The sequence below is a fragment of the Streptomyces sp. NPDC046465 genome, assembly GCF_040646035.1.
GTDB lineage: Bacteria > Actinomycetota > Actinomycetes > Streptomycetales > Streptomycetaceae > Streptomyces.
Map to the genome: position 1 here is coordinate 114,545 of NZ_JBEYZK010000019.1, position 87,706 is coordinate 202,250.

Sequence of the window (87,706 nt, forward strand, 5' to 3'; positions counted from 1 at the left end):
CGTTGCCGCCCGCGTCGTCGTCGTGCAGGACGGGGGTCTCGGACCGAGGGATTATCCCCGGCAGCGGGTCGGCGGCCACGGCGGGGGCGGCAGCAGCGGTGCCGGAGCTCGCCGCGAGGGCGGTCGTCAGGGCGAGGACGACCGAACCGATTGTTCGACGGGTCGGACAGTGTCTGGTCACGCGATGTCTCCTCGTTCCGGGAACGGATGGATCTTGCAGGAGACTGGGGCCCCTCCGTGTCGGCCAGGCATACGCCACACGTCCGGTAACACCCCACCCGAATGTACACACGGTGAACCAACCCCCTTCCGCCTCACGGGTGTTGGGCCCCCACCACCAGCTTCCGCTCCCCCTCCGTGAGGGCCAGCCGAGCCCATACCGTCTTACCTACACCCCGCTCCTCCACCCCCCATTCCTCAGCCATCGCCGCCACGATCACGAGCCCCCGACCCGACTCCCTTTCAGGCGCCGGGAGTTCGGGTACGTCCGGTGGCCTGCGTTCGGCTCGGGTGTCGGCTACCTCGATACGGAGCGTGTCCGCGCGGAGCGTCACACGGAGCTCGAAGTCTCGGCCCGGTACGCGGCCGTGGGTCACGGCGTTCGCGGCGAGCTCGGCGACGATCGTCTCTGCGGTGTCCGAGAGTTCGCTGTCGTACGGGATTCCCCAGCCGTCCAAGTGGTACCTGGCCAGCCTGCGGGCGAGGCGGGCTCCTCGCGGGGTGGCACTCAGGCGCTCGGTGACCTCGCGTGGCGCGGTGACGGGGTGGACGGAGTGGGCTTCGGTCGGCATGCGCCAACCGTGGTCCCGCGCCCCAGGGGCCACCAGGCACAAAACTCGTACGCTGCGTAATTGTACGAGTGCGAACAGTGGACAGTACGGGTAACCGAACGTGACCATGGGCGGGTTGGCGGGGACCGGTAAGCGAGCGTCAGGGGATACCCGTGATGTCGTCAAGTACGTCGAGCAGTAACGAGCCAGAACCGACCGATGGGCTCAAGGCCTTCGGTGCGGTCCTGAAGAGCTTTCGCAAACACGCCGGGTACACCCAGGAGTCCCTGGCCCCGGAGATCGGCTATTCGGCCCATTTCCTCGCCTCGATCGAGCAGGGCAGACGCTTTCCGCCGGTCCGTTTCGTGGAACGGTGCGAGGCGGCGCTCGACGCGTTCGGGACGCTGCGGGTGACGGTGACGCAGTTGTCGCGGCAGCGGGGGCTGGCTTCTTGGTTCCGGCGGTGGGCGCAGTTGGAGCAGGAGGCGGTAAGCCTCTACACGTACGAATGCCGCATGATTCCCGGCCTTCTGCAGACCGAGGCATACGCTCGGGCGCTCTTCGTCGACCAGCTCCCACCCCTGAGCGACGAGCAGATTCAGAGTCACCTGGCGGCGCGAGCTGAGCGGCAGAAGTTGCTGACGGACCGCCCCAACACTGCCTTCAGCTTCATCCTGGAAGAACACCTGTTCCTACGCCACGTGGGCGGGGTAGAGGTCACCCAGGAAGCCATCCGGCACATCCTCGAGCTCAACGAGCGCCGCAACATCGAGGTTCAGGTGATGCCTCTGGCGAGCGGTAGCCACGCGGGCCTGGCCGGTCCCTTACAGCTCCTCGAAACCCCGGAGAACAAATGGTTCGCCTACAACGAGGGGCAGCGCAATGGCCAGTTCATCTCCGAGCCGAAAGAGATCAGCGTGCTTCAAGCGCGGTATGCCAGGATGCGCTCACAGGCTCACACCCTTGCAGACTCGGCGAGCCTGCTGGAGCGGATGCGAGGAGCGTAATGAGCACCCCTGGACTGGCCTGGTTCAAGAGCAGCTTCAGCAGCAGCGGTGACGGCGACTGCGTAGAGGTCGCCCTCACCTGGCGCAAATCCAGCTACAGCAGCGGCTCCGGCGACGACTGCGTAGAGATCGCCCCCTGCCCCACCACCATCCACATCCGCGACTCCAAGCGCCCCACGGGACCCCAACTCGCGCTGGAGCCCCGCGCATGGGCGCGCTTCGTGAGCTACGCGTCCCGCGACTGACGCTGGGTCTCCACCAGTTCCCGCGCTTCCTCGTCCGAACCCACCGACGGCGGGGAGCCCTCCAGGGGCTGGCGGGCCGTCTCCTTCATCGCGGCGACGGCGATGATGCCGACCAGGCCCGCGAGCATCGTGTAGAACGCGGGCATCAGGTCGTTGCCGGTCGCGCTGATCAGGCCCGCCACGACCAGCGGTGTCGTACCGCCGAAGAGGGATACGGAGATGTTGAAGCCGATGGACAGGGAGCCGTAGCGGACGTCCGTGGGGAACAGGGCGGGGAGCGACGAGGACATGACGCCCAGGTAGCAGACCAGGGCCAGGCCAAGGATGAGCAGGCCCGCGAAGACCGAGATTGTTCCGCCCTGCTTGATGAGGAGGAAGGCCGGGAGCGCGAGCACGAAGAAGCCGATCGAGCCCGCCATCAGGACCGGCTTGCGGCCGATGCGGTCGGAGAGGCGGCCGACGGAGTTGATCAGCGCCATCAGGATCAGCATCACGATGACGATGGACATCAGGCCGCCGGTCTCGCCGAAGCCGAGCTGCGTGAGGTAGGTCGGCATGTACGACAGCAGCATGTAATCGGTGACGTTGAACGCCGCGACGAGGGCGATGCAGAGCAGCATCGCGCGCCACTGGCCGAAGAAGGAGTCCTTGAAGGACTTCTTGTCGCGCTCGGCGGCCGGGCCGCTCTCCTCCATCTTCTGGAAGGCGGGCGACTCGTCGAGCTTGAGGCGCAGGTAGAGGCCGATGAGGCCGAGCGGGGCCGCCACCATGAACGGGATGCGCCATCCCCAGGACTGCATGGACGCGTCGCTGAGCGTCATCGTCAGGGTGGTGACGAGGACGGCGGCGACGGTGTAACCGATCAGGGTGCCGAACTCCAGGAACGAGCCCCAGAACCCGCGGCGCTTGTCGGGGGCGTACTCGGCGATGAAGGTCGCCGCACCGCCGTACTCACCGCCCGTGGAGAAGCCCTGCACCATGCGGCAGAGGACGAGCAGAACCGGTGCCCAGACGCCGATCGAGGTGTAGCTGGGGATCAGGCCGATGGCGAGCGTCGCCGCCGACATCATGATCATGGTGAGCGCGAGGATCTTCTTGCGGCCGACCTTGTCGCCGAGCGGGCCGAAGAACATGCCGCCGATGGGGCGCACCAGGAAGGCGGCGGCGAAGGTCGCCAGGGAGGAGAGGGTCTGCGCGGTGTCGTTCCCGGACGGGAAGAACTCCTTGCCGATGATGACGGCGAGGTAGGCGTAGACGCCGAAGTCGTACCACTCCATGGCGTTGCCCAGCGCGGTCGCCTTCACCGCACGTTTGACCTGAGCTTCTTCGGTCACTGTGATGTCGGACTGGCGCAGCCGCGGATTCTTGCGGCGGTGGATCGCGCGGAAGAGCGCACGGTGGCGGGCCACTGCTTCGGGAGCGGGGGGTGCCGGTAGTTCAGGGGCTTCGGGCGCGCTCACGTTGCAGTCACTCTTTCAGTCGGCACCTGGGACGGACGTCGATCAACCTTGCCGCCCCCGGGGAGGGCCAGTGCCCGCCATTGGTCCCTCGGCCGATGGCCCCAAGTCCTTGGAATTAAGGACTTGGGGCCCGATTTTCAGAAAGTGGGCCCCGTCAGCGCATGTACAGCTGCGAACGGGGAACAATCTGCTGCTCCTGGCCGGGGCTCGACCACAGCAGCTTCAGATGGGCCTCGCCCGTCTGCTCCGCGTACTCGACCTTGATGGTGTGACGCTTGCCCGCGGTCAGGTTCACCTGGGCCTTGTCGAGCTTCGGCTCGTGCGGCGTCCAGGAGTCGATGACCGGCTTGCCGTCGATCCATACGCGCGCCATGTCGTCGGAGACGGTGGTCAGCGTGTACGTCTCCGAGCGGCGCGGCACGATCGATCCCGTCCAGCGGACGCTGAAGTGGTCGCTGGGGATGGCTGCCGCCGGTGATCCGGTGTACTTCCACGCGTGGTTGAGCGTGGCGTCGGTGCGCGTGATCTTCGGGGCACCTTCGAGCTTCGCGTTGTCGAAGATCTCCTGCTTGAGGCCCGTGCCGCGGCCGGGGCGGGCCGTGGGTCCCGGGTCGACGGACAGCTCGACCACGGTCGCGGTCTCGTTGGTGGCGGCGCCCGACGGTGCGATGTCGTAGCCGTCGCCCGCTTTGGTGACCGTCACCCGCTGGTCGCTGCCGAGGACCTTGGCCGACTTCACCTTGAAGTCCGTACGCGCCTTGAGGTGCAGTGACCCGCCCGCCGACGGCCACCGCGTGACCGCCGCGTACAGCTTGTCGCCCTTGCGGCTCACCGACCCCCAGGCGGGCTCCTCGACGAGGCCGCCGTACCGGGCGCCGAAGACGGCGTCGCCCTGACCGTCCGCGCGCAGCCAGTCGCCCATCTGCTTCAGGCGGTCGACGGAGGGCTGCGGGACGCGGCCGCGCGCGTCGGGGCCGACGTTGAGGAGGTAGTTGCCGCTGCGCGAGGTGGTGGCGAGGAGGTTGCGGGTCAAGGTCTGGCCCGACTTCCAGTTCTCGTCGTAACGGGCGTAGCCCCAGTGGCCGTTGAGCGTCATGCACGACTCCCAGAGCTGCCCGTCGACCGGGGCGCCGGGGATCTCCTGCTCGGGGGTGCCGTAGTCGCCGTCGACCACACGACGCTTGCCGACGCGGTTGTTGATGACCAGGTCGGGGTCGAGGCCGCGGAGGTAGGACTCCAGGCGCTCGCCGTCCTTCGCCGTCCAGGGGTTGTGCGGGTTGTCGGTGTCCCACTCGCCGTCGAACCAGAGCAGCGCCGGGTCGTAGCTGTCCACCAGCTCCTTGAGCTGGGCATACATGCGCTTCTCGTACGCGGGGAACGTGGCCGGGTCGGCGAAGTCCTTGTCGTGCCAGTCCCAGATCGAGTAGTAGAAGCCGAGCTTGATGCCCGCGTCGTCGGCCGCCTTCTTGAGCTCGGCGAGGATGTCGCGGTTCTTGTCGAAGGAGGAGTGGTCGCGCAGGTTCCAGTCGTTCACCTTCGTCGGCCACATCGCATAGCCCTCGTGGTGCTTGGACGTGATGACGATGTAGCGCATCCCGGCATCCTTGGCCGCCTTGACGACGGCCTTCGCGTCGAAGTCCGCGGGGTTGAAGTTCTGCGCCTGCTTCTCGTACGCGGCCATGGGGATGTCGCACTGCCGCTTGATCCACTCGGCGTCCCGGCAGACGCTCCCGTCGGGCCGCTTGTACTCGCCCTCCAGGTTCGAGTACGCGCCGAAGTGGATGAACATCCCGAAGCGGTCCTGGCGGAACCAATTGGTGCGGTCGGCCGTGAAGGGGTCGTCCACGGCGTGGTCGGTGCCGGGGTCGGCGGTGGCCGGGGGTTTCGGGGCCGGGGCATCGTTGGGGTCGGCGGTCGCGGCGGGGGCGGCCGTGCCCGCGAGGGTGGCGGCGAGGAGCAGGGCGAGTGCGGGTCCAGTGGCTCTGTGGCGCATGGGGCGGCTCCCGGGGTTCCCTGGGTTGGGGGGTCGCACGGGAACGTAGGAGTGAATACATCGGATGTCAACGGGTGCGTCAGTGGCCCGGAGATTGACTGCCGACGGTTTCAACTGGCGTGATCTGTGGCGCGGTTGCCTGTCGAGGCTCTATCGGGCCTCTATCGCTCCGATGACTGGAGGGCGAGAGCTGGAGAGCGTGGACTGGAGAGCGAGGGCTGGAGGTCGCCGCCGCCGTGGCGTGCGGGGACGCGCACGGCGGCGGCACCAACTGCTGGAGGACACCTCAGTTGATGTCAGTTGATGTCAGTTGATGACGAGGACATCCGTACGCATCGGGATCGCGCTGCCCCAGCCGATGTTGATCTTGAATATCACCTGACCGTTACGGGGTGCGATGCTCGACACGTCGAACGCTGCCGAGCCGACGAACCTCACGCCGTTGCCGTCGACCTCGGAAGCCGTGATGATGACGGTCGAGTTCGGGTTGATCACGCTCCAGTCGATCGGCAGATTCCACGTGCCGTTCCCCGGGCCCCACCACCAAGCGGCCCGCCAGACCTCACCCACGTTGCCGCCGACCGCCTCGACCCTGCCGTCCTGAGCCTCCTCCTGCGTGCTCCTGACGAGCTGGGGGGCGACGGCGTCACCGGCCTTGACTGTGGTCATGGTTGTTCTCCCATTCATGGTCGTACTCGCGATGTACGTCTAGCCAACTCGCTTGACTTATGGGCGAGTTGGGCTACATCCACCCTTCTGGATGCGACTCGTTCAGCGTTCCTCGCGAGCGACCGAACCCCCAAATTCCGGTCCATTCAGCGGAACACCCGTCGAAGCGTGCCTTTTCAGAGCCGTCGGGAGCGTGGCCGGTGTGCCAGGTTCGCGCTGAGCATCCGGGCCGCGCGCCGGGCCGCGTCAGCCGTGGTGGCGGAGGGGAGGCGGTGCCCGGCGAAGCACACACCGATGGCCGCGACGGCCCTGCCCGTCGGTGCGTAGACCGGCGCCACCAGGCAGGACAGGGCCCTCTCGTCCTCGCAGTGGTGCAGGTCCACACCGTGTTCGCGCACTTTGCTCAGGCGGCGGGCCCACTCGGCCGGGGAGCGTTCCGGCGGCGGCGCCGTGACCGGCCTGGTCGCGGCGATGACGGCCTCGGCCGCATTGCCGGGCGGCAGGATCAGACCGGGCAGATACGGGAAGGCCCCGTCCGCCGGTCCGGGCATCCCGCTCACGATCACCATGTCGGTGCCGACGGGAGCCGCGAGGGCCACACTGGCCCCGGTCGCCGCCGCGAGGCGCCGCAGAGGCTGGACGGCGGCCCTGCCCAAGGGGTGACTGACACCCCATGACCGCGCCAGACGGGCCAGCCCCGCACCCAAGTGATAGCGGCCGGAATCGCGCTCCACCGCGCCGAGTGCGGCGAGTTGGTCAAGGAGGCGGTGCGCGGTGGCCTTGGGCAGACCCGCGCCCGCCGCGAGGTCGGTCAGTCCCGCGTCGCCCGTTCTGGCGAGCTCGTCGAGGAGCAGGAATGCCCCCTCCAGTACGCTCCGTCCCGCCGGGGCGGCGGCGCCGCTTTCGTGCGCGGGCGCTCGTCCTCGCTTCATGGTCTCCCCCGTTGACTGTTGTCTGTGAGCTGTCGGCCATCGGCCGTTGGAGCTCCAGTCTGCTCCGCCGCCCGAAGGGGAAGCATGTCTTCCCGCACCGGCTTAAGCCCCCCTCAAGTACGCCCGCAAGGACGCCCGCAAGGACGCCCTCAAGTACGCCCCGAAACAGGCGTGCCAAGGGATCAAGGAGGGGAGGAGACACCTCGGAATGCACCGCGCACCCGCACCCGCACCCGCACCGCACCGCATCCCTCCCGACTCCCGACCACGGAGCCCGTATGCCACTCCCCCGCCGCACCCTCCTCACCGGCCTTGCCGGTACAGCCGGTGCCGCAGCCGTCGCCTGTTCCGGCAGCACGGCCGACGGTGCGCCCGCCCCGCGCCGGACGGCCGCCGCCGAGGCCGCCCGACGCCTCCTCCCGCGCCACTGGGACCAGATCACGTTCAGGACCGTCCCCAAGGAGCCGCGCGCCGAGGACTCCTTCGAGGTGACCGGCGAACGCGGCCTCATCACCATCACAGCGACCGGCCCCGCCACTCAACTCGCGGGCCTGCGCCACTACTTGAAGCACACCGCGCACGCCAACATCACCTGGGCGGGCAGCCAGACCGACCTGCCGAGGCGGCTCCCCGCGCCCGCGTCACCGCTCACCGGCACGGCCAACGTGCCCCACCGCTTCGTACTCAATGACACCAACGACGGCTACACCGGCGCGTACCACGACTGGACCTACTGGGAGCGCGAGATCGACGTGCTCGCGCTGCACGGCTACAACGAAGTCCTCGTGTACGTCGGCGCCGACGCCGTCCAGCACCGCGCCTTCCAGGAATTCGGGTACTCGGACGACGAGTTGCGCGCCTGGATACCGGGCCCCGCCCATCAGCCGTGGTGGCTCCTGCAGAACATGTCGTCGTTCCCACACCCCGTATCGCGGCAATTGCTCGACACCCGCGCCCGCCTGGGCCGCCGCATCTGCGACCGGCTCCGCGAGCTCGGCATGACGCCGGTCCTGCCCGGCTACTACGGCACCGTGCCGATTGGTTTCGCCGACAGGAACCCCGGCGCGCAGACGGTTCCGCAGGGTGACTGGGTGGGCTTCCCGCGACCGGACTGGCTGGATCCGCGCACCGGCCATTTCGCGCGCGTCGCCGAGGCGTTCTACCGGGCGCAGGACGCCCTCCTCGGCCCGACCGCGATGTACAAGATGGACCTCCTGCACGAGGGCGGAAAGCCCGGTGACGTGCCCGTCGGCGAGGCGGCGAAGGGCGTCGAGAAGGCGCTGCGCACCGCGCACCCCGGCGCCACCTGGGTCATCCTCGGCTGGCAGCACAATCCCCCGAAGGCCATCACCGACGCCGTCGACAAACAGCGGATGCTCGTCGTCGACGGCCTCTCCGACCGCTTCCCGCACGTCACCGACCGCGAGGCCGACTGGGGCGCCACGCCGTACACCTTCGGCTCCATCTGGAACTTCGGCGGACACACCGTCCTCGGCGCCAACACCCCCGACTGGGCGACGCTCTACGAGAAGTGGCGCACCAAGGACGGCAGCACGATGCGCGGCATCGCGCTCATGCCGGAGGCCGCCGACAACAACCCGGCAGCATTCGAGCTCTTCTCCGAACTGGCCTGGATGTCCGGCGACGACCTGGACCTGAAGAGCTGGTTCGACGCGTGGGCCCGCGCCCGCTACGGAGCCCGGGACCCGCACGCCACCGCCGCCTGGGACATCCTGCGCCGCACCGCCTACGGCACGACCCGCGCCGACGAATGGACCGAGGGCGCCGACGGTCTGTTCGGGGCGCGCCCCGACCTGTCCGCGACCTCGGCGGCCGCATGGTCGCCCGAGAAGATGCGCTACGACCCGGCGGAGTTCGAGCCCGCTCTGACCGAACTGCTCTCCGTACGCCGTGAGTTGCGCACCTCTTCGGCGTACCGTCGAGACCTCCTCGATGTCGCCCGACAGGCGCTCTCCAACCGCAGCCGCGTCCTGCTCCCCCGGATCAAGGAGGCGTACGGCGTCGGGGACACGGCCCGCTTCGACCGGCTGACCCGCGACTGGCTCGCCCTGATGGACCTCCTTGACCGCCTGGTCGCCACCGATCCCGACCACCTGCTCGGCCGTTGGGTCGCGGATGCCCGCGCATGGGGCGCCACCGCCAAGGAACGCACCGAACTCGCCTACGACCAGCTCTCCTTGCTCACGGTCTGGGGCACGCGCGAGGGCGCGAACGCGGGCCTGCGCGACTACGCCAACCGTGAGTGGGCGGGCCTTGTCGGCGGCCTCTACCGGCTGCGCTGGGAGCGGTACTTCAAGGAGCTGCGGGCCGCACTGACGGAGGGCCGCGCCCCCGCCGAGATCGACTGGTTCACCATCGAGAACACCTGGGCCCACGATGCGGGCCACCTGGCGACCCGCCCTTCGGGCGACACGTACGCGATGGCCGCGGTGGTGCGGAAGCGACTCTCGGCGGGCGACTAGCACGGGGCCCGCGGGACGGTTCGGGGGCGCCCCGTAAGGGGCGCGGGGAACTGCGCGACAAGCCACGACGCACCCGCAACCAGGAACGCGAAGGGCTGCGCCCCCGCCCCGGCACGGGGCAAGGGGCGCAGTCCCTGCATCAACTCACGGCCGACCAGGACACTCCTTCCAGGCCATGTGGTACACGGTACTGATGTCCCCATCGGTCGAGTCCATCGTCATGAAACTCGACTTGGCCGGGTCGGAAGCCCCCGCGTCGACACGCAACTCCGTGTTGATATTGAAGTTCCGCTTCACCCCGCACGGCGCCCACACGAGCTGCGCCCAGTCCGTGCTGTCGGTGGCCTGCCAGTTGTCGCTGTAGGCCCCCTTGAACTCATGGCTGATCGAGGCCGTCTGGGGCGACCCCTGGAAGTAGTACGAGGCCTTTTCCGTGCCCTTGGCGCCGGGCTGGAGCGAGGCGTAGCCGCGATAGTCCGCGCTGGCGATCGCATACGTGAAGCCCTGCGGTACGTGCACGATGAGGTTGAGCTGGCAGTTCCTGCGGAAGGCCGTGGGGTCGGCCCCCGCACCCGTACGGGCGAGATAGTCGCTGTAGGTGACCGTGAAGGCCGTGTTGTCCTCGGAGACGGCGACGGCCGCGGTGCCGGCGGGGCATCCGGAGCCGTTCACCGTGGCGACCTCGATCACGATCTTGTCGGGGGGCGGGTCCAGGATCGAGGCCGTGTCCTGAGCGGGGAGCGTCGAGCCGAAGAGCGCCACTAGGGCGCCGCTCAGCAGCAGTGCACCAGCCATGGTTCTCCATTCCATTTCTGCGGAGGGGGGTTGGAGAAGTGCCTGTAGTGCGTGGAGCGCATTGCGGGTGCCTGGAGCGGATTGCGTGAGCGAGGGGGAGCGTACGGACCCGTGGGGCGCGCTGCCAGAGCGAGGTCCGGCCATTCCGCGCCCGCCGACGTATCGCGTCTTGACGGGTATACGTCATCTCAAAACTCTGGTAGGAAACCTTCCTAACAGACGCGGAACCATGAACTCCCTCACCTGGAGGCCCTCGTGGAGACCCCCCACACGCACACGCGCACCACCCTCACCTCCCGCCGCACCCTGCTCGCCTTCATGGGCGCCGCAGCCGTCGCAGGGCCGCTGCTCGCCACACAGTCGGCGAACGCGACCCAGACCTCCTCGCCGGTCACCTTGCCGATCACGGCGGGCGGGCTCGACGACCCGGCGAAGAAGGAGATCGCGATGCAGATCGTCTGCAGCGCGGAGAACTCCTCGCTGGACTGGAAGAAGCAGTATCGATACTGCGAGGACATCGACGACGGCCGCGGCTACACCGCGGGCATCATCGGCTTCTGCTCCGGCACCGGTGACATGCTCGACCTCGTCGAGCTCTACACGCAGCGCAAGCCTGGCAACGTCCTCGCCAAGTACCTCCCGGCACTGCGCAGGGTCGACGGCACGGACTCGCACGACGGCCTCGACCCGAACTTCAAGCCCGACTGGGAGCGGGCCGCCGACTCCGACGCGGAGTTCCGCAAGGCGCAGAACGACGAGCGCGACCGCGTCTACTTCAACCCGTCGGTCAAGCAGGGCAAAGCGGACGGCATCGGCGTCCTCGGACAGTTCTGTTACTACGACGCGATCGTCATGCACGGCGACGGCGGCGACTCCACGAGTTTCCGCAACATCCGCAAGCGCGCGCTGCGTTCGGCCAAGCCGCCGGCCCAGGGCGGCGACGAGGTGGCGTACCTGAACGCCTTCCTCGACGCGCGCGTCTGGGCGATGAAGCAGGAGGAGGCCCACGAGGACACCAGCCGGGTCGACACGGCGCAGCGGGTGTTCCTGAAGAAGCGGAACTTCAACCTGAACACGCCCCTTGAGTGGAAGGTCTACGGGGACCCGTACCGCATCGGGTGACGGTCGGCGGTCCCGAGGCCGCGTTCTCGCGCGGGGCGCTCCGGCGCCCCGCGCTCCCGCCTCTCCCCGCGCTCCCGCCTCTTCCTGCGTACCCGCCCTCCTGCGTACCCACCCTCCTGCGTACCCATAGGCACCCATCCACCCCCACGGGCACCTCTAATGCCACGCGCCTCTTGCCTCCCAGGGGCCCCAATGGATACGGTCCCGGCCAACTCCCCGTCTATCTCCTTCTATCTCCGTCTACGCGCGTCAACCTGCACCGAGGTGAGAGACCCCCATGTTCCTCCGTACGACCGTGCTGACCACCACAGCCGTCTCCGTCGCCGCACTCCTCGCCACGGCCGCCACGGCTTCCGCACCGGACGGCGGCTGGCAGCAGGCAGGCGACGACATCACCTCGGGCATCAGCGGCTCCGCGCTCACCGGCCGCTCGGCCGGTGCGACGCACGCCGTCGTCGTACGCGACAACAAGAAGCCCGGCCAGAACCGCGTCGCCGACCTCACCTACCGCCCCGGCCGCTCCGCCACCGTCGAGCCGCTCACCTGGGCGGGCGGCGCCGAGCCCATAGACCTCGAGGCGATCGAGGCGGTGCCGGGCACCTCCGACGAGTATGTGGCGCTGGCCAGCCGCGGCCTCGTCTACCACGTGAAGGTGAAGGGCTCCGAGGCCGAGGTCCTCGACACCTCCCCGCTTCCCGCGATCGCCGAGGGCGACGACTACGAGAGCTTCGCGCTGACCGCACGGCACGGCAGGCTGGCGGCGGTCTGGTCCGACCGGGGTGCGGGCGAGGACCGCCCGGCGAGGGTGCACGCGGCGCCGTTCTCCTTCAACAAGTACGGCGAGGCGGACTTCGGCCGGGTCACGACGGCCCGCTTCCGTGCCCCCTACCCGTCGGGCGACGTCCGGCACGCCTCGGACATCACGGTCACGGACTCCGGCCGCCTCCTGATCAGCTCCGCCTCGGACGCCGGAGACGACGGCCCCTTCGACTCGGCGGTGAACGACGCGGGCAGCCTGTCGGTGAGCCGCTCGGGCGCGGTGCGCCTCTCGCTCGCCAAGTCGCCCGACGTCCTGCGGAAGTTCAAGGGCCACAAGATCGAGGCGATGGAGTACGTGCCGGAGACGAAGTCGCTGCTGCTCGGCACGGACGACGAGAACGCGGGGGCGGTGGTGACGACGGTGCCGCTGCCCCGGCACGGTTCGTCCCGCTGACGGAACGGGCCCCGCCTCCCGGAACCTCCCGGAAGTTCCCGCATCAGGTCCGGCGGGCGCAGGACGCGACGCGCTCCGCGAACTCGACCACCAGCGACCGGAGTTCATCGGGGCGCTCGATGACGAAGGGCCGGTCGAGGGCGGCGAGCACGGGCGGCAGCCAGTCGAGCCGCTCGGCCCGCACCTCGACCCGCAGCCAACGCTCGGCCGCCGCGCCCTCCGCGGGGTGAGGGCCGAGCTCCGGGCCGAGCTCCGGGCCGAGCTCCTCCAGGGTCGCTACGGAAGCCGGTAGCCGGGCACGGATCTGCTCGGGCGTGCCCTGGATCCGCAAGGTCACCTCGTACCGGTACGCGGCCGTCGCGAGCCCCGACAGCACGCGCTCCGCCGGATCGAGCCCGTCCGGCACCTCGAACGAGCCCGGCAGGTTCCGCGCGCCCTCGATGCGGTCGAGCCGGAAGGTCCGGTCCTCGCCGGTGCCGGGGGCCGGGCCCGTTCCGGGGACCGCGCCCGTGACGTACCAACGGCCCGCGTGGGCGACGATCCCGTACACGTGCAAGGGACGCTCGCTGCGCCGGCCGTTCCGGTCGACGTATCTGACCGAGACCGGGCGCCGGTGGCGAACCGCGTCGGCGATGGTGAGCAGGACCTCGGCGTCCGGGGTCGCGGACTCGCCGGGCGGCGCCGTGAAGGCGAGGGAGTCCAGGACGGCGTCGAGCCGGTGCGCGAGCCGCTCGGGCAGCACTCTGCGGATCTTGGCCGCCGCCGTCTCGCTCGCCGTGTCCGCCGCCGTCATCAGCCCCGCCCTGCGCCCCGCGACCAGGCCGAGCAGCGCGGCGAGCGCCTCCTCGTCGCTGAACATGAGCGGCGGCAGCCGGTATCCGGGCCCGAGCCGGTACCCGCCGTACCGGCCGCGCACCGCTTCCACCGGCACGTCGAGGTCGATCAGGTGCTCCACGTACCGCCGCACGGTCCGCCCGTCGACGCCCAGTTTCTCGGCGAGTTCCGCCACCGTCCGGATGCCGCCCGACTGCAGCAGCTCCAAGAGGGTCAGCACACGCCCGGTAGGTCGAGACATGGTCAAGACCCTAGCGCCCATAGTGGACCGATTCTGTCCTCTATTTGTCCTAACGTGCGGAGTGCCGCGAATCCGCGGCGAGGCGGGCCGCGCTCCGGGGCCGGGGCCGCCCCCTCTGTCACCACACTCTTCACCCACCTGGGAGAACACCATGGACTTCGTCTCGATCCGCATCATCACGCACGATGTCGCGCGCCTCGTCGCGTTCTACGAGAAGGCCATGGGAGCCTCGGCCGCCTGGGCCACGGAGGACTTCGCGGAGCTCGGCACCCCCACCGCGTCCCTCGCGATCGCGGGCACCCGCACCGTCCCCCTGTTCGCTCCGGGCTCCGCCCGCCCGGCGGACAACCACAGCGTGATCATCGAGTTCCTCGTCGAGGACGTCGACCGCGTACACGAGAACCTGACGGGCCTGGTCACCGACTTCGTCGCCGGGCCCACGACGATGCCCTGGGGCAACCGCTCACTCCTCTTCCGCGACCCCGACGGCAACCTCGTCAATTTCTTCACGCCGGTCACTCCGGCGGCGATCACGAAGTTCACCCGGTGAGGGACCGCCACGCATCCACGTCCGCCAGGGGCGCGTGATATCTCCTGGAAGGTGTTCACAGCTCGGCCCTGAGCCACACTTCGGGACGTCCCGCGTCGGGCAGAAGTCGCGGTGCCGAATGGCCCTGATGCACTACCGCCAACTCCTTGTACCGCGCGGGGATGACCAGCTACTGATCAACGCCCACGTGTGGTGTCCGGTGCAGTCGGAGGCTGCGCCACCGGGTTGGGGTGACCAGCGTGGCGAAGAGTGTGTCTTCAGATCATGCGCCGATGTTGTGGAGTCCTATCTAGCGTTTTAGGCGGGCAATAGTTCGGCCCGGCCGCCTTACCGCTCCCGTAGCCGTGGCTGTCGGCAAGGTCGGGTGTTGGACAGGACGTGAGGCTTCACCCCTCGTGGCTGTGTACGGGGAGAGCACGAGGCGGCGGCACCGGGTGAGGCGTTGCGAGCCCCGGGGCAGAGTGGTCTGCTCTCCGCTGGTTCGGCTGGATGGTCAGCACTGCGGTCGTCCAGCGATCGCTGCGCTCGCCGTTGAGGTGGTGGCGCTCCAGGCAGCGGATCACCCTGACGTCGCCCTCGGCGAACAGGACCTCGAAGTCGGTGATCTCGATGCGGAGGCCGGGCTGGGAGTTGCGTTTCTGCCGTAGTGCGTCCAGCAGTTGGGACTTGGTGACGGGGACGGGGACGCGGTCGATGCTCAGCATCGTGAACGTCTCGGACTGCGTCGCGGCGACGCGGTCGAGGATTTCCGGGTCCGCGTCGTCGGTTCCGAACCAGGCCGCGAGGAGCTGGTCGGCAGCGACGACCTCGGCTTCCAGTTCTGACGCGTGGCTGCCGTCCATGCCCGGCAGGCTACGCGGAGCGTGGTGTCGTCGCAGTTCAGGATGGGTGCGGCCCCGGCTGGGTGTCAGTGGTGCGTGGCAGACTCGCCAGCATGATGCCCAGGTCGAGATGCATACCGCTCCCAAGCGTTCGGCGGGAGTACGCCGAGCCCCTTTTCCCGCCGGTCGAGAGCCGTACGGGTCGGGCAGTCGAGGGCTTCGCCGTGACCGTGGGTGGGTGTTGAGATGGCCGACTTCAAGGATGAGCTCTCTCCGGATCTCATCAGGCGTCTCGGCGGCGACCTCGCGCAGGGCTCGGCCTCCTTCGACCGGGCGGCGTTCGAGCAGCGGGCCTGTTCCGGCATCGGTGATCTGGAGCTGAAGGCCCGGATCGACTGGATCGCCCAGGCCCTCGCGGCGACGCTGCCGGCCGTCCCTGAGGAGGCTGACCGGCTGATCCGTGCCGCCCTCGACGGAGGGGGGCTGACGGGGTGGGCGTCCATGCCCGTCAACGCCTTCGTCGCCTCGGCGCTGCTGGACCGGCCCGATCTCGCGCTGCCGCTGCTGGCCGCGCTCACCTCCCGCTACACCGCCGAGTTCGCGATCCGCCCGTTCGTCGACGCCCATTACGAGCACACGATGAAGCAGCTCAGGGCCTGGACCACCGACCCCGACGAACACGTTCGCAGGCTCGTCTCGGAGGGCACACGGCCCCGTCTGCCCTGGGCACAGAGAATCCCGCGGTTCATCGCCGACCCGGCTCCCGCTCTGGCTCTCCTGGAGCCCCTCGTCAACGACGAGTCCCTCTACGTGCGCCGGTCCGTGGCCAACCACCTCAACGACATCAGCAAGGACCACCCCGACGTAGTCCTGGAGACCGCCCGGCGATGGTCTGGCAGCAGCACGCACGGTGACTTCGTCGTGCGCCACGGTCTGCGGACCCTCGTCAAACGAGGACACCCGGAGGCGCTCGCGATCCTCGGATTCGATCACCAGGCTCCGATCGAGATCACCGACCTCGCCTGCTCACCGTCCACCATCTCCGTCGGGGAAGCGACCACCATCACCTTCTCGCTGCACGCCACCGACACGGCAACAGCGGCGATCGACTACCTGGTCCACTATCAAGGGGTGCGCGGTCCCAAGGCGGGAAAGGTGTTCAAGCTGACCGCCCGCAACCTCCCTGCGGGCCAGGCAGTCCACTTCTCACGCCAGCACCGCTTCGCGAACCTCTCGGTCCGCACGATCCACCCCGGGCCGCACCGCATCGAGATCCAGGCCAACGGACGCATTCTCGGCGCGACCGAGGTCCACATCACCCCCACCCGACCAGCACAGGGATCGACCTGACAATGAGTTCCTCAGCACGCTCCCGACCAGGATTGATGAGGGCCGCGCCGTGTGAGCCGGCGGGCACCTACCGCACCGGCCGCTTCAGTGCGGCAGGTGAGGGGTTCGCGGTCTCGGAGGAGGACCGGCTTGAGGTGGCCGTGGAAGAGGAGGGTGCGGCCCTGGTCCCGGCAGCTGCGGCTGCGGCTGCGGCTGCGGCTGCGGACTGGCCTCGACGTGGAGATCACGGGCCTGGTCGGCACGTACACGGACCCGCAGCACATCATCGAATACACGGACGGTGAGGTTCGGCGGCAGTTCAATGTCTGCTTCACAGCGAGGACCGTTGGCGGCAAGCTCGCGATCTCCAACGAGTCGGCGGAGCTCCGGTTTGTCCGACCACAGGAACTTGAGGACTTGCCGATGCACCACACCCAGCGGCTCAGGCTAAGGCACTTCTTGCAGCACCGTGAGCAGCCGTATCTCGGCTGACGCTCACGATCGGCACCAGCAACCTTGTGGGCCACGGTTGTTCGCGGTTGTGCGCCGTGGTTGTCACGCGGTCAGACACTCAGCTCACGCTCCTGAACTTCGGCTCGGGCGGATTTTCCCGTATCACTTCTCACCGCAGTGTGGGCTAGGTCACACTGGCGCCCCTGGCCGAAGTAAGGGGGGGACCATGAGCAGTTCGCATCTCAACGCTCCTATCCGAGCCCGCATGTACGCGAAGGCCCTGCACAAGGTGGTCTGGGTCGCCGCGATCGTGGTGTCAGCCGGACTTCTGGCGCCCCCGCTGTTCTTCATCGCGGCTAAGAAGCGCGTCGTCAGTATGTCTGTGCCCGTGATCTACGCAGTGATCATCTACGGCTCGGTCGTCGTGGCGACAGCCCTCGGCAACTCGAAGAACTGGGAGGGGCTTGTTCTCGCCCTCACGATGATCGTTGCTGCCGTACACGCCGCCATCCTCGATACGGAGTGGAAGCCGGGGCGGTGACCGCCTAGGTCCTGTGGCGATATGGGCGACGAGGGACCTGAGGCCCCTGACCCTGCGACAGCTCCGAGATGAGTTGCCCGAGCCGTCTGAGGGAACGGTCCTGAAAACCGTGTCCGTGTTTTCCTCTGCATAAAGCGCGCACTTGACCCGCGCTTCAGCGGCAGCCGCGCCGCGCTCGCGGAGGTGTGGCCACCACCACCGCCACCGCACACACCGCCACGACCCCACCCAGAACCATCAGCACGGACACGGAAGCCGTGTCCACGACCGTTCCGCCCGCCAGCGCTCCGAGCGACATCGTCGCCTGGAATGACGACGTGAACAGGACCGATGCCGCCTCGGGCGTCTGCGGTGCGGCGTGCGCGAACCATGTCTGTGAGCAGACCGGCACCGCGCCGTAGGCGAGGCCCCACAGCAGGAGCAGTACGAGGGCGGCCGCCTTCCCTGCCCCCAGCAGAGGTAGCAGCAGTGTCGCCGCGGCGAGCAGAGTGGCCGCTGTCGCGAAAGCGGTGCGGAGTCCGCGCGCCGCGTACGCGCCCGCGAGGAAGTTGCCGACGACGCCCGCGGCACCGTAGGCGAGCAGGAACACGGTGATGAGGGTCGGGCCCGCGTGCGTCACCTCCGCCAGGAACGGGGTGACGTACGTGTACGTGCCGAAATGGGCCGTCACCACCAGGAACGTCACGGCGAGGCCCGCCCGGACGCGGGCCGTGCCGAGCAGGTCGCGCAGCACGGTGAGCCGGGTGACGTGTTGCGGGGGCAGCGGAGGCAGGGTCCGCAGGAGCGCGGCGAGGACGATCAGCGTCAGGACGCCCATCGCCGCGAACGCCGCGCGCCAGCCCATGAGTTGCCCCAACAGTGTGCCCGCGGGCACACCCAGCACCGAGCCGAGCGGTACGGCGGAGAAGATGACGGCGGTCGCGCGCCCCACCTGCGCCTCGGGCACGAGGCGGACCGCGAGTCCCGACCCGATGGACCAGAACGCGCCGATGACGAAGCCGACGAGGACGCGGGAGACCATCATCATCCAGTACCCGGGCGCGCAGGCGGCGAGGAAGTCGGCGAGGGCAAGGACCGCCATCAGGAGGCACAGCATGCGGCGCCGGTCGACTCGTCCGGTGGTGACCGTCACCGTGGGGGCGGCGACGGCCGCGAGGAGTCCCGGCAACATCATCATGAGGCCGGACGTGCCGTCCGAGGTGCCGAACGTGTCACCGATCGGGGTGAGCAGACCGATGGGGAGGATCTCGGTGGTGACGATCGAGAAGATCCCCATGGTGAGGGAGAGGACCGCGAGTCGGCCCGTCAGGGGTGAGAGGGCGGGGGCGGTAGCGCTAGCGGTGGTCGCGCTCTCGGGTGGTGGGGGTGGAGGCGACGTGGTTGTCGGTGCGGTCATGGCACCGAGTTCAGCAGTCACCCCCCGCCCGGGTCTGGCATGAATTCGACGTCGACGTCGATGCCGACGTCGACGCCGACGTCGGTGCCGACGTCGGTGCGAGCAACGCTGTCAGGTCAGAATCGGCGTCGTCTGGGCCGAGCTGATCCGCCAGCCGTCGGCCTCCTTGACCATCACGTGGGTGAGCCTGCCCGACGTGGCGTGCAAGGGGACCAGGGGCTCCCCGTCCTCCCCCGGCTTTCGGCGGTCCGAGACGCGCTTGACGCTCGACACGATCGCCACGTCACCGCGGAGGAAGCGGACGTCCTCGATCTCGGCCGTCGTGATCACATCGGCCAGTGGCGACGCCAAGGCCTGGCGCATCACCTCGGCCAGCGTGTCCCGGCCCGCGACCCGTCTCCCGCCGAAGTTCACGACGGCGGTGTCGGCCGTGTGGAGCGGTATGAATCGATCCGGGTCGCTCTGGAACTCGACGGAGTCCGCGACCACTTGGCGGATGGCAGCTGCTTCGGTGGATTCGGTGGATGCAATGGGCGACTCATTGTTCATGGCAGTTCTCCCCGTGCGGGTTGTCAGGTGACGCGGGGGCAGTTCGTCCGCCCCCTGCACAGGATCATGGAACATCAAGGGGACTTGAGGTCAAGGGCCGACGCCGCATCGGCCCCGACATTCGCATGTGCACCCGCACCCGCACCCGCACCCGCACCCGCACCCGCACCCGCACCCAAATGGTTGAAGACCAGATTGAGCGCCACCGCCAGAATGCACCCCGTCGAGATCCCCGAGCCCAGCACGATCTGCGCCCAGTCTGGGAACGCGTCGTAGAAGCCGTCCGAGAGGGCGGGGGCCAGGCCCGCGCCGAGGGTGACGACCACGATGAGCGCGTTGTCGCCGCGGTGCAGGTCCGCCTGGAGCAGCGTCTGGATGCCGCTGACCGCGATGGAGCCGAAGAGGAAGAGGCTGACGGCGGCGAGCACCGGCATGGGGACCACGGAGATCAGTGCCGCGGCGGCGGGGCTGAGGCCGATCAGGACGAGGATCGCGCCGCTGAGCGCGACGACGAAGCGGCTGCGCACCTTGGAGATCACGACCAGGCCGATGTTCTGGGCGAACGCGCTGGCGTGGAAGGCGTTGAAGAGGGGGCTGAGGGCGGAGCCGAGGGCATCGGCGCGCAGACCGCGCGCGATGGTCTTCTCGTCGACGTCCCGCTCGACGATCTTCCCGAGGGCGATCATGTCGGCGGTCGACTCGGTGAGGATGACCAGCATCACGACGCACATCGCGATGATGGCCGGGATATTGAACTCCGGGGCGCCGAAGTGGAGTGGGGAGGGGATCCCGACCGCGTCCGCGCCGTCGAGCTTCGAGAAGTCGGCGAGGCCCATCGGGATCGCCAGCAGCGTGCCGAAGACCATCGCCATGAGCATGCTGATCTGCTTCAGGAATCCGCGCGTGAAGCGCTGGAGCAGGAGCATGGCGAGGACCGTGGCGCCCGCGAGCCCGATGCTCTTCGGCTCCGGCGTGCCCGTCGCGGAGTCGTCGGCGATCCAGTCGTACGCGACGGGGATGAGCGAGACCCCGATGAGGGTGATGACGGAGCCCGTGACGACGGGCGGGAAGAAGCGGACGAGCCGTGAGAAGTACGAGCTGACCAGGAAGCCGAAGAGGCTCGACACGATGATCGCGCCGAAGACGACCGGCATGCCCGCCTCGACGCCGCCCTGGGTGGAGATGATCGTCAGCATCACGCCGACGCCCGCGAACGAGACGCCGTTGACGAACGGGAGCCGCGAGCCGATGAAGGTGCCGATGCCGAGGGTCTGCAGCAGCGTCGCGATGCCCGCCATCAGGAGGCTGCCGCCCATGAGTACGGCCGTGTCGCCGGGGGACATCTTCGCCGCGACGGCCACGACGAGCGGTACGGAGACCGCGCCCGCGTACATGGAGGCGACGTGCTGGAGGCTGGCGACGAGCATGCGGCCCGGCGGCAGGATCTCGTCGACCGGATGGACCTCGGGGGCGGCCGTCGCGGCGGGGTCGGTGGTCTTCTGCTGAGAACTCATGAGTGGCGCTTCTTCCGTTGCGTGACGCCGGAAGTCGACCCCGTTCCGTGGGAGTTCATGAGACGCGGAAGAGGGGTCGGCACAACCGACTGGAAAGTAACTTCCGCCATACGGTCGGCGGCGGCACGAACCTACGCCGACGCACCCCGTAAACGGAAGACCCCGGGGCACACCCGCACCGTCCGTCCGCGCCCGACACCTGCCCGTTCAGCCACCCGACGCTGCCCTTCGGTCTCTGGCCCCACCCGCCCGCGGTCAGGGAGAATTGGTGGCTCTGTAGATCGAGGAGTCCCGTTGCGCGAACACGACCACGCCCGTACAAACGCCGCCGGGAAGACGCGTAACTCGGCCCGCAGACCCACAACCGGAACCGGATCCGGGGCCGGAACCGAAGACCCGCTCCAGCGGCTGCGCGCCCTCCAGGGAGCCGCCGGGAACGCCGCCGTGGTCCAGATGCTCCGCCAGGAGCAGGGGCAGGAGCAGCACCAGCACGGTGCCGGCTGCGGCCACCAGCAGGACGTGCAGCCCGCGGTGCAGCGCGCGCCCGGCCGGGGCCCCGACGCGATGGACGTCGACGCGCGGGACTTCTCCGACGCCGAGGAGATCTCGGACGGCGGCACCGACTCGGAGGCGGGCGAGTACGACTACGCGACGTTCCTGGACGAGCGGAACAAGTTCCCGCGGGAGACCACGCCGACCCCGCAGCCGACGGTGGGCTTCGGGGACAGCACGTACGGTCCCGACCCCGGCAAGGTGAAGTCGATGCGCGAGGACCGCAAGCAGGGTCGCGCCGTCCCGCCGCTGCGCTACCGCAAGGACAACGAACTCCTGTACCGGTGGGACAAGCGCACCCCCGACGAGATCCTCGGCAAGGGGTTCGACGCCTGGAACGACAAGCTGCCCGCCAGCCTGCGGCACTACCAGAAGCTTCTGCAGAAGACCGGTTTCGTCAGCACCACCCGCTCCCCCGGCGGATACGTGCCCGACTGGGCGCGGCAGTCCGACGGCAGCGGCTATCGCTACGTGATCAAGGCGTCCGGCGGCATCGACCTGGTGGACACGCTGGGCACCGCGTCCTTCGCCCGGCAGCAGGAGGTCATCTTCTGGCGGGGCATGACGGCCGGTCACATCCTGCGCGCGGAGTTGTGCGACAAGAACGGCAACATCCTCAAGGTCATTCCCGCCGGTGGCGCTGCACCGCAACAGACGGACGCGATGGACATCGACTGAACAGCGACGCCTCGCGCGGGAACCCGGTGGCGCCTCGCGCGGGAACCCGGCGGCGCCTCGCGCGGGACCTGACCGCGCGAGGGGCCACCGGACCAAGGCAGTGACGGTGACGTGAGTGGCGGGTGGGCGGGTGGCTGGGTAAGTGGGTGGCTGGGTGGGTCAGTGCGCCACGGCCTGGCCCGGCACTCGCGTCTCGGCGATCTCCCCGCCCGGCTCCATCGGAGCCGTCACGTCGTCCTCGTCGCGGGTCTTGCCGATGTGGTTGAAGACCAGGTTCAGGAGCACGGCGGCCACGCAGCCCGTCGAGATGCCCGAATCGAGGATGATCTTCGCCGTCTCCGGGAAGGCGTGGTAGAACTCCGGCGCCGCGATCGGGATCAGGCCGACGGCCAGCGAGACGGCCACGATCAGGACGTTGTTGTCCTTCTCCAGATTCGCCTTGACCAGCGTCTGGATGCCGCTCGCCGCGACCGAGCCGAAGAGGACGACGCCCGCGCCGCCGAGCACCGGGCGCGGCACGACCGCGATCAGCGAGGCGGCCATCGGGCACAGGCCCATCAGGACGAGGAAGCCGCCGCCCACGGCGACCACGTACCGGCTGCGGATCTTCGTCATCGCGACCAGGCCGATGTTCTGCGCGAAGGCGCTGCACATGAAGCCGTTGAAGAGCGGGCTGAGAGCTGAGCCCAGGGTGTCGGCGCGCAGGCCCGCGGCGATGGTCTTCTCGTCGGCGGGACGGTCCACGATCTCGCCGAGGGCGAGCATGTCGGCGGTGGACTCGGTCATCGAGACGACCATGACGACACAGAGGGAGACGATCGCGGCGGCGGCGAACTGCGGTGCGCCGAAGTGGAACGGCGTCGGGAAGCCCACGACGTCCGCGTCGCCGACCGGGCCGAAGTCCGTGACGCCGAACGGGATGGCGACGAGCGTGCCGATGACGAGGCCGAGCAGGACCGCGATCTGCTTCACGAAGCCGGTGGTGAAGCGGCGCAGGAGCAGGACGATGACGAGCGTGCTGCCCGCCAGGCCCAGGTTCTTCATCGAGCCGTAGTCGTCGGCGCCGGGGACGGGCCCCTGCGCCCAGCCGAAGGCGACCGGCATCAGCGAGATGCCGATGAGGGTGATGACCGTGCCCGTCACCACGGGCGGGAAGAAGCGGATCATCTTCGAGAAGAACGGGGCGGCGATGAAGCCGAGCACGCCCGCGACGATCACGGCGCCGAAGATGACCGGCAGCGCGTCGTCCTTGTTGTCGGTCGATTCGACGACCGCGAGCATGGGGGCGACACCGGCGAAGGTGACGCCGTTGACGAAGGGCAGCCGGGCGCCGATCTTCCAGAACCCGAGGGTCTGCAGGAAGGTCGCGAGGCCCGCGGTGAAGAGACACGCGCCGGTGAGGAACGTGAGTTCCTTGGCCGAGAGGCCGATCGCGGCGCCCACGATGAGCGGCGGTGCGACGACGCCCGCGTACATCGCGGCGACGTGCTGGAGGCCGGTCGTGGCCATCTTGAGTGCGGGGAGCTTCTCGTCGACGGGATGTATCGCCCCGTCGCCTGGTATGGACCCGGCGTCCTTCTCCGGGTCCGGGGTGGTGCCTTGCTTGGTGAACCTGGGCTGAGTGGCCACTGTGGCTCCTCCGGTTGTTTTCCAGTCCCGGCTGAGCCGCCGGCACTTTTCGCTTCTGGGAGGTGGTGCGTGGTGCAAGGACTTGCTCGATATGCAGTTGTGGAAGAGGGAAGGTGCGGTTGTGGAGGTGCGCCCAGGTAGTCAGGTAGTACTGACCGCCCCGGGAACGCGAAGCTTTGGGCCGCGTTCCGGGGCGGCACTTGAGCAGCCCGCTCGGCTGCTCAAGTCCGGTCAAGGGCCGTCCCCCTCGACCGGAGTTCTTGGATTCAGCTCTCGGCGGCGATCCGCGCGAGACGCTGCGCCTGTTCCCGCGTGGAGCGGGCGATGGCGTCCTCGTCGGCGTGCAGCAGGGTGCCGTTCTCGACGACCGGCTTGCCGTTGACGAGGGAGAGCGTGACCGGGGCCGCCGCGCCGAAGACGATGGCGGTCACCGGGTCGGCGATGGACGCGTGTCCGATGCCGTCGATCTTCCAGAGCACCAGGTCGGCGAGCTTCCCGGCCTCCAGAGAGCCGATCTGCGTGCCGCGGCCGAGGACCTGCGCGCCGCCGTACGTGCCGAGGCGCAGGGCCTGACGGGCGTTCAGGGCGGCTTCGCGGTGGGCGCCGAGGCGGTTGATGAGCAGCGCGTTGCGGAGCTCGGTGTGCAGCTCGCCGGACTCGTTGGACGCGGTGCCGTCGACGCCGAGGCCGACCGGGACGCCCGCCTTCAGCATGTCGGGGACGCGGGCGATACCGGCCGCGAGGCGGGCGTTGGAGGACGGGCAGTGCGCGACCCCCGTACCCGTACGGGCGAACGCGGCGATGTCGGAGTCGTTCATGTGGACGCAGTGCGCCATCCACACGTCCTCACCGAGCCAGCCGGTGGACTCGAAGTAGTCGGTCGGGCCCATGCCGAAGAGCTCGTGGCAGAACTTCTCCTCCTCGACCGTCTCGCTGCCGTGGGTGTGCAGGCGCACTCCGAGGCGGCGGGCCAACTCGGCGCCCTGCTTCATGAGTTCGGTCGACACGGAGAACGGCGAGCAGGGTGCGACGGCGACCTGCGTCATCGCGTCGAAGGAGGCGTCGTGGTGCTTCTTGACGGTCTCCTCGGTCGCGGCGAGCGCGCCCTCCAGGGTCTCGACGGCGAAGTCCGGCGGCAGGCCGCCGTCCTTCTCGCTGCGGTCCATGGAGCCGCGGGCCAGGGTGAAGCGGACGCCCATCTCGGAGGCGGCACGGATGATCGACCCGGAGAGGTCGCCGGAGCCCTGCGGGAACACGTAGTGGTGGTCCATGGCGGTGGTGACGCCGCCGCGGGCCATCATGCCGAGGGAGCCCTGCGCCGCCGCGTACGTCATCTGCTCGTCGATGCGCGCCCACGTCGGGTAGAGCGCCACCAGCCAGTTGAACAGGTTGTGGTCGGTGGCCAGACCCCGGGTGATCCACTGGTAGAAGTGGTGGTGGGTGTTGACCAGGCCGGGGGTGACGAGGTGGCCGGTGGCGTCGACACGGCGTACGACGTTCTCCAGGCCCTCGGGGGCCTTACCGGCGCCGATCGACTCGATCTTGTTGCCCGCGACGACGACGTAGCCGGACGCGTACTCGGTGTCCTGGGCGTCGACCGTCGCGATGGCGGCGTTCTCGATGACGATGCGCTCTACGGCGCCTGCGGATCCGTTGGGGTTTGCCGAGGTTGCCATGGTGCTTCCTTACTGTGTGTGGCGAGTGGGCACGGCATGACCCTAGGAAGATTTGAGTGCCGCGGCGGTGGAGCCACGGGTGCCGAGATGGTTGAAGAACAAGTTGAGCGAGACGGCGACCAGTGCGCCTGCGCTGATTCCGGAGCCGAGCACGGTCTGCGCCCAGGCGGGGAACTCCGCGTAGAAGGTGGGGGCGGCGAGCGGGATGATGCCCGCTCCGAGCGCCACGGCCACCAGGATGATGTTGGAGCTGTCGTCCAGGCCCGCCTCGGAGAGCGTACGGATGCCGCTGACCGCGATGGAGCCGAAGAGGACGATGCCCGCGCCGCCGAGGACCGGCATGGGGACCACGTTGACGACCGCGCCGAGCACCGGGAAGGCGCCGAGGACGATGAGCGCGCCACCGGCGACGGCGACGACGTACCGGCTGCGGACCCGGGTCAGCGAGACCACGCCGACGTTCTGCGCGAAGGCGGAGGTCGGGAAGCCGCCGAAGACGGGTCCTACCAGGGTCGCGATGCCGTCGGTGCGCAGGCCGCGGGTGATGGTCTTCCCGTCGGTCTTGCGCTCGCAGATCTCGCCGAGGGCAAGCATCCCGGCCGCGGACTCCGTCATCAGGACCAGCATCACGATGCAGAGCGAGAGGATCGCGGCGGGCTGGAAGACGGGTGCCCCGGCGGCGAAGGGCGTGGGCAGCGCGGCGAGCGGCGCGGTCTGTACGGAGGTGAAGTCCGCCATGCCGAACGGGATCGCGGCGAGCGTACCGATGAACATACCGGCCAGCAGGGCGACTTGCTTGAGGAAACCGCGTCCGAAGCGCTGGAAGAGCAGGATCACGACGAGCGTGAAGGCGGCGAGCGCCAGGTACTTCATGTTGCCGAAGGTCGGGTCGGTCTCGTCGCCGCCCTGCGCCCACTTCACGGGCACGGGCATCAGCGTGACGCCGATGAGGGTGATGACGACGCCGGTGACCAGCGGCGGGAAGAAGCGGAGCAGCCTGCCGAAGAAGGGGCCGACCGCGAGGCAGAAGACGCCCGCGACCATCACCGCGCCGTAGATCGCGGGGAGTTGGTCGCCTTTCGCGTTGGTCTCGGCGATGGCGAGGATGGGCGCGATGCCCGCCGAGGAGGCGGCGTTGACGAACGGCAGGCGGTTGCCCACGAAGCCCTTGACGCCGAGGGTCTGCAGGATGGTGGCGAGACCGGCGATGAGGAGCCCGGCGGCGATGAGCCGGGTCTGGGCGACGGTGTCCAGGCCGCAGGCCTGGCCGATGATGAGCGGAGGGGTGACCACGCCCGCGTACATGGCGGCGATGTGCTGGAGCGCGGCGGGGACGAGCCGCGAGGGGTGGAGCTTCTCATCCACCGGGTGACAGTCGGGAGTTGATGCTCTGTCAGCTATGTCCGATGGGGTGGAACACGGGCCTTCGGCTGCTGCCGGCCCCTTTGCAGGCTGTGCCATTGCGGATGTTCCCTCCGGTGTGGCGCGCCCCCGCCCACTGCGGGTGAGGCGGGGGCGCGCATCCCGCGTCAGAGGTTGGTCATGTCGACCGGGATCTTCGGCTCGACGCCGTCCCGCAGGATCGTGGCCTCGATGAGGCCGTACGGGCGGTCGGCGGCGTAGTAGACGGCCCCGTCCTTGGCGGCGTTGTCGAGGCCGAAGGGCGAGAGGTCCTGACGGAAGTGGTGCTTGTTGGGCGCGGAGAAGCGGATCTCGTCGATCTCGCTGCGGTTGTTGATGACCCGCGAACCCATTTGGTACAGCGTCTGTTGCAGCGACAGCGAGTAGGTCTCCACGAAGGCGTGCAGGATGTGCTTCTTCGCCTGCTCGTACGACCGCTCCCAACTGGGCATGCGCTGCTCGTCGTTGGTCCAGTTGTGCCGCCACCAGGTGGACAGGGAGGTGGCGAGGATGCGGTCGTAGTCCTCTTGCAGGGTCGTGTACTTGTCCTTGATGTAGCCCCAGAACTCGGAGTTCGTGGAGTTCATCACGGTCAGGTCCTTCAGCCCCGAGAGGACCTCGAAGTCCGTTCCGTCATAGGTGATCTGGGCGACTCGCGTCTCCTGACCCTTGCGGACGAAGGAGTGCTTGACCTCGTCGGCACCTATGAACTTGGAGTTGCTGTCGGAGCCGCCGATGCGCTCCCAGCTGTACTCCTCGATGCGGATGCGCGCACGGTGGATCGAGGGCTGGCTGTCCACGAAGTGCCGGGCGAGGTGGATGCCGTACTGCTCGGCGGACTCGATGCCGTATTCCTTGGCGAACGCGAAGCAGGTGTTCTTCGTCGTGTCCGTCGGCAGGCAGTTGGCGTTCGAGCCGTTGTAGTGGACGTCGTCCAGGTCGCCGGAGAGGGCGACCGAGACGTTCAGGTCCTTGATGTGATGGGTGTCGCCGTCCCGCGTGATCTTTACGACCCGGTTCTCAGCCTTGCCGTACTGGTTCTGTCCCAGAATGGTGGGCATGTCTGCTAGCTCCCTCGGTAAACGGAGTAGCCGAACGGGTTGAGCAGCAGCGGTACGTGGTAGTGCTCGCCCGGCTTGACGGCGAACGTGATCGCCACCTCCGGGAAGAACGCTCCGTTCGCACCGCTGTCCCGATTCGCGGGGGCATCCTGCTGCGCCTCGGCTTGCTTATTCTGCTGGTCGTGCTTGGCGGACTCAGCCTTGTCGGACTCAGCCTTGTCGGACTCAGCCTGCCCGGTCAGGAAGTACGCCTCGGTCTCGAAGTCGAGCCGTACGTGCGAGGTGCCCTCCGGCAGGGCCGGCAGGTCCTTGCAGCGCCCGTCCGCGTCGGTCGCGCTGCCACCGAGCGCCTTCCACTCCTCGCCCGAGCCGCTGCGGGCGGACAGGGAGATGGCGACGGCCTCGGCGGGGCGGCCGACGCTGGTGTCCAGGATGTGCGTGGACACCGAAGCGGTCGTTTCCGTGCTCATGCGTCGTTTCCTTCTTCTACGAGGCGGGTCAGGCGGATGCGGTTGATCTTGCCCAGTTCGCTGCGGACGATCTCGCGCTCTCCCTCCGCCCCGTTCTCGATCCGGGTCTTGAGCCGGTCGAGCATGAACTCGGCGGTCGCGCCGGTCGCGCAGATCAGGAAGACGTGGCCGAACTTCTCCTGGTAGGCCAGGTTCAGTTCGAGCAGTTCGGCCTTGAGCTCCTCGGAGGCACCGGCCATCCCGCGCTGTTCGCGGGCGGAGGTCGGGTCCCCCGGCTTCGGGCGGCCGATCGGCGGGTGCCCCGCCATCGCCTCGGCCAGATCCTCGGCGGTGAGCTCGGCCATGGCGGCGTCGCTCGCGGCGAAGAGGGCTTCGACGGTGGCGTACGGGCGCTGGGCAAGCAGCTTGCTTCCCCACGCCGAAGAGGCGCATGCCTCGTGGAGGGCGGCGGTGGCCGCGGCCTCCTCCAAGGCGTTGAACCGGGTGAGACCCGGCGGTGTTCTCGAAGTCACGGGGAGCCTCCGTGGCCTTGTGCTGGACGGGCTGCGGAACAGCTAAGACCTTCAACAACACCGCGTCAACAGTTTGTTGAAATAACTTGAACAAAGAAGCCGCCACCCGGTGATACGGGTGACGGCTCAGCGTCGCAGAGTGACGGAAGGGGCGGGTGTGACGGGCCGAAGAGGCGGCCGGGAAGCCGGTCTGGACACCGAACCCGGAAGCCGGTCCGGATTTACTCGCCCTTCGCGGCGTTCTCCCTGTTCAGGTAGTTGTACACCGTGAAACGGCTGACCCCTAGGGCGCCCGCCACAGTCTCGACGCCGTGCCGGACGGAGAAGGCGCCGCGCGCCTCCAGTATGCGCACGACCTCCTGTTTGGCCTTGCGGTCGAGCTCGGAGAGCGGCTGGCCCTGCTTGCGCTCCAGGGCCAGCAGGATGTGGTCGAGCGAGTCGGCGAGCTGGGGCAGCCGCACGGCCACCACGTCCTCGCCCTCCCAGGCCAGGACCACGTCGTCGATCCCCGCCTCGTCGGGCGGCATCATCTCGCCGCCCATGGCGTCCACCAGCGGTTTCACCGCGGTGACGAAGGGGTCGTCCCCGAAACCGGTCACTTATCCGCCTCCCCCGGGCCCGCCGGCTCCCCCGGCTCGCCGATCACGTTGACCTGGAGCGAGACGCGGGTGGCGCCCGCACCAAGGGACCGGCGCAGCATCGCGTCAACCGCGGTCAGCACCGCGTCGACATCGCCCTCGGCCGTATTGCCGAAAGGACCTACGTCCACGGCGTCCAGCGGGGCCCCCTGAATGACCTCACGGGCCACCAGCGCATGCGCGGGGGCCTCGTCGAGATCGAAGGGTTCGGTCGTGAACTCCACTCTCAATCGCACGCTCCACAACCTAATGCCGCGGCTCGAATTTTCGGCAGCCCCCTCTTGACAGCTTCCACGGACCAGAGGCAGTCTTCCATCAAGCAGAAATGAACTTCCGCAATACGGAAGGAGCGCGGAAGCCCCATGGGATACTCCGACCAGCGCTTCAATGTGAACCTGTCGATCCTCTTCACCGAGCTCCCGCTCCTGGAGCGCCCCGCGGCCGCCGCGAAGGCCGGCTTCAGCGCGGTCGAGCTGTGGTGGCCCTGGGTCGACGCCCCCACCCCCGAGCAGTCCGAGCTCGACGCCCTGAAAAAGGCGATCGACGACGCGGGCGTTCAGCTGGTGGGTCTGAACTTCTACGCCGGGCAGTTGCCGGGCCCGGACCGCGGCGCCCTGTCGATCCCGGGCGAGGAGAGCGAGAAGTTCCGCGCGAACCTTGCGGTGGCGGCGGACTTCGCGAAGTCCCTCGGCTGCACGGCGCTCAACGCGCTGTACGGCAACCGCGTCGACGGCGTGGACCCGGCCATCCAGGACGAGCTCGCCCTGGAGAACCTGGTGCTCGCGGCCCGCGAGGCCGACCGTGTCGGCGCGATCCTGCTGATCGAGGCGCTGAACGCGCCCGAGTCGCCCAAGTGCCCGATCGTGAGCGCGCCCAAGGCGATCGAGATCGTCGACCAGGTGAACGCGGCCACCGGCCTCGGCAACGCCAAGTTCCTCATGGACCTGTACCACCTGTCCATGAACGGCGAGGACCTGCCGTCGGTCATCGAGCAGTACGTGGGCAGGACCGGCCACGTGCAGATCGCCGACAACCCCGGCCGCGGCGCCCCCGGCACCGGCTCGCTCCCCCTCGAGGGGCTCCTCGACCAGCTCAAGAAGGCGGGTTACGAGGGTTGGGTCGGCCTGGAGTACAAGGCCGGCGACCGCCCGAGCGCCGAGGCCTTCGACTGGCTGCCCGCCGAGGCCCGCACCGCGCGCTGAGCGCCAACTCATCGACGTACGACACGCTTGAGAGCAGTAGGAGAGACACCCTCATGAGCAACCTTCCCAAGATCGCGTGGATCGGCCTCGGCATCATGGGTTCGCCCATGTCCGAGAACCTGATCAAGGCGGGTTACTCCGTCACCGGCTTCACCCTCGAGCAGGACAAGCTGGACCGCCTGGCCGCGGCCGGCGGTACCGTCGCGAAGTCCATCGCGGAGGCCGTGCGGGACGCCGATGTCGTCGTGACGATGGTGCCCGCGTCGCCGCAGGTCGAGGCCATCGCGTACGGTGCCGAGGGCATCCTGGAGAACGCCAGGTCCGGCGCGCTGATCGTCGACATGTCGTCGATCACGCCGCAGACCTCCGTGGACCTGGCCAAGGCCGCCAAGGAGAAGGGCCTGCGCGTCCTGGACGCCCCGGTGTCCGGTGGCGAAGCCGGTGCCATCGAGGCCGTGCTCTCCATCATGGTCGGCGGCGAGCAGGCCGACTTCGACGAGGCCAAGCCGCTTCTGGACGCGCTCGGCAAGACCATCGTGCTGTGCGGTCCGCACGGCTCGGGCCAGACCGTGAAGGCCGCCAACCAGCTCATCGTCGCCGTCAACATCCAGGCGTGCGCCGAGGCCGTGGTCTTCCTGGAGAAGTCCGGTGTGGACCTGAAGGCCGCGCTCGACGTCCTGAACGGGGGGCTTGCGGGCTCGACCGTGCTGACCCGCAAGAAGGACAACTTCCTGAACCGGGACTTCAAGCCCGGTTTCCGGATCGACCTGCACCACAAGGACATGGGCATCGTCACCGACGCCGCCCGCAATGTCGGTGCCGCCCTGCCGGTCGGCGCGGTCGTCGCCCAGCTCGTCGCCTCGCTGCGCACGCAGGGTGACGGCGGCCTGGACCACTCCGCCCTGCTGCGCTCCGTCGAGCGCCTCTCGGGCGCCGAGCTCTAAGCCGTACCACCGGCGAGAGCTCCTCTCGAACTTCCGGGCCGTGGCGGCGCTGACACCTGTCCTGTCGCGCCCAGGCGTCGCCGCGGCCCGGAACTCCATCATCAACTTCAACAAACTGTTGACGTAGCAGTTCAGGGGTCCTTACGCTCCGAACACCTCAGCAGTCACAGCACGGAAGGTCACGATGTCGAAGCGCGTGCTTACGACCGAGTCCGGCGCCCCCGTCGCCGACAACCAGAACTCCGCCACCGCCGGCGTCGGTGGCCCGATCCTCCTGCAGGACCAGCACCTGCTGGAGAAGCTCGCCCGCTTCAACCGTGAGCGCATTCCGGAGCGTGTCGTGCACGCCCGGGGTTCCGGCGCGTACGGCCACTTCGAGGTGACCGACGACGTCACCGGCTTCACCCACGCCGACTTCCTCGCCGAGGTCGGCAAGCGGACCGAGGTCTTCCTGCGCTTCTCGACCGTGGCCGACAGCCTCGGCGGAGCGGACGCCGTCCGTGACCCGCGCGGCTTCGCGCTGAAGTTCTACACCGAAGAGGGCAATTACGACCTCGTCGGCAACAACACGCCGGTCTTCTTCATCAAGGACCCGCTGAAGTTCCCCGACTTCATCCACTCCCAGAAGCGCGACCCCTTCACGGGCAAGCAGGAGCCGGACAACGTCTGGGACTTCTGGGCGCACGCCCCCGAGGCCACGCACCAGGTCACCTGGCTGATGGGCGACCGCGGCATCCCCGCCTCGTACCGTCACATGAACGGCTACGGCTCGCACACCTACCAGTGGACGAACGCCAAGGGCGAGGCCTTCTTCGTCAAGTACCACTTCAAGACGAACCAGGGCGTCCGCAGCCTCTCGGCCGACCAGGCCGCCGAGCTCGCGGGCAAGGACGCCAACTCGCACCAGACGGACCTGCTCCAGGCCATCGAGCGGGGCGTGAACCCGTCCTGGACGCTGCACGTGCAGATCATGCCTGCGGCGGACGCGGCGGACTACCGCTTCAACCCGTTCGACCTCACCAAGGTGTGGCCGCACGCGGACTACCCGCTGCAGCGCGTGGGCCGTCTGGTCCTCGACCGCAACCCCGACAACGTGTTCGCCGAGGTGGAGCAGGCAGCCTTCTCTCCGAACAACTTCGTTCCCGGCATCGGTCCTTCGCCGGACAAGATGCTCCAGGGCCGCCTGTTCGCCTACGCGGACGCGCACCGCTACCGCCTCGGCGTCAACCACACGCTGCTCGCCGTGAACGCCCCCAAGGCGACCAAGGCCGACAACTACGGCCGCGACGGTCTGATGGCGTCCAACGCCTACGGCCGCGACCGCAAGAACTACGAGCCCAACTCGTACGACGGCCCCGCCGAGACCGGCCGGCCCCTGTCGGCGCCGCTCGCCATCGCCGGCTACACCGGCACGCACGCGGCCGCGACCCACACCAAGGACGACGACTTCTTCCAGGCCGGCGAGCTCTACCGCCTGATGTCCGCGGAGGAGAAGTCCCGTCTGGTGGCGAACATCGCCGGTGGCCTGTCCCAGGTCTCCCGCGACGACGTCATCGAGAAGAACCTCGCCCACTTCCACGCCGCCGACGCCGACTACGGCAAGCGCGTCGAGGAGGCAGTCCGCGCCCTGCGCGAGGACTGAGCGAGCAACCCCCAGGCTGCGCCGGTGAGTTGACGGGAGGTCGACTCACCGGTGCTGAGCCCGCACCGTCGTCACGGACCCGGATGAGGGGTGGTACGTGACGCCTGCGGGCAGGCATGGTCCGCGGCGGCTCTGCGAGCCAGTGCGGTGGTAAAGGCCCGACGGCTTCCTTCTCGACCTGAGAGAGGGAAACCCCAGGCCCGTCGCACCCGCCGCGGTCCCAGCCGAAGCCCCCCTTGTCCCCCTTACAGGGGGCTATAGAGGGCCGCCACAGACTCCGCCCGGCAGCACGTATGCATGTTTCGCCAGTCGCGCGCTGTCGGGCGGTCACAACTCCAGACCTCATGGCCAGAGCGCCGAGTACGGACGGTCCCGTACTCGGCGCTCTTCTGTTGGTGCGGGGGTGGCGAAGGAGCGGTAGGCGTTGTCGAGAAGCTCCTTGTAGGTGAGCACCTCGACGCGGTTCACGTGGGTATTGAACGTGCGCAGCGCCTCACCGATGTCGGCTTCCGGCACATCGGGCTGAAGCCCGGGATGACCGATCAAGACGATGGCACTGGCCCGGCGCGTCTCGATGTCGAACTCCTCGCGGACGCGCTCACGACCCTCGTCCAGGCCAACGAGGTAGTTCACTGCCTGGCCCACAGCATCGTGCACATGGGCGGTGGGGACCCAGGCGTTGCGGTGCCTCTTGACCAACGGGCCCTTCAGGCTCATCGCCCTCTTCAGCTCCACTACTTGCAAGCCTCCGTCGCCGCGGATCAAGGGGATGTCCAGCTCGTCGCCCGGGACGAGCCTGCGGCGCGTGGCCTCGCCGACGAAGCGGCCGCCGAAGATCCAGTACTGCCCTTCCAGGGCCCGCTGGAGGTCACTCTCGGACGCGCCGGGGTCCTCGACGACCGCACGCAACTCCTCGAGCCCCGCAGCCCTACGTCGCAACTCCGCGGCCTGAAGAATCAGTTGCCCCTCATCGTCGGCTGCGAGCAGTGCGAGCGCCTCCGGCGATGTGGCAATCCTTCGGGCCTCCTCAGCCGGATCCTCAACGAGGATCCGACCGTCGCGCAGGATGCGCTCCAGCCAGATGGCGGTCTCCGCACGGCCGCGAGGAATGACATAGCGGCCGGGGCGTTCGTCAGGAGCTTCCAGGAATCGAGCATCTTCCCCCTGGGCTCTGTAATGCTCCACCAGCTCCGCTGCTGTGGCGCCAGGATGCTCTTTCATGAACTGCCGAGCGGCGGAGACCATCCAGTGGTGTGTCGCCCACATCGTGCGCGCGAGAAAGTCGCGACTGCCCTCATCGCGCAACCCGTCCTGGAAGAGGCGGTACCTCTCCTCGAAGTCCTGCTGGAGGATTCGCCCCTCCGCATAGGCGATCGAGTCGTGCAGTTGCCGAACCGCCTCCCACTCCCCCGTGCGAGCGGCAGTCTCCCGCGCCAGAGCGAGTAGACGCACCAGCTCCTTGCCACCGCGACGCTTGTTGCCAGTCCCGCTGTGCATGTGCGTCACCACGGCGGATATCGCCGCACGCACCTTCTCATCAGCGACCTCTCCGCTCACCTCGCGAAGTTGCCAATCCAAAGACATGTCCACTCGTACCGGCATGCGCCGCATTGTGCCGCCCGGCACTGACATCGCCCCGCGCACGCCAAAGGGGCGGTCCACCCCCCACGGGTGGGCCGCCCCTGTCTGTGGGGTGGTGCGGGTCAGACCTTCAAGGGGCGGATCGCCGTGGGCGCGTGGCCCGGCTCCGTGGCGATCTCCTCGAACTCGGAGACGTCACTGATGTCGGCGGTCTTGCTCATCGCGATGTTCGTGATGCGCTCCAGGATCGCCTCGACGACGACCGGCACCCGGTACTCCTGGGCGAGCTTCTTGGCCTGCTCCAGGGCCGTGCCCAGCTCGCTCGGGTCGGTCACGCGGATCGCCTTGCAGCCCAGGCCCTCGGCGACCTTGACGTGGTCGACGCCGTAGACGCCGAGCTCGGGGCTGTTCTGGTTCTCGAACTCCAGGTTGACCTGGAAGTTGATGTCCAGACCGATCTGCGCCTGCCGGATCAGACCCAGGTAGGCGTTGTTCACCAGGACGTGGACGTACGGGATGCGGTGCTGCGCGCCGACCGCCAGTTCCTCGATCATGAACTGGAAGTCGTAGTCACCGGAGAGGGCGACGACCTGCGTGTCCGGGTCGGCCTTCGCGACGCCGAGCGCGGCCGGGATGGTCCAGCCGAGCGGGCCCGCCTGGCCGCAGTTGATCCAGTGGCGCGGCTTGTAGACGTGCAGCATCTGCGCGCCGGCGATCTGCGAGAGGCCGATCGTCGTGACGTAGCGCGTGTCCTTGCCGAACGCCTTGTTCATCTCCTCGTAGACGCGCTGCGGCTTCATGGGGATGTTGTCGAAGTGCGTGCGGCGCTGGAGGGTTTCCTTGCGCTCCAGGTGCGAGGCGACCCACGCGGAGCGGTCGGGCAGCTTACCGGCCGCCTTGAGCTCCTTGGCGACCTCGACGAAGAGTTCGAGGGCGACCTTGGCGTCGGAGGCGATCCCGTAGTCCGGGGCGAAGATCTTGCCGATCTGGGTCGGCTCGATGTCGACGTGGACGAACTTGCGGCCCTCGGTGTACACGTCCAGCGCGTAGCCGGTGTGACGGTTGGCCCAGCGGTTGCCGATGCCGAGGACGAAGTCCGACTCCAGGAACGTCGCGTTGCCGTACCGGTGGCCGGTCTGCTGGCCGACCATGCCCGCGTTCAGGTCGTGGTCGTCGGGGATCGTGCCCCAGCCCATCAGGGTCGGCACGACAGGCGTGTCGGTGAGCTCGGCGAACTCGACGAGCAGGTCGGACGCGTCGGCGTTGATGATGCCGCCGCCCGCGACGATCAGCGGACGCTCGGACTCGACCAGGAAGGTGATCGCCTTCTCGATCTGCGCGCGGGTCGCGGACGGCTTGTAGACCGGCAGCGGCTCGTACGTCTCCGGGTCGAACTCGATCTCGGTCTGCTGGACGTCGATGGGCAGGTCGATGAGGACCGGGCCCGGCCGGCCTGAGCGCATCAGGTGGAACGCCTGCTGGAAGACGCCGGGGACCTGCGCGGCCTCCAGGACGGTGACGGCCATCTTCGTGACCGACTTGGCGATCGTCGCGATGTCGACGGCCTGGAAGTCCTCCTTGTGCAGGAGATGCGTCGGCGCCTGACCGGTGATGCAGAGGATCGGGATCGAGTCGCCGATCGCGGAGTACAGACCGGTGATCATGTCGGTGCCGGCCGGGCCCGACGTACCGATGCAGACACCGATGTTGCCCGGGTTGGCCCGGGTGTAGCCCTCGGCCATGTGCGAGGCGCCCTCGACGTGGCGGGCGAGGGTGTGGTCGATGCCACCGCCCTCCTTGAGCGCCTTGTAGAAGGGGTTGATCGCGGCGCCCGGCACACCGAACGCGTTGACGACGCCTTCGCGCTTGAGGATCTCAACTGCCGCGCGGGCAGCGGTCATACGAGCCATGGGGTTCTCCTGCTTCGACAGCTTCGACAGCACTTCGGCTGCCGGATTCGGCTGGCGGATCCGGCTCCCGTCGCGCCCCGCGGTGAGCTCCTGTTTCCGCATTGTGAAAAGTTTGTTCTGCTATATGGAAGCAATGTAAGCGGGCGCGCCGGAGACCGTCAAGAGAGATCCGACGAACGCCCCCATCGAACCCAGTTCACCCGTTGACTCAACTTGCAGCCGCCGGGCACTCCTTGGGTGGAGGATGAGGGGAGACGGCCCGAGGCAGGCGGTGGTGACGGTGACGGACGGTGGTACGCCGATACGGTGCCCGGACTGCCGGCGCGAGCATCTGTACGCTCCCCCGGCCTATCCCTGCGCGTGCGGCGCCCGGGTGACCCCACCCGTGGCCCGGGACGCCGCACCGGTCCCGGTCACGGACCCGACCTGGGCGAACGAGTGGGTCACGGTGCGCTGCGGGGCCTGCGGGCGCGGCGGCCAGTGGCCCCAGCCGGAGCTGGGCTGCGCTTGCGGGGCGATTCTGCGCATTCCGGTGGCTCCAGCGGCTCCGGCGACTCCGGGCGTTTCAGCGGCTCCGGCGACTCCGGCCGTTTCAGCGGTTCCGGCGGTTCCGGCGGTTCCGGCGGTTCCGGCTACGTCACCCGAGGGGGCGGAGCCCCCGCGCTCCCGGCCCGCCTTCCGCCCCGTCACGATCCGCGACGCCCGCGACGCCGTCACCGTGGCCGCGCTGTACCTGCGCTGGCTCGGCTATCTGAATACGCGGAGTGCCGCCCGGCGCCCGCCCTCGGGGTCCCGGATCACCGCGCGCGGCATGCTGGCGCAGGTGGAGCCGGGGCTGCGGCCCACCACCCTGCGGGACATCGAGTGCCTGTGGCTGACCGCCATGACCGAGGCGGGCGAGACCCCCGTCACCTGCGTCTGCTTCTCCCTCGCCGGGTACACGGCCGGCGCCCGCACCCGCGCGGACACCCTGGACGTGCCGCTGTTCACCATGGACCTGACCGGCACACCTCAGCCGGTCAACAGCGCGGCGGACGAGCTGGTCGCCGCCGGGGCGTGACCGCGTCCCGGCTCGCGCCCCGCACCTGCGCCAGGTGCGCCAGGTGCCGGGCGAGCGCCAGGGCGGTCAGCAGCGCCACGAGCCCGCACACCCCCGGCCAGCCGAAGGCGCCGTAAGCCCGTACCGCGAGCCAGGAGCCGATGCTTCCGCCCAGATAGGCGCAGGTCATGTACGCCGTGTTGAGCCGGGCCCGCGCCTCGTCGCTCAGCCCGAAGATCCGTACCTGATTGGCGACCGTGCCCGACTGCATCGCCACGTCGAGCAGCAGCGACCCCGCCCCCAGGGCGACGAGCCCCACCACTCCGCCGATGCCACCGACGAAGAGGACGGCGGAGGCCACCAGGACGGCGAGCATGCAGACCAGATTGACCGCGTCGGAGCCCCGCCGGTCCACCTGCCGCCCCGCCACCGGCGTACAGATCATGGTCGCCGCGTTGACCAGGGCGAGCACTCCGACCGCCGACGCGCCCATCCCGTACTCAGGGCCGGTGAGCAGCAGCGCGACGCCGGTCCACAGGGCGGAGAACCCGCCGAAGATCATCGCCTGGTAGAAGCCGGAGCGGCGCAGGTCCGGCTCGGTGCGCAGCAGGCGGAACGACTCGGCGAGCAGCGCGGGGTAGCGCTGCCGGGACGGGGCCGTCGACCTCGGCAGCGCGCGGGCCAGGACGCACGCGAGGAGCAGGGTGACGGCCGACGTCAGCAGGTACGGGGCGCGCCAGCCCAGCCACTCCCCGACCGCGCCACCGAAGACGCGGGAGAGCAGCATGCCGCCGATCGAGCCGCTCAGCAGGGTGCCTGCGACGGCCCCGCGGCGTTCCTCGGGCACGAGACCCGCCGCCGTGGGCGCGATGACCTGGGCGATCACGGTGGTGACACCGACGAGGACGCTCGCCACGAGCAGCGGGGAAAGTCCGGGCGCGAAGCCCGCCCCGAGCAGGCCGAGCCCGGCCAGCGAGAGGAGCGTGACGATGAGCGGCCGGTACGGTATGCGGTCGGCGAGCGGCACCAGGAGGAAGATGCCGCCCGCGTAGCCGAACTGGGTGGCTGTCACGACAAGCGCCGCCGTATCGGCCGACACGTTCAGGCCGTCGGCGACCAGCGGGCTGACGGCCTGTGGGAAGTAGACGTTGCCGACGGCCACGCCGCAGGTGACGGCGAGCAGCAGCACCATGCCGCGGCTCAGGCCGGGCGGCGGCGCCACGGGGGCCACCCCGCGCCCAGCCCCGCCCGCCCTCTCGCTCCCGCCCCTCTCGCCCCCGACCATCCCGGTCTCGGCCCTCCCGGTCTTGGCCCTCTCGGGGTCATCGGCCTTGGACAGGCGCACTCTCACCTCACGGATTCGGCGGACGGACCGGCCTACGATCGCCGGTCGGAACTCCGCGGCACAAGGGGTTTTGGCCCGGGCATACTCGGCGCATGCTCATCCGCCCCGTCACCGCCGCCGACCTGCCCGCGCTCCAGGCCATCGAGCGCGCCGCGGGTGAGCCCTTCCGCGCCCTCGGCATGGCGGCGATCGCGGACGACGAGCCGCCCGGCGTCGAGGAGCTGGACCGCTTCCGCCGGGCGGGGCTCGCCTGGGCCGCCGTCGACGATGACGGCGCCCCGGTCGCGTATGTGATCGCCGATCCCCTCCCGGACGCCCACGCGCTCCACATCGAGCAGGTCTCCGTGCACCCGCGCGCCGCCCGTCGAGGTGTCGGCCGAGCCCTGATCGAGCACGTCGCGCGGTGCGCCCGCGCGCGGGGCGCCGCCGCGCTGACCCTGACCACGTTCGCCGACGTCCCTTGGAACGCGCCGTACTACGCCCGTATCGGTTTCCGCCCGCTCGCGGACGCCGACCTCACCCCGGCCCTGCGGGGCATCCGCGCACACGAGGCGGAGCTCGGCCTCGACCGGTGGCCCCGCCTCTGCATGCGCCGCGACCTCGCCGAGGACGAGGGCGAGGACGGGGACGAGGGCGGGGACGGGGACGAGGGCGGGGGCGGGGGCGGGGGCGGGGGCGGGGGCGGGGGCGGGGACGAGGGTCCCGTCACTGCCCGTACCGCTCCCTGAGCTCGATCTTGCGCACCTTTCCGGAGACCGTCATGGGGAAGGACTCCAGGATCCGCAGCCCGGCCGGGATCTTGTAGTGGGCCAACTGCCCCTCGCAGTACGCCTTGAGCTCCTCCAGGGTCAGTCCGGCGCCGGGGTCCCGCAGGATCACGCAGGCCAGCGGCGTCTCGCCGTAACGCTCGTCGGGGACGCCCACCACCTGGACGTCGGCGATCTTCGGGTGGCCGTACAGGAACTCCTCGATCTCGCGGGGGTAGATGTTCTCGCCACCCCTGATGATCATGTCCTTGATGCGGCCGACGATCTGCACGTAGCCGTCCTCGCGCATGACCGCGAGGTCGCCGGTGTGCATCCAGCGGCCGGAGTCGATGACTTCACGGGTCCGTTCGGGCTCGTCCCAGTAGCCGAGCATCACGCTGTAGCCGCGGGTGCACAGTTCACCGGAGGCGCCGCGCGGGAGCGTCACACCGGTCGCGGGGTCGACGACCTTCACCTCGATGTGCGGCAGGACGCGGCCGACCGTGCCCGTGCGCCGCTCCAGGTCGTCGGCGCGGCGCGTCTGGGTGGAGACGGGTGAGGTCTCCGTCATGCCGTAGCAGATGGACACCTCCTCCATGTGCATCTCGGCGACGACCCTCTTCATCACCTCGACGGGGCAGGGCGAGCCCGCCATGATGCCGGTACGCAGCGAACTCAGGTCGTACGTCGCGAAGTCGGCGAGGTTCAGCTCCGCGATGAACATCGTCGGCACCCCGTACAGCGAGGTGCAGCGCTCCCGCTCGACGGCGTGCAGGGTGGCGACGGGGTCGAAGGACGGGGCGGGGATGACGATGCACGCGCCGTGCGAGGTGGCGCCGAGGTTGCCCATGACCATGCCGAAGCAGTGGTAGAAGGGCACGGGCAGACAGATCCGGTCCTGTTCGCTGTAGCCGACCGTACGGCCCACCCAGTAGCCGTTGTTGAGGATGTTGTGGTGGGAGAGGGTGGCCCCCTTGGGGAATCCGGTGGTGCCGGAGGTGTACTGGATGTTGACCGGTTCGTCGCAGCTCAACTCGGCTTCCCGAGCGGCCAGTTGCTCGTCGGCCACCTCGCGTGCGGCGTCGAGGAGCACGTCCCACGAGCCGTCCCCGACGTAGTGGACGGCGCGCAGCCCGGGACAGCGGGGCCGCACCTCGTCGACGAGCGCGCGGTAGTCGCTGCTCTTGTGGGTCTGCGTGGCGACCAGGACGGACACGCCCGCCTGGTTGAGGACGAACTCCAACTCGTGGGCGCGGTAAGCCGGGTTGATGTTCACCATGACGGCGCCGACGCGTGCGGTGGCGTACTGCACGAGCACCCACTCGGCGCAGTTCACCGCCCAGATCCCGACGCGATCCCCCTTGGCCACGCCCGACCCGAGGAGCCCGCGCGCCACCTGTGCGACGGCGGCGCCGAACTCGGCGTACGTCCAGCGGGTACCGGCGGCGACGTCCACGAGCGCGTCGCGGTCCGGCCAGGCCCGCACGGCCCGGTCGAGGTTCTGCCCGATGGTGTCGCCCAGCAGGGCCGTGCCGCTCGTCCCGTGCGCGTAGGAGAGTTCGGTCACTGGAGAGAGTCCAGTCGCCGGAGAGGGTTCAGTCACCGGAAGTCCTCCTCGCGGTACTCCGCGCCCGATCCGGCGGCGGTCGCCTCACGGAGTTCGACGCGCCGGATCTTGCCGGACACGGTCTTGGGCAGCGCGCCGAACTCCAGACGGCGCAGCCGCTTGTACGGGGCGAGCACCGCGCGGGAGTGCTCGAAGAGCAACTTGGCGGTGCCCGGGCCCGGTTCGAACCCTTCGGCCAGCACCACGTACGCCTTGGGGACGGCGAGCCGCACCGGGTCCGGCGCGGGCACCACGGCCGCCTCGACCACCGCCTCGTGCTCCAGGAGCGCGCTCTCCAGCTCGAACGGTGAGATCTTGTAGTCGGAGGCCTTGAATACGTCGTCGGACCTCCCGACGTAGGTGATGTAGCCGTCGGCGTCGCGGGAGCCGATGTCGCCGGTGCGGTAGTAGCCGCCCGCCATGGCCTCCGCGGTGCGCTCGGGGTCGCCGCGGTAACCGGCCATCAGGCCTACGGGGTCCGTGCCGAGATCCAGGGAGATCTCCCCCTCCGCCGCGCCCGGCGCACCGGTCACCGGATCGAGGAGCTCGACGGCGAAGCCGGGCGTGGGGCGGCCCATTGAGCCCGGCTTCAGTTCCTGCCCCGGCGAGTTGGCGACCTGTACGGCGGTCTCGGTCTGCCCGAATCCGTCGCGGATGGTGACGCCCCAGTCGCGCCGCACCTGCTCGATGACCTCGGGGTTGAGCGGTTCACCCGCGGCGACGACCTCGCGGGGCGGGGTGCGCAGCTGGGTCAGGTCGGCCTGGATGAGCATGCGCCACACGGTGGGCGGCGCGCAGAACGACGTCACGCCCGCCCGGTCCATCTCCGCCATGAGCCGACCCGCGTCGAAGCGGGAGTAGTTGTGGATGAAGACGGTGGCCTCGGCGTTCCACGGGGCGAAGAGGTTCGACCAGGCGTGCTTGGCCCAGCCGGGCGAGGAGATATTCAGATGGACGTCGCCGGGCTTGAGGCCGATCCAGTACATCGTCGCCAAGTGGCCTACGGGGTAGGACACATGGGTGTGCTCGACGAGTTTCGGGCGTGCGGTGGTGCCCGAGGTGAAGTAGAGCATCAGCGGGTCGTCGGCGAGGGTGATGCCGTCGGGCTCGAAGGCCTCGGGGGCGTCATCGGCCCCGCCGTACGACAGCCAGCCCTCGCCGGGGGCTTCGCCTCCGACTGCGCCTCCGCCTCCGAATTCGCCTCCGGATTCGCCTCCGAACTCGCCTCCGACGACGACGCGCGCGTAGTCGCCGGGTACGTCGTCGAACTTCGCGGTGTCCTCGGGGCGCACGACCACGTACCGGGCGCGGCCCCGCTCGATGCGGTCCCGCAGGTCGGCGGGGCCGAGCAGCGGTGTCGCGGGGATGACGACGGCGCGCAGCTTCATCGCCGCGAGCGCGATCTCCCACAGCTCGACCTGGTTGCCGAGCATCACCACGATGCGGTCGCCGACGCCGACGCCGTGCGAGCGCAGCCAGTTGGCGACGCGGTTCGAGCGGGCCGAGAGCCGCGCGAAGGAGTAGCGGTCCTCTCGGCCGTCCTCCTCCACGATGTGCAGCGCCGTCCGCTCGTTGCCGTCGGCGATGACGTCGAACCAGTCCAGCGCCCAGTTGAACCGTTCGGGCCGCGGCCAGGCGAAGCCCTCGTACGCGGCGGCGTAGTCCTCTCTGTGCCGCAGGAGGAAGTCCCGTGCCGTACGGAACTGCTCCGTGGCGCTCGCCCCGGTCATCGTCATATGCACCCCTACTCGATCACGCGAACGTCATTGCCGGACGCTACGTAACATCGTGTAATTCGTGATGCGGGTCTCACTACCCCCGGACGGGGGTGTCGCGAAGCAAAGGGGCGAGCGCGTGGCGGCTGACGGCGGCGAGGCCGTGGAAATGCGGGCCGCTCTGCTGCGGTTGCGCCGCGGCACGGGGCTCCCTGTGGCGTTCGGCGGTCTCCTCGAGAACGCGCGCCACGTGGTGCGGATCGGCGAGCTGAGCGGCACCGGCACGCGCGCCCTGAGCGGGCTCGCCATCTCGTCGGGGAACGGCCTGGGCGGCAAGGCGGTCGCCCTGTCGCGGCCGTGCGCGGTCACCGACTACCAGGTGTCGCGGCACATCAGCCACGAGTACGACGCGGCGGTCGCCGCCGAGGGACTGCGATCGGTGCTCGCGGTGCCCGTCGTGGTGCGCCGCCAGGTGCGCGGAGTGCTGTACGGCGCGCTGCGCACGGCCCTGCCGCTCGGCGACCGGACGCTGTCGGCGGCGGTGGCCGCGGCCCGGGACGTGGAACAGGCCCTCGTCGTACGCGACGAGGTGCGGTCCCTCCTCGCGGCGGCCCGGGAGCCGGTGGCGGGCCCCGGCGCGTGGGAACAGGTCCGCGAGGCACACGGCGCGCTCCGCGCCCTGGCCCCCCGCATCGTCGACCCGTCGCTGCGAGCCGAACTCCTGTCGGTCTGCGGCCGCCTGGAGTCGGCGACGACCATCCCGGACCACGGCCACGACCGCCCCGTCTCCCTGGCCCCCCGCGAACTGGACGTCCTGTCCTGCGTGGCCGCGGGCGTCACGAACGCGACGGCAGCGGAACGTCTCGGACTACGCCCGGAAACGGTCAAGGGCTACCTGCGCTCCGCCATGCGCAAACTGGGCGCGCACACACGCCTGGAGGCGGTGGTGGCGGCGCGGCGGGCGGGGCTGTTGCCGTAGCCCTGCCGGGCCGGGGGGCGGAGCGGGAAGTGGCCGCGGGCGTCTCGTGGATCCAGACGTGCGCGCTCTCGGCCGGGATCTTGTACGCGTCCACGAACGCGTCGGTGATCTGCTTGACCCGCTCCCGCTTGAGCTCGATGCCGCGGGGACCCTGCTGGACGGTGACGATGGGCATGGCCGGGGCGTTCGGTATGCCCCCAGTCCATCCCGGGCGCGGGCCGCGACCAAGGGGGCAGCCCGCGACCGCAGCGATCAGCATGCGTGATCGTCGAAGGTCACCGGCGTCACGGCCGCGCAGGCGGCGAGAAAGTGAGCGAGCTCGGGCGAGGGCTCGGCGGCCCGTACGGCGAGCCCCGTGGGGAGCGCGAGCCCCGGCGCGCGGAACGGCAGGAACGCCACCCGCGGACTGTGCAGCACGCGCGCGTGCGCCGCGTACACGACCGTCCACTGCCGCACGACCCCCGCCCCGATCGTGGCGAGCCGGTCCTGCAACGAGCCGTCGACCGGCCCGGGCACCGGTTCGAACCCGGCATCATGGCAGGCCCCGACGACGAGGTCCACGAGGGCGGGGTTGTTGCGCCGCGCGGTGATGGCCAGCGGCAGTCCCGCGAGGTCGCCGAGCGCCACATCGGGCCCCGCGGCCAGCGGATGCCCGGCCGGGACCACGGCGACCAGCGGGTCGTCCCACAACGGCACGATCCGCACGCCGGGCGCGGACTCCGCGGAACGTACGGAGGCGGAACGTACGAAGGCGGCGTCGGCCCGCCCGTCGACGACCTGTTCGATCCGCTCGCGCGCACCGCCCGACACCAGCTCCACCGGCACCCCGGGCGCCCGTACCGCGAACTCCGCGAGCACGCGGTCCAGGTGCTCGCCGAGGCCGGTACTGGTGGCGAGCCGCAGCCCGGCGGGCGGGGCGACCGCGGCCCGCGCCCGTTCGGCGGCGGCGAGCACCGCCCGCGCCTCGGGCAGCAGCCGCTCCCCCGCACCGGTGAGCCGCACGTGGCGCGGCGAACGGTCGAAGAGCTCGGCGCCCAACTCTCGCTCCAGGCGCCGTATCTGCTGGCTGACCGCGGACTGGACGATGTGCAGCCGCTCGGCCGCCCGCCCGAAGTGCAGCTCGTCGGCGACGGTCACGAAGTAGCTGAGCTGCCGCAATTCCATGCGGGAAGCCTAAGCGGGCGTCGGACCGATGCCGAGGGCCGCCAGCTTGGCCGCCACTCGGCGAACGCGCCGGGGGGGGCGTGTGTGCCCCGTACGGCTCCGGACCCGTACGGGGCACACACGAACGGTGGTGTCAGCTCCAGGGATCCGTGAAGGAGCGACCGGGCACCGGCTTGGCGACGAGTGCCACGGCGATGAAGAAGTTGACCTGACCGATGGCGAACATCAGGGTGGCCAGCGCCTTGGCGTCATAGTGCTGCGCGACCTCGGCGTACAGCGCGTCGGAGACCCGCTCACCGCCTGCCGACGGCTGAAGCACGGCCTCCACGAGCGCCAGCGCGGCCCGCTCGGCACCGGTGAAGTACGGCGAGTCCTGCCAGGACGCCACCGACGTGATCCGCTCCTCCGACTCCCCGCCCCTGCGCAGGAATCCGGTGTGCAGAACGGTGAGGTAGGTGCTGCCGACTATCTGGCCGGCGCGCAGCTGCACCAGACCGATCGTGGGCCGCGGCACCGAACCGTTGCCGGTGACCTTGAACAACGCGGCCGACACGTCCGCCAACTCAGGAACAAGCTGGGCAGGGTCTTCCGGCATCCGCGGAACCATCGGTACTTCTGCGGTAAGAGCACGCATATCCATGGTCAACAACTCCTCAGGGCTTTATCGCTGCTGTCATTGCCCTGACGGAGCTCGACGGAGAGATGTGACAGACGTACGAGAAATTGGCGTACAAGAAATGTTCCTCCGGGCCTCCGTCGGAACTGATCGGCCGGTTCCTGTCACAGTCCCGCCGGGCCGCGCGTCATGGCAGTGACCGGCAGCGCGCCGCCCCGAGGGGCCGCCTGTGGTCGAACGTCAGAGGCCGAACGTCAGAGGCCGAACGTCAGAGGTCGCACGTCAGACGTCAGGGAGAAAACGATGAAGACACCGACACCTGCCCCCATCCTCGTCACCGGAGGCACCGGCACGCTCGGCAGCCACGTCGTGCCGCTCCTGCGCGCGGCGGGCCACCCCGTCCGCATCCTGACCCGGCACAGTCACGAGCCGACGGTCGGCATCGAGTACCACGCCTGTGACCTGCTGCAAGGTGACAGCGACGCGCTCACGACCGCCCTGGAGGGGGTCGAGACGGTGCTGCACCTCGCGGGCGGCCCCAAGGGCGACGACGAGGCGACCGAGAACCTGGTCCGCGCCGCACGCACGGCCGGGGTTCGGCACCTCGTGTACATCTCCGTGATCGGCGCGGACCGGATCCCGTTGGCGTACTTCCGCGCGAAGCTCGGCGCGGAGCGCGCGGTGGCCGCGTCAGGGATCCCGTGGACGACGCTGCGGGCGGCCCAGTTCCACGACCTGGCGCTGACGGTGGCACAGAAGATGGGCAAGCTGCCCGTCGTTCCCGCGCCGGGCGGGATGCGGTGGGAGCCGGTGGACGCCCGCGATGTGGCGGCCCGCCTGGTGGAGCTGACGCTGAACGACCCGGCGGGCCTGGTGGCCGATCTCTCGGGCCCGGAGGTGTACGGACTCGGCGAACTGGTGCGCCAGTACCTGGATTCGGCCGGCAGGCGGCGCCCCCTGATGCCGGTCCGCATGCCGGGAAAGGTCGGCCGCGCGTACCGGACCGGGGAGAACCTCGCCACGGCGGGCGCGACGGTGGGCACGCGTACGTGGGAGGCGTTCCTGGCGGAACGGAAGGCGGGCTGAGGCTCAGAGCAGGTGCTGGTTCGGGGCCTTGGCTGCGTCGGCGTACTCGGACAGTTCGATGACGGTGACACCGACGGCCTCGAGGCGCTCGGTCCCGTCGGTGCCGGACGCGCCGTCGGTGCCGGACGCGCCGTCGGTGTGAAGCTCCCGGCACGCGGTGATCACACGCCGGATCCCGGCCTCGCGGATCAACTCGGCACACGGACGGAGCCCCGGCCCCCGCTCGGCGCACGGTCCGGCCGAGCTGTAGACCGTGGCCGTGGGCAGACGCGGGTCGCCGGGGGCGATCTGGGCGAGGGCGCCTTCCGCGGCATGCTGGTGGGGTTCGTGCTGACGCGAGTAGGCGCGGGCGAGTTCGGTGCCGTCGTCGGCGAGGACGACCACACCGGCGGAGAACTCGGTACGCGACGGCGGGCACTCGGTCGCAAGCTGACAGGCCACGGCCAGCCAGGCACGGTCGGCGGTGGTCGGCTCGACGCCGGGGCCGGGGCGTCCGCACATGTTCTCGGGGGTGTTGGTCACCGACTGTCCTTCCTGAGGGCTTACGGCTGAGGGCTTACGGCTGAGGCAGACCGCTGGAGCCGTGCCGCAGAAGTACCGTTACCGACGAGTGCCCCGAAGCGGATGTCGTACGACGACGAGGTCTCGGCGATCGTCGTCAGCATCCGCTCCGCCTCCCGCGTCAACTCGTCCCGCTGGGCCCGGCTCGGCCTCCCGAACGGCTCGATGGTCAGCACGGCGCCTCCTCTCTTCGCATCCTCCGCCAGCCGCCACACCCCGGCCAGGAACCCGTCGAGGAGGAAGACGCAGTGTGCGAGGTTCCCCGTCCAGGTGCGGCCCTTGTACTCGGCGGGGACGACGCGGGTGCGGTCGGCGTGGGAGAGGAGGAGGTTGTCGTATTCGGGCAGGAAGCGGGGCGGGGCCGGGGTGTCCGCGTCGGGGCGGGGCGCGTCGGGCAGGTCGAAGAGTTCGACGCCGCTCTCGTCACGGAACGTACGCAGCCGGAGCCGCAGCCGCTCGAAGACCTCCCGCATCCGGGTGAGCCGGGCCCAGGTCTGCATGTCTTTGACGGAGGCGGGCCCGAAGGCGGCGAGATAGCGAAGGACGAGGGCGTCGAGCGCGGGCGCGGTCTGCTCCGCAGCTGGACGACCGCCCCCGCCCCCGCCCCCGTCGCCGTCGCCGTCACCGAGCCACTTTTCGACGGTGGTGAGGGCGACCTGCCCGCTGCGCCGCCACAGCCCGCGCGGGGTGACCTGCACGAGCGGGAGTGTGCACCGGGCGGCGACGGCGAGGGACTGCGGGTCGGCGTCGGGCCACCGGACGAGCAGGACCTCGCGGAGCTGCTTCATCGTGCGGGGCTCCGTGTCGACGGCCTCGCGGGCGATCTCGGCGAGTTCGGTCAGGTCGACGCCGTCGAGCCCTCTACGAACGCCGAGAGCTCCCGTTCGGGGGCGACCTGCACGAGCGGCCGCAAGGTACGGGCGTCGTAGGCGGTGTGCAGATGGATGGTTGAACGCAGGGTGACCATGCGGACCAGCTCGCGCGACTCCAGGAGCGCGGAGAGCTCGGCGGGGTCGAACTCCGCGAGGCGCGCGGCGAGGGCGTAGTACGGCGGCTTGACGTTCTGCGCCTGCAGACCGACGAGATGGGCGACGGCGTCCGTGACGGACAGCTCACGGGACCGGCGCAGGAGAAGCTGCCGGTCGAGGGTGGCCCGGTTGAGGGCACGCGCGTCCAGTACGGGGGCGGTGCTCGCCGGGGACCGGGTCGTCGTCTTCGTCATGGACGGCACGCTAGCGGGACTTGCGGACAGAACCGTTCCGCGACTCCAACGCCCCGGGACACCCCGACCCACCCGACACACCCGTACACCCGACACGCCACCCCGGAGACAGTCAGCCATCCCCGCCGCCCCCCCCTCGACACACACCCCTCGACACACACCCCCCTCGACACACCACCCCACCCCACCGCCGCCTCGGCCTCCCACCACCGCGCCCCACCTATCCTGCTCGGTGACCACTCCGCGACCACTCCACGCCGGGCCCACAGGACAAGCGCCCGACAGAGGCCCGATACAGGAGGCGGCGAGCATGGCGGAACGCCGAGCCCGTCCGACACCACCGACCGCGAAGAAGCAAGGATGGCGTCGCATGACACGCCCTCCGGCGCCCCCTGCCGCCAAGAACCCGAAGGGCCCCGACGGCTCCCGGGACGCGGAGCCGACCCCAGGCTCCCCGGAGGCCGCAGCCCGCGCGAACGCGGACACCGTCGTCCAGGCGGCGCTGTACCGCGACGGCGTCCGCGTGGCGACCCCCACCTCCCTCGCGGACACCTTCCGTGAGCTGCGCGACCAGCCGGACGGCATGGCGTGGATCGGCCTGGCCCGCCCGACGGAGTCCGAACTCGTCTCCCTGGCCGCCGAGTTCGACCTGCACGAGCTGGCCGTCGAGGACGCCATGGAAGCCCACCAGCGCCCGAAACTGGAACGCTACGGCGAAACACTCTTCGTCGTCCTGCGCGCCGCCCGCTACCTCGACGCCCCCGAGGAGGTCGACTTCGGCGAGCTGCACGTCTTCGTCGGCCCCGACTTCGTCATCACGGTCCGGCACGGCGCGGCCCCCGACCTCACTGCGGTCCGCCGCCGCATGGAGGACTCCCCCGACCTCCTCAAGCTCGGCCCCGAAGCGGTGCTCTACGCGATCCTCGACGCGGTCGTCGACGGCTACGCCCCGGTCGTCTCCGGCGTCCAGAACGACATCGACGAGATCGAGATCGAGGTGTTCCGAGGCGATCCGGAGGTCTCCCGCCGTATCTACGAACTCTCCCGCGAAATGGTCGAGTTCCAGCGCGCCACCCGCCCCCTGGTCGGCATGCTGCACGCCCTGATGGCAGGCTTCGCGAAGTACGACACGGACGAGGAACTCCAACGCTACCTACGCGACGTCGCCGACCACGTCACCCACACCAGCGAACGAGTGGACGGCTTCCGCCAGGCCCTGACCGACATCCTCACGGTCAACGCGACCCTGGTCACACAGCAGCAGAACGCGGAGATGCGCGCACTGGCGGAGGCAGGCTTCGAACAGAACGAGGAGATCAAGAAGATCTCGTCGTGGGCGGCCATTCTGTTTGCACCCACGTTGGTGGGAACGATCTACGGGATGAACTTCGAGACGATGCCCGAGCTCAAGTGGGCGGCCGGTTACCCCTTCGCGATCCTGCTGATGGCGGCGGTCTGCGTGAGCCTGTACTTCATCTTCAAGCGGCGGGATTGGCTGTAGCGGGGCACACAGAGTGTTGCGTGCTGGACGAAGCCCTCGCTCTCAAGGCTCGCCGCCCGGATCGGCTGGCGCTCAAAGGCGGTCCGCACGCGCACGGGTTCGACATGGTCACTCGCCGGGCTACACCTCGAACCTCAGCGACGATCACTTCGAGGGGACGCGGTCTTCGACACTGCCAACAACAGCATCAGCGCTCACACGCGGGGCGGGCGAACCGTGTGCGGGGCCCTCGCGACGTGACCGTTCTCAAGTCACGTTGGTTTCCTCGCTGGTGAGGCTCGCCCGTGTGGACGGTGCCGAACACGGACCTCAACGCCTGACGCGCGCCTCGGAGATCACAGCAGTTCAGTGATCTCGGTGAAGACCCGGTCCCTCCCTCGTCGCGTGCGCCCCTACGCGTGTGCGTCGACGATGCCGGTGAGGGCGCGCAGGCCGGCGACGACCTCAGATGCAGTGGAGGCCTGGCCGGGATCGGTCAGCCACTGCGTCATCAGGCCGGTGAACAGGGCCATCTGGGCCGCGCCCAGGGTGCGGGCAGTTGCGTCGTCGACGTCCTCCTCCGGTGTGCCGCGCAGCAGCGCCGCCAGGCCACGACGGCCCTGGGCCACATGGATTCGTAGCGTTCGGCCGGGCTGCTGTCGGCCTTGCCGAAGGATGCCGGCGTGCGGCCGAGCTGCGTGCCCCATGCGTCGATCGTCTCGATGAGCGCCGCGTTCAACAGCGCCAAGCAGGGGGGATGGTGGCGACTGCGGCCTTCTTGCGGCTGCCCGATGGACCACCAGAGTGTGCCCTTGGATCCGTAGCCCGAACTACCGCCCGGACATAGGTTCCTTGAAGGAATCGACGGCCTGTGACCGGGCGCCGGCTGCGAGAAGTGGAGCCATGGACTACAAGCGAGACAGTGGAAAGTCGGGCCACGCCCAGGAGGGGCGTCCATCGGTGCATGGACGAGCGCAGCGGGCCGGCCAGCCTGAACCGGGGCTGATGGCTCTGCAGCGCGGCATGGGCAACGGGGCCCTGGTGGAGATGCTCCGACGTTCCGGGCACTTAGGGACCTCGGAGCGGGCTGGGGGCGGAGACGTCGGGGAAGGGCAGCAGCTCCCGGTGCAGCGGGTGCACGCCACGGCGCGCAGCGGTGCCGTGGCCTCCTTGTCGGTGCAGCGTACGGAGGAGGGCCTGACGCTGGGCGCCAACACCAGCGGGCAGTCGAGGGCCGCGGACCCGGCGTTCGAAGCAGAGGCGATGGCATTCGAGCGCAAGCTCGCGGCCAAGGCCTCCTCGCACGCCGCCGCCAAGGGCGCCATGGCCGATATGGCGACGAAGGCCAAGGCGTACATCCGAAGCGGGGTGGGCGGCGCTTGGGATCACGCCGATCAGCAGCTGGCCGAGATCTTCAACACGGTCGGTCAGGAAGGTGTCGAGAAGTCGGGCTTCGTCGGTACCGCGATCGCCGATGTGATGGCCGTCTTCGACGAAGGCACTCTGAGCGAGCAATACACCCATATCGTGCGCTTCTTCACCGAGGTGCTGGCCCGGGACCTCGCCAGTTCCGCGAAGCGGGAGGAGATCGACCAGCGCATGAAGGAGGCTCGGTTGAACATGCCCTTCCTGCAGGACCGCCGTCGCGCGATGATGAAGGCCGGTGGCAGTCCCGCGAGCGTCACGACCCGTGACATCGCGCCCGTTCCCCCGGGCTCGGCGGTGGAACACCAGTTGGACGCGCGAGTCCGGCGCAACGAGGTGCTGAAGGCTCTGCACCCCGACCAGGACCCCGGCGAGACCGGGCGCACCGGGCATACGGTCGCGCAGACCGGTCTTGAGTTCAGTGACCGGCAGAAGGCGGTGCACACGAAGGACGACCCGGGCTGGGACATGCAGCAGGACGCTCTGAAGTGGCTCGCCGGTGCGAAGGTCTGGATGATCAACGAGAAGAACACCTGGGTAGAGGCGCAGCGCAAGCTCAGCCTGCCCCTCGGCGGCGGACCGTCCGGCACGACCAACACGATGATGAGTGCCGCCAAGGCGCTCAATGCGGACAAGTACGGCGCCCGGCTCGCGTCCATCGCGTTCCTCGTCGGGGCCAGTCACCACACCCTCGTCGAGATCATGGCCGCAGCCGAGCCGTTCGGCTGTGAGTACGATCCGACGCAGGGGATGTACCGGAATATCAAGCCCCTCACCGAGGACGAACTGCGAGCCTGTGGCGTGGACGGCAGGTTCCCCGGGGAACCGACGCATTCAGGAACAGGAACCGGACCAGGAACGGCAACGGGTACGGGAACGGGAACGGGAACGGGAACGGGAACCAGGGCATGACGAAATTCTGTGGTCCCTACCCCGAGTTGGTGGGCGCGCGCTTCTGGCTGCCGACGCAGCCGTTCGAGTTCGGCTGGGCGTCCCTCGTAGGATGCAACGCGCTGCGTTGCACGGCCTGCGGTGAACCGGTGCGGTCGGAAGTGCTGCCGGACGGAGAGCACCGGCGCTACGCCTGCGGATGCCACCGGCGGGACACGGTCTGGAGCTACCGGATCGGGTCCGAGTCGGACGACCTGAACCCGGCGTTCACGGACTGGGTGTGCGGCGGGCACCCCGACTTCGAACTCCCCTCCGCACTCGACGGCGTGGAGCTGGATGAGGCTACTGATTGGGGTGCTCTGGTCGTCGAGGCAGCCCTGCGCCCGCCGTTCGATCCGCCCGGTGTCGAACTGCACGCCCGGTGGCTCACCCGGCTCCACCGCCTTCTCGGCCCCGAACAGACGGCACTGAGCCAGGCCGTGGCCGGTCTGCTGAGCGCCGAGGACCCACACCTGGTGCGGGCGGCCTACGACTTCTTCACCAACGAGCGGAACGCCGCGGGAGCCGAACTCCTGGCGGGCTCGGTGGCCGGGCGCCGGGAGTGGCTGGACAAGACCCCGGACCCGCGCCGCCCCTCGTCCTCCCTGCTCAACAGCGCGGCTCTGCTACTGCACGAGAGGCTGCTTGTGGTGGACGCCGTCGGAGCCCCAGTGGACGGGCCCGCCCTCACCCTGGCCAAGGAGCTCGCGCTCGCCGGTATCGGCCCCAGCGACACCCCGTTGACGTTCCGCGACTACGACCCGGACTGGCTCTGGGCCCATGGCGGCGCCCTGACCGCCGCGAACGCGGAGTGGGCCGACACCCTCGTCTACGCCTTGGCGTGGGCCCCCGCCACGCTCAGAGGGAAGGTCCTCGCAGAGATGGCCAAGGCCGCTCCGGAAGCGGTTCGCACAGCCATCGAGCAGCACTTCGAGCAGCCTGAGCGCGACGCACTGCTGTCCTCCATCCCGAAGTGAGACAGCGGCGGACTTCAGCTGTGGCTCACTCCGCCAAGTTGTAGAAGTGGATGGGCGAGTTCGGCAGGAAACCGATGCGCGGGTATACGGGAGCCCCGGCGACGGTCGCATGCAGGGTGGCGCGGGTCAGGCCGGTGGCCCGGGCGCCCTCGTGCAGCGCCTTGCGCGTGACGGCCTCGCCGTAGCCCCTGCGCTGCCACTGCGGGTCGGTGGCGACGAAGGCGACGAAAAGGCGGTCCTGCGCTTCGACCGTCGCGGCGCACGCCACCGGCACGTCGCCCCGCAGGGCCAAGTAGGCGTACATCTCGCTCGTCCAGTGCGCGGAGCCCACCAGGCCGTCGCGGCCTTCTTCCAGGGGGAAGCCGTAAGCGCGCGATTGGAGGTCCGCGTAGGCCCGCAAGTGCTCGTCGCTACGCACGCGTACGAACGTCAGGTCGGGGTGGGCCGGGTCGGGGACGGGGAGCAGGTCTCCGGCCATGCCCGTGCCGGGGAAGGCGTACTGCAGACCGGCCTGCTCGGCCGCCGTGGGCAGCGCGGTGCGGGCCTCGGCGTCGAGGAGGTCCTCGAAGAGCCACAGGAAGCCCGGGTGCCGCTTCGTGCGCATGATGTCCGCCGCCTGGCTCAGGCGTTGCGCGACGAGATCGGCTCCCGCTCCCGGCTCGGTCAGAGTGATGCAGTTGTAGAACGAGAATCGGCAGTCGGCCCAGCGGACGGCGATGCCGGGGAGGTCCCGTACATCCGCGTCCGCATCGCGGTCGAGCACCAGGGCGCGCCAGGCCACGGTGAGCTGCTGTGCCGATTCGATGGACTCCGCCGTTGCGCCGGTCACCGTTCCCCCAGGGGTCGTCGAGGTCGTTGTCGTCGAGGTCGTTGTCGCTGCCATCAGATGATGCCCTCGAACTGCTTGTCCTCAGAGGGGGAACTGGAGCGGGGCACGTGGTACGAGTCGCGTCCGAAGCGCCGCCACAGGGCGGCTATGAGGAAGGCCACGACCACGGCGACGGGGGTGTAGTTGAAGTTGGTGGCGGTGATCGGGCTGCCCTGCGGCAGCAGGAACAGCACCGTGACCGCGGCCGCCCACACCACCGCCACCCAGCCGATCGGCCGGCTCCAGCGGCCCAGGTTCCAGGGTCCCGGGCTGAACCGGTCGCGGTGGATCAGCCGCAGCAGCACCGGGATGGCGTAGGCCGAGGTGAATCCCACGACGGAGATGGCGGTCACCGCCGAGAACGCCGATGGCGAGTACAGGGACGGCAGTGCGAGTACGAAAGCCACGGCGACCGCGAGCCAGACCGCGTTGGCGGGGATGGCGGTGCGGCGGCTGAGCTTCTTCCAGAGCCCCGATCCGGGCAGGGCACCGTCGCGGGAGAAGGCGTAGATCATGCGGCTGGCGCTGGCGGTCACGGTGTAGCCGCACAGGAACTGGGCCACGATGATCACCAGAAGCAGGGCCTTGGCCGCCGCCATGCCCAGCGCGTCAAGGAGGATCTGGGCCACTGGTACACCGGTCGGGCCCGACAGGGTGGTGGCGTAGTCCTGGATGGCGAACAGCAGCGTGGTCAGCAGGATGCCACCGGCGATCCAGGACACCGCCACCGAGCGGAAGACCCCGCGGGCCGCGGCGACGGAGGCATGGTTGGTCTCCTCGCTCAGGTGGGCCGAGGTGTCGTAACCGGCCAGGGCGAAGACCGGCAGCAGCATGCCGAGGAGGACCACGTATGCCGGGGCGCTCCAGCCGGTGTTGTTGGTGAACTCGGAGAACACGAAACCGGCCGACTGGTGGTGGGAGGGCACGAGCGCCAGGGAACCGATGATGACGACGGCGCCTGCCAGGTGCCACCACGCGCTCAGGGAGGTCAGGATGTTCATCAGCCGGGTGCCGAAGAGGTTCAGGACCGCGTGCAGCGCGAGGATGACCGCGTAGATCGCCAGCAAGGAGCCAGCGCTCGCCGTGTAATCGAACTGCAGGTTGAGCCACGCGGCGGTGAACGTCGCGATGCCGAAGTCCTGGGCGGCGATTCCGCCGAGCAGGCCCAGGAGGTTGAGCCAGCCGGTGTACCAGCTCCACCGCTCGCCTCCGAGCTGGCGGGCCATGTAGTACAGGCCGCCGCTGGTGGGGTAGCGCGATGTGATTTCCGCCAGGGCCGCGGCCAGGCACAGCACCAGCGGTCCGACGGCGAGCCACCCCCACGTGATCACCGCGGGGCCTCCCGAGTTCAGGCCGTAGCCGAACAGCAGCAAGGTCCCCGACATGATCGAGATGACCGACAGGGAAGCCGAGAAATTTCCGAAAGCCCCCATCCGGCGGTGCAGTTGCTGGGTGTAGCCCAGCGACTGGAGGATGCGCGCGTCCTCCCCGTCGTCGTCGACCGGGTTCTGCTGCTGGCGCGGTGTTCTTACCGAAGTCATTGGTTCTCCGCACAGGGAATCTGGAATGGGGGAGTGCAGGGGGGGCGGCGGGGCTGGCTACCGGGTCGCGGGCGGGACGTTGCGGCGCCCACCCGTGGGGGTCGGGTCGCCCGTGACGGTCGGGTCGCCCGTGGGGGTCGGGTCGGCAGTCATGTGGGTTCTTCCGTATGCCCCGGGTGGGATCTCAGGCACGCGTCGCGGTCCTCCTCGAATGCCTTACGCCACTGGTCCTTGGGATTCCGGGCGTCGTACTGCCACGGGGCGGGCGTGGCGAAGTCACCGATGGTGCGGAACACTTCGGTTGCCCACTGTGCGAAGCCGCCCCTCGCCAGGGCGTATGCGAGGTAGTTCAGGTCCAGCTGGGAACTGGTGGCCGGATCGCACTTCCGGAACCAGCCCTCGAATGCCTGCGTGACGGCCCGAGTCGTGTCCTCCCTGGTCCACAGCAGGTTCAGCATGCCCGCGGCGCCGTTGTCCCGTCGGTCCCGGTGCTCCTGCACACGGGCGTAGAGGGGCAGAAGGAGCAGCGGCGAGTCGGGGGGCGCGAAGGAGACCGTCCAGCGGGCGAAGTCCGTCGCGACCGCCTGGCGGCCCGCCGGTCCGGGGCGGGCTTGGAGCGCCTGGGACATGCGGTGCCATGCCTCGCGGTTGAACGGATCCCGTCGGTGCACTTCCCCCAGCAGGCCCCAGGGCCCGCCGGGCAGCAGGTACTCATGGGCCGGTGGGGCCACGTGGTGCTCGGGGTAGCGTCCTGTCGTGTCCGTTTCGGCCAGGGCCAGACGGCAGATCCAGGGCACCGAGTCGTCGGGGTTTCCCTCCCCCGCCATGAGACACGCCTCCCGGGCGCGGGCCACCAGTTTCTCCAGGTCCCCGGCCTTCCGGTAGTCACGCGCCCACTGCTTTCGATGGGCCTGCAGCACGCGTTCCGTGGCGACTCTGGCGTGCATCACCCGGGCAGCGAGGCTCTCAGGTTCCTCTTTCAGCCACAGCTCGACAACGTTGGCCTGCGCCGCGACAACCCCCAGTACCTGCGTACGGGACGTCCACTGCGGCCAGGTGCCGGTCCGGGCAAGAACCTGCCGCATCTGCATCCAGTAACCCGCCTGGATGTCCTGCACCGCGGCATGGAGGTCTGCGTCTCGGCCCGCGGGTTTCGCCCGGCCGGCCGGGTTCGAACTCTCCATCAGAGCCCACCTCGGCCGGCCGGCCACAGAACCGAACGGTGTGCACTGGCGAGCATAGGCAGCGGGACCCTCGGGACAGTTGAGACAGTCAGGACAGATGGGACGGGGTGGCACGGCCGTACGGGGTGGCACGGTCGTACGGGGTGGCACGGTCGTGCTGTCGTGCAAGCGGGCAGCGGTGTGGGCCGACGGGATGGGCGGAGACGGCAGTTGGCGCATATCCCGGTCGGCGGCCTTCGCTCTTGGCCGGTAGCGAGTGCCCGACAGGTACTTAAGTGCCTGGAGAGGCGCATGACCAGAGAATCCCAAGATTGCCAGGGTGCTCAGGTGCGAGTTTCAGCCATGTGGCAGGCGAGCGTCGCCATCCGTGACCGAACCTGTCGGTTGCAGCCCCCCGGGCGGTGCGCTGCCGGGCTCGGACGCTCGCACGCACGTGCCCACGGGCGAGTGGAACGGTGTCGACGCCCGAGCGGAAGCGGGGAGCGAGTTCTCGTACCGGCACCGCTAATCGGCGCGCCGCCGTGACACGATCTTCTTCGGGACTCCGCTGCCGCCAGTCGTACCGCGGCCATCGCCACCCGCGTGTGGAGTGTCGTCAACTTGCCTGCTGGAGCCGCATGTTGCACGCCCGTCGCGCATGTTGCGGGCGGGGCAGGGGAGTTGAGGCGGGCGAGCGTGCGCAGGTGCGTGAGGGCACTGCTTCCAGGCGTGCACGGGTGTCTCGGTGCTGGGCTTTCAGGCGGCGATCATTCGGCCTGTTCGATACTGCGGTCACTGATTGTGATCGGACGGTTTCTTGGGCGGAAGTGCGCGGCCATAGGCATCTTTGTGACGACTTGGCGGCGGCGCCAGGAGCGGGGGCGTCGCAGGTGATGAGGAAGCGGAAGCCGGTGCGGTGTGGTGCGGCTCTGCGGCAGGAAGGGAACGGGGCGTCATCAGTGTCGGATCCGCCGTGTCACCTGCACAAGAGGGGCCGACGCCGCGAATGCACGGCAGGTTTCCGTGCTCGAACGAGAATGCGGCTCTGAAATCCCTGGCAAGCGAGGTTGTTCTTCATCAGGCAGCGATAACCCGATCAGGCAGCGATAACCCGGCGCACAAGTCACCCCACGGAGTCCGCTCTTGTCTGCGCACACGCATCCTGTTACCCGGCTATGACAAAGCGATCTTGAAATGACTGTCGACGCCCAAGTAGGTTCACTAGGCACCGAATTTCCGTCACCAACCGGCACCCCACGCCGGGAGAAGAGATGCCTCATGGGTTCCCACGCCCGCCCCAACCGGCTGCACCGGACTGGGGCCCGGATTGCGACCGTCGCGCTTTTCGGGGCCGTGCTGCCGATCACCGCCGGTGGTCTTGCCGAAGCGGCCACCCCCAACGCCACGCACTCCGTCGACGAGAGTGACCGGCCGAGCAGCGAGGCCACCGGTGCCGCCGACCGGAACCAGGGCGCGCCGGACGCGACGAGCCAGGACGCCCCCGCCATCAAGGCCGACCACGCCTTCCTCCTCGACGCCCGCGACGGCAGCCAGGAGCGGGAGATGTGGGCCGGGGCCAAGGCTGACGACAGCGTGTCGATGGCCAGCACCACCAAGATCATGACCGCCCTGATCGTGCTCAAGCACCCGGAGTGGCTGGACCGGCAGATCGCGGTCAAGCAGGAGTACCGGGACTACGTCGCGAAGAACGGCTCCAGCACGGCCGACCTCCAGACCGGCGACAAACTGACCGTCAGGCAGCTGCTGCACGCCATGCTCCTCCCGTCCGGCGCGGACGCCGCGATGGCCCTGGCCGACAACTACGGCACCGGGGACACCACGGACGCGCGGATCGCCGACTTCGAGAACCAGATGAACGCCGAAGCGCGGCAACTGGGCCTGTCCGGGACCCACTTCGATTCCTTCGACGGCATCTCCCACGGCGACAACCGCAGCACCGCCCGCGACCTGGCCAAGCTCGGCCAGCGCGCGATGCTACAGCCGGCGTTCGCCGACGTCGTGAAGAAGAAGCAGTTCAAGGCCGAGGCCCCGGCCGCCAATGGCCGTACCCGGTACTACACCTGGAACAGCACCAACACGCTGCTGAGCACCTACGACGGCGCCCTGGGCATCAAGACCGGCAGCGGTACGGAGGCCGGCTACGCCGTCGTCTTCGCCGCCAAGCGGGACAACCGCACGCTGGTCGGCGCGATCCTCGGGACCGACAAGAGCCGCTTCGAGGACGCCACCAAGATGCTCGACTGGGGCTTCGCCCACTGACCGGACCGCTTCGGCGACCCGATACGCCGGGCAGCTTCGAAAGTGGCACAGCCGCCGCTCGCGCCGCGGTGCGAACGCGGCCGCTGTGCCACCGGACATTGTCCGTAATTTGACGAAAACGTCCCTCGGATAGCACCCTTCCCTGCTGACCTCCGCACCGAGCGGTCCTGCCGCCCGTGCGCGCGTGCGCCCTGCACCGCGCCCTGCACCGCGCCCTGCCCTCGTGTGCGAATCCCCCTCAGCAAGGAACCTCATGTCGACTTCCCCTGCCCCCACCGTCGCACCCACCGACGGCGAGCCCGCCGCGGACGACGACGAAGGGGGCCATACGGCGCCCGCCGCGGCTCCCGGAACCCGCGGGCGCACCGACCTGCCGGTCCTTGCCGTCAGCGGCGGGCTGCTCACCGCGTTCGTCCTGGCCGCGCTGATCGCGCCCACGGCCACGGGCGACGCCGTGAACGCCGTCTTCACCTTCGTCGCGCGGTGGTTCGGCCCGCTGTGGCAGGTGCTGCTGCTCGCGACGTTCGGCGTCGCGCTGTGGCTGGGCTTCTCCCGGTACGGGAAGGTGCGGCTCGGCGGCGCCGGGGAGCGCCCGGAGTACGGCAGGTTCCAGTGGATCGCGATGATCATGTCGACACTGCTCGCGGGCGGCGGCGTCTTCTTCGCGGCGGGCGAGCCCGTGACGCACTACGTCGACACTCCCCCCTTCTACGACGGCGTCAGGAGTGGCACCCAGGAGGCGACCGACGCGGCGCTCTCCCAGAGCTTCGCCCACTGGGGCTTCCTCGCCTGGGCCGTCCTCGGAACGCTCGCCTCGATCGTGATGATCCGCGGCCAGGAACGCGGCATGCCGCTGCGCCCGCGGACGCTCCTCCACCCGTTCCTCGGCGAGCGCATCCGGCACTCCCGCCTGGGGGCCGCGGTCGACATCGTCTGCGTCATCGCGGTGGTGGCCGGGACCGTGGGCCCGATCGGCTTCCTCGGCCTCCAGGTCTCCTACGGGCTCTCCGAGGTGTTCGGCATCTCCGGCGGCTACCCCGTACAGCTCGGCGTCATCGTCCTGCTGACCGTCGTCGCCGTCCTCTCCGTCGCCAGCGGCGTCGACCGCGGCATCCAGTTCTTCAGCAAGGCCAACATCTGGCTCGCGGTCGCCCTGATGGCCGTCTTCCTGGTCCTCGGCTCGCTCGGCTTCGTGCTCGACTCGTTCCTGGGCGGCTTCGGCCAGTACGCGCGGGACTTCGTGCCGCTGGCCCTCAACCGGGGCGACCACGCGTGGCTGGGCTCCTGGACGGTCTTCTTCTTCGGCTGGTTCCTCGGCTACGGGCCGCTGATGTCCATCTTCGTGGCCCGCATCTCCAAGGGCCGCACGCTGCGCGACCTGGTGGTCTCCACCGCGATCATCCCTCCGCTGGCCACCATGTTCTGGTTCACGGTGTTCGGCGGCACCGGCATCTTCCTGGAACAGCGCGACCCCGGCTCGATCTCGGGCCCGCTGAAGTCGGTCGGCATGGATGCCGCGGTCATCTCCATGGCGCAGCGGCTCCCGATGGGCGCGGTGGTCGCGGTCGCGCTGCTGCTGCTGACGATCACCTTCGTGGTGACGACCACCGACTCGATGTCGTACAGCATCGCCGCGGCGGGCACGACGTCGGGCGAACCGACGCGCACGGTACGGGTGTTCTGGGCCCTGCTGATGGGTGCGGCGGCCGCGGTACTGATCCTGGTCGGCGACGGCGGCATCACGGCACTGCAGTCGTTCATCGTGGTCACGGCGGTACCGGTGGGCTTCATCATGCTGCCGACGCTGTGGACGGCGCCCCGCGTTGCGCGGGAGATGGCCCTGGAACAGGGCGTCATCGCACCGGACCAGCCGGACCAGCCGGTACGGCCTGATCGGACCACCTGAACCGAACCGAAACGGACAGCCGCAGGGCGGCTGCCACCGACCGCTCAGCCGGCGGCAGCCGCCCTGCGGCTGCGGAACGCCGCCACCCGTGCCCGGTTCTGACAGGTCACCGAGCAGAATCGGCGTCGGCCGCCGGGTGACTGGTCGATGTAGACGTCGGCGCAGTGGCCGCCGGTGCAGATGCCGATACGCGCGAACCCGTGGTCGGCGAGGTACTGGCGCAGAGTGACCGCCGCCACCGCGACCAGGGCGTGCCCGGCGTCGTCGACCCTCCAGGCGGTGCGCAGCGTGCCGGAGTCCCCGTCCCCGCCCCCGTCCCCGGCCTCCATGACGGGGCGGACGCCGCTGTCGGCCAGCACACGCGTCAGGCGCCGCGCGCACGCCTCGGCGTCCCGGGCGGAGAAGACCTCGTGCAGGCGGTCCGCCGCGCGGGCGAGCAGCTCCGGGGTGAGCGCGGCACGCAGGCGCGCGGGCAGGCCGAGGCGCGCCGCGATGTCGGCGACGGGCCGGTGAGGGGCGTCCCCCCGGCCGTCGTCCTGGCGCGGCAGCGTCCCCCATCCGTTGACGAGCTCCGTCACCAGCTCGATGGGGATCGCGGTGAGAGTGACTGCCATGCGTCCCAGCGTAACGCGTTGAAAGCCGCCATTGCGTTGCAGCGACCCTGATGGGCGGGTAACGTACTGCACCAGCTCTACGCGTTACATCATCCGAACGCCGGGGGTTGGCATGCTGGACCTCACTCTCCTGTCGGCCTACCTGGCGGCGGCCGCGATCATCACCGTCGCGCCGGGGCCCGACGCCGCGTACATCGTGGCCGTGGCCCTGCAACGCGGCCCGCGCGCCGGTCTGCTCTCCGCCATGGGCATGGCCCTGGGCATGGTCGTGCATGTGACGGCCGCCGCGCTCGGCCTCGCCGTCCTGCTGCGCTCGACACCCGCCGCGCTGCTGCTTGTGGAACTGATCGGCGGCCTCTACCTCGGATGGCTGGCGGTGACCACGATCCGTTCGGCCAGGGAAACGCCGACGACGGCTCCGGAGACGCCGCCCGAGCGCCAGGTCCTGCGCCGTGCGGTCCTCACCAATCTGCTCAACCCGAAGATCGTGCTGTTCTTCGCCGCTTTCCTGCCCCGGTTCACCAGCCCCGAACACGGCCCGCTCTGGCTCCAGTTGCTCGCCCTCGGCCTGATATTCCTGGTGATGGGACTCGCCTGGGACAGCACGATCGGGCTGTTCGCAGGCCGACTCGGCCAGGGACTGGTCCGGGGGCGCCGCACAGCCGTGACGGTGAACCTGGCCGCCGGAGTCACCTTCGCCGCCCTCGCGGCGCTGCTGCTGGAGGACGTGCTGGCGGCCGCGGTGACGTGACCCGGCTCATCGTGGCGTGACTCAGTCGCGTGACTCAGTGGCGTGACTCAGTCGCATGACTCAGACCTCCCTTCTGCGGAGCACGGCGTACCGAGCGGGCCAGTCCGTGACTCCCGGCCGGCGGCCGAAATCAGCGATCCGAAGGTCGACCACGGTGAACCACGTGTCCACCGCTTCGAGGAAGGTTTCCTCCGTGGTCCAGGAGGGGCCGCTGGACTGGTCCAGGGCTTCCTCCTCGCTGAGTGCGGCGGCCCCGACGTGTATCCACAGTCCGCCGGGGCGGCACAACCGGGCCATTGACCCGGCGAACGTCCGGCGCTCACGGTCGGTGGGGCAGGTGTGCAGTACGCCGCGGTCCAGGACCACCGGGAACGGGTCCCGGGGCGCGTGGGCGGTGACGTCGAGGACCTCGTACCGCACCGTTGAACCTGGCGGTGTGCGGCGCCGGGCCGCTGTGATCGCCCGGGTCGAGAAGTCGCAGGCCGTCACGGTGTAGGAGCGGTCGGCGAGCCACCGGGCCGTGGTGCCCAGGCCGCAGCCGACGTCCATGACGGGGGTCGGGGGCGGGGCGTGCTCGGCGAGGAGTTCACCGAGCACCGGTGGTGGTTCCTCGTCCCATCCAGCGGTCGCGGAGTCGTACGTCCGGTCCCATTCGGCCGCGCTGAGGGAACGCGGCGGCGAGGCGGCTTCGCCATGAGGCATGGTCGTCGATTCCTCTCGGTGGTGTGTTCCGTTCGGTGATGTGCTCCGATCGGTGGTGTGTTCCGTTCACCCCACGACCGGCCAGCGGGTGATGCGCGAGGGCAGCCACCACAGCAGGGAGCCGACCTGGTGGACCAGGCCCGACCTCGTGAACGCTTCTATTTCTCTCTGCCGGAAGGCCGCGACAGGGGCGCCGTCCAGCAGTGCCGCCAGCTTCCCTTTGTGCACCTTGCGCATGATGACGCGCCGTTGTCTTCCGTGGCGCACGTCGGTGACTTCGACGAAACCCATGCCGCGCCGGTAGCCGCACTTGTTCATGTGGAACGTGGTGCGCCACTGATCGAGGACGGCTTCGCCATCGGGACCGGCCAGCGAAAGCGGCGGGTACAGGTGGCTGAACAGCCGCCATTGGCCGATCTCGGCGCCGAGGTCCAGGTCCCAGTCGACGGAGAGGCCGTGCCCTGTCGACTCCCGTACGTGGGTGAGCCCTCGGACCGCCTGCCGGTCGCTTTCGAGACCGTCCTGGCCGAGGATCACGGGCTCGGGGAGGGCCACGTGTCGGGTGCCCCGCGTGACCAGGTCCGACACGGTTCGGACAGCGGTGTCCGCGTACGCGGCCTCTCCCAGGTAGATGCCGTCCCTCGCACGCGCCTCTTCGTCGCGCTCCCGCCAGCACCGGAGCGCCGTCGACGCGCTCGCTTCCGGTACTCGGCCCGCCGAACCGTGGAGCAGTGCGGGCACCAGCGCCGGGCTGCCGTCGTGGGTCACCCAGCGCCTGAGGTCCTGGTTGGCGGCGTGCGGCACGACGTGCACGGTCTGGCCGCCGTCTTCGAAGAGCAGGCCCAGGGTGCGCCAGTCGGCAAGCAGAGCCCGTACGTCCTCCGCAGTCACGTCGTGATCGCCTGCCCGGAGTTTCTTCAGCAGGACATCGCTGGTGCACGGCTGCTCCAGGAGGCGGAAGGCGGCCATCTCCCATGGGTTCTCGATACTCGTCGTCCGCCAGGCGAAGCCCGGCCGGGTGTTGGTGAGGACAATGGAGTCGGTCACGTCGCACTGGGTCAGTCGCCCTCGCGGGAACTCGTGGCGCCAGGTCTCGACGGCCTTGTCCAACCGCTCCGCCTGCGTACTGGAGATGCCCTGGTGCGCCGCGTCGAAGACATAGGCCATGTCGCGGAGTTCGGACTCCGGAAGGTCGTAGACCACCGCGTAGTGCGCGGCAGGCCGGAGGTCGCCGAATCCGAGTTCCGGGCGGTTGAAGTAGGGGCTGAAGCGTTCGATGGCTATGCGGGTGACGCCATTCGGCGGAGCGAGATGGTGGATGGCCGGGAACTGGTCGATCACCGACTCGTAGTCCTCTTCGGTCTCGTCCGGGAAGCCGAAGAGGTAGTTCCAGACGACGCCGAGGCTCACCGACTCGGCGTCCCGCAGCATGCGGACGTTCTGACAGCCGGTCACGCCTTTGTCCATCAGCTTCAGGACACGCCCGTTGAGGCTCTCGATACCGGGCTGCACGTAGTGGATTCCGGCGGCGACGAGGGAACCGAGCTGTTCGCGGCGCATGTTGGACTTGATCTCATAGCTGATGCGCAGGTCGCATTCGGCCTCCGCGAGCCTCGGAACCATCGACCGCAGGTAATTCATGTCGATGATGTTGTCGGCCACGGCGATGTTGAGCACCTGGTAGCGCTCCGTCATGGCGAGAAGTTCGTCGACGAATCTGTCCGGGCTCTTGCTGCGGAACTCCATGAAGGAACCGTTGAGCCCGCAGAAGGTGCAGTGATGCTTCTGGCCCCACCAGCAGCCGCGTGAGCTCTCCGCCACGAGGTGGGGTTCTGCCATGGCCCCGGCACGGGAGGCCGCGTGCTGCTCGAAGTAGTCCGTGTAGTCCGGTGTGACCAGCGCCGACGCGGGCAGCGGAGCCGCGCTCATGGCATTGGCGTGCGACGTTCCGGCTGCGTCGCGCCAGCAGAGTCCGGGCACGTCCGCGGGGCTCGACGCGTCGCGGAGACAGGCGAGGAGCCGCGTGAACGACACCTCGCCCTCACCGCGATTGACATAGTCGACGAACGGAAAGCTGCGATGGAGCGCGGCACCCATGGGGCCGTCGCAATTTCCGCCGCCCAGCACCACACGCACTTCGGGCGCCGTCTTCTTGATGAGTCTGGCCGCGGCGAGCACGGCGCTGTTCTGCGCGAAGGTCGTCGAAAAGCCGACGACGTCGGGGCCTTCGGCGAGAATACGGCTGACGAGGGATTCGATGTACTCGGGCGCCAGCGCGTGCAGTTGTCGTCCTTTGACGAGCATGTCGCCCGGCACGGATTCCGCCACGAGGTCCGCGAATGCGGAGTTGCGCCAGTGCGGGTCGTCGTACAGGGCGGAGGAGAAGATCCACTCGCTGTAGCCGGTGAAGTAGGAGTCCCAGCAGAAGTTGTACTCCTCACGCGTGAGACCCGCTCGCTCGGTGATCCAGTCGAGGTAGTCCAGGTTGGCGTTCACGACGTCGACGCGACTGTCCGGGAACTCGTCCGCGACGCGGCGCTTGAGGATGCCCAGGGCCAGAGAAGGGAAGTCGATCGAGGCCCAGGGCATATTGACCAGGGTGATGTGCACCGTGTGACTCCTTCAGCGTGACGGACGGATGGCCGGTAGCGGTGCGTCACAGACGACACCGGCATCCGCGGCGGCGAGTTTGCCGAGCAGGGAGCGGCCCCGCGCACTGGTCGCGGTCAGCGGCCCGCCGGGCTCGGCGCTGCGGGTCACGTGGTTCTTCGGCAGTGAGTACACCTGTTCCCGTACCGGATCGGCCAGCAGGAAGGAACCACCACCCGGGCCGTGCGGGGCCAGCCCTGCCGGAGCGCACCGGATCCACGGATGCGGGCGCAGCACCATGTGTTTCAGCGGGGACTGCGCCGCGAATTCGGCGGGGTCGGCGGGTTGTTCCGCCGCAGCCGCGGAGACCCGGCGCATTCCGTACTTGAGCCGCTTCAGCATGTCGGGGCGCTCGGGTCCGCCGACGACGGAATGCCGCCTGCCCACCCTGCCGCCCAGGTAGTTGAGTTCGCGGTTGTCGGCGAACGCGTCGGAATCGTCGAGGAGCACGCCGAAGAGTTGTGGGTCGGCTACGAGACGGGTTCCCGGCTCGGCCACCATGAGTTCGAACGCGTCGATGGCGAACTTCTCCCGGTTGCGTTCGAGGAAGCGGAGTGATTCCTCGGACTCCTCGTCGGTCTCGTCCAGGAGGCCGCCCATGACCGACAGGTTGACCTGGATATCCACTGCCGCGAGGTTGTCGAGGATGACCTGGAAGTCGGCGGCACGGACCCCTTTGTCCAGCGTGTCGAGCAGCCGCTGTGTGACGCCCTCGTATCCGACAGCCATCCCCTCACAGCCGAGTTCGGCCAGTTCCTTGCAGAAAGCCGGGTCGAGCAGGATCGGTTCCAGTCGGTTGCGCGTGTTGAAACGGACGTGCAGACCGCTCTCCCGCACCAGGCGCATGGTCCGGGCGAGCAGGCGCAGATTGGTGTTCTCGTCGACCACGGTGACGAAATCGATTCCGGTGCTCTCCACGATCCGCCGTACGGCATCCGCGAGTTGAGCCGGAGAGCCCTGCTGGTAGGCCCCGCGTTCGAGAGACCGGTTGCCGTAGGAACAGAAGATGCAGCGTCCCCAGTAGCAGCCCACGCACGACACCATGGAGAGGACGACGGTGTCATTGAGGTAGGAGTGGACCTTCAACCCGTCGTAGTCGGGCGCGCCGATGTCCTTGAAGCGGAGCGTGGGCAGTCGGCCGGGGGCCGTCGCGCCTTCGGGGCTCAGCCACCTCATCCCCGGCACCTCGGAGCGTGCCGCGTCCCCGGTGACATGCGCCAGCCAGCGCTCCAAGGGCTCTTCGCCCGCCGTGACACAGAGCGCGTCCACCGACGTACGCACCGAGGACGGCGTGGCCAATTCGGCGTGGCGCAGCATGACCTGCTGGCCACCGAGACAGATGGGGAGGTGCGGGTAGCGCAGCCGGATCCACCGGGCGATCAGCAAGGCCGGTGCCAACTGGCTGAAGAACGCCACGGATATGCCGACCGCCCGGGGTGCGGACTCCTCAAGAGCCTCCGTCAGCACATCGTGCAGATTGCGGGTCGCGAAGTCGAGAGAATCGACCCGCGCATCCGACAACCGGAGTACCGCCTGGTCGAGCGAGTCGAAGTCGTCCCACACCTGGGACAGCGCCGAATCGCGCAGCATCAGTTGGGCGGCCTGCCGGGCCAGTCGCACCGCGCGCACGGGGCCGAGGCGGGGCGCCGGGCTCTTCGTCAGGACGAAGCCACGTATCTCGTCGAGATGCTGTAGGGCGGCATCAGCCACCACCGCTCGGTACCAGGCAGGCAGATCCTGCGCCGCGTCCAGGGGATGGGCCTCGTCCAGGGGATGGGCCTGGCGCGCGAGCGCCGGGCCGTCCAGGAGCCGATGGACCAATTCGATGCTCAGATCGACCTGGTGTGCGCTGTAGCCGGACCGGCGGACGTGACCGGCGAGGTAGGGCAGACTCAAATACGGAAAGAGAGTCGCCTCGGTCAGTGGCGGAAAGAGCAGCAAGAGATCCATGCCATCCGTCCTGGTCCGGACAGTGGAGCCGACCGGGTGCGCGAAGTGCTCGAAGACGGTGCCTGCCGACACCACGGCCTCGCGAGGGTCAGGCACCGTGCGCCTGGCGCGAGGCCGCAGTGGCTCGTCAAGCGAGCCGGGCGAGCCGGGCAGACCGGGCGAGCCGGGCAGACCGGGCGGGCCGGTCAGCCCGCCGGTGCGTCCGAGGAACGGTCCGCATTCCTCGCGATGTAGTTGTAGGCCGTGGACGAACCGCTGACCTGCAGTTCATCCATCTCGAGTACCTCTAGTTCACCGAGATCGCCGCCGACCTCTGTGCTCATCTGGATGTCCATGGAACCTCCATACGCGAGTGGAACGTGAGACTGGAGTGCGTTTCTGGGGACTCGGCCCTCGAACAGACTCGCTGCGCTGTTTCATGATGGTCAAGGGTTCAATCGAGCCATGGTCGATCATCCGGCCGACCGCGCCGCTACGAGCCCGTCGAAGTCGGGGAACCGCAGGGCGATGTCACTGCCGGTGAAGTTGCCGATCCAGCCGCTCTCGTCGTGGAAGAAGCGGATGACGGTGAACGAGGGCGCGGCCCCCATGTCGAACCAGTGCTTGGTACCGCGCGGAACCCCCAGCAAATCCCCGGCCTCGCACAGCACGGCGTGCACTTCACTACCGACGTGCAGATAGAAGGCCCCGGCGCCCGCGACGAAGAACCGCACCTCGTCGTCGTCATCGTGCGTGTGCTCGCTGAGGAACTTCTTCCGCTCCGCCTTGGCGGTCAGCCGCCACCCCAGGTCCTTGCGCGGGCGCAGCCCCACGACATCGATGGTGGCGAAACCCTCGGCCGCGGCCAGCCCGTCCACGGCATCCCGGTACGCGCTCAGCACCGCTTCGGGGGCGGGGTCCTCGGGCAGCCCTTCGCGCAGCGGCCACTGCTCGTAGCGAACCCCGGCGGGTGCCAGCGCGGCGGCGATCTCATCGGGGTCGACGGTATGGCGTACGGCGTTGCCGGGTCCGGAATCCGGCCACGTGATCAGCAGTGTCATGGCACGCTCCTCAACGCTTGTCCAATGTGGCGGGCAGCTTCAGGGCAAGGTAGTCGGGGTAGGTGTGCGGCAGGCCGGGTGCCATTTCCAGCACCCGTACGGGGCCGTCGACCTCGGTCTTCTTGAAGCCCGCCAAGCGGTAGACCGTGTACATCGACTTATTGACATCGGTGGGCTTGAAGTCCGCTGTCAGCCGCACCTTCTCGGCCTCGGCCGACTGCGCCAGATAGCGCAGAATGGCGCCGCCGACGTTGCGGCCCATCACGCGGCAGGACATCAGGAACAAGCGGATCCGCCATTCCTCCGCCGTCTTGCCGACCAGGGTGAGGCCGATGGTGCCGTACGTGCCGAAGCGGTCCGTGAGACGGGCGACCAGGAGCGTCTGGTCCGGCCGCTCCATCAGTTCGCGCAGCTCCGACTTGGAGAAGGTCAGCCCCGTGGTGTTGAGCTGGTGGGTTCGCTCGGTGAGTTCGGCGGCGCGCTCCAGATCCTCAGGGGTGGCCACCTCGACCGTGAGGCGCATCTCCAGCGACCTGAGGAACTCGACCTGCGGTCCCGCGAACGACTTCTCGTACTCCCCCCGCTCCGCCGCCTGCAGATACAGCGTGCGGCGGGCGCGCCCGTCCTCGGTCACCGGCCGGGTCAGCTCCGGGCGGTCGAGCAGGTCCGCGGTCTCGGCCGCGTCCACGCACCGCACCCGCGGGTGGACGAACTCGACCTCGGCCCGCTCGAAGGCGGAGTCGTCCACGAACATCACCGTGTCGAGGCCTATGTTGAGGCTCTTCGCGATGCTCTCGACCAGCCCCGACTTCGGCTGCCAGGAGACGTGCGGAACGAGGAAGTAGTGGCGGATGCCCAGTCGTTCGAGCTCGGCGAGGGCGGCCTTCTCGTCGTTCTTGCTGGCGACCGACTGCAGGATGCCGCGCTGGTCGAACGTGTCGATCAGCTCACGGACGCCGGGGCGCAACGTCACTCCGGACCCTTCGGACAGTACGCCGTCCCACACGGTGTCATCGAGGTCCCAGACGACACACTTGACCAGCTCACTCGGCACAGTCGGCTCCAGCTTCGAACGGATATCGCGGATGGCGCCTGCGGACGCGGAAACGCTGCAGGCTCTCCTCGGCAAGGAGGTCCTGCAGCAGCTGCGTGCTTCCCTCGATGATCTGCATCACCCGTGCGTCCCGCACCCAGCGGTCCACCGGGCCGCCGTCCACCATGCCCGCGGCGCCGTGGAGTTGGGCTGCCGCGGCCGACGCCTTGTCGGCCGCACGGGATGCCGCCAGCTTGGCGGTGAGCACGTGTTGGATCAGCCAGTCGTCCTTGGTGTCCATCGCCCGCGCCGCCTGCTCGCACAGGAGCCGCGCCGCCTCGGTGTCGAGCACGGCGTCGCTGACCAGACCGCGGACGAGTTGCAGGTCGATCAACCGCCCGCCGAACTGTTTGCGGCTGCTGGTGTGGCCGAGGACCGCGTCGCAGCAGGCCTCGGCGAGCCCCAGGGACCCGTAGGCGACACAGAGGCGACCCAACGACAGTGCGCTGCCCGCGACTTGGGACACGCCGAAGCCGGGGCGTCCCACCATGCGGTCGGCGGGCACGCGGCAGCCGTCCAGGTACAGGTCGGCCAGCATGGCGCTGCGGAAGCCGCTGGTGGGGCGGCTGGGGACCACCGTGACGCCCGGGTCGTCCCGCTGGACGAGGAAGGCCACGCTGCGGTCGCCGTGCTTGGCGAAGACCAGGAAGCAGTCGGCGAGCTGACCGAACGACAGCCAGCGCTTCGTGCCGTCCAGGCGCCAAACGGTGCCCACGTCTCCCGCTCCGGCGTCCGAGCGTTCCGGCGTCGCCGACGTCCCGACGGCCTGGGCATCGCTGCCCGCGCCGTCCTCGGTGAGACCGAACGCCCCGACGAGTTCACCGGAGGCGAGGCGTGGCAGCAGCCGCTGCCGGGTGGCCTCCGAACCCCAGCGGCTCAGACTGGAGCACACCATTCCGTGCACGGTCAGCAGGCTCTGCAGCGACGCCGACGTACGGGCCACCGCCCGGTTCAGCTCGCCGTACGCCCGGTGGCTCAGTGGCCGCCCCCCGTACTCCGCGGGCACCATCGCGGCCAGCGCGCCGGAGCCGACGATCGCCGCGACGACGTGCGGGGGCACCGTCTTCGCCGCCTCGATCTCGTCGGCAAGCGGCAGCAGCAGTCGCCCCAGCTCGTCCGCGGCCGCCGGCGGCCGGCTCATGCCTGCTTCTCCCGCACGAACCGCACGATGCTGTCCAGCGTGTCGAAGTTCTCGATCTCCAGGTCGTCGTCATCGATGCCGACGCCGAACTCCTTCTCGAGGTGGCTGACGAGCGCCACGGTCGCCAGCGAGCTGAGCACCCCACCGGTGATCAGTTGGATGCCTTCCAGCTCGGCGGGATCGTCCACGTACCGCGACAGGAAGTCGAGGACACGGGACCGGACGGCTGCGTCCTCGTAGACGGCGGTCACTGCAACATCACACTCCAACTCACATGATCAAAACAGGGCGGTGGCGGTGACGCACGAGGGCGTCACCGCCTTCCACGCCACTTCTTCTCAAGTCGGTTGATCTGGCTCTGGCTGAGGTTGACGAGGGAGAGGTCCGAGGGCGTCCTGCCGACCGCGTCGGGGCCTTCGGCGTGCGCGGCGAGTGCCTTGAGGTGGGCGACCCAGCCCTCGCTGAGCTGCTTCACGTCCCCGGGCGCCAGAACATCACGCGCCCACGACCACGTCGCCGACAGCTCCGGGCCTGACGGGCCTTCCGTTGCCGCCGCGTTCACCATCAGCGCGTGCGTCAGACGCATCCGGGGATCGAGGCCGCCCGTGGGCGCGGGGCCGCCCACCTGCTGCCAGTCGCCCTCAGGACGGGAACTGCCCAGGCCGACCCGCCCGAAGTAGTTGAACGCCAGCTGCGCTTCGGGGAGCGCGGAGAGCACCGGCGCGGTCTCCGGGTTGAGGTAGCGCAGCAGGCCGTAGTTGATCCGCTGCTCCGACGCGGCGCGAAGCTGCTCCTTGACCCGCTGCAGAACCCGCCCGGCGGCCGGACCGCCGCGCCGCACCTCGCCCCAGGACACCCTGCCGGGATCGAGCCGCACCGGAGCCATGGCCGTGAACCAGCCCACCGTCCTTGAGGTGTCGGCGCCCGCGAAGAGGTCCTCGCGCCCGTGCCCTTCGACGTCGACCAGGACGGACGACGCCGCAGGAGAGGCGCCCGGCACACCGCGCGTGCTCCGCCATTGGGCCACCGCGAGCAGAAACGCCGTCACCAGTACGTCCTCGACACCGGCGTGCAACGTGGCGGGCACCCGGGTGAGCAGCGCCTCCGACAACTCCACCGGAACCGTCACGCGCAGCGCGTCGAGCCGCGCCGCCGTGTCCTCACGCGCACCCACCCTCCTGCTGCCGAAGGGAGGTTCGGAGACGGACAGGGCATCCGTCCAGTGCTGCAAGGAGCCGGTGGTCCGCGGTTCGCCCGCGAGCGCGTGGAGCTGCTCCGCCCAGCGTTTGAAGGAGGTGGGCACAGGCGCCAACTTCGGTTCCCCGCCGTCGAGTACGGTCGCGCCCGCGGCGGCGAGGTCGGGCAGCAGAATGCGCCAGGAGACGCCGTCCACCACCAGGTGATGGGCCGTCAGGAGCAAGCGCCCCGGCTCCCGTGGACCGTGGTCGAACCAGACGGCCTGCACCATGATTCCGTCGCGCGGGGCCAGCCGCCCCCGCGCCTGCCCGGCGTGCTCGGCAAGCAGCTGTTCACGCTCGGCCGCGGTCGCACCGGTGCAGTCCACCCGCGTCAGGGCCGCGTCGGCCGTGAGCGCCTGCGGGCTGCCCACCGGTGGGACGAGCAGAGCCCAGTCCCCTCGGCCCCCTTGGTCGCCGTCGCGGGTCAGGCGGGACCGCAGCATGTCGTGACGGTCGAGGAGGGACTGCAGGATCTCGACCAGCTGGTCGCGCCCGACGCCTGCGGGGGCCTGGACGAGTCGCGACTGGAAGAACGCCTCGTACGCGTGCTCGGGGTCGGGCTCGGGGGCGGGGTCGGGGGCGGGCTCGACCAGCCAGCGCATGATCGGCGTCAGCGGCACCGAGCCGGTCCCCTCGTCCGCCTCCGACGCGCGGTCGGCCTGCGTCGTCAACACGCCTGTTGTGTGGGCGAGTTTGCGGGCCGTGTGATGCCGGAAGACGTCCCGGGGCGCCAGGTCGAGGCCGCGTTCGCGGGCGCGGCTGACCAGGACGATGGAACTGATGCTGTCGCCGCCGAGGGCGAAGAAGCCGTCGTCGACGCCCACGCGGTCGGGGTCGAGGCCGAGCACGTCGGCGAAGAGGTCGGTGAGGGCCTTCTCCTGCGGAGTGCTCGGGGCGCGGGTGCGGGTGACCGGCGCGTAGTCGGGTGCGGGCAGGGCCTTGCGGTCCAGCTTGCCGTTCGGCATGAGGGGCAGCGCGTCGAGCGTGACGATGGCCACGGGGACCATGTAGTCGGGCAATCGCGCGGCGGCAGCCTTCTTCACCTGGCCGACATCGACGCCGCCACCCGCCGCGCCGTCATCGGCCACGATGTAGCCGACCAGACGCCGGTCGCCGGGCCGGTCCTCCCGTATGAAAGCGGCGGCACTCGACACACCAGGACAGGCCGCCAACACCGCCTCGATCTCACCGAGTTCGATACGGAAACCGCGCAGCTTCACCTGATCGTCGGCACGGCCCAGGAAGTGCAGGCTGCCGTCGCTGTTCCATCGCGCGAGGTCGCCCGTGCGGTACATACGGGTCCCCGGAGGACCGTACGGATCGGGGACGAACCGCTCCGCCGTCAGCCCCGGGCGGTTCAGATAGCCGAGCGCGACACCCGCCCCCGCCACGTACAACTCACCCGGCACGCCGAACGGGACCGGCGAGAGACCCTCGTCCAGGACGTACGTGCGTACGTTGGCGATCGGACGGCCGATCGGCGGCACCACCGCCCCCGACAACGCCTCGCTGACGGTCGCGCACACCGTCGCCTCCGACGGCCCGTACGCGTTGAACATCCGTCGGCCCACGGACCAGCGCCCGACCGTGTCGGGGTCACAGGCCTCTCCCGCCACGATCAGCGTCATCGCCGCCGGAACACGCGCCGCGTCCATGACGCTCAGCGCGGACGGCGGAAGGGTGCAGTGCGTTACGCCGGAGTCCACCAGGACGCGCGTCAGGCCGTCACCGGGCATGAGCCGGTCCGCGTCGGCCAGGACGAGCGCGCCGCCCGTCAGCAGGGCGGTGAAGATCTCCGACGCGGCGGCGTCGAAGCTCGGCGACGCGAACTGCAGCACACGGCTCCCCGCACCGATCCCCCACTGCTCGCTCTGTGCGAGGGCGAGATTCACCAGGCCCGCGTGGTGGGCCACCACGCCCTTGGGGGTGCCGGTCGAGCCCGAGGTGTAGATGACGTACGCGGGGTGGGCGGGGTCGGCTGCGATGACCGGGTCGGTGGCGTCCAGTGCCGCCGTCCGGGCCCGGAGGGCGGGGTCGTCGAGGACGACGACCGGGGTGCCCTGGGGCCAGAGGTCGGCGGTGGCGGTGGCGGTGGCCGTAGCGGTGGCGGTGGCCGTGTCGGTGAGGACGAGGGTGGGGCGGGCGTCCTGGACCATGTGGCGGATGCGTTCGGCCGGGTAGGTCGTGTCGATGGGCAGGTAGGCCGCCCCCGCTTTGAGTACGGCGAGGAGCGCGGTGATCAGTTCCGGTGAGCGGGGCAGCGCGAGGGCGACGATGTGCTCGGGGCCGACGCCGCGTTCGGTCAGCAGCCGGGCGAGGCGGTTGGCGCGCGCGTTGAGTTCGTCGTACGTGATGTGCGTGCCATCGGCGACGAGGGCGATGGCGTCCGGCGTGGCCTGTGCCCGCGCCTGGATCAGTTCGGGGACCGTGGCGCGGGGCACCGGCGTGGCCGTGTCGTTCCGCTCCTCGAGGATCTGGTGCCGCTCGCCGTCGGACAGCAGCTCGATCGACCCCACGCGCCGCTCCGCGTCGGTGGCGACGCTCTTGAGCACGCGGATGAGCCGCTCCGCCATGGTGGTGACCGTGCCGTGGTCGAACAGGTCGGTGCGGTACGAGATCACGCCACTGATCCCGGCGCAGCCACCATCGGCATCGCGCCGCTCGGCGAGGTTGACGGACAGATCCATCCGGGCGGCCTCGACTCGGACCGTCTGGGGAGTGGCCGTGACCCCGACGAAGTCCGGTGTGGCGCGCGCCGTGTTGTTGAAGGCGAGCATCACCTGGAAGAGGGGATGGTGGGCCAGGGAACGCGTCGGGTTGAGCGCCTCGACCAAACCCTCAAAGGGGATGTCCTGGTGGGAGTAGGCGCTCAGATTCGTCGCGCAGACCCGGTCGAGGAGTTCGGCGAAGGTGGGGTCGCCGGAGAGGTCGGTACGCAGCACGAGGGTGTTGACGAAGAAGCCGACCAGATCGTCGAGTTCCTCCTCACCCCGGCCCGCCACCGCCGAGCCCAGGGGGATGTCCGTACCCGCACCGAGACGGTGCAGCAACACGGCGAGGGCGGACTGCAACACCATGAACACGGTTGTCTGGCGCGACCGCGCGAGCCCGGTCAGCGCCCGGTGCACCTCGGCGTCCACCCACACCGGAACCGACGCGCCCTCGTATCCGGCCTGCTCGGGATACGGATGATCGGTCGGCAGCTCAAGGCGCTCCGGCAAGCCCGCAAGCGCCCGCTTCCAGTATCCCAGCTGGGTGGTCAGCAGACTGTCCGGGTCGTCGGCGTCGCCGAGCAGCTTGTGCTGCCACAGGGTGTAGTCGGCGTACTGGACCGGCAGGGGCGACCACGACGGGGCCCGCCCCGCGCACCGAGCGGCGTAGGCCGCGCCCAGATCACGGGCCAGAGGGCCCATCGACAAGCCGTCCCCGGCGATGTGATGGAGCACCAGGACCAGTACGTGTTCGTCGGCCGGATTGTCGGCGACGGCGGCGGCGACGGTGAACAGCGATGCACGGAGGGGGAGTTCGGCCGCGAGGTCGAAGCGGTGGCGGACCGCGCGGTCGATCGCGCCGGTCAGCTCCGCGTCGGTGACCGTTTCGACGCTCACCTCGGGCTGCGCTTCGGCGGCCGGGCGGATGTCCTGGTACGGCTGGCCGTCGCTGTCCGGGAAGACGGTTCTCAGCGCTTCATGACGCGCGACCACGTCACCCAGCCCGGCACGCAGCGCATCGACGTCCAGGGCGCCGGACAGGCGCAGCACCACGGGCACGTTGTAGGTCGCGCTGGGGCCCTCCAACCGGTTCAGGAACCACAAGCGGCGCTGCGCGAACGACAACGGCATGCGTTCCGGGCGCGTGACGGGCGCCAGGGCGGGGCGGTCGACCGGGTTCCTCGTCGCCTCCACCACACGCGCCAGGGCGGCGACCGTCGGGGCCGCGAACAGGTCGCGGATGACCAGTTCCACCCCGATCACCGCTCGTACGCGGCCGATGAGGCGCATGGCGAGCAAGGAGTGCCCGCCGAGGTCGAAGAAGCCGTCGTCCACCCCGACCTGATCGACGCCGAGGACGTCCGCGAACAGCGCGGCCAGGATCTCCTCACGCGCGTCGCGCGGGGCCCGGGACCGAGCGGCCGTGCCGCTGTAGTCGGGTGCGGGCAGGGCCTTGCGGTCCACCTTCCTGTTCGGTGTGAGGGGCAGTTCGTCGAGGATGACGACGGCTGAAGGGACCATGTGGTCGGGCAGCCGCGCGGCGACAGCCTTCCTCACCTGGCCGACGTCGACACCGACACCGGCACCGGCACCGGCACCGACGCCGTCATCGGCCACGATGTAGCCGACCAGACGCCGGTCGCCGGGCCGGTCCTCCCGTATGAGAGCGGCGGCACTCGACACTCCGGGGCACGCCGCCAACGCCGCCTCGATCTCACCGAGTTCGATACGGAAGCCACGCAGCTTCACCTGGTCGTCGGCGCGGCCCAGGAAGCGCAGGGTGCCGTCGTCGTTCCAGGCCGCCAGGTCACCCGTGCGGTACATACGCGACCCGGCGGGCCCGTACGGATCGGCGACGAACCGCCCCGCCGTCAGTCCCGGCCGGTTCAGATATCCACGCGTGACACCCGCCCCCGCCACGTACAGCTCACCGGGCACGCCGGGCGGAACCGGGGACAGCCCGCCGTCCAGCACGTACGTGCGCACATTCGCGAGCGGCCTGCCGATCGGCGGCACCACCGCGCCCGACAACGAATCGCTCACGGTCGCGCACACCGTCGCCTCCGACGGCCCGTACGCGTTGAACATCCGGCGGCCCACGGACCAGCGCCCGACCGTGTCGGGGTCACAGGCCTCACCGGCCACGATCAGCGTCATCCCCGCCGGAACGCTCGCCGTGTCCATGACGCTCAGCGCGGACGGCGGGAGGGTGCAGTGGGTCACGCCGGCGTCGACCAGGACACGCGTCAGCGCGTCACCGGGCGCCAGATCCGCCGGGGCCGCCAGCACCAGCGCGCCGCCCGCGAGAAGCGTTCGGAAGATCTCCGACGTGGCGGCGTCGAAGCTCGGCGACGCGAACTGCAGCACACGGCTCCCCGCGCCGATCTCGTAGTGCTCTCTCAGCGCGCGAGCGAGATTCACCAGGCCCGCGTGGTGGGCCACCACGCCCTTGGGGGTGCCGGTCGAGCCCGACGTGTAGATGACGTACGCGGGATGCTCCGGCGCCGACGCACTCAGCCGATCCGTGTCCGTCAGATCAGCCGCCGACAAGCTCGCGAGGCGGCGTTCGACCGTCGGATCGCTCAAGGAGACGACGGCGCACTCACCGGAAGTCCCGGCAGGCGTGGAGGCGGAGTCCACCAGCATTACGATCGGGCGGGAATTCTCGACCATGAAGCGAACGCGCTCCGCCGGATACTCCACGTCCACCGGCAGATACGCCGCACCCGCCTTGAGCACGGCCCACACGGCCACTATCAGCTCCGGCGACCGTGGCAGTGCCAGGGCCACCAACTGCTCCGGCCCGACGCCCTGTTCCACCAGGAACCGTGCCAGCTGGTTGGCGCGCGCGTTCAACTCACCGTACGCGTAGATGGTGTTGCCGTCCGCAGCCACCAGCGCCGGGGAGTCCGGGACCTGAGCAGCCTGCGCCTCGAAGACGGCCGAGGCCGTCCCCTTCGGCACCTCCACCGCCGGACCGCTGCCCCACACCTCCAGCACGCGCTCACGCTCGACAGTGCTGAGCAGGCTGACCGAACCGATGGGCTGGTCCGGCAGCGCTTCCGTCATTCGCTCGAGGAAGAGCAGGAAACGCTCGACGTGAGCGTCCATTTCCGCCCGGCTGTACATACGGTCGTTCGCGTCGAAGTACACCTCGATCCGACCTTCATGAACACCCTCGTAGAAGGCGAACGAGAAGTCTTCGGTGTAACGCTGCGAGAGGCTGCTTGCCTTTACCGGATGACCGTCGAAGCGGATGTCGTAGTCGAATGTCATGACGTTGACCACGGGGCCGTAAGGAAGGCCGTCACCCGGTGTCTGAATGCGTTCGCGACGCAGATCCTCCATACGGAACCGGCTGTGCCGCGAAGCCCGAGTCGTTTGCGCCCAGACTTTCCTGGCAAGCTTCTTCAGTGACAGTTCCGGGCGCACCGTGATGTGCAGCGGAACGACGTTGACCGTCATTCCCGGCGTATTGCGTTCGATCTCGTCAAGGCGTCCCGACAGGGGAAGTCCGACGGATACGGTGCTCTCTCCGGTGGCGCCACTCACGTATGCGGCGGTCGCCGTCACCGCCCATACCGAGAGGCTCACACCGAGCCCCGCGGCGGCGGAACGCAACCGGTCCGAAAGGCCCGCGCTGAGCGTGGTACGCCTCCGCAGAATGTTCTCGGGCCTGCGGTACGGGCGGTTGGAGAGCCTTACCGGGTCGGGGGCGTCCTGAAGGCGCTTGAGCCAGTAACGGCGGTCCTCTTCGTACTCTTCCGAATCCCGATAGGACACCTCACGTTCCACCAGGTCGCGGAACGGAGGGAGCGGGGTACCGCTGTCCGGGCGGTCGGCCACCATGTCCGAATACAGCTGGGCCGTGCGCCGAGTGATCAGCGCGGAACTCCAGGCGTCCATGACGACGTGGTGGTAACGGCTGTACAGAATATGGAGGTTCGGGCCGACCGTGAGCAGCGCGGGCGCGTACAACGGCCCGTGCTTGAGGTCGAACGCGGTCTCGACGTCCGACGTCAGCCACGCTTCGGCTGCCGCGTTCGGATCCTTCTGCCCGGTGAAATCAAGCCGTCGCACCGCCACTTGATCGGCGCGGTCGGGACTCTGCGTCGGACCGTCCGGCCCGTCCGCAATGACGAGCCGCAGCGATTCCGCTTCTGCGAGGGCTGCCTGATATGCCTTCTCGAGAACTTCCGGATTGATCGGCCCGTGGATTTCGACGCGCTCACCGACGTTGTAGACCGAGGAAACGGGCCCAAGGGAAGCGGAAAACCACACCCCTGACTGGGCAGCAGTTAAGGGCCATTGCTCATCCATCGGACCAGACATCCAAGCCCCCCGCGTCGACGCGATCCACCCCGGCACTCGCCGGGCGACCACATAATCACACATCACGCCGACCGCCCCATGACCATACGTGACGGGCGTCACATGTACAGGTCGCAGCGACGGTTGTAGTGTCCCTTCAACTCATGGCTGCGTTACGGGGGTAGCGCTTTGGATGCAGGAGGGGGCCGTGGAGAGATTCCTCGGAGGGGCACCGCAGACACGTCCGGCTTATCGGCGAGCTATTCCCTGGCGACTCGGGTGAACAAGCCGAGCTGACGCTCATTCCCAACTTCTTGGGCCACACTGGCGACACGTGCCGTTTCACCTTTGTGCACGTCATCTTTGTGCATGTCATCGCGGTGCACGTCATCGCTGTGCATGTCATCGCTCTGCACGTCATCGCTGTGCACGTCTCCATTGTGCGCGACTGCCCAAGACATTCATGACCGGTGTGTGCGGCACACTGACGCCCAGCTTCCGCCCCCTTGATCCGGCGCGGTCGACGGGCGGTGGGCGGGCCGCAACTCGGTCCCTGTTCCGGTGAAGTGGCCGCGCGCACTGTCGATGAGCCTTCTCAACACGTTGCAGTGCCTGGTACGGAGAGTGGATCAACCTTGTCGCATGAGCTTGAGGACATCTGGCCGCTGTCGCCGCTTCAGGAAGGGCTGGTCTACCACGCCCTTGCCGACCGCGAGGGGCCGGATGCCTATGTCGTGCAGCTGATCCTGGACTTCGAGGGCGCCCTGGACGCGGAGGCCCTGCGCGCGGCCGGGCAGGCCCTGCTCGACCGGCACGCGAACCTGCGGGCCGCGTTCTGGGTCGACGACCTCGACGAGCCGGTCCAAGTAATCGCCCGTGATGTCGAGTTGCCGTGGTCGGAGGTCGACCTCACCCATCTGACGGCCGTGGAGGCCGAGGCCGAACTGCAGGCGTTCGCCGATGCCGAGCGGGCCCGCCGCTTCGAACTCGACCGTCCGCCGCTGCTGCGCATGGCGCTCGTCAGGCACGTCGGTGACGTCGTCGGTGACGTTGTCGGTGACGTCCGTAAGGGTGTGAACTCAACGGCGAAGGACCGCAGTCGAGTGGTCATCACCCAGCACCATGTCCTGATCGACGGCTGGTCGTCGTCCCTGCTGGTGCGCGAACTGCTCGCCCTGTACGACGCCAAGGGCGACGACAGCGACCTCCCGCCCGTGACTCCCTACCGGGAGTACCTGGTCTGGCTCTCCGAGCAGGACCGCGACGGTGCGCGTGAATCCTGGAGCGCCGCGCTGACCGGTGCGGAGCCCACCTTCCTGGCAAGTCCCGCTGCTGACACGGTCTCTGACGCCTCGGCCTCTGACGCCGTGGCCGCTGACGCTGCGGCATCGGTGTTCCCGGAACGCTTCGTCGCCCATCTTCCGCAGCAGACCACAGCCGCACTGCAAGCCCAGGCCCGCCGCCTGGGCGTCACGCTGAGCACGCTCGTCCAGTGCGCGTGGGGTGTGCTGCTCGGCCGGACGACCGGTCAGGACGACGTGGTTTTCGGTGCCGTGGTGTCGGGGCGGTCGTCCGAGATCCCCGGCGTCGAGAGCATGATCGGCCTGTTCATCAACACGGTTCCGGTCCGGGTGCGCATGGAGTCCGGGGACACGTGGGCCGATCTGGCCGTACGTGTGCAGGACGAGCAGGGTGCGCTGCTGCCGCACCAGCACCTGTCCCTGACGGAGATTCAGCGCACCGCCGGGCTCGGTGACGCGTTCGACACGGTGATGGCCGTGGAGAACTTTCCCGCCGATCGCGACACCTCAGCCGACCGCGATACCTCAGCAGATCGCCGGGCATCCCGCCTCACGGCCACAGCTACGCAAGGTCGTGATGCCACCCACTATCCCTTGAGCCTCGCCGTATCTCCCGGCGATGCGCTCAGGCTGCGGCTGGACTACCGCGCCGACCGCTTCGACCGGCACACAGTCACCGTCATCGCCGACCGTCTGGTTCGTCTGCTGAGTTCTGTGGCCGAGGACGCGGGGCAGCGGGTCGGTGCGGTGGAGTTGCTCTCCGCCGGTGAGCGTGAGCGCGTGCTGGGTGAGTGGGGCGCCGGTCCGGTAGTCGGATTGCTGGAGGAGACGGCACCGGCCGCGTTCGAGGCCCGGGTCGCTCAGGACCCGGACGCGGTCGCACTGGTGGCCCCTGACGGCAGCACCGTCTACTCGTACGGCGAGTTGAACGCGCGGGCAGACCGGCTCGCGCGCCTGCTGGTAGAACGGGGCGTCGGCTCCGAGCAGGTGGTAGCGCTGGCACTGCCACGATCACCCGAGCTGGTGGTGGCGGTCCTTGCGGTGTGGAAAGCGGGGGCCGCGTATCTGCCCATCGACACCGCCTACCCGGTCAACCGGATCCGCTTCATGGTCCAGGACGCCCGGCCCACGCTGATCGTGGCCGATGCGACGACCACCCGTCTTTGGACCGACAGCACGCCGGTCGTACAGCTCGACGACGTGGCGGTGCAGGCGGAGTTGGCGGCCTGCGAGACGGCCGAGCCGGTCGCGTCCGGGCCCCGGCCCGCGCATCCCGCCTACGTCATCTACACCTCCGGATCGACGGGCGTGCCCAAGGGCGTGGTGGTCACCCACGCCGGTCTGGTCAGCCTCGTGGCATCCTCCGGGCCGCACCTCGGCGTGGGACCGGGCAGCCGCATCCTGCAGTTCGCCTCACCCAGCTTCGACGCGGCGACCTGGGACTGGAGCCTGGCCCTGCTCACCGGCGCCGCGCTGGTAGTGGCCGACGCACACGACCTCGCCCCCGGCCCCGCACTCGCCCGTGTCCTCACCGACGCCACAGTGACGTACTGCATGGTGCCGCCCTCCGCGCTCGGCGTACTGGAGGTGACCCACGTCCCGCACACCATGACAGTCGTCGTGGGCGGCGAAGCCTGCGGACCCGACGTGGCCGGACGCTGGTCCCAGGGCCGACGAATGGTCAACGCCTACGGGCCCACGGAAGCCACCGTCTGCGCAACCCTCAGCGACCCGCTGTCGGGGGCCGAGACACCGCCCATCGGCCGCCCCATCGGCAATACGCGCATATACGTGCTGGACCAAGGGCTCTCCCCCGTCCCGGCGGGGCTGCCGGGCGAGTTGTACGTGGCGGGCGCCGGTGTCGCCCGTGGCTATCTGAACCGGCCGGGACTGACGGCGGAGCGATTCGTCGCCGACCCGTACGGGCCGCCCGGGTCCCGTATGTACCGCACCGGCGACCTCGCGTCCTGGAACGACGACGGCACCCTGCGCTACCTCGGCCGCACCGACGACCAGGTCAAACTACGCGGCTACCGCATCGAACTCGGCGAAATCGAAGCCGCGTTGACCGCCTGCCCCGGAGTGTCGAGCGCCGCCGCCCTCATCCGTGAGGACCGGCCCGGCGACCGACGCCTCGTCGGCTACGTCGTAGCCGATGCTGACGCGGCCGCCGAACGCGCCGTCGACCTCGACCAGATGAAGCTCGACCAGGTGCAGCTCGACCAGGTGAAGAAGGCTCTCGCCGCACGGCTCCCCGACCACATGGTCCCCGCAGCCGTCGTCACCCTCGACGCCCTCCCCCTCATGCCGAACGGCAAGCTGGACCGCAAGGCCCTGCCCGCACCCGACTACAACGGCACGGCCGCTCACTCCCGGGCCCCGCGCGACGCACGCGAGGAAATCCTGGCCGGACTCTTCACCGACGTCCTCGGCCTCGACCGCATCGGCGTCGACGACAGCTTCTTCGACCTCGGCGGACACTCCCTCCTCGCCATGCGCCTCATCGGCCGCGTACGAGCGGTCATGGGCGTAGACGTAGCCATCCGCGACCTGTTCGCAGCACCTACCATCGCCACCCTGGCGCGCACACTGGCAGCAACGACGAGCCCGGCCGCCCGCCCGGCACTGACACCCGCCACGCGCCCGGAACGCATGCCGCTGTCGTTCGCGCAGCGCCGGTTGTGGTTCCTGCACCGGTACGAAGGACCCAGCGCGACCTACAACGTGCCTGTCGTGCTGCGCCTGTCCGGCACCCTGAGCACGGACGCTCTACTCGCTGCGCTGAACGACGTGATGGCGCGTCACGAAGCCCTGCGTACCGTCTTCCCCGACCACGACGGCCAGCCGTACCAGGACATCCGCCCGGCCGCCGAAGCACAGCCCGAGGTGAGCGTCGAAACGGTCACCGAAGCGGAGCTGACCGGCGCGATCGACCGCGCCGTCCGTCACCCCTTCGACCTAGCGACCGAACTGCCTTTCCGCGCCGCCCTGTTGACCGTTTCAGACACTGTCGACGAGCACGTACTCGTCCTGGTCATCCACCACATCGCCGGAGACGGCTGGTCCATGGGCCCCCTCGCCCGCGACCTGAGCATCGCCTATGCCGCCCGGAGCGCAGGGAACGCGCCGGCGTGGCAGCCGCTGCCGATCCAGTACGCCGACTACACCCTCTGGCAGCACGAACTCCTCGGCAGCGAGAGCGACCCCGACAGCCTGCTCTCCACCCAGCTCGCCCACTGGAAGCACGCGCTGGCCGGGCTCCCCGACCGCATCGACCTGCCCACCGACCTCGCCGAGCGGGCGTCGTCGGGCGACCGGCGTGGAGGCGTGGCGGAGCTTGCCCTGACGGCGGATCTGCACACAGAGCTCGTCCGGGTCGCGAAAAGCCACCGCAGCACCGTCTTCATGGTGTTGCAGTCCGCCCTCGCCGTGCTCCTGCACCGCCTCGGCTCCGGCACGGACATTCCGATCGGCACGCCGACGGCAGGCCGGGCCCAGCAGGAGCTCGACACCCTCATCGGCAACTTCGTCAACACGCTGGTGCTCCGCACCGACCTGTCCGGCGATCCCACCTTCGCCGAACTCCTCGATCGCGTCCGCGAGAGCGACCTCAACGCCTACGCCCACCAGGACGTCCCCTTCGAAAGCCTGGTGGAGGCACTCAACCCCATCCGTTCCACGGACCACCAGCCGCTGTACCAGGTGATGCTCACGCTGCAGAACCACGAGGCGCAGCAGCTCGACATCCCCGGACTGAGCCTCACCACCTCCTCCTGGAACACGCAGGCCGCGCGCCGGGACCTGACGTTGACTCTGCGGGAGCGGTTCGGCCCGGACGGTGCGCCGCAGGGGATCGACGGAGCCCTGCAGTTCGACGCGGCCCGGTTCTCCCGGGAGCGCGTCGAGGCCATCGGCCGCTGGTTCCGCCAGGCCCTCGCGACCCTCCTCGACGACCCCGAGCAGCAGGTGGGCTCGGTGGACCTGCTGTCGGCCACGGAGCAGGAGGAGATGCTCCGGACGTGGAACGACACCGCTGTGCCCACCCGGCCCGGCACGCTCCCGGAGCTGTTCCAGGCGCAGGCCGAGGCCACGCCCGACGCCATCGCCCTCGTCGCCGACGGCACCCACATCACGTACGACGAACTCAACGCGCGCGCCAACCGCCTCGCCCGGCTGCTGACCGAACGCGGCGTCGGACCCGAGCACATCGTCGCCCTCGCCCTGCCCCGCTCACCGGAACTGATCACCGCGCTCCTCGCCGTACTCAAAACGGGGGCGGCCTACCTGCCCATCGACACGACCTACCCGGCCGAACGCATCCGCCACATGGTCCAGGACGCCCGCCCCACCCTCGTCCTCACCGACACGGCCACCGCCACCTCTACCGCCACGGCCACCGCCACCGCCGACCTCTGGCCCCAGGGCACCCCGGTCGTCGTCCTCGACGACCCCGCCCTCCAGGCCCGGACGGCGGCACTGGACGCCACCGACCCGGTCATCGCAGCCGACCCCGCCCACCCCGCGTACGTGATCTACACGTCGGGTTCCACGGGCACTCCCAAGGGTGTCGTCGTGCCGCACGCCGCAGTGGTCGACTATCTGCGCGACACGAGCCGTCGCTACCCGGCGGCCCAGGGCGTGGCGCTGCTGCACACGTCCCTCTCCTTCGACCTCTCGATCACCGCGCTCTTCACGCCGCTCGTCTCGGGCGGCCGTGTGGTGCTCGCGGAGCTGCGGGACGGTCTCGCGGACAGCGTGGAGACGCGTTCGCCCGGCTACGACTTCCTCAAGGCGACGCCCAGCCACCTGGCGCTGCTCGAAGGCCTTCCGGAGGAGGTCTCCCCGCGCAAGGAGCTGCTGCTCGGCGGCGAGGCGCTGCTCGGCGAGACGCTGCGCCCGTGGCGCGACCGGCATCCGGGTGTGACCGTCATGAACGTGTACGGGCCGACCGAGGCCTCGGTGAACTGCACCGAGTTCAGGATCGAGCCCGGCGACGAGCTGCCGGACGGGCCCGTCCCGATCGGCCGCCCGATGGCCAACACGCAGGTGTACGTCCTGGACGCGGGCCTGCGTCCGGTGCCGCCCGGCGTACCCGGCGAGCTGTATGTGGCGGGCGTGTGTCTGGCGCGGGGCTATCTGCGGCGGCCCGGCCTCACCGGGCAGCGGTTCGTCGCCGACCCGTACGGGCCTGCCGGGTCCCGGATGTACCGCACCGGCGACCTTGCGCGCTGGAACAGCGACGGCACCCTCGTCTTCCTCGGGCGCGCCGACGACCAGGTCAAACTGCGCGGCTACCGCATCGAGCTCGGCGAGATCGAGGCGGAGTTGACTCGCTGCGTCCAGGTCGCGCGGGCGGCCGTGGTGGTGCGTGAGGAGCAGGCAGGTGACCGGCGTCTCGTCGGCTATGTCGTGCCGGAGACCGACGGCAGTGTCGACCCCGCCGAGGTGCGGGAACGCCTCGCGGAGCGACTGCCGGAGTACATGGTGCCCGCCGCGGTCGTCGTCCTCGACGCTCTGCCGCTGACCTCCCACGGCAAGCTGGACCGCAAGGCGCTGCCCGACCCCGACTACACCGCTGAAGCAGGCGGAGGCATCGAAACAGGCGGAGGCACCGACGGGCGGCCGGGCAGACCGGCGCGCAGCCCGCACGAGGAGATCCTCACCGCCCTGTTCGCCGAGGTCCTCGGCATCGACCCCGAGCGCGTCGGCGTCGACGACAGCTTCTTCGACCTCGGCGGCCACTCGCTGCTGGCCGCCCGTGTGATCGGCCGCATCCGCAGGGCCATGGGCGCGCAGCTCGGCATCAAGGCGTTCTTCGACTCCCCGACGGTGGCGGGCCTGACCCGGCAGCTCGACGGCAGCGCCGAGGCGCGTCCGCCGATCGTGCCCGTGGCGCGTCCGCGGCGGATGCCGCTGTCGTACGCGCAGCGCCGACTGTGGTTCCTGTACCGGTTCGAGGGACCCAGCGCGACGTACAACGGCGCCGCGGTGCTCCGTATCTCCGGTGCGCTGGACGCGGAGGTGCTGCGGGCGGCGCTGGGTGATGTCGTGGCACGCCACGAGGCCTTGCGCACGGTCTTCCCGGAGACGGACGGCCAGCCGTATCAGGACGTACGTCCGGTCGGCGAGGCGCGGCCGGTGGTGGACGTCGAGTCGGTCACCGGGGCGGAACTGGCCGGTGCGGTGGACCGCGCGGTGCGCCACCCCTTCGACCTCGTGACCGAACTGCCCCTGCGGGCAGCCCTGTTCACCGTCGAGGACGTCGAAGACGCCGAAGAGGCCGGAGACGCCGTCGACGAGCACGTGCTCGTCCTGGTGATCCACCACATCGCTGGGGACGGCTGGTCGATGGGGCCGCTGTCCCGCGACCTGAGCGCGGCCTATGCGGCTCGGCGCGCGGGCCGTGCTCCGACATGGACACCCTTGCCGGTGCAGTACGCGGACTACACCCTGTGGCAGCGCGATCTCCTCGGCGACGAGAGCGACCCGGGGAGCCTCCTCGCCGCGCAGGTCGGCTACTGGCGTGAGGCGCTTGCCGGTCTGCCGGAACGCATCGACCTGCCCACCGACTACCCCTATCCGGAGCAGGCGGGGTCCGAGGGCGGCGTCGTTCCGGTGCGGATCGATGCCGAACTGCACCAGGCGCTTGCCGCTCTCGCGCGGTCGCGGCAGACGACCGTGTTCATGGTGCTTCAGGCCGCCTTGAGCGTGCTCCTGCACCGGCTCGGCGCGGGCACGGACAT

67 protein-coding genes and 2 pseudogenes (1 of these 69 only partly in view) are annotated in these 87,706 nt (G+C 69.5%); 24 read left to right on the forward strand and 45 right to left on the reverse strand.

All coding sequences use genetic code 11. From position 1 onward, the window contains the following. Both ABZ953_RS28165 and ABZ953_RS28170 read right to left on the reverse strand, forming a co-directional pair. Positions 1–181, reverse strand: the 5' portion of a protein-coding gene (locus ABZ953_RS28165) for a phytase (protein ID WP_361729150.1). The gene continues 1,136 nt to the left of window position 1, outside the view; the window shows 181 of its 1,317 coding nt (coding positions 1–181); its start codon is at positions 179–181; its stop codon lies beyond the left edge, outside the window. A gap of 133 nt (positions 182–314) precedes the next feature. Continuing rightward, positions 315–791 carry an ATP-binding protein gene (locus tag ABZ953_RS28170; protein WP_361729153.1) on the reverse strand — a complete coding sequence of 159 codons (477 nt, stop codon included), beginning with the start codon at positions 789–791 and terminating at the stop codon, positions 315–317. 155 nt (positions 792–946) lie between these two features. Between ABZ953_RS28170 and ABZ953_RS28175 the strand changes: the two genes are divergently transcribed. Then, positions 947–1,777, forward strand: a complete 831-nt coding sequence (locus tag ABZ953_RS28175; RefSeq protein WP_361729156.1) for a helix-turn-helix transcriptional regulator — start codon at positions 947–949, stop codon at positions 1,775–1,777. Further along, the gene (locus ABZ953_RS28180; RefSeq protein ID WP_361729159.1) at positions 1,777–2,022 is read left to right on the forward strand and encodes a DUF397 domain-containing protein; all 246 of its coding nucleotides are present in this window, start codon (positions 1,777–1,779) and stop codon (positions 2,020–2,022) included. The genes ABZ953_RS28175 and ABZ953_RS28180 overlap by 1 nt, the downstream gene beginning before the upstream one ends. On the opposite strand, the gene proP is transcribed toward ABZ953_RS28180, so the two are convergent. From proP to ABZ953_RS28200, 4 genes are all read right to left on the reverse strand, one after another. Continuing rightward, on the reverse strand, positions 2,004–3,482 hold the full coding sequence (gene proP / locus ABZ953_RS28185; RefSeq protein ID WP_361729162.1) for a glycine betaine/L-proline transporter ProP: 1,479 nt from the start codon (positions 3,480–3,482) through the stop codon (positions 2,004–2,006). The genes ABZ953_RS28180 and proP overlap by 19 nt on opposite strands. Positions 3,483–3,636: 154 nt before the next feature. Further along, positions 3,637–5,475: an alpha-L-fucosidase gene (locus ABZ953_RS28190; protein WP_361729165.1), complete on the reverse strand. Its 1,839-nt coding sequence runs from the start codon at positions 5,473–5,475 to the stop codon at positions 3,637–3,639. Positions 5,476–5,781: 306 nt separating this feature from the next. Continuing rightward, complete coding sequence (locus tag ABZ953_RS28195) at positions 5,782–6,144, reverse strand: hypothetical protein (RefSeq protein WP_361729167.1); 363 nt, start codon at positions 6,142–6,144, stop codon at positions 5,782–5,784. Between the two features lie 176 nt (positions 6,145–6,320). Then, a complete protein-coding gene (locus tag ABZ953_RS28200; protein WP_361729170.1) occupies positions 6,321–7,076 on the reverse strand; it encodes a helix-turn-helix domain-containing protein in 756 nt (251 codons plus the stop codon). A 278-nt stretch (positions 7,077–7,354) separates the two neighbouring features. Between ABZ953_RS28200 and ABZ953_RS28205 the strand changes: the two genes are divergently transcribed. Further along, positions 7,355–9,559, forward strand: coding sequence for an alpha-N-acetylglucosaminidase (locus ABZ953_RS28205; RefSeq protein ID WP_361729173.1), 2,205 nt, complete (start codon positions 7,355–7,357; stop codon positions 9,557–9,559). A 144-nt stretch (positions 9,560–9,703) separates the two neighbouring features. On the opposite strand, the gene ABZ953_RS28210 is transcribed toward ABZ953_RS28205, so the two are convergent. Then, complete coding sequence (locus ABZ953_RS28210; protein WP_361729176.1) at positions 9,704–10,354, reverse strand: DUF4360 domain-containing protein; 651 nt, start codon at positions 10,352–10,354, stop codon at positions 9,704–9,706. A gap of 318 nt (positions 10,355–10,672) precedes the next feature. Between ABZ953_RS28210 and ABZ953_RS28215 the strand changes: the two genes are divergently transcribed. Together ABZ953_RS28215 and ABZ953_RS28220 are read left to right on the forward strand one after the other, a co-directional pair. After that, entirely contained in the window at positions 10,673–11,476 is an 804-nt protein-coding gene (locus tag ABZ953_RS28215; RefSeq protein WP_361729339.1) for a chitosanase, read from the forward strand. A 277-nt stretch (positions 11,477–11,753) separates the two neighbouring features. Then, the gene (locus ABZ953_RS28220; protein WP_361729179.1) at positions 11,754–12,689 is read left to right on the forward strand and encodes a hypothetical protein; all 936 of its coding nucleotides are present in this window, start codon (positions 11,754–11,756) and stop codon (positions 12,687–12,689) included. 43 nt (positions 12,690–12,732) lie between these two features. Here the strand turns inward: ABZ953_RS28220 and ABZ953_RS28225 are convergent, their stop codons facing one another. After that, positions 12,733–13,764, reverse strand: a complete 1,032-nt coding sequence (locus ABZ953_RS28225; protein ID WP_361729182.1) for a WYL domain-containing protein — start codon at positions 13,762–13,764, stop codon at positions 12,733–12,735. A 151-nt stretch (positions 13,765–13,915) separates the two neighbouring features. On the opposite strand from ABZ953_RS28225, the gene ABZ953_RS28230 reads away from it, so the two are divergent. Further along, on the forward strand, positions 13,916–14,314 hold the full coding sequence (locus ABZ953_RS28230) for a VOC family protein (protein WP_361729183.1): 399 nt from the start codon (positions 13,916–13,918) through the stop codon (positions 14,312–14,314). Between the two features lie 386 nt (positions 14,315–14,700). On the opposite strand, the gene ABZ953_RS28235 is transcribed toward ABZ953_RS28230, so the two are convergent. Then, on the reverse strand, positions 14,701–15,156 hold the full coding sequence (locus ABZ953_RS28235) for a hypothetical protein (protein WP_361729186.1): 456 nt from the start codon (positions 15,154–15,156) through the stop codon (positions 14,701–14,703). 225 nt (positions 15,157–15,381) lie between these two features. Between ABZ953_RS28235 and ABZ953_RS28240 the strand changes: the two genes are divergently transcribed. The 3 genes and pseudogenes from ABZ953_RS28240 to ABZ953_RS28250 all read left to right on the forward strand — a co-directional run bounded on the left by ABZ953_RS28240 (position 15,382) and on the right by ABZ953_RS28250 (position 17,458). Beyond that, positions 15,382–16,485, forward strand: a complete 1,104-nt coding sequence (locus ABZ953_RS28240) for a DNA alkylation repair protein (protein WP_361729189.1) — start codon at positions 15,382–15,384, stop codon at positions 16,483–16,485. A 204-nt stretch (positions 16,486–16,689) separates the two neighbouring features. After that, a pseudogene (locus ABZ953_RS28245) lies at positions 16,690–16,956 on the forward strand (DNA mismatch repair protein MutT); the annotation flags it as partial. Positions 16,957–17,143: 187 nt separating this feature from the next. Further along, positions 17,144–17,458: a hypothetical protein gene (locus ABZ953_RS28250; protein ID WP_361729191.1), complete on the forward strand. Its 315-nt coding sequence runs from the start codon at positions 17,144–17,146 to the stop codon at positions 17,456–17,458. A gap of 154 nt (positions 17,459–17,612) precedes the next feature. Here ABZ953_RS28250 and ABZ953_RS28255 read toward each other — a convergent pair whose 3' ends face one another. From ABZ953_RS28255 to ABZ953_RS28265, 3 genes are all read right to left on the reverse strand, one after another. Next, entirely contained in the window at positions 17,613–18,854 is a 1,242-nt protein-coding gene (locus ABZ953_RS28255) for an MFS transporter (RefSeq protein WP_361729194.1), read from the reverse strand. Between the two features lie 111 nt (positions 18,855–18,965). Next, positions 18,966–19,403 (reverse strand): SgcJ/EcaC family oxidoreductase, encoded by a 438-nt coding sequence (locus ABZ953_RS28260; RefSeq protein WP_361729197.1) that lies wholly within the window; start codon positions 19,401–19,403, stop codon positions 18,966–18,968. A gap of 74 nt (positions 19,404–19,477) precedes the next feature. Beyond that, the gene (locus ABZ953_RS28265) at positions 19,478–20,917 is read right to left on the reverse strand and encodes a nucleobase:cation symporter-2 family protein (protein WP_361729200.1); all 1,440 of its coding nucleotides are present in this window, start codon (positions 20,915–20,917) and stop codon (positions 19,478–19,480) included. 294 nt (positions 20,918–21,211) lie between these two features. Between ABZ953_RS28265 and ABZ953_RS28270 the strand changes: the two genes are divergently transcribed. After that, a complete protein-coding gene (locus tag ABZ953_RS28270; RefSeq protein WP_361729203.1) occupies positions 21,212–22,147 on the forward strand; it encodes a hypothetical protein in 936 nt (311 codons plus the stop codon). 159 nt (positions 22,148–22,306) lie between these two features. On the opposite strand, the gene ABZ953_RS28275 is transcribed toward ABZ953_RS28270, so the two are convergent. The 8 genes from ABZ953_RS28275 to ABZ953_RS28310 all read right to left on the reverse strand — a co-directional run bounded on the left by ABZ953_RS28275 (position 22,307) and on the right by ABZ953_RS28310 (position 29,770). Then, positions 22,307–23,656: a nucleobase:cation symporter-2 family protein gene (locus tag ABZ953_RS28275; protein WP_361729342.1), complete on the reverse strand. Its 1,350-nt coding sequence runs from the start codon at positions 23,654–23,656 to the stop codon at positions 22,307–22,309. A 386-nt stretch (positions 23,657–24,042) separates the two neighbouring features. After that, positions 24,043–25,452, reverse strand: coding sequence for an 8-oxoguanine deaminase (locus ABZ953_RS28280; protein WP_361729205.1), 1,410 nt, complete (start codon positions 25,450–25,452; stop codon positions 24,043–24,045). Positions 25,453–25,494: 42 nt separating this feature from the next. Then, entirely contained in the window at positions 25,495–26,913 is a 1,419-nt protein-coding gene (locus ABZ953_RS28285) for a nucleobase:cation symporter-2 family protein (protein ID WP_361729207.1), read from the reverse strand. 68 nt (positions 26,914–26,981) lie between these two features. Beyond that, complete coding sequence (pucL, locus tag ABZ953_RS28290) at positions 26,982–27,914, reverse strand: factor-independent urate hydroxylase (protein WP_361729210.1); 933 nt, start codon at positions 27,912–27,914, stop codon at positions 26,982–26,984. 5 nt (positions 27,915–27,919) lie between these two features. Then, positions 27,920–28,384, reverse strand: a complete 465-nt coding sequence (locus tag ABZ953_RS28295) for a hydroxyisourate hydrolase (protein WP_361729213.1) — start codon at positions 28,382–28,384, stop codon at positions 27,920–27,922. Continuing rightward, positions 28,381–28,896 carry a 2-oxo-4-hydroxy-4-carboxy-5-ureidoimidazoline decarboxylase gene (uraD, locus tag ABZ953_RS28300; protein ID WP_361729216.1) on the reverse strand — a complete coding sequence of 172 codons (516 nt, stop codon included), beginning with the start codon at positions 28,894–28,896 and terminating at the stop codon, positions 28,381–28,383. Before uraD ends, ABZ953_RS28295 begins: the two co-directional genes overlap by 4 nt. Positions 28,897–29,117: 221 nt before the next feature. Beyond that, entirely contained in the window at positions 29,118–29,495 is a 378-nt protein-coding gene (locus ABZ953_RS28305; RefSeq protein WP_361729219.1) for a helix-turn-helix domain-containing protein, read from the reverse strand. Beyond that, a complete protein-coding gene (locus ABZ953_RS28310) occupies positions 29,492–29,770 on the reverse strand; it encodes a hypothetical protein (RefSeq protein ID WP_361729222.1) in 279 nt (92 codons plus the stop codon). Before ABZ953_RS28310 ends, ABZ953_RS28305 begins: the two co-directional genes overlap by 4 nt. A gap of 126 nt (positions 29,771–29,896) precedes the next feature. Between ABZ953_RS28310 and ABZ953_RS28315 the strand changes: the two genes are divergently transcribed. From ABZ953_RS28315 to ABZ953_RS28325, 3 genes are all read left to right on the forward strand, one after another. Continuing rightward, a complete protein-coding gene (locus ABZ953_RS28315; protein ID WP_361729225.1) occupies positions 29,897–30,736 on the forward strand; it encodes a TIM barrel protein in 840 nt (279 codons plus the stop codon). Positions 30,737–30,789: 53 nt separating this feature from the next. Continuing rightward, complete coding sequence (locus tag ABZ953_RS28320) at positions 30,790–31,680, forward strand: 2-hydroxy-3-oxopropionate reductase (protein ID WP_361729228.1); 891 nt, start codon at positions 30,790–30,792, stop codon at positions 31,678–31,680. A gap of 184 nt (positions 31,681–31,864) precedes the next feature. Further along, complete coding sequence (locus ABZ953_RS28325) at positions 31,865–33,322, forward strand: catalase (RefSeq protein ID WP_361729231.1); 1,458 nt, start codon at positions 31,865–31,867, stop codon at positions 33,320–33,322. A gap of 342 nt (positions 33,323–33,664) precedes the next feature. Here ABZ953_RS28325 and ABZ953_RS28330 read toward each other — a convergent pair whose 3' ends face one another. Continuing rightward, entirely contained in the window at positions 33,665–34,924 is a 1,260-nt protein-coding gene (locus ABZ953_RS28330) for a Shedu anti-phage system protein SduA domain-containing protein (protein ID WP_361729234.1), read from the reverse strand. Positions 34,925–35,025: 101 nt separating this feature from the next. Continuing rightward, a complete protein-coding gene (gene gcl / locus ABZ953_RS28335; RefSeq protein ID WP_361729345.1) occupies positions 35,026–36,813 on the reverse strand; it encodes a glyoxylate carboligase in 1,788 nt (595 codons plus the stop codon). A gap of 718 nt (positions 36,814–37,531) precedes the next feature. On the opposite strand from gcl, the gene ABZ953_RS28340 reads away from it, so the two are divergent. Further along, on the forward strand, positions 37,532–37,873 hold the full coding sequence (locus tag ABZ953_RS28340; RefSeq protein ID WP_361729237.1) for a hypothetical protein: 342 nt from the start codon (positions 37,532–37,534) through the stop codon (positions 37,871–37,873). Here the strand turns inward: ABZ953_RS28340 and ABZ953_RS28345 are convergent. Next, a complete protein-coding gene (locus ABZ953_RS28345; protein ID WP_361729348.1) occupies positions 37,833–39,044 on the reverse strand; it encodes an MFS transporter in 1,212 nt (403 codons plus the stop codon). The genes ABZ953_RS28340 and ABZ953_RS28345 overlap by 41 nt on opposite strands. A gap of 245 nt (positions 39,045–39,289) precedes the next feature. Here ABZ953_RS28345 and ABZ953_RS28350 point away from each other — a divergent pair, with 245 nt between their 5' ends. Continuing rightward, positions 39,290–39,925: a GNAT family N-acetyltransferase gene (locus ABZ953_RS28350; protein WP_361729240.1), complete on the forward strand. Its 636-nt coding sequence runs from the start codon at positions 39,290–39,292 to the stop codon at positions 39,923–39,925. Here ABZ953_RS28350 and ABZ953_RS28355 read toward each other — a convergent pair. Both ABZ953_RS28355 and ABZ953_RS28360 read right to left on the reverse strand, forming a co-directional pair. Then, positions 39,903–41,510: an AMP-binding protein gene (locus ABZ953_RS28355; protein ID WP_361729243.1), complete on the reverse strand. Its 1,608-nt coding sequence runs from the start codon at positions 41,508–41,510 to the stop codon at positions 39,903–39,905. The genes ABZ953_RS28350 and ABZ953_RS28355 overlap by 23 nt on opposite strands. Before the next feature lie 32 nt (positions 41,511–41,542). Next, the gene (locus tag ABZ953_RS28360; RefSeq protein ID WP_361729351.1) at positions 41,543–43,279 is read right to left on the reverse strand and encodes an AMP-binding protein; all 1,737 of its coding nucleotides are present in this window, start codon (positions 43,277–43,279) and stop codon (positions 41,543–41,545) included. Between the two features lie 154 nt (positions 43,280–43,433). Here ABZ953_RS28360 and ABZ953_RS28365 point away from each other — a divergent pair, with 154 nt between their 5' ends. Then, on the forward strand, positions 43,434–44,243 hold the full coding sequence (locus tag ABZ953_RS28365) for a helix-turn-helix transcriptional regulator (RefSeq protein WP_361729354.1): 810 nt from the start codon (positions 43,434–43,436) through the stop codon (positions 44,241–44,243). On the opposite strand, the gene ABZ953_RS28370 is transcribed toward ABZ953_RS28365, so the two are convergent. From ABZ953_RS28370 to ABZ953_RS28380, 3 genes are all read right to left on the reverse strand, one after another. Next, positions 44,149–44,502 (reverse strand): tautomerase family protein, encoded by a 354-nt coding sequence (locus ABZ953_RS28370; RefSeq protein WP_361729246.1) that lies wholly within the window; start codon positions 44,500–44,502, stop codon positions 44,149–44,151. The two genes, ABZ953_RS28365 and ABZ953_RS28370, sit on opposite strands and share 95 nt — an antisense overlap. Next, on the reverse strand, positions 44,496–45,407 hold the full coding sequence (locus tag ABZ953_RS28375) for a LysR family transcriptional regulator (RefSeq protein WP_361729249.1): 912 nt from the start codon (positions 45,405–45,407) through the stop codon (positions 44,496–44,498). The genes ABZ953_RS28370 and ABZ953_RS28375 overlap by 7 nt, the downstream gene beginning before the upstream one ends. Positions 45,408–45,540: 133 nt before the next feature. Further along, on the reverse strand, positions 45,541–46,047 hold the full coding sequence (locus ABZ953_RS28380) for a carboxymuconolactone decarboxylase family protein (RefSeq protein ID WP_361729252.1): 507 nt from the start codon (positions 46,045–46,047) through the stop codon (positions 45,541–45,543). Between the two features lie 279 nt (positions 46,048–46,326). Here ABZ953_RS28380 and ABZ953_RS28385 point away from each other — a divergent pair, with 279 nt between their 5' ends. Next, positions 46,327–47,109, forward strand: coding sequence for an SDR family oxidoreductase (locus ABZ953_RS28385; RefSeq protein ID WP_361729254.1), 783 nt, complete (start codon positions 46,327–46,329; stop codon positions 47,107–47,109). Between the two features lie 3 nt (positions 47,110–47,112). On the opposite strand, the gene ABZ953_RS28390 is transcribed toward ABZ953_RS28385, so the two are convergent. Together ABZ953_RS28390 and ABZ953_RS28395 are read right to left on the reverse strand one after the other, a co-directional pair. Beyond that, positions 47,113–47,631 carry a hypothetical protein gene (locus ABZ953_RS28390; RefSeq protein WP_361729257.1) on the reverse strand — a complete coding sequence of 173 codons (519 nt, stop codon included), beginning with the start codon at positions 47,629–47,631 and terminating at the stop codon, positions 47,113–47,115. Positions 47,632–47,651: 20 nt separating this feature from the next. Beyond that, positions 47,652–48,892: pseudogene (locus ABZ953_RS28395) on the reverse strand (winged helix DNA-binding domain-containing protein). A gap of 310 nt (positions 48,893–49,202) precedes the next feature. On the opposite strand from ABZ953_RS28395, the gene ABZ953_RS28400 reads away from it, so the two are divergent. Then, on the forward strand, positions 49,203–50,393 hold the full coding sequence (locus tag ABZ953_RS28400; RefSeq protein WP_361729260.1) for a magnesium and cobalt transport protein CorA: 1,191 nt from the start codon (positions 49,203–49,205) through the stop codon (positions 50,391–50,393). Positions 50,394–50,785: 392 nt separating this feature from the next. Here ABZ953_RS28400 and ABZ953_RS28405 read toward each other — a convergent pair whose 3' ends face one another. Next, positions 50,786–51,079, reverse strand: a complete 294-nt coding sequence (locus ABZ953_RS28405) for a hypothetical protein (RefSeq protein ID WP_361729263.1) — start codon at positions 51,077–51,079, stop codon at positions 50,786–50,788. Positions 51,080–51,275: 196 nt separating this feature from the next. Between ABZ953_RS28405 and ABZ953_RS28410 the strand changes: the two genes are divergently transcribed. Both ABZ953_RS28410 and ABZ953_RS28415 read left to right on the forward strand, forming a co-directional pair. Continuing rightward, positions 51,276–52,709, forward strand: coding sequence for a hypothetical protein (locus ABZ953_RS28410; RefSeq protein ID WP_361729266.1), 1,434 nt, complete (start codon positions 51,276–51,278; stop codon positions 52,707–52,709). Then, positions 52,706–53,704 (forward strand): hypothetical protein, encoded by a 999-nt coding sequence (locus ABZ953_RS28415; RefSeq protein ID WP_361729268.1) that lies wholly within the window; start codon positions 52,706–52,708, stop codon positions 53,702–53,704. Before ABZ953_RS28410 ends, ABZ953_RS28415 begins: the two co-directional genes overlap by 4 nt. Before the next feature lie 25 nt (positions 53,705–53,729). On the opposite strand, the gene ABZ953_RS28420 is transcribed toward ABZ953_RS28415, so the two are convergent. The 3 genes from ABZ953_RS28420 to ABZ953_RS28430 all read right to left on the reverse strand — a co-directional run bounded on the left by ABZ953_RS28420 (position 53,730) and on the right by ABZ953_RS28430 (position 57,297). After that, positions 53,730–54,533: a GNAT family N-acetyltransferase gene (locus tag ABZ953_RS28420; protein ID WP_361729271.1), complete on the reverse strand. Its 804-nt coding sequence runs from the start codon at positions 54,531–54,533 to the stop codon at positions 53,730–53,732. A gap of 53 nt (positions 54,534–54,586) precedes the next feature. Next, the gene (locus ABZ953_RS28425; RefSeq protein WP_361729274.1) at positions 54,587–56,113 is read right to left on the reverse strand and encodes an amino acid permease; all 1,527 of its coding nucleotides are present in this window, start codon (positions 56,111–56,113) and stop codon (positions 54,587–54,589) included. 149 nt (positions 56,114–56,262) lie between these two features. Then, a complete protein-coding gene (locus ABZ953_RS28430; RefSeq protein WP_361729276.1) occupies positions 56,263–57,297 on the reverse strand; it encodes a hypothetical protein in 1,035 nt (344 codons plus the stop codon). Between the two features lie 1,257 nt (positions 57,298–58,554). Here ABZ953_RS28430 and ABZ953_RS28435 point away from each other — a divergent pair. Beyond that, positions 58,555–59,556, forward strand: coding sequence for a serine hydrolase (locus ABZ953_RS28435; protein ID WP_361729279.1), 1,002 nt, complete (start codon positions 58,555–58,557; stop codon positions 59,554–59,556). A 253-nt stretch (positions 59,557–59,809) separates the two neighbouring features. Further along, positions 59,810–61,462: a BCCT family transporter gene (locus ABZ953_RS28440; RefSeq protein ID WP_361729282.1), complete on the forward strand. Its 1,653-nt coding sequence runs from the start codon at positions 59,810–59,812 to the stop codon at positions 61,460–61,462. Between the two features lie 44 nt (positions 61,463–61,506). Here ABZ953_RS28440 and ABZ953_RS28445 read toward each other — a convergent pair whose 3' ends face one another. Beyond that, on the reverse strand, positions 61,507–62,076 hold the full coding sequence (locus ABZ953_RS28445; RefSeq protein WP_361729285.1) for a CGNR zinc finger domain-containing protein: 570 nt from the start codon (positions 62,074–62,076) through the stop codon (positions 61,507–61,509). A gap of 112 nt (positions 62,077–62,188) precedes the next feature. Between ABZ953_RS28445 and ABZ953_RS28450 the strand changes: the two genes are divergently transcribed. After that, entirely contained in the window at positions 62,189–62,827 is a 639-nt protein-coding gene (locus ABZ953_RS28450) for a LysE family translocator (RefSeq protein ID WP_361729288.1), read from the forward strand. A 60-nt stretch (positions 62,828–62,887) separates the two neighbouring features. Here ABZ953_RS28450 and ABZ953_RS28455 read toward each other — a convergent pair whose 3' ends face one another. From ABZ953_RS28455 to ABZ953_RS28500, 10 genes are all read right to left on the reverse strand, one after another. After that, a complete protein-coding gene (locus ABZ953_RS28455; protein ID WP_361729291.1) occupies positions 62,888–63,529 on the reverse strand; it encodes a class I SAM-dependent methyltransferase in 642 nt (213 codons plus the stop codon). A gap of 66 nt (positions 63,530–63,595) precedes the next feature. Continuing rightward, a complete protein-coding gene (locus ABZ953_RS28460; RefSeq protein ID WP_361729294.1) occupies positions 63,596–66,139 on the reverse strand; it encodes a RiPP maturation radical SAM C-methyltransferase in 2,544 nt (847 codons plus the stop codon). A 12-nt stretch (positions 66,140–66,151) separates the two neighbouring features. Next, positions 66,152–68,128, reverse strand: a complete 1,977-nt coding sequence (locus ABZ953_RS28465) for a radical SAM protein (protein ID WP_361729297.1) — start codon at positions 68,126–68,128, stop codon at positions 66,152–66,154. 185 nt (positions 68,129–68,313) lie between these two features. After that, complete coding sequence (locus tag ABZ953_RS28470; protein WP_361729300.1) at positions 68,314–68,463, reverse strand: hypothetical protein; 150 nt, start codon at positions 68,461–68,463, stop codon at positions 68,314–68,316. Positions 68,464–68,580: 117 nt separating this feature from the next. Next, positions 68,581–69,168: a cupin gene (locus ABZ953_RS28475; protein WP_361729303.1), complete on the reverse strand. Its 588-nt coding sequence runs from the start codon at positions 69,166–69,168 to the stop codon at positions 68,581–68,583. Between the two features lie 10 nt (positions 69,169–69,178). Beyond that, entirely contained in the window at positions 69,179–70,222 is a 1,044-nt protein-coding gene (locus tag ABZ953_RS28480) for an HAD-IIIC family phosphatase (protein WP_361729306.1), read from the reverse strand. Further along, the gene (locus ABZ953_RS28485) at positions 70,212–71,402 is read right to left on the reverse strand and encodes an acyl-CoA dehydrogenase family protein (protein ID WP_361729309.1); all 1,191 of its coding nucleotides are present in this window, start codon (positions 71,400–71,402) and stop codon (positions 70,212–70,214) included. Before ABZ953_RS28485 ends, ABZ953_RS28480 begins: the two co-directional genes overlap by 11 nt. Further along, on the reverse strand, positions 71,399–71,653 hold the full coding sequence (locus ABZ953_RS28490) for an acyl carrier protein (RefSeq protein ID WP_361729312.1): 255 nt from the start codon (positions 71,651–71,653) through the stop codon (positions 71,399–71,401). Before ABZ953_RS28490 ends, ABZ953_RS28485 begins: the two co-directional genes overlap by 4 nt. 62 nt (positions 71,654–71,715) lie before the next feature. Further along, positions 71,716–79,746, reverse strand: a complete 8,031-nt coding sequence (locus ABZ953_RS28495; protein WP_361729357.1) for an amino acid adenylation domain-containing protein — start codon at positions 79,744–79,746, stop codon at positions 71,716–71,718. 176 nt (positions 79,747–79,922) lie between these two features. After that, complete coding sequence (locus ABZ953_RS28500; RefSeq protein ID WP_361729315.1) at positions 79,923–80,093, reverse strand: hypothetical protein; 171 nt, start codon at positions 80,091–80,093, stop codon at positions 79,923–79,925. Positions 80,094–80,297: 204 nt separating this feature from the next. Between ABZ953_RS28500 and ABZ953_RS28505 the strand changes: the two genes are divergently transcribed. Continuing rightward, on the forward strand, positions 80,298–87,706 hold a 7,409-nt coding region (locus ABZ953_RS28505; protein WP_361729318.1), incomplete at its 3' end, for an amino acid adenylation domain-containing protein.

Excerpts from the sequence above, each read along its gene's own strand:
- ABZ953_RS28170 (WP_361729153.1), bottom strand. The coding sequence starts at position 791 with ATGCCGACCGAAGCCCACTCCGTCCACCCCGTCACCGCGCCACGCGAG.
- ABZ953_RS28175 (WP_361729156.1), top strand. The coding sequence starts at position 947 with ATGTCGTCAAGTACGTCGAGCAGTAACGAGCCAGAACCGACCGATGGG.
- ABZ953_RS28180 (WP_361729159.1), top strand. The coding sequence starts at position 1,777 with ATGAGCACCCCTGGACTGGCCTGGTTCAAGAGCAGCTTCAGCAGCAGC.
- ABZ953_RS28190 (WP_361729165.1), bottom strand. The coding sequence starts at position 5,475 with ATGCGCCACAGAGCCACTGGACCCGCACTCGCCCTGCTCCTCGCCGCC.
- ABZ953_RS28195 (WP_361729167.1), bottom strand. The coding sequence starts at position 6,144 with ATGACCACAGTCAAGGCCGGTGACGCCGTCGCCCCCCAGCTCGTCAGG.
- ABZ953_RS28200 (WP_361729170.1), bottom strand. The coding sequence starts at position 7,076 with ATGAAGCGAGGACGAGCGCCCGCGCACGAAAGCGGCGCCGCCGCCCCG.
- ABZ953_RS28205 (WP_361729173.1), top strand. The coding sequence starts at position 7,355 with ATGCCACTCCCCCGCCGCACCCTCCTCACCGGCCTTGCCGGTACAGCC.
- ABZ953_RS28210 (WP_361729176.1), bottom strand. The coding sequence starts at position 10,354 with ATGGCTGGTGCACTGCTGCTGAGCGGCGCCCTAGTGGCGCTCTTCGGC.
- ABZ953_RS28215 (WP_361729339.1), top strand. The coding sequence starts at position 10,673 with ATGGGCGCCGCAGCCGTCGCAGGGCCGCTGCTCGCCACACAGTCGGCG.
- ABZ953_RS28220 (WP_361729179.1), top strand. The coding sequence starts at position 11,754 with ATGTTCCTCCGTACGACCGTGCTGACCACCACAGCCGTCTCCGTCGCC.
- ABZ953_RS28225 (WP_361729182.1), bottom strand. The coding sequence starts at position 13,764 with ATGTCTCGACCTACCGGGCGTGTGCTGACCCTCTTGGAGCTGCTGCAG.
- ABZ953_RS28230 (WP_361729183.1), top strand. The coding sequence starts at position 13,916 with ATGGACTTCGTCTCGATCCGCATCATCACGCACGATGTCGCGCGCCTC.
- ABZ953_RS28235 (WP_361729186.1), bottom strand. The coding sequence starts at position 15,156 with ATGGACGGCAGCCACGCGTCAGAACTGGAAGCCGAGGTCGTCGCTGCC.
- ABZ953_RS28240 (WP_361729189.1), top strand. The coding sequence starts at position 15,382 with ATGGCCGACTTCAAGGATGAGCTCTCTCCGGATCTCATCAGGCGTCTC.
- ABZ953_RS28250 (WP_361729191.1), top strand. The coding sequence starts at position 17,144 with ATGAGCAGTTCGCATCTCAACGCTCCTATCCGAGCCCGCATGTACGCG.
- ABZ953_RS28255 (WP_361729194.1), bottom strand. The coding sequence starts at position 18,854 with ATGACCGCACCGACAACCACGTCGCCTCCACCCCCACCACCCGAGAGC.
- ABZ953_RS28260 (WP_361729197.1), bottom strand. The coding sequence starts at position 19,403 with ATGAACAATGAGTCGCCCATTGCATCCACCGAATCCACCGAAGCAGCT.
- ABZ953_RS28265 (WP_361729200.1), bottom strand. The coding sequence starts at position 20,917 with ATGAGTTCTCAGCAGAAGACCACCGACCCCGCCGCGACGGCCGCCCCC.
- ABZ953_RS28275 (WP_361729342.1), bottom strand. The coding sequence starts at position 23,656 with ATGGCCACGACCGGCCTCCAGCACGTCGCCGCGATGTACGCGGGCGTC.
- ABZ953_RS28280 (WP_361729205.1), bottom strand. The coding sequence starts at position 25,452 with ATGGCAACCTCGGCAAACCCCAACGGATCCGCAGGCGCCGTAGAGCGC.
- ABZ953_RS28285 (WP_361729207.1), bottom strand. The coding sequence starts at position 26,913 with ATGGCACAGCCTGCAAAGGGGCCGGCAGCAGCCGAAGGCCCGTGTTCC.
- pucL (WP_361729210.1), bottom strand. The coding sequence starts at position 27,914 with ATGCCCACCATTCTGGGACAGAACCAGTACGGCAAGGCTGAGAACCGG.
- ABZ953_RS28295 (WP_361729213.1), bottom strand. The coding sequence starts at position 28,384 with ATGAGCACGGAAACGACCGCTTCGGTGTCCACGCACATCCTGGACACC.
- ABZ953_RS28315 (WP_361729225.1), top strand. The coding sequence starts at position 29,897 with ATGGGATACTCCGACCAGCGCTTCAATGTGAACCTGTCGATCCTCTTC.
- ABZ953_RS28320 (WP_361729228.1), top strand. The coding sequence starts at position 30,790 with ATGAGCAACCTTCCCAAGATCGCGTGGATCGGCCTCGGCATCATGGGT.
- ABZ953_RS28325 (WP_361729231.1), top strand. The coding sequence starts at position 31,865 with ATGTCGAAGCGCGTGCTTACGACCGAGTCCGGCGCCCCCGTCGCCGAC.
- ABZ953_RS28330 (WP_361729234.1), bottom strand. The coding sequence starts at position 34,924 with ATGCCGGTACGAGTGGACATGTCTTTGGATTGGCAACTTCGCGAGGTG.
- gcl (WP_361729345.1), bottom strand. The coding sequence starts at position 36,813 with ATGGCTCGTATGACCGCTGCCCGCGCGGCAGTTGAGATCCTCAAGCGC.
- ABZ953_RS28345 (WP_361729348.1), bottom strand. The coding sequence starts at position 39,044 with ATGGTGCTGCTGCTCGCCGTCACCTGCGGCGTGGCCGTCGGCAACGTC.
- ABZ953_RS28350 (WP_361729240.1), top strand. The coding sequence starts at position 39,290 with ATGCTCATCCGCCCCGTCACCGCCGCCGACCTGCCCGCGCTCCAGGCC.
- ABZ953_RS28360 (WP_361729351.1), bottom strand. The coding sequence starts at position 43,279 with ATGACCGGGGCGAGCGCCACGGAGCAGTTCCGTACGGCACGGGACTTC.
- ABZ953_RS28365 (WP_361729354.1), top strand. The coding sequence starts at position 43,434 with ATGCGGGCCGCTCTGCTGCGGTTGCGCCGCGGCACGGGGCTCCCTGTG.
- ABZ953_RS28370 (WP_361729246.1), bottom strand. The coding sequence starts at position 44,502 with ATGCTGATCGCTGCGGTCGCGGGCTGCCCCCTTGGTCGCGGCCCGCGC.
- ABZ953_RS28375 (WP_361729249.1), bottom strand. The coding sequence starts at position 45,407 with ATGGAATTGCGGCAGCTCAGCTACTTCGTGACCGTCGCCGACGAGCTG.
- ABZ953_RS28380 (WP_361729252.1), bottom strand. The coding sequence starts at position 46,047 with ATGGATATGCGTGCTCTTACCGCAGAAGTACCGATGGTTCCGCGGATG.
- ABZ953_RS28385 (WP_361729254.1), top strand. The coding sequence starts at position 46,327 with ATGAAGACACCGACACCTGCCCCCATCCTCGTCACCGGAGGCACCGGC.
- ABZ953_RS28400 (WP_361729260.1), top strand. The coding sequence starts at position 49,203 with ATGGCGGAACGCCGAGCCCGTCCGACACCACCGACCGCGAAGAAGCAA.
- ABZ953_RS28405 (WP_361729263.1), bottom strand. The coding sequence starts at position 51,079 with ATGGGGCACGCAGCTCGGCCGCACGCCGGCATCCTTCGGCAAGGCCGA.
- ABZ953_RS28410 (WP_361729266.1), top strand. The coding sequence starts at position 51,276 with ATGGACTACAAGCGAGACAGTGGAAAGTCGGGCCACGCCCAGGAGGGG.
- ABZ953_RS28415 (WP_361729268.1), top strand. The coding sequence starts at position 52,706 with ATGACGAAATTCTGTGGTCCCTACCCCGAGTTGGTGGGCGCGCGCTTC.
- ABZ953_RS28425 (WP_361729274.1), bottom strand. The coding sequence starts at position 56,113 with ATGACTTCGGTAAGAACACCGCGCCAGCAGCAGAACCCGGTCGACGAC.
- ABZ953_RS28430 (WP_361729276.1), bottom strand. The coding sequence starts at position 57,297 with ATGGAGAGTTCGAACCCGGCCGGCCGGGCGAAACCCGCGGGCCGAGAC.
- ABZ953_RS28435 (WP_361729279.1), top strand. The coding sequence starts at position 58,555 with ATGGGTTCCCACGCCCGCCCCAACCGGCTGCACCGGACTGGGGCCCGG.
- ABZ953_RS28440 (WP_361729282.1), top strand. The coding sequence starts at position 59,810 with ATGTCGACTTCCCCTGCCCCCACCGTCGCACCCACCGACGGCGAGCCC.
- ABZ953_RS28445 (WP_361729285.1), bottom strand. The coding sequence starts at position 62,076 with ATGGCAGTCACTCTCACCGCGATCCCCATCGAGCTGGTGACGGAGCTC.
- ABZ953_RS28450 (WP_361729288.1), top strand. The coding sequence starts at position 62,189 with ATGCTGGACCTCACTCTCCTGTCGGCCTACCTGGCGGCGGCCGCGATC.
- ABZ953_RS28455 (WP_361729291.1), bottom strand. The coding sequence starts at position 63,529 with ATGCCTCATGGCGAAGCCGCCTCGCCGCCGCGTTCCCTCAGCGCGGCC.
- ABZ953_RS28465 (WP_361729297.1), bottom strand. The coding sequence starts at position 68,128 with ATGGATCTCTTGCTGCTCTTTCCGCCACTGACCGAGGCGACTCTCTTT.
- ABZ953_RS28470 (WP_361729300.1), bottom strand. The coding sequence starts at position 68,463 with ATGGACATCCAGATGAGCACAGAGGTCGGCGGCGATCTCGGTGAACTA.
- ABZ953_RS28475 (WP_361729303.1), bottom strand. The coding sequence starts at position 69,168 with ATGACACTGCTGATCACGTGGCCGGATTCCGGACCCGGCAACGCCGTA.
- ABZ953_RS28485 (WP_361729309.1), bottom strand. The coding sequence starts at position 71,402 with ATGAGCCGGCCGCCGGCGGCCGCGGACGAGCTGGGGCGACTGCTGCTG.
- ABZ953_RS28495 (WP_361729357.1), bottom strand. The coding sequence starts at position 79,746 with ATGTGTGATTATGTGGTCGCCCGGCGAGTGCCGGGGTGGATCGCGTCG.